The 114,226-nt window shown below is 62.9% G+C and carries 99 protein-coding genes, 1 tRNA gene, 1 other RNA gene and 1 pseudogene (2 of these 102 running past the window's edge); 40 read left to right on the forward strand and 62 right to left on the reverse strand.

Annotated features, from left to right (window positions below; translation table 11 throughout):
* The 10 genes from AB4Z53_RS12645 to AB4Z53_RS12690 form a co-directional block, all read right to left on the reverse strand.
* A protein-coding gene (locus tag AB4Z53_RS12645) for an alpha-D-glucose phosphate-specific phosphoglucomutase (RefSeq protein ID WP_113541162.1) crosses the window boundary here: on the reverse strand, positions 1–866 show its 5' portion. Its footprint begins 763 nt before the window's first position; only the first 866 of its 1,629 coding nucleotides appear in the window; the start codon lies at positions 864–866; its stop codon lies beyond the left edge, outside the window.
* 6 nt (positions 867–872) lie between these two features.
* Positions 873–2,315, reverse strand: a complete 1,443-nt coding sequence (gene glgA, locus AB4Z53_RS12650; protein WP_113541163.1) for a glycogen synthase GlgA — start codon at positions 2,313–2,315, stop codon at positions 873–875.
* A 10-nt stretch (positions 2,316–2,325) separates the two neighbouring features.
* Positions 2,326–3,588 carry a glucose-1-phosphate adenylyltransferase gene (glgC, locus tag AB4Z53_RS12655; RefSeq protein ID WP_077959708.1) on the reverse strand — a complete coding sequence of 421 codons (1,263 nt, stop codon included), beginning with the start codon at positions 3,586–3,588 and terminating at the stop codon, positions 2,326–2,328.
* A gap of 120 nt (positions 3,589–3,708) precedes the next feature.
* A complete protein-coding gene (gene glgB, locus AB4Z53_RS12660; RefSeq protein ID WP_441596171.1) occupies positions 3,709–5,919 on the reverse strand; it encodes a 1,4-alpha-glucan branching protein GlgB in 2,211 nt (736 codons plus the stop codon).
* Positions 5,916–8,378, reverse strand: a complete 2,463-nt coding sequence (locus AB4Z53_RS12665) for a glycogen/starch/alpha-glucan phosphorylase (RefSeq protein ID WP_441596324.1) — start codon at positions 8,376–8,378, stop codon at positions 5,916–5,918. The genes glgB and AB4Z53_RS12665 overlap by 4 nt, the downstream gene beginning before the upstream one ends.
* Positions 8,379–8,601: 223 nt before the next feature.
* Positions 8,602–9,843 carry a TadE/TadG family type IV pilus assembly protein gene (locus tag AB4Z53_RS12670; RefSeq protein WP_113541166.1) on the reverse strand — a complete coding sequence of 414 codons (1,242 nt, stop codon included), beginning with the start codon at positions 9,841–9,843 and terminating at the stop codon, positions 8,602–8,604.
* Between the two features lie 178 nt (positions 9,844–10,021).
* Positions 10,022–10,900, reverse strand: coding sequence for a transglutaminase family protein (locus AB4Z53_RS12675; RefSeq protein WP_113541167.1), 879 nt, complete (start codon positions 10,898–10,900; stop codon positions 10,022–10,024).
* A gap of 11 nt (positions 10,901–10,911) precedes the next feature.
* Entirely contained in the window at positions 10,912–13,320 is a 2,409-nt protein-coding gene (locus AB4Z53_RS12680) for a circularly permuted type 2 ATP-grasp protein (RefSeq protein WP_441596173.1), read from the reverse strand.
* Positions 13,321–16,647 (reverse strand): transglutaminase family protein, encoded by a 3,327-nt coding sequence (locus AB4Z53_RS12685; protein WP_441596175.1) that lies wholly within the window; start codon positions 16,645–16,647, stop codon positions 13,321–13,323. It lies immediately after the preceding gene.
* 162 nt (positions 16,648–16,809) lie between these two features.
* Positions 16,810–17,844 (reverse strand): aldo/keto reductase, encoded by a 1,035-nt coding sequence (locus AB4Z53_RS12690; RefSeq protein ID WP_113541170.1) that lies wholly within the window; start codon positions 17,842–17,844, stop codon positions 16,810–16,812.
* A 135-nt stretch (positions 17,845–17,979) separates the two neighbouring features.
* On the opposite strand from AB4Z53_RS12690, the gene AB4Z53_RS12695 reads away from it, so the two are divergent.
* A complete protein-coding gene (locus tag AB4Z53_RS12695) occupies positions 17,980–18,891 on the forward strand; it encodes a LysR family transcriptional regulator (RefSeq protein ID WP_441596177.1) in 912 nt (303 codons plus the stop codon).
* Here AB4Z53_RS12695 and AB4Z53_RS12700 read toward each other — a convergent pair.
* From AB4Z53_RS12700 to AB4Z53_RS12715, 4 genes are all read right to left on the reverse strand, one after another.
* Positions 18,863–20,680, reverse strand: coding sequence for a GGDEF domain-containing protein (locus AB4Z53_RS12700; protein WP_441596179.1), 1,818 nt, complete (start codon positions 20,678–20,680; stop codon positions 18,863–18,865). The genes AB4Z53_RS12695 and AB4Z53_RS12700 overlap by 29 nt on opposite strands.
* A 298-nt stretch (positions 20,681–20,978) precedes the next feature.
* Positions 20,979–21,746: a VOC family protein gene (locus AB4Z53_RS12705; protein ID WP_113541173.1), complete on the reverse strand. Its 768-nt coding sequence runs from the start codon at positions 21,744–21,746 to the stop codon at positions 20,979–20,981.
* 121 nt (positions 21,747–21,867) lie between these two features.
* A complete protein-coding gene (locus AB4Z53_RS12710; protein ID WP_441596181.1) occupies positions 21,868–22,344 on the reverse strand; it encodes a DUF1579 domain-containing protein in 477 nt (158 codons plus the stop codon).
* A gap of 102 nt (positions 22,345–22,446) precedes the next feature.
* Positions 22,447–23,175: a DUF899 domain-containing protein gene (locus AB4Z53_RS12715; protein WP_441596183.1), complete on the reverse strand. Its 729-nt coding sequence runs from the start codon at positions 23,173–23,175 to the stop codon at positions 22,447–22,449.
* Positions 23,176–23,236: 61 nt separating this feature from the next.
* Here AB4Z53_RS12715 and AB4Z53_RS12720 point away from each other — a divergent pair, with 61 nt between their 5' ends.
* The gene (locus AB4Z53_RS12720) at positions 23,237–23,683 is read left to right on the forward strand and encodes a MarR family winged helix-turn-helix transcriptional regulator (RefSeq protein WP_113541175.1); all 447 of its coding nucleotides are present in this window, start codon (positions 23,237–23,239) and stop codon (positions 23,681–23,683) included.
* An 11-nt stretch (positions 23,684–23,694) separates the two neighbouring features.
* Here AB4Z53_RS12720 and AB4Z53_RS12725 read toward each other — a convergent pair whose 3' ends face one another.
* Complete coding sequence (locus AB4Z53_RS12725; protein ID WP_113541204.1) at positions 23,695–24,168, reverse strand: MarR family winged helix-turn-helix transcriptional regulator; 474 nt, start codon at positions 24,166–24,168, stop codon at positions 23,695–23,697.
* 82 nt (positions 24,169–24,250) lie between these two features.
* Here AB4Z53_RS12725 and AB4Z53_RS12730 point away from each other — a divergent pair.
* Both AB4Z53_RS12730 and AB4Z53_RS12735 read left to right on the forward strand, forming a co-directional pair.
* Positions 24,251–24,650 (forward strand): annotated as a pseudogene (locus tag AB4Z53_RS12730) (GFA family protein).
* A 142-nt stretch (positions 24,651–24,792) separates the two neighbouring features.
* Positions 24,793–25,197 carry a GFA family protein gene (locus AB4Z53_RS12735; protein WP_113541176.1) on the forward strand — a complete coding sequence of 135 codons (405 nt, stop codon included), beginning with the start codon at positions 24,793–24,795 and terminating at the stop codon, positions 25,195–25,197.
* Positions 25,198–25,218: 21 nt separating this feature from the next.
* Here AB4Z53_RS12735 and AB4Z53_RS12740 read toward each other — a convergent pair whose 3' ends face one another.
* Together AB4Z53_RS12740 and ilvD are read right to left on the reverse strand one after the other, a co-directional pair.
* Positions 25,219–25,647, reverse strand: coding sequence for a lipocalin-like domain-containing protein (locus AB4Z53_RS12740; RefSeq protein WP_113541177.1), 429 nt, complete (start codon positions 25,645–25,647; stop codon positions 25,219–25,221).
* 159 nt (positions 25,648–25,806) lie between these two features.
* A complete protein-coding gene (ilvD, locus tag AB4Z53_RS12745) occupies positions 25,807–27,645 on the reverse strand; it encodes a dihydroxy-acid dehydratase (RefSeq protein ID WP_441596186.1) in 1,839 nt (612 codons plus the stop codon).
* A gap of 301 nt (positions 27,646–27,946) precedes the next feature.
* On the opposite strand from ilvD, the gene AB4Z53_RS12750 reads away from it, so the two are divergent.
* From AB4Z53_RS12750 to AB4Z53_RS12775, 6 genes are all read left to right on the forward strand, one after another.
* Positions 27,947–28,453 carry a hypothetical protein gene (locus AB4Z53_RS12750; protein WP_441596188.1) on the forward strand — a complete coding sequence of 169 codons (507 nt, stop codon included), beginning with the start codon at positions 27,947–27,949 and terminating at the stop codon, positions 28,451–28,453.
* Entirely contained in the window at positions 28,450–29,385 is a 936-nt protein-coding gene (gene dapA / locus AB4Z53_RS12755) for a 4-hydroxy-tetrahydrodipicolinate synthase (protein ID WP_441596189.1), read from the forward strand. The genes AB4Z53_RS12750 and dapA overlap by 4 nt, the downstream gene beginning before the upstream one ends.
* Before the next feature lie 107 nt (positions 29,386–29,492).
* Entirely contained in the window at positions 29,493–29,681 is a 189-nt protein-coding gene (locus tag AB4Z53_RS12760; protein WP_113541181.1) for a hypothetical protein, read from the forward strand.
* A 33-nt stretch (positions 29,682–29,714) separates the two neighbouring features.
* Positions 29,715–29,975, forward strand: a complete 261-nt coding sequence (locus tag AB4Z53_RS12765; protein WP_441596191.1) for a hypothetical protein — start codon at positions 29,715–29,717, stop codon at positions 29,973–29,975.
* Positions 29,976–30,197: 222 nt separating this feature from the next.
* Entirely contained in the window at positions 30,198–33,473 is a 3,276-nt protein-coding gene (locus tag AB4Z53_RS12770; protein WP_441596193.1) for an adenylate/guanylate cyclase domain-containing protein, read from the forward strand.
* A 128-nt stretch (positions 33,474–33,601) separates the two neighbouring features.
* A complete protein-coding gene (locus AB4Z53_RS12775) occupies positions 33,602–34,282 on the forward strand; it encodes a peroxiredoxin-like family protein (RefSeq protein ID WP_113541184.1) in 681 nt (226 codons plus the stop codon).
* A gap of 131 nt (positions 34,283–34,413) precedes the next feature.
* Here the strand turns inward: AB4Z53_RS12775 and AB4Z53_RS12780 are convergent, their stop codons facing one another.
* From AB4Z53_RS12780 to cpdR1, 3 genes are all read right to left on the reverse strand, one after another.
* On the reverse strand, positions 34,414–35,106 hold the full coding sequence (locus tag AB4Z53_RS12780) for an alpha/beta fold hydrolase (RefSeq protein ID WP_441596195.1): 693 nt from the start codon (positions 35,104–35,106) through the stop codon (positions 34,414–34,416).
* A 272-nt stretch (positions 35,107–35,378) separates the two neighbouring features.
* Positions 35,379–35,453: transfer RNA gene (locus tag AB4Z53_RS12785), tRNA-Val, on the reverse strand.
* A gap of 261 nt (positions 35,454–35,714) precedes the next feature.
* Complete coding sequence (gene cpdR1 / locus AB4Z53_RS12790; RefSeq protein ID WP_034786813.1) at positions 35,715–36,080, reverse strand: response regulator CpdR1; 366 nt, start codon at positions 36,078–36,080, stop codon at positions 35,715–35,717.
* A gap of 199 nt (positions 36,081–36,279) precedes the next feature.
* On the opposite strand from cpdR1, the gene AB4Z53_RS12795 reads away from it, so the two are divergent.
* Entirely contained in the window at positions 36,280–37,161 is an 882-nt protein-coding gene (locus AB4Z53_RS12795) for an N-formylglutamate amidohydrolase (protein ID WP_441596197.1), read from the forward strand.
* Between the two features lie 419 nt (positions 37,162–37,580).
* The gene (gene hisN, locus AB4Z53_RS12800; RefSeq protein ID WP_113541187.1) at positions 37,581–38,354 is read left to right on the forward strand and encodes a histidinol-phosphatase; all 774 of its coding nucleotides are present in this window, start codon (positions 37,581–37,583) and stop codon (positions 38,352–38,354) included.
* A 70-nt stretch (positions 38,355–38,424) separates the two neighbouring features.
* Here hisN and AB4Z53_RS12805 read toward each other — a convergent pair whose 3' ends face one another.
* On the reverse strand, positions 38,425–39,390 hold the full coding sequence (locus tag AB4Z53_RS12805; protein ID WP_441596199.1) for an alpha/beta fold hydrolase: 966 nt from the start codon (positions 39,388–39,390) through the stop codon (positions 38,425–38,427).
* A 389-nt stretch (positions 39,391–39,779) separates the two neighbouring features.
* On the opposite strand from AB4Z53_RS12805, the gene AB4Z53_RS12810 reads away from it, so the two are divergent.
* Positions 39,780–40,241: an Hsp20 family protein gene (locus tag AB4Z53_RS12810; RefSeq protein ID WP_223725572.1), complete on the forward strand. Its 462-nt coding sequence runs from the start codon at positions 39,780–39,782 to the stop codon at positions 40,239–40,241.
* 75 nt (positions 40,242–40,316) lie between these two features.
* Here the strand turns inward: AB4Z53_RS12810 and AB4Z53_RS12815 are convergent, their stop codons facing one another.
* On the reverse strand, positions 40,317–41,306 hold the full coding sequence (locus AB4Z53_RS12815) for a bile acid:sodium symporter family protein (RefSeq protein ID WP_441596325.1): 990 nt from the start codon (positions 41,304–41,306) through the stop codon (positions 40,317–40,319).
* A 98-nt stretch (positions 41,307–41,404) separates the two neighbouring features.
* On the opposite strand from AB4Z53_RS12815, the gene AB4Z53_RS12820 reads away from it, so the two are divergent.
* Positions 41,405–42,262: a LysR substrate-binding domain-containing protein gene (locus tag AB4Z53_RS12820; protein WP_441596202.1), complete on the forward strand. Its 858-nt coding sequence runs from the start codon at positions 41,405–41,407 to the stop codon at positions 42,260–42,262.
* A 73-nt stretch (positions 42,263–42,335) separates the two neighbouring features.
* On the opposite strand, the gene AB4Z53_RS12825 is transcribed toward AB4Z53_RS12820, so the two are convergent.
* The gene (locus tag AB4Z53_RS12825; RefSeq protein ID WP_441596203.1) at positions 42,336–43,382 is read right to left on the reverse strand and encodes a threonine aldolase family protein; all 1,047 of its coding nucleotides are present in this window, start codon (positions 43,380–43,382) and stop codon (positions 42,336–42,338) included.
* Between the two features lie 555 nt (positions 43,383–43,937).
* Between AB4Z53_RS12825 and gltB the strand changes: the two genes are divergently transcribed.
* Entirely contained in the window at positions 43,938–48,662 is a 4,725-nt protein-coding gene (gltB, locus tag AB4Z53_RS12830) for a glutamate synthase large subunit (RefSeq protein ID WP_441596205.1), read from the forward strand.
* Between the two features lie 108 nt (positions 48,663–48,770).
* On the forward strand, positions 48,771–50,228 hold the full coding sequence (locus AB4Z53_RS12835; RefSeq protein ID WP_113541194.1) for a glutamate synthase subunit beta: 1,458 nt from the start codon (positions 48,771–48,773) through the stop codon (positions 50,226–50,228).
* A gap of 94 nt (positions 50,229–50,322) precedes the next feature.
* On the opposite strand, the gene AB4Z53_RS12840 is transcribed toward AB4Z53_RS12835, so the two are convergent.
* Positions 50,323–51,576, reverse strand: coding sequence for an SGNH/GDSL hydrolase family protein (locus AB4Z53_RS12840; protein WP_441596207.1), 1,254 nt, complete (start codon positions 51,574–51,576; stop codon positions 50,323–50,325).
* Positions 51,577–51,711: 135 nt separating this feature from the next.
* On the reverse strand, positions 51,712–52,932 hold the full coding sequence (locus AB4Z53_RS12845) for a lytic murein transglycosylase (RefSeq protein WP_441596209.1): 1,221 nt from the start codon (positions 52,930–52,932) through the stop codon (positions 51,712–51,714).
* Positions 52,933–53,328: 396 nt separating this feature from the next.
* Between AB4Z53_RS12845 and galU the strand changes: the two genes are divergently transcribed.
* Positions 53,329–54,216, forward strand: a complete 888-nt coding sequence (gene galU, locus AB4Z53_RS12850) for a UTP--glucose-1-phosphate uridylyltransferase GalU (protein ID WP_113541196.1) — start codon at positions 53,329–53,331, stop codon at positions 54,214–54,216.
* Positions 54,217–54,345: 129 nt separating this feature from the next.
* Here the strand turns inward: galU and AB4Z53_RS12855 are convergent, their stop codons facing one another.
* The 7 genes from AB4Z53_RS12855 to AB4Z53_RS12885 form a co-directional block, all read right to left on the reverse strand.
* A complete protein-coding gene (locus AB4Z53_RS12855) occupies positions 54,346–55,791 on the reverse strand; it encodes an outer membrane beta-barrel protein (protein WP_113541197.1) in 1,446 nt (481 codons plus the stop codon).
* Positions 55,792–55,900: 109 nt separating this feature from the next.
* The gene (locus tag AB4Z53_RS12860; RefSeq protein ID WP_113541198.1) at positions 55,901–56,359 is read right to left on the reverse strand and encodes an NfeD family protein; all 459 of its coding nucleotides are present in this window, start codon (positions 56,357–56,359) and stop codon (positions 55,901–55,903) included.
* Between the two features lie 3 nt (positions 56,360–56,362).
* Positions 56,363–57,361, reverse strand: coding sequence for an SPFH domain-containing protein (locus AB4Z53_RS12865; protein ID WP_113541199.1), 999 nt, complete (start codon positions 57,359–57,361; stop codon positions 56,363–56,365).
* A gap of 196 nt (positions 57,362–57,557) precedes the next feature.
* Complete coding sequence (hemH, locus tag AB4Z53_RS12870) at positions 57,558–58,577, reverse strand: ferrochelatase (RefSeq protein WP_441596326.1); 1,020 nt, start codon at positions 58,575–58,577, stop codon at positions 57,558–57,560.
* A gap of 146 nt (positions 58,578–58,723) precedes the next feature.
* A complete protein-coding gene (locus AB4Z53_RS12875) occupies positions 58,724–60,610 on the reverse strand; it encodes a 5'-nucleotidase C-terminal domain-containing protein (protein WP_291160734.1) in 1,887 nt (628 codons plus the stop codon).
* A 315-nt stretch (positions 60,611–60,925) separates the two neighbouring features.
* Entirely contained in the window at positions 60,926–61,294 is a 369-nt protein-coding gene (gene omp10 / locus AB4Z53_RS12880; RefSeq protein ID WP_113540850.1) for an outer membrane lipoprotein Omp10, read from the reverse strand.
* Positions 61,295–61,467: 173 nt separating this feature from the next.
* On the reverse strand, positions 61,468–62,919 hold the full coding sequence (locus tag AB4Z53_RS12885; RefSeq protein WP_113540851.1) for a homospermidine synthase: 1,452 nt from the start codon (positions 62,917–62,919) through the stop codon (positions 61,468–61,470).
* 514 nt (positions 62,920–63,433) lie between these two features.
* On the opposite strand from AB4Z53_RS12885, the gene AB4Z53_RS12890 reads away from it, so the two are divergent.
* The gene (locus AB4Z53_RS12890; protein WP_223725562.1) at positions 63,434–64,384 is read left to right on the forward strand and encodes a GGDEF domain-containing protein; all 951 of its coding nucleotides are present in this window, start codon (positions 63,434–63,436) and stop codon (positions 64,382–64,384) included.
* Here AB4Z53_RS12890 and AB4Z53_RS12895 read toward each other — a convergent pair.
* Genes AB4Z53_RS12895 through AB4Z53_RS12905 form a run of 3 tightly spaced genes read right to left on the reverse strand, consistent with a single transcriptional unit; the run spans position 64,349 to position 68,082 of the window.
* A complete protein-coding gene (locus AB4Z53_RS12895) occupies positions 64,349–64,981 on the reverse strand; it encodes an aminotransferase class IV family protein (RefSeq protein ID WP_223725561.1) in 633 nt (210 codons plus the stop codon). The genes AB4Z53_RS12890 and AB4Z53_RS12895 overlap by 36 nt on opposite strands.
* Positions 64,978–66,177 carry an aminodeoxychorismate synthase component I gene (locus tag AB4Z53_RS12900; protein WP_441596214.1) on the reverse strand — a complete coding sequence of 400 codons (1,200 nt, stop codon included), beginning with the start codon at positions 66,175–66,177 and terminating at the stop codon, positions 64,978–64,980. The genes AB4Z53_RS12895 and AB4Z53_RS12900 overlap by 4 nt, the downstream gene beginning before the upstream one ends.
* 45 nt (positions 66,178–66,222) lie before the next feature.
* Positions 66,223–68,082: a M3 family oligoendopeptidase gene (locus AB4Z53_RS12905; protein ID WP_441596215.1), complete on the reverse strand. Its 1,860-nt coding sequence runs from the start codon at positions 68,080–68,082 to the stop codon at positions 66,223–66,225.
* A 189-nt stretch (positions 68,083–68,271) separates the two neighbouring features.
* Between AB4Z53_RS12905 and AB4Z53_RS12910 the strand changes: the two genes are divergently transcribed.
* Together AB4Z53_RS12910 and AB4Z53_RS12915 are read left to right on the forward strand one after the other, a co-directional pair.
* Positions 68,272–69,816, forward strand: coding sequence for a sigma-54-dependent transcriptional regulator (locus AB4Z53_RS12910; RefSeq protein ID WP_113540856.1), 1,545 nt, complete (start codon positions 68,272–68,274; stop codon positions 69,814–69,816).
* 180 nt (positions 69,817–69,996) lie between these two features.
* On the forward strand, positions 69,997–71,844 hold the full coding sequence (locus AB4Z53_RS12915; RefSeq protein WP_441596218.1) for a DUF882 domain-containing protein: 1,848 nt from the start codon (positions 69,997–69,999) through the stop codon (positions 71,842–71,844).
* Between the two features lie 163 nt (positions 71,845–72,007).
* Here AB4Z53_RS12915 and AB4Z53_RS12920 read toward each other — a convergent pair whose 3' ends face one another.
* The 3 genes from AB4Z53_RS12920 to AB4Z53_RS12930 all read right to left on the reverse strand — a co-directional run bounded on the left by AB4Z53_RS12920 (position 72,008) and on the right by AB4Z53_RS12930 (position 73,538).
* Positions 72,008–72,271 (reverse strand): DUF2312 domain-containing protein, encoded by a 264-nt coding sequence (locus AB4Z53_RS12920; RefSeq protein WP_034806111.1) that lies wholly within the window; start codon positions 72,269–72,271, stop codon positions 72,008–72,010.
* A 126-nt stretch (positions 72,272–72,397) separates the two neighbouring features.
* On the reverse strand, positions 72,398–72,703 hold the full coding sequence (locus AB4Z53_RS12925) for a DUF1244 domain-containing protein (protein WP_223725557.1): 306 nt from the start codon (positions 72,701–72,703) through the stop codon (positions 72,398–72,400).
* Between the two features lie 46 nt (positions 72,704–72,749).
* Positions 72,750–73,538 carry an N-formylglutamate amidohydrolase gene (locus AB4Z53_RS12930; RefSeq protein ID WP_441596220.1) on the reverse strand — a complete coding sequence of 263 codons (789 nt, stop codon included), beginning with the start codon at positions 73,536–73,538 and terminating at the stop codon, positions 72,750–72,752.
* 193 nt (positions 73,539–73,731) lie between these two features.
* Between AB4Z53_RS12930 and AB4Z53_RS12935 the strand changes: the two genes are divergently transcribed.
* Together AB4Z53_RS12935 and pyk are read left to right on the forward strand one after the other, a co-directional pair.
* The gene (locus AB4Z53_RS12935; RefSeq protein ID WP_113540860.1) at positions 73,732–74,208 is read left to right on the forward strand and encodes a DUF1036 domain-containing protein; all 477 of its coding nucleotides are present in this window, start codon (positions 73,732–73,734) and stop codon (positions 74,206–74,208) included.
* Complete coding sequence (gene pyk, locus AB4Z53_RS12940; RefSeq protein WP_441596222.1) at positions 74,208–75,647, forward strand: pyruvate kinase; 1,440 nt, start codon at positions 74,208–74,210, stop codon at positions 75,645–75,647. Before AB4Z53_RS12935 ends, pyk begins: the two co-directional genes overlap by 1 nt.
* Positions 75,648–75,675: 28 nt before the next feature.
* On the opposite strand, the gene AB4Z53_RS12945 is transcribed toward pyk, so the two are convergent.
* The 7 genes from AB4Z53_RS12945 to AB4Z53_RS12975 all read right to left on the reverse strand — a co-directional run bounded on the left by AB4Z53_RS12945 (position 75,676) and on the right by AB4Z53_RS12975 (position 80,029).
* Entirely contained in the window at positions 75,676–76,692 is a 1,017-nt protein-coding gene (locus AB4Z53_RS12945; protein ID WP_441596224.1) for an alpha/beta fold hydrolase, read from the reverse strand.
* A 5-nt stretch (positions 76,693–76,697) separates the two neighbouring features.
* Positions 76,698–77,174 (reverse strand): hypothetical protein, encoded by a 477-nt coding sequence (locus AB4Z53_RS12950; RefSeq protein WP_441596226.1) that lies wholly within the window; start codon positions 77,172–77,174, stop codon positions 76,698–76,700.
* A 95-nt stretch (positions 77,175–77,269) separates the two neighbouring features.
* The gene (locus AB4Z53_RS12955) at positions 77,270–77,884 is read right to left on the reverse strand and encodes a hypothetical protein (RefSeq protein WP_113540864.1); all 615 of its coding nucleotides are present in this window, start codon (positions 77,882–77,884) and stop codon (positions 77,270–77,272) included.
* 74 nt (positions 77,885–77,958) lie between these two features.
* Positions 77,959–78,084 carry a type B 50S ribosomal protein L36 gene (ykgO, locus tag AB4Z53_RS12960; RefSeq protein WP_034806120.1) on the reverse strand — a complete coding sequence of 42 codons (126 nt, stop codon included), beginning with the start codon at positions 78,082–78,084 and terminating at the stop codon, positions 77,959–77,961.
* Between the two features lie 171 nt (positions 78,085–78,255).
* Complete coding sequence (locus tag AB4Z53_RS12965) at positions 78,256–79,311, reverse strand: 5-(carboxyamino)imidazole ribonucleotide synthase (RefSeq protein ID WP_441596228.1); 1,056 nt, start codon at positions 79,309–79,311, stop codon at positions 78,256–78,258.
* On the reverse strand, positions 79,308–79,772 hold the full coding sequence (purE, locus tag AB4Z53_RS12970; protein WP_291161767.1) for a 5-(carboxyamino)imidazole ribonucleotide mutase: 465 nt from the start codon (positions 79,770–79,772) through the stop codon (positions 79,308–79,310). Before purE ends, AB4Z53_RS12965 begins: the two co-directional genes overlap by 4 nt.
* Before the next feature lie 53 nt (positions 79,773–79,825).
* Complete coding sequence (locus AB4Z53_RS12975; protein WP_057254651.1) at positions 79,826–80,029, reverse strand: YdcH family protein; 204 nt, start codon at positions 80,027–80,029, stop codon at positions 79,826–79,828.
* A gap of 213 nt (positions 80,030–80,242) precedes the next feature.
* Between AB4Z53_RS12975 and AB4Z53_RS12980 the strand changes: the two genes are divergently transcribed.
* Complete coding sequence (locus tag AB4Z53_RS12980; protein ID WP_113540867.1) at positions 80,243–80,416, forward strand: YdcH family protein; 174 nt, start codon at positions 80,243–80,245, stop codon at positions 80,414–80,416.
* A gap of 163 nt (positions 80,417–80,579) precedes the next feature.
* Here AB4Z53_RS12980 and AB4Z53_RS12985 read toward each other — a convergent pair whose 3' ends face one another.
* A complete protein-coding gene (locus AB4Z53_RS12985) occupies positions 80,580–80,840 on the reverse strand; it encodes an ArsR/SmtB family transcription factor (protein ID WP_034806124.1) in 261 nt (86 codons plus the stop codon).
* A 101-nt stretch (positions 80,841–80,941) separates the two neighbouring features.
* Entirely contained in the window at positions 80,942–81,721 is a 780-nt protein-coding gene (locus AB4Z53_RS12990; RefSeq protein WP_113540868.1) for a sulfite exporter TauE/SafE family protein, read from the reverse strand.
* Positions 81,722–81,828: 107 nt separating this feature from the next.
* Here AB4Z53_RS12990 and AB4Z53_RS12995 point away from each other — a divergent pair, with 107 nt between their 5' ends.
* From AB4Z53_RS12995 to AB4Z53_RS13020, 6 genes are all read left to right on the forward strand, one after another.
* Positions 81,829–82,476: a thiamine phosphate synthase gene (locus tag AB4Z53_RS12995; RefSeq protein ID WP_113540869.1), complete on the forward strand. Its 648-nt coding sequence runs from the start codon at positions 81,829–81,831 to the stop codon at positions 82,474–82,476.
* Between the two features lie 9 nt (positions 82,477–82,485).
* Positions 82,486–83,637 carry a tetratricopeptide repeat protein gene (locus tag AB4Z53_RS13000; protein ID WP_113540870.1) on the forward strand — a complete coding sequence of 384 codons (1,152 nt, stop codon included), beginning with the start codon at positions 82,486–82,488 and terminating at the stop codon, positions 83,635–83,637.
* Between the two features lie 314 nt (positions 83,638–83,951).
* The gene (locus AB4Z53_RS13005; RefSeq protein WP_113540871.1) at positions 83,952–84,752 is read left to right on the forward strand and encodes an inositol monophosphatase family protein; all 801 of its coding nucleotides are present in this window, start codon (positions 83,952–83,954) and stop codon (positions 84,750–84,752) included.
* A gap of 256 nt (positions 84,753–85,008) precedes the next feature.
* Positions 85,009–86,109, forward strand: coding sequence for a flagellar motor protein MotA (locus tag AB4Z53_RS13010; protein ID WP_113540872.1), 1,101 nt, complete (start codon positions 85,009–85,011; stop codon positions 86,107–86,109).
* 3 nt (positions 86,110–86,112) lie between these two features.
* The gene (locus AB4Z53_RS13015) at positions 86,113–87,144 is read left to right on the forward strand and encodes a peptidoglycan -binding protein (protein ID WP_113540873.1); all 1,032 of its coding nucleotides are present in this window, start codon (positions 86,113–86,115) and stop codon (positions 87,142–87,144) included.
* A gap of 155 nt (positions 87,145–87,299) precedes the next feature.
* Entirely contained in the window at positions 87,300–88,946 is a 1,647-nt protein-coding gene (locus AB4Z53_RS13020) for an FAD-binding dehydrogenase (protein WP_113540874.1), read from the forward strand.
* A 138-nt stretch (positions 88,947–89,084) separates the two neighbouring features.
* Here AB4Z53_RS13020 and AB4Z53_RS13025 read toward each other — a convergent pair whose 3' ends face one another.
* Both AB4Z53_RS13025 and AB4Z53_RS13030 read right to left on the reverse strand, forming a co-directional pair.
* Positions 89,085–90,077: a Bug family tripartite tricarboxylate transporter substrate binding protein gene (locus tag AB4Z53_RS13025; RefSeq protein WP_291161759.1), complete on the reverse strand. Its 993-nt coding sequence runs from the start codon at positions 90,075–90,077 to the stop codon at positions 89,085–89,087.
* A gap of 238 nt (positions 90,078–90,315) precedes the next feature.
* Positions 90,316–92,214 (reverse strand): ABC transporter transmembrane domain-containing protein, encoded by a 1,899-nt coding sequence (locus AB4Z53_RS13030; RefSeq protein WP_441596232.1) that lies wholly within the window; start codon positions 92,212–92,214, stop codon positions 90,316–90,318.
* 110 nt (positions 92,215–92,324) lie between these two features.
* On the opposite strand from AB4Z53_RS13030, the gene rpmE reads away from it, so the two are divergent.
* Positions 92,325–92,546 (forward strand): 50S ribosomal protein L31, encoded by a 222-nt coding sequence (gene rpmE, locus AB4Z53_RS13035; RefSeq protein WP_034806140.1) that lies wholly within the window; start codon positions 92,325–92,327, stop codon positions 92,544–92,546.
* 83 nt (positions 92,547–92,629) lie between these two features.
* On the opposite strand, the gene AB4Z53_RS13040 is transcribed toward rpmE, so the two are convergent.
* On the reverse strand, positions 92,630–94,141 hold the full coding sequence (locus AB4Z53_RS13040) for a winged helix-turn-helix domain-containing tetratricopeptide repeat protein (RefSeq protein WP_441596234.1): 1,512 nt from the start codon (positions 94,139–94,141) through the stop codon (positions 92,630–92,632).
* 238 nt (positions 94,142–94,379) lie between these two features.
* Here AB4Z53_RS13040 and AB4Z53_RS13045 point away from each other — a divergent pair, with 238 nt between their 5' ends.
* Positions 94,380–95,594, forward strand: a complete 1,215-nt coding sequence (locus tag AB4Z53_RS13045) for an MFS transporter (RefSeq protein ID WP_113540878.1) — start codon at positions 94,380–94,382, stop codon at positions 95,592–95,594.
* 67 nt (positions 95,595–95,661) lie between these two features.
* Here the strand turns inward: AB4Z53_RS13045 and rcdA are convergent, their stop codons facing one another.
* The 3 genes from rcdA to AB4Z53_RS13060 all read right to left on the reverse strand — a co-directional run bounded on the left by rcdA (position 95,662) and on the right by AB4Z53_RS13060 (position 98,011).
* Positions 95,662–96,180: a protease adaptor protein RcdA gene (gene rcdA, locus AB4Z53_RS13050; protein ID WP_113540879.1), complete on the reverse strand. Its 519-nt coding sequence runs from the start codon at positions 96,178–96,180 to the stop codon at positions 95,662–95,664.
* Positions 96,181–96,534: 354 nt separating this feature from the next.
* Positions 96,535–96,723, reverse strand: a complete 189-nt coding sequence (locus AB4Z53_RS13055) for a DUF1192 domain-containing protein (protein WP_113540880.1) — start codon at positions 96,721–96,723, stop codon at positions 96,535–96,537.
* Positions 96,710–98,011 carry an MFS transporter gene (locus tag AB4Z53_RS13060; protein WP_113540904.1) on the reverse strand — a complete coding sequence of 434 codons (1,302 nt, stop codon included), beginning with the start codon at positions 98,009–98,011 and terminating at the stop codon, positions 96,710–96,712. The genes AB4Z53_RS13055 and AB4Z53_RS13060 overlap by 14 nt, the downstream gene beginning before the upstream one ends.
* A gap of 305 nt (positions 98,012–98,316) precedes the next feature.
* On the opposite strand from AB4Z53_RS13060, the gene AB4Z53_RS13065 reads away from it, so the two are divergent.
* Both AB4Z53_RS13065 and AB4Z53_RS13070 read left to right on the forward strand, forming a co-directional pair.
* Positions 98,317–98,472: a hypothetical protein gene (locus AB4Z53_RS13065; protein WP_113540881.1), complete on the forward strand. Its 156-nt coding sequence runs from the start codon at positions 98,317–98,319 to the stop codon at positions 98,470–98,472.
* Between the two features lie 111 nt (positions 98,473–98,583).
* On the forward strand, positions 98,584–100,524 hold the full coding sequence (locus tag AB4Z53_RS13070) for a tetratricopeptide repeat protein (RefSeq protein ID WP_113540882.1): 1,941 nt from the start codon (positions 98,584–98,586) through the stop codon (positions 100,522–100,524).
* A gap of 31 nt (positions 100,525–100,555) precedes the next feature.
* Here the strand turns inward: AB4Z53_RS13070 and AB4Z53_RS13075 are convergent, their stop codons facing one another.
* Complete coding sequence (locus AB4Z53_RS13075; RefSeq protein ID WP_441596238.1) at positions 100,556–102,070, reverse strand: MFS transporter; 1,515 nt, start codon at positions 102,068–102,070, stop codon at positions 100,556–100,558.
* A 104-nt stretch (positions 102,071–102,174) separates the two neighbouring features.
* On the opposite strand from AB4Z53_RS13075, the gene AB4Z53_RS13080 reads away from it, so the two are divergent.
* Positions 102,175–102,717: a TetR/AcrR family transcriptional regulator gene (locus tag AB4Z53_RS13080; protein WP_113540884.1), complete on the forward strand. Its 543-nt coding sequence runs from the start codon at positions 102,175–102,177 to the stop codon at positions 102,715–102,717.
* 110 nt (positions 102,718–102,827) lie between these two features.
* On the opposite strand, the gene AB4Z53_RS13085 is transcribed toward AB4Z53_RS13080, so the two are convergent.
* The 6 genes from AB4Z53_RS13085 to tkt all read right to left on the reverse strand — a co-directional run bounded on the left by AB4Z53_RS13085 (position 102,828) and on the right by tkt (position 110,111).
* Positions 102,828–103,757 carry a PhzF family phenazine biosynthesis protein gene (locus AB4Z53_RS13085; RefSeq protein ID WP_441596240.1) on the reverse strand — a complete coding sequence of 310 codons (930 nt, stop codon included), beginning with the start codon at positions 103,755–103,757 and terminating at the stop codon, positions 102,828–102,830.
* Positions 103,758–103,986: 229 nt separating this feature from the next.
* On the reverse strand, positions 103,987–105,012 hold the full coding sequence (locus AB4Z53_RS13090) for a class I fructose-bisphosphate aldolase (RefSeq protein ID WP_441596242.1): 1,026 nt from the start codon (positions 105,010–105,012) through the stop codon (positions 103,987–103,989).
* A 241-nt stretch (positions 105,013–105,253) separates the two neighbouring features.
* Entirely contained in the window at positions 105,254–106,450 is a 1,197-nt protein-coding gene (locus AB4Z53_RS13095) for a phosphoglycerate kinase (RefSeq protein WP_441596244.1), read from the reverse strand.
* Complete coding sequence (locus tag AB4Z53_RS13100; RefSeq protein WP_441596246.1) at positions 106,450–107,040, reverse strand: putative glycolipid-binding domain-containing protein; 591 nt, start codon at positions 107,038–107,040, stop codon at positions 106,450–106,452. Before AB4Z53_RS13100 ends, AB4Z53_RS13095 begins: the two co-directional genes overlap by 1 nt.
* Positions 107,041–107,045: 5 nt before the next feature.
* The gene (gene gap / locus AB4Z53_RS13105; RefSeq protein ID WP_113540889.1) at positions 107,046–108,056 is read right to left on the reverse strand and encodes a type I glyceraldehyde-3-phosphate dehydrogenase; all 1,011 of its coding nucleotides are present in this window, start codon (positions 108,054–108,056) and stop codon (positions 107,046–107,048) included.
* A 72-nt stretch (positions 108,057–108,128) separates the two neighbouring features.
* Positions 108,129–110,111, reverse strand: coding sequence for a transketolase (gene tkt / locus AB4Z53_RS13110; protein ID WP_441596248.1), 1,983 nt, complete (start codon positions 110,109–110,111; stop codon positions 108,129–108,131).
* 339 nt (positions 110,112–110,450) lie between these two features.
* Here tkt and AB4Z53_RS13115 point away from each other — a divergent pair, with 339 nt between their 5' ends.
* The 3 genes from AB4Z53_RS13115 to ssrS all read left to right on the forward strand — a co-directional run bounded on the left by AB4Z53_RS13115 (position 110,451) and on the right by ssrS (position 111,323).
* Positions 110,451–110,720 carry a DUF4164 domain-containing protein gene (locus AB4Z53_RS13115; protein WP_065375262.1) on the forward strand — a complete coding sequence of 90 codons (270 nt, stop codon included), beginning with the start codon at positions 110,451–110,453 and terminating at the stop codon, positions 110,718–110,720.
* 11 nt (positions 110,721–110,731) lie between these two features.
* Positions 110,732–111,109 carry a cell division protein ZapA gene (locus AB4Z53_RS13120; RefSeq protein WP_223725532.1) on the forward strand — a complete coding sequence of 126 codons (378 nt, stop codon included), beginning with the start codon at positions 110,732–110,734 and terminating at the stop codon, positions 111,107–111,109.
* A gap of 56 nt (positions 111,110–111,165) precedes the next feature.
* Positions 111,166–111,323, forward strand: a non-coding RNA gene (gene ssrS, locus AB4Z53_RS13125) — 6S RNA.
* A gap of 22 nt (positions 111,324–111,345) precedes the next feature.
* Here ssrS and AB4Z53_RS13130 read toward each other — a convergent pair.
* A complete protein-coding gene (locus AB4Z53_RS13130; protein ID WP_441596251.1) occupies positions 111,346–112,215 on the reverse strand; it encodes a LysR family transcriptional regulator in 870 nt (289 codons plus the stop codon).
* A gap of 111 nt (positions 112,216–112,326) precedes the next feature.
* Between AB4Z53_RS13130 and AB4Z53_RS13135 the strand changes: the two genes are divergently transcribed.
* Positions 112,327–112,545: a hypothetical protein gene (locus tag AB4Z53_RS13135; protein WP_113540892.1), complete on the forward strand. Its 219-nt coding sequence runs from the start codon at positions 112,327–112,329 to the stop codon at positions 112,543–112,545.
* Positions 112,546–112,565: 20 nt separating this feature from the next.
* Here AB4Z53_RS13135 and AB4Z53_RS13140 read toward each other — a convergent pair whose 3' ends face one another.
* A complete protein-coding gene (locus tag AB4Z53_RS13140; protein WP_113540893.1) occupies positions 112,566–112,775 on the reverse strand; it encodes a transcriptional regulator in 210 nt (69 codons plus the stop codon).
* A 360-nt stretch (positions 112,776–113,135) separates the two neighbouring features.
* Here AB4Z53_RS13140 and AB4Z53_RS13145 point away from each other — a divergent pair, with 360 nt between their 5' ends.
* A complete protein-coding gene (locus tag AB4Z53_RS13145; protein ID WP_113540894.1) occupies positions 113,136–113,708 on the forward strand; it encodes a 5-formyltetrahydrofolate cyclo-ligase in 573 nt (190 codons plus the stop codon).
* 213 nt (positions 113,709–113,921) lie between these two features.
* On the forward strand, positions 113,922–114,226 hold the 5' portion of the coding sequence (locus AB4Z53_RS13150) for a TIGR00282 family metallophosphoesterase (RefSeq protein ID WP_291160468.1). 520 nt of this gene lie beyond the right edge of the window; only the first 305 of its 825 coding nucleotides appear in the window; the start codon lies at positions 113,922–113,924; its stop codon lies beyond the right edge, outside the window.

Below are 114,226 nucleotides of genomic sequence, written 5' to 3' on the forward strand. Positions count from 1 at the left end.
ATGCCGCGGCCGATCACCAGGTTGCGATCGCCGTCGCCGTCGGAGGCAGCGCCGAAATCAGGCGCGTCGGGTCCCATCATCGTCTCGTAGAGCGCACGGGCGTGCACCAGGTTCGGATCCGGATGGTGACCGCCGAAGTCCGGCAACGGAACGAAATTCATCACCGAGCCCTTGGGCGCGCCAAGGCGCTTTTCGATGATCTCCTTGGCGTAGGGCCCGGTGACGGCGCTCATGGCGTCGAAGACGACGCGGAAACCGCCGCCGATCAGCTTGCGGATGGCGTCGAAGTCGAACAGGCTTTCCATCAGTTCGGCATAGTCGGCGACCGGGTCGATGACGGTCACCGTCATGCCTTCGATTTCCTGGGTGCCTTCAGCGTCAAGATTGATGTCGGCGACATCGGCGATCTTGTAGCTGTCGATGACCTTGCTGCGGGCATAGATCGCGTCGGTGACCTTTTCCGGTGCCGGGCCGCCATTGCCGATATTGTACTTGATGCCGAAATCTTCGGTCGGGCCGCCAGGATTGTGGCTGGCTGAAAGCACGATCCCGCCAAAGGCCTTGTACTTGCGGATGACGTTTGAGGCAGCCGGCGTCGACAGAATGCCGCCGCGACCGACGAGCACACGGCCGAAGCCGCTGGCCGCCGCCATCTTGATGGCGATCTGGATGACTTCGCGGTTGTAGTAGCGGCCGTCGCCGCCGATCACCAGGGTTTCGCCTTTGAAGCCTTCGAGCGAATCGAAGATCGACTGGATGAAGTTCTCGGCATAGTTCTTCTGCTGGAAGACCGGGACCTTCTTGCGCAGCCCTGACGTGCCAGGCTTCTGGTCGCCGTAGGGGGTTGTGGTAACCGTTCTTATCATGCTGACTTAACCTTTCCCGAGAAGACCGGAATAAAGAGAGACGTAACGCTCGGCACTTGTGGCCCAGGAAACGTCCGATTTCATGCCCTGAGTCTGAATTCGTGCCCAGACCTTGGGTTCGCTGTATGCGCGCATTACGCGCCTGATCGCAAGCCGCAACCCGTCGGCCGTGATCGGAGTAAACTGGAAGCCGGTGGCGACCTTGGCCGCAAGCCCGGCCTCGTTGGCATCAATGATCGTATCGGCCAGCCCGCCGGTGCGCGCGACGACCGGCACGCAGCCGTAGCGCAGGCCATAGAGTTGGGTGAGCCCGCAGGGTTCGAAGCGTGACGGAATGAGGATCGCGTCCGATCCTGCCTGCATGAGGTGGGACAGAGGCTCGTTGTAGCCGGTGACCATGCCAATATGGCCGCGGTGGCGCGAGGCCGCCGCCAGAAGCGCGCCTTCGAGCGCCGCATCGCCAGAGCCGAGCACGATGAGTTTGCCGCCCATGGCAACGATTTCATCTGCGACTTCCGCGACGAGATCCATGCCCTTCTGCCAGGTGAGCCGGCTGACGACGCAGAAGATCGGGCCGTTGCCCTTCTCCAGGCCGAAGCGCTCTTCGAGTGCGCGTCGGTTGCCGAGGCGCTGCTTCAAGGTCGTCGCGCTGAAATGCTGGGCGATATGCGGGTCGGTCTGGGGGTTCCAGATGTCGGCGTCGATGCCGTTGACGATGCCCGAAAGGTCGCCGAGGCGGCTCTTCAACAGGCCCTCGAGGCCCATGCCGAATTCCGGCGTCAGGATCTCCTGGGCATAGGACGGGCTGACCGTGGTGACGGCGCTTGCAGTCTGCAAGCCGCCTTTGAGGAACCCGACATCGCCGTAATACTCGACGAACTGCATCGAAAAGGCTTCCGGGGGAAGGGCGAGCTCGGGGAAGATCGAGGCGCCGAACTGGCCCTGGAAGGCGATGTTATGGATCGTCATGACCGTCGGCGTGGCGGCGGCGGGGCTGAAATGCATGTAGACCGGCGTCAGTGCCGTCTGCCAGTCATGGGCGTGCACGACATCGGGTTTAAAGCCGGAAACGACATCGCCCGCGGCGATCTCGGCGGCTGCGAGCGACAGGGCGGCGAAGCGGCGGAAGTTGTCGACATAGTCGCGGCCGGTCGCATCGACATACGGGCCGCCATCTCGCTGGTAGAGCGCCGGCTGGTCGAGAACCAGGAGGTCAACCCCGTCGATCTCGGCCGAAAGAACCGCGGCCCGATCGCCGAACAGATTCTCGAAGGCGCCGACCTTCTTTTTCTTTTTCAGCTTCTGCAGCACGGCGGGATAGCCGGGCACCAGAGTGCGGGTCTCGACGCCGTGTGGCACAAGTGCCGCGGGAAGCGCGCCGACGACATCGGCGAGCCCCCCGGTCTTGACCAGCGGATACACTTCGGACGCAACGGACAGGACTTTCATGGAAGGCAGCCTACATCCCCAGCTTGTCGATCATCGTTTGCGTGATCAGGCAGACACCGTTTTCCGAACGCCGGAAACGTTTGGCATCGAGCTCCGGATCGTCACCGACGACGAGGCCCTCCGGGATCACGACCCGACTGTCGATGACCACGTTGCGCAGCGTCGCATGGCGACCGATCTTCACATCGGGAAGAACTACGGCATTCTCCAGACGGGAATATGAATTAACCCGGACGCCTGTGAATAACAGGCTGCGATTGAGTGCTGCGCCCGAGATGATGCAGTCGCCGGAGATGAGCGACGAGGTTGCCGAGCCGCGGCGGTTTTCGTCGTCATGCACGAACTTTGCCGGCGGCTTGATCTCGGCGAAGGTCCAGATCGGCCAGGTGCTGTCGTAGATGTCGAGCTCCGGCGTCACATGGGTCAGGTCGATATTGGCCTGCCAGTAGGCATCGATCGTGCCGACGTCGCGCCAATAGGCCTCGCGCTCGAAATCGGAGCGCACGCAGGACTGCGCAAAGCGATGAGCAACCGCTTTGCCGTTGTCGACGATGTAGGGAATGATGTCCTTGCCGAAGTCGCGGCTCGATTTCGGATCGGCGGCGTCGCGGCGCAGGAGATCCATCAGGAACTTCGTGTGGAAGACGTAGATGCCCATGGAGGCCAGGGCCATCTCGGGATTGCCCGGGATGCCGGGCGGATCGGCCGGCTTTTCGACGAAGGCGATGATGCGGTCCTTCTCGTCGACATGCATGACGCCAAAGCCAGTCGCTTCCATGCGCGGCACTTCCAGGCAGCCGATGGTGACGTCGGCGCCGGAATCGACGTGCTGCTGCAGCATCAATTCATAGTCCATCTTGTAGATATGGTCGCCGGCGAGGATGACCATGTATTCGACGCCATGGTCCTCGATGATATCGATGTTCTGGTAGACCGCGTCGGCGGTGCCTTCGTACCATTGCGTTTCGGAAACGCGCTGGCTGGCCGGGAGAATATCGAAGCTTTCGTTTCGTTCCGGGCGGAAGAAGTTCCAGCCACGCTGCAGGTGGCGGATCAGCGAATGCGCCTTGTACTGGGTGGCGACGCCGATACGGCGGATACCGGAATTCAGCGCATTCGAAAGCGCGAAGTCGATGATACGGGCCTTGCCGCCGAAATAGACTGCCGGCTTCGCCCGCCGGTCGGTCAGCTCCTTCAGGCGACTGCCGCGACCGCCAGCGAGAACATAGGCCATGGCATCACGTGCCAGAGGTTGCGTACGCTTTTCCACCATTTGTCCTCCCCAATCATTGACTTGCGGGGTCGTCACGGCGGCTTTCGGCGACGCCTTGCGGCCCTCGAATTTTACTGTCTCATTCCGCCTTCCGGGTTTGTCCGGCGGAGCGGATGAAGTCTATTCCTGCTCCAGCATCAGCGTCGCCAGAGGCGGCAGCGTGATGTTGGCCATTGTCGCTCCCGTGGCGCTCTTCTCGGCATAAACGGCGCCGCCGTTGCCCTTGCCGCTTCCTCCGTAGATCTCCGCGTCGGTGTTGAGGATCTCCTTCCAGCGACCCTTGACCGGCAGCGGAATGGCGTAGCTTTCCCGGTAGACGGGTGTGAAATTGGTGATGACGGCGACGAGCTTTTCACCGGGCGCCTTGCGCAGCCAGGCGAACACCGAATTGTCTCGGTCGTCGGCCAGCAGCCACTCGAAGCCGTCTCCCTCGCAATCGCGCGCATGCAAAGCGGGCTTGGCGCGGTAGGTGCCGTTGAGGTCACGCACCAGCCGCCGCATGCCTTCGTGCAGGTGGTACTCGAGCAGGTTCCAGTCGAGCGCACGATCCTCGGACCACTCGCGCCACTGCGCGAACTCCTGACCCATGAACAAGAGCTTCTTGCCGGGATAGCCCCACATGAAGGCGTAGTAGGCCCTGAGATTTGCAAACTTCTGCCAGTCGTCGCCGGCCATCTTGGCGATCAGCGATCCTTTGCCGTGCACGACCTCGTCATGGGACAGCGGCAACACGAAGTTCTCGCTGAAGGCATAGAGCAGGCCGAAGGTCAGGTCGTTGTGGTGGTGCTTGCGATGGATCGGCTCGCGCGACAGATACTGCAGCGTATCGTGCATGAAGCCCATGTTCCACTTGAAGCCGAAGCCTAAGCCCCCGGCATGAACCGGATGCGAGACTTTCGGCCAGGAGGTCGATTCCTCGGCGATCGTCAGGATGCCCTTGTGCACCCCGTAGATTTCCGTGTTCATCGTCTGGAGGAAGCGGACCGCCTCCAGATTTTCGTTGCCGCCATATTCGTTCGGCACCCACTCGCCGTGCTTGCGCGAATAGTCGAGGTAGAGCATCGAAGCGACCGCGTCGACGCGCAGACCGTCAACGTGGAATTTCTCGGCCCAGTAGAGCGCGTTGTTGACGAGGAATGACAGCACCTCCTGGCGGCCGAAATTGTAGATCGCCGTGTTCCAGTCGGGATGAAAGCCCTGGCGCGGGTCTTCGTGCTCATAGAGCGCGGTGCCGTCGAACCAGCGCAGCCCGTGCTCGTCGGTCGGGAAATGTGCCGGCACCCAATCGAGAATGACGCCAATGCCGACCTTGTGGCAGCCGTTGACGAAACGAGCAAAGCCTTCGGGTTCGCCGAAGCGGGCGGTTGGTGCATAGAGGCCGGTCGTCTGGTAGCCCCAGGACGGGTCGAAAGGAAACTCCGAGATCGGCAGGAACTCGATATGGGTGAAGCCCATGTCGACGCAGTAGGGGATCAGCCGGTCGGCGAGTTCGTCCCAGGAAAGCATCTCGCCGTTGTCGCGGCGCTGCCAGGAGCCGGCATGGACCTCATAGATGGAGATCGGCTGGCGCCGCGCGTCGACCGTCGCCCAATGCTTGCGATGCGCTTCGTCCTCCCAGGTTTGCGCGATCTCCGGGGTCGTCACGGAGGCGGTATTGGGGCGCAGTTCGGAGCGTCGGGCAAACGGGTCCGCCTTCAGCGGCAGCAAGGTGCCGTTGCGGTCGAGGATCTCGTATTTGTAGGCGAGGCCTCCTTCGACCCCAGGGATGAAGATCTCCCAGATGCCGGTGTCGGCGCGCAGCCGCATGACATGCCGCCGTCCGTCCCAGTCATTGAACTGGCCGACGACCGAAACGCGCTTGGCATTCGGCGCCCAGACGGCGAAGTGATAGCCCTCGGCGCCATCGTGATGGATCGGATGCGCGCCCATCTTGTCGAAAAGCCGCAGGTGCGAACCTTCGCGGATGTAGTAGTCGTCCATCGGGCCGAGGACCGGACCGAAGCTGTAAGGGTCGATGACAATCCATTCGCCGCCCTGGTTGCGGGCGCGGTAGCGCACTGGCTGGGGCTTCTTCAGGGAGATGGTTCCTTCGAAGAAGCCAGCGTCGTCGCGGCGTTCGAGTGCGCCGAGTTCCTTGCCGGCGAGCGTCTCCGCCGTCACGGTCTCGGCATCGGGAACGAAGCATCGGGCACGAATGGTCTTGCCGGCTGGATGCACGCCAAGGACCGCGAAGGGGTCTTCGTGCGTGCCCGAGAGGATGGCCGCGATGTCCGGCGCTGACAGCAGACCTGAAGCTGCGGGTTCCGGGTCCTTGCCGGCCGAAGGCGTCATCCAGCTCTCCAGATTTCCCCGGCATATTGCCGGATGGTGCGATCGGACGAGAACCAGCCCATCCGTGCGGTGTTGCGGATCGCCTGCGAATACCAGTCGGAAGGCTTGGTCCAGAGCTGGTCGATTTCCCGCTGCGTTTTGGCGTAAGCCTCGAAGTCAGCGGCAACCATGAACCAGTCGTGATTGTAGAGCCCATCGACGAGGCCGGAGAAGCGGTTGCGGTCATCGGGCGAGAAGACGCCCGAGGCAATTGCCTGCAGCGCCTGCGACAGCTCGCGCGAGCCTTCGATGACCGCGCGCGGATTGTGGCCTTCGGCGCGCGCCCTCGTCACCTCTTCGGCGGTCATGCCGAAGATCTTGATGTTTTCCTCGCCAATCCAGTCGCGCATTTCGACATTGGCGCCGTCAAGCGTGCCGATCGTCAGCGCGCCGTTGAGCGCGAACTTCATGTTGCCGGTGCCGGACGCTTCCATGCCCGCCGTCGAGATCTGCTCGGAGAGGTCGGCGGCCGGAACCATGATCTCGGCGAGCGAGACGTTGTAGTTCGGGACGAAGACGATCTTCAGCAGCCCGCGCACTGCCGGGTCGTTGTTGACGACGCGGGCGACGTCGTTGGCAAGCTTGATGATCAGCTTGGCATTGTGATAGCTCGGCGCCGCCTTGCCGGCGAAGAGCTTGACGCGCGGCACCCAGTCGAGCTCCGGATGCGAGCGGATCTGGTMATAGAGCGCGACCGCCTCGATGATGTTCAGAAGCTGGCGTTTGTATTCGTGGATGCGCTTGATCTGGATGTCGAACATCGCCGACGGATCGAGCCTAATGCCGAGCCGGCTCTGCACGAGTTGGGCGAGGCGCACCTTGTTGGCGCGCTTGACGGCAGCGAAATGCTCCTGGAAATCCGGCTTGTCGGCGAAGGCGTCGAGCGCCTGCAACGCCTCGGTGTTGTCCATGAACTCGTCGCCGATCGCATCGCGGATCAGGCCGAAGAGACCGGGGTTGCACTGCATCAGCCAGCGCCGCGGCGTGATGCCGTTGGTCTTGTTGTTGATGCGATCGGGATAGAGCCGGTGAAGGTCGGCAAAGACCGTTTCCTTCATCAGTTCCGTATGCAGCGCCGAAACGCCGTTGATCGAATGCGAGCCGACGAAGGCGAGATTGCCCATGCGCACGCGGCGCTCGCCGCTCTCGTCGATCAGCGAGATGTTGCGGATCTCGTCGTCCGTCGCGCCCTTCTGCCGGCGCGCCTCGATGAGGATCTTGGCGTTGATCGCGTAGACGATCTGCATGTGGCGCGGCAGGAGGCGCTCGATGAGCGGTACGGGCCAGCTTTCCAGCGCCTCGGGCAGCAGCGTGTGGTTGGTATAGGAGATCGTCCGCCGGGTGATGTCCCAGGCCTGCTCGAAATCGAGGCCGTGTACGTCGGTCAGGAGCCGCACCAGTTCGGCAACGGAGACGGCCGGGTGCGTGTCGTTCAATTGGATGGCAACCGCGTCGGGCAGCGAGGAGAAGTCCGGATATTGCTGCAGATGTCGGCGCAGGATGTCCTGCAGCGAGGCGGAGGAGAAGAAGTACTCCTGGCGCAGACGCAGTTCCTGACCGGCAGGCGTCGCGTCGGCCGGATAGAGAACGCGCGTCAGGCTTTCCGCCTTGTTGCTTTCGCGAAGGGCGCCGATGTGGTCGCCGGCGTTGAAGGCGGCCAGCAGGATCGGGTCGATCGGCTGGGCCGTCCAAAGCCGCAGTGTGTTGACCCGCTTTGCCCGCCAGCCGACGGCGGGTGTATCGAAGGCCGTAGCAATGACGCGTTCGGCCGGCTTCCAGACGAAACGCTGGATTTCCTCGTCGACATTCGCCGTCTCGACGACACCGCCGAAGCCGATTTCGTAGGAGCTTTCCCGCCGCTCGAATTCCCAGGGGTTGCCGTGGGCAAGCCAGGTTTCCGGCAGTTCCACCTGCCAGCCGTCGGCCATCTGCTGGCGGAAGAGGCCGTGCATGTAGCGAATGCCGTAGCCATAGGCCGGCACGTCGACGGTCGCCATCGATTCCATGAAGCAGGCGGCGAGACGACCGAGGCCGCCATTGCCGAGCGCCGCATCCGGCTCGAGTTCGGCAACGACGTCGATGTCGACGCCGAGAGAAGCGAGCGCATCGCGCATTTCGTCCATCAGGCCGATATTCGTCATGGCGTCGCGCATCAGGCGGCCGATGAGGAATTCGAGCGATAGATAGTAAACGCGCTTGGCTCCCGTCGAGTAGGTCTTGCGGGTCGAATCCATCCACTTGTCGGTGATGCGATCACGCGCGACCAGGATGGCTGCGGTCAGCCAGTCGTGGGGCTTGGCGACCTTGGGATCCTTGCCGATGCGGTACTTCAGGCGTTCGAGGATTTCGACGGCAAGCTGGCCGGGTTCGGACGACCTTGGGGCGGGCTGCGGCACTTCGTTGGTGGAGAGCCTGTTCATCATGAAACTGTCTTTACCCTTTTGCGTTGGGAGGTCGCAGGCCGGAACCGACCGGGGATGAGGCAATTTATGCATCGATCCGAAGCGCTTGCAACAGATGTTTTTAAATGGATTAGAACTGTCTCAAGCTGTTGGAAGTCGCTGGCGGGAGGGACCCCGTAATCCCCAAACGCAAACGCCGCCCGGCAGAACCGGGCGGCTTGAAAGGGGACAGGTCGACGCCTTACTTCGTCAGGCGCGTCGCCATGGCCGAGGCCTTTTCGCCGATCGCCTTGAACGCTGCGATCAGATCGGAGGCTTCTTCCGCCTGGAAGTAGTTGGCCTCGGTCGTCGCGCAGGCCTTGAGCAAGGACTTGCCGCGGTCCGGCGCCATGAAGGCGACGGTGTAGACCTGAACATTGTTCTTTCGAGCGGTGTCGCACCACGCCAGGGTCGTTGTGTCGTCGCTCGTGTTGTTGTTGTCGCCATCGGTCATGAAGACGATGTACTTGGTGGGAACCTGGCCGTTCTTGGCCTTGTGGGCCGCGTCCTCGGTGGTCGCGGTCACGCGGCTGTAGGCCGTCTTGAAGGCGTTACCCGATGCGGTGCCGCCTGTCGCGACAAGGGCGTTCACGTAGGTCGAAGTACCGGCTGTGCCCCAATCGAGGTTCCCTGCGGTGTCCTGCGCCGAGTTGTAGGAAACGGCTGCCGTACGAACATACAGAGTATTGGGATCGGCGGTCTTCAATTGCTTGAGCAGATCGCTGACGGCGGTTTTCAGTGCGTCGACCTTCGTCACGTAGCAGGGGCTAGTTGCCTTCAGGTTCGGATACTTGCTCCAGTTCGATTCGGTGTAGTTGGGGCACGACGACTTGGTCGTGTCCTTTGTATTGGTCTTCCAGGCCATGGAGCCGGAGCGATCGAGAACCAGGTACATCGAAAGAGCATTCTTGCTCTCTGTAGCACTTTCGGCGGTGGCGCGGGTTTCGATGTCGATCGATGACTTCCCGAGCAGGCGTGTCAACGCATTGAACTGGAACGTCTGCCTGTTCAGGACCGTGACGTTGTAGGCCTTGCCGGTCGGGCCATTGCTGCTTTCAATAATGTCGATGGTCGGCTGGCTGGCCGTCGAGGCTTCCGGCAAACCGGTCTTGGCCGCGGAGCCCGTACCGCCTTGATCGTTCGCGCCGGGACTGTCGACGTTGGAGCCGCCCGTCTGGGTCTTGAGGAAGGCCGCGGCTATTTCCTTTGCCTTGGCAATCGTTGGCGGATCCTTTGAAACCAGCGAAGAGGCCGCTGCAAGCGCTGCGGCATCCGCTGCGTCCTGCATCTGGTTCTTGGCCGTCATCATGCCGGCCATATCAACGGCGACGCCGCCAGCCGCCAATATCAATGGCGTTGCGAGTGCAGCCATCATGCCAAAATTGCCACCCCGGTCCTTGAGCATCGCTACGAAGGTCCGGCCTACCGTGTATCGTCTTCCCATCTTTGCACACCCCAAAGGAACACGTTGCAAGCTTGAGGGCATCAATAGCGTCGATGGCTTACGATATCGTTCCTGCAATCGCTGCAATTTTAACGGAATACAGGAAAACCAGTGCTTACAGCGGGTTCCGCTGCACACGCCCTGTTCGGAATCGGGAATGGGGTTGTATCAAATCGGATCAGGGCACCGGAATGACGTCGACGGCCTGTTTCGTCGTCTGGCTGCCGTAGCTCTTCAGGACCCCGATGACGGGGGCAACGTCGCCGTAGTCACGGCCATGACCGACGACGATATGGTCGGTTCCTGCAGGAATGTTGTTGGTCGGGTCCAGCTCGAGCCAGCCGCCCGTGGTGCCGCACCAGATCCGCACCCAGGCATGCATGGCGTCGGCACCCTCCAGGCGTTCCTTGCCGGGCGGAGGGATTGTCCGCAGGAAGCCGCTCACATAGCCGGCGGGGATGCCGAGACTCCTCAGCGCCACGATCATCACATGGGTGAAATCCTGACAGACGCCGCGTTTCAGCTTGAACGCCTCGCCCGGTGTCGTGTTCACCGTCGTTGCCTCGCCGTCATAGGTGAAATCGCGGTGGATGCGCTCGCACAGGGCGGTGGCGATCTGTCGGATCGTCATGGTGTCGGTGACGATTGATTGCGCGTAGGCCGCGATGTCCGGAACTTCCGGCAGGAGTGGGCTCGGCCCCGTGAAATGGTGCGGCGCTTCGGCGTCGACGGACCAGCAGGCGGAGAGCTCGGCCGGGAGACCATCGAGGCCTGGAGAAAAGTCGGCGGTCAGCGGCTGCGGTTCCACTTGGACCCGTGCCTGCATGCGGATCGTCAGATCGGCATGAGAAGAGCGGAACAGGATGGCCGTGAAAGGATTGGCGAAGAAATCGACGCTTTCCGCGCGCTCGGCCGGCGTTGGCTGGCAGCTCAACGACCCGACGATGAGCCGCTGTCGACCGGGAAGCGTTGCAGGCATCACCCGCACGAGGTGGCGACCGCCGGAGACCGGTACTTCGTAGTCATAGGTGATCTTCAGGCTGATATCGTAAAGCAATGGTTGCGCCCCTAGCCGAGATAGGTTCGCGCGAGCAGGTTGGACAGGCTTTCAAGGTCCTGCTCCAACCGATTGTAGACGCTGAGGTTCATGGCTTCCGGCGTCATCACGGCCAGGCCCGAATGCAGGCGCATTGCCTCGCGGTAGAAGGGGGACATCTGCCCATTGACGAAAGCGTTCGGCAACAGTTCGACCTCAGTCTTGATCTCGTTCAACTGGTAGAGAACCGAGCGCGGGTTGAGCGGGTCGAGTGCCAGCAGGTCGGTTACGGTCAATGCGGCGGTGCTGACATTGTAGCGCCTGCGGTGAGTCATCACGCTGTCGCCGATCTCAAGCAGCATGTCGTAGGCGCCGTCGGGTGCATCCGGGCCCGACATGTGCCCGAGCAGCCGCGTCATGTGCAGGCCGCGCTCGAGATAACGGCCGGCCGAAAGAAAACGCCAGCCGGTAAATCGATACATGTTTTCGTGCACGAGACCGGCAAAACCGGCGAGCTTGCGCAAGAGCACGGTCATCGCCCGTGTCGCGTCGTCGCCGGCCTGCACCGTCGCGTGGAACTTGCGCGCCGTCTGTGACAGATCGTTCAGCGCCAGCCAACCGTCCGGCGAAAACCGGTCGCGGATGTTTCCGGCGCTGAAAAGGGCGCTGGAAATGTTGGCAAGCAGGCTGTCGGGCACCGGCTGGCGGGTGTCGATGTCGAGGGCGGCGAGATAGTCGCTGACGTCCCTCAGGAGCGGCAGGTCGGGATCGGCGGTTTCGGCGAAACGTCCGTGCCAGGCGCGCAGGATGCGCAGTGCCCCCTCGGCACGTTCGATGTAGCGGCCGAGCCAGAAGAGATTGTCGGCCGCCCGGCTCGGCAGGCTTCCCGGCATGTTGCGGGTGAAACTCTCTTCGGCCGGAAGCAGCGTCGTGCGTTCGACCGGCCGTTCGCTGACGATCCAGACATCGGCGGCGGTGCCGCCCGCCTGCATTGCAATCGCGGCGACGTCGTCGCCGGAGCCGATACGGGCGAAACCGCCGGGCATGATCTGCCAGCCGTCACGGCTACGCGCTGCAAAGACGCGCAGGCTCATCGGGCGCGGCGTGAGCCGGCCGCGAACCCAGGCAGGCGTTGTCGAAAGCGTGACGACCTCCTGGCCGACGAGCTTGCCGCCTTCGGCGCCAAGCCAATCGGCGATCGATGCACGGGCTTCCTCGTCGAGCGTCGCGCCCAGTACCGACTGGCCGTTGTCGTCGAAAAAGGGGCGTGTGGCATAGGCCGGACCGATGACCATGCGATCGAGGTTGGCAGCAACCTGCTCACGCTCCGCCGGCTGCCCGCACCACCAGGTGGCGATCGAGGGCAGCTTCTGCTCTTCGCCGAGCAGGTGGCGGCAGATCGCGGGCAAGAAGGCGAGGAAGGCGCGTGTTTCGACGATGCCGGTCCCAAGCGCGTTGACGATCGAGACCGATCCGGCGCGAAGCGCCTCGACGATGCCGGGGGTGCCGATATGCGAAGATTGGTTGAGTTCGAGCGGGTCGGCAAAAGCGGCGTCGAGGCGGCGCCAGAGGACGCCGATGGGCTTGAGGCCGGCGACGGTTCGCACCATCACCCGGCCGCCGACGACCGTCAGATCCTCACCCTCGAGCAGCATGAAACCCAGGTAGCGGGCGATGTAGGCGTGCTCGAAATAGGTCTCGTTGGCGATGCCGGGCGAAAGCACGGCGATGCGATCATCCGGATGCAGCTTGCGGCTCTGAAGCGCGTCGCGGAATTCTCCGAAGAAACCCGCCAATCGATGGACATGGGTTTCCGCATAAAGATTGGAGAAGGCCCGTGTGGTCGCGACCCGGTTCTCCAGGGCGAAGCCGGCGCCGGAGGGCGCTTCGGTGCGGTCCGAAAGGACCCACCAGTTGCCGTCGGGACCGCGGCCGATCTCGAAGGAAACGAAATGCAGAAAGTGACCATCGGCCGGCTTCACGCCGACGAGCGGCCGCAGGAACTCGGGATTGGAGGCGACCAGCGCCGGCGGCAGCAGGCCTTCGCGCACCAGCCGGTTCTCGCCGTAGATATCGGCGACCACCTTCTCCAGAAGCTCGGCGCGCTGGACGAGCCCTTGCGAAACCGCCGCCCATTCCTTCTCGTCGATGAGGACCGGGATATGCGATAGCGGCCAGCTTCGGTCAGAGGCCTCCTTGGCCCCGTAGACACGATAGTACACACCGGCGTCGCGCAGATAGCGGTCGGCACGGGCAAAACGATTGGCGAGTTCCGTTTCGTCGAGCCGTCCCAGGGTCGCGAGCAGACGCTGCCAGACAGGGCGGACATTGCCCTCCCGGTCGAGCATCTCGTCGGCGATGTCAGGAAGGGCGCGGTAACCGAAGACCGGATCGTCCTCGGTGCCCGGATGGTTCGCGGCAGCTGTCTGCTTCTTCGCCATTTACGCTCCTGGCGGACGCCTGAGATCAAGCGTCATCGGGAATTCCATCGACGGGCTTTCCGGGCGAAGCGGGTAACCTCCGGGCGTGTGGCCCCAGGGCTCGAACCGCGACAGTCGCCGCGCTTCGGCCTCGTTGCCGTTGACCGGAAACGTGTCGTAGCTGCGCCCACCCGGATGGGCGACATGGTAGACACATCCGCCAATCGCCCGATTCGACCATGTATCATAGATATCGAATGTAAGGGGAGTGTTGACCGATAGCACCGGATGCAACCCCGAGGCCGGCTGCCAGGCCTTGTAGCGGACGCCGGCAACGGCCGAGCCGTTGGAGCCGGTGCGCGTCAACGGTACCGGCCGACCGTTGCAGGCGAGCGTGTAGCGCTCGGGGTTGGCCGTATCGAGCTTCACCTGGAGGCGCTCGACCGAGCTGTCGACATAGCGCACGGTGCCGCCGATCGCACCCTGCTCGCCCATCACATGCCAGGGTTCGAGCGCCTGGCGGATTTCGAGCTTGGCGTCGTGGTACTCGACCTCGCCGCAGAAGGGGAAGCGGAACTCGAGTTGGGCTTCGAACCATTCGGGCTTCAAGTCGAAGCCATGGGCCCTGAGGTCGGCGAGCACTTCGAGAAAATCCTGCCAGACGTGGTGCGGCAGCATGAAGCGGTCGTGCAGCGTCGTGCCCCAGCGTACAAAGCGGCCATCAACAGGGTGTTTCCAGAAGCGGGCGATGAGCGCCCGCACCAGCAATTGCTGTGCGAGCGACATGCGGGCGTTGGGTGGCATCTCGAAGCCACGGAACTCGACGAGGCCGAGACGGCCTGTGGGACCATCCGGTGAGAACAGCTTGTCGATGCAGATCTCGGCCCGGTGGGTGTTGCCGGTGACGTCGACGAGCAGGTTGCGGAACAACCGGTCGATCAGCCAGGGCAAGGGGGGCGGCGTCGCCGATCCCGGCATCGGCACCTGGGCGAGCGCGATTTCGAGCTCGTAAAGCTGGTCGTGTCGGGCCTCGTCGATGCGCGGCGCCTGCGATGTCGGACCGATGAAGAGACCCGAGAACAGATAGGAAAGCGACGGGTGCCGCTGCCAGTGCAGCACCATGCTTTTCAGAAGATCCGGGCGGCGCAGGAACGGGCTGTCGTTGGGATTGGCACCGCCGACGACCACATGGTTGCCGCCGCCGGTGCCGGTGTGACGTCCATCGATCATGAACTTGTCGGCGCCAAGCCGGCTCTGCCGCGCCTCCTCGTAAACCGCGGTGGTGATGTCGACGCAATCCTGCCAGCTGGCAGCCGGATGGATGTTGACCTCGATCACGCCGGGGTCCGGCGCGACGCGGATGACATTGATGCGCTCATCCTGCGGCGGCGCGTAGCCCTCGATGTGCACGGGCAGTCCAATCGCGGCTGCGGCGCGTTCCGCGGATGCGATCAGATCGAGATACTCCTCGATGCTGGCCATTGGCGGCATGAAGACGCAGAGCCTGCCGTCGCGCGGCTCGACGCTGATGGCGGTGCGCACCAGCCCTGCTATTTCGTCGCGTGGCTGCGCCTGCGGGGTCTCCGGTACTTCGGCGGCCTGAAAGCGGGAATGCTGCGGGCGGGCGCTGCTTTCGGCGAAGTCAGGCAGATCGTCCCGGGGAACGGTCGGATCGACCGGATGGATATAGGGATAGGCGGAGGGCGCGACATAGGGCAGGGCGCCGAGCGGCAGGCGGTAGCCGACGGGGCTGTCGCCGGGAACGAGGAAGATGCGACCGCGGCGCGTCTGCCATTTCTCGCTCATCCACCGCACACCGGTGGCACGCGCATTCCAGGCTTGCACAGGCAGCACGTAGCCGGTCGGCGTCGTCAGGCCGCGCTCGAAGACGCGAGCCATGCGGCTGCGCTCTTCGGGGTCCTTCAGCTTGGAATTGGAGGGATCGACGTTCTCAGGGAGGTTTGCCTCCTTCAGCAGCCAGTCGGCGGGGTCTTCGAAGGCCGGTTGGACCATCTCGGTCGGCACGCTCAATTCGCCTGCCATCAGATGCAACAGATGTTCGGCGTGCTTCTCGGTGACGTCATGGTGGCCGGTCTCCTCGGCGATGAGATCGGGGCGGCGCCAGATCGGCACACCGTCCTTGCGCCAGTAGAGCGAGAACGTCCAGCGCGGCAGGCTTTCGCCGGGGTACCATTTGCCCTGGCCATAGTGCAGGAAGCCACCGGGCGCGAAGCGCTCGCGCAGACGGCGGATCAAAGTGTCCGCCTTCTCGCGCTTGGTCGGGCCGACCGCTTCAGTGTTCCACTCCTCGGACTCGAAGTCGTCGATCGAGACGAAGGTCGGCTCGCCGCCCATCGTCAGGCGGATGTCATTTTCCTGGAGAACCCGGTCGACCTCTTCGCCGAGTGCATTCAGCGCCTCCCAGCTCTCGTCGGAGAACGGCTTGCTGATGCGCGGATGTTCGGCGACACGCGTCACCTTCATGTCGAAGGCGAAATCGGTGCGGGTATCGGGGTCGCCGAAGAAGCCGCCTGAGATCGGTGCGGCGTTGCGAAAATGCGGTGTGGCGGCCAGCGGAATATGGCTTTCGCCGGTCAACAGGCCCGAGGTCGGATCGAGCCCGACCCAGCCGGCACCCGGCAAGTAAACCTCGGCCCAGGCGTGCAGGTCGGTAAAGTCGTGGTCGGTGCCCGACGGGCCGTCGAGCGCCTTGAGGTCGGGCGTGAGCTGAATGAGATAGCCGGAAACGAAACGGGCGGCGAAACCGAGATTGCGCAGGATCTGTACCAGCAGCCAGCTCGAATCGCGACAGGAACCCCGGGCCGACGTCAGTGTGTTCTCCGGCGTCTGTACACCCGGCTCCATGCGGATCACATAGCCGATCTCGTTTTGCAGGCGCGCGTTGAGGCCAACGACCATGTCGATGGTGCGTTGCCGCGAGCGGTCGACGGTCGCTATGAAGGCGCTCAGTGCCGGGCCGACCGGTTCCGGCGTCATGTAGATCTTGAGGTCGTCTCCGAGGTCTTCGGGGTAGGGGAAGGGCCAGTGTTCGGCTTCCTCTTCAACGAAGAAGTCGAAGGGATTGTAGACTGTCATGTCGGCGACGAGGTCGACCTCGATCTTCAGTTCGCTGACCGGATCGGGAAAGACGAAGCGGGCAAGGTAGTTGCCGTAGGGGTCCTGCTGCAGATTGACGAAGTGGTTGGCGGGCGAAACCTTCAGCGAGTGGCTGATGACCTTGGTCTTGGAATGGGCCGCCGGCTTCAGCCGGATGATCTGTGGCGACAGTCTTACGGGACGGTCATAGGTATAGTGGGTCAGGTGATAGATACTGGCCTTGATCGACATGCCTGATTTGATCCCCTTCGTGGCGGGTCTGGCGCCCCCCATCGCCACGAATTTTGTGCAATGCAAATCGAGAATGCAAGCGCGAAAGCGTGCCGGGAAAATCAAGGCGGCGCAACGCTTTCGCACGCCGGTGTGGGGCGTGCGAAAGCGGTTGCCTGACAGTTAGACGAGCGGCGGATTGATGCGAGCGAACCCTTCCTGGCGATAATAGGGGAAGTAGGGATAGGCGGGGGTCGTCTTGCTCGCTTCGTCGAGGCGGGCGATCTGTTCCGGCGACAGCGACCAGCCGACCGCGCCGAGGTTCTGGCGGAGCTGCTCTTCGTTGCGGGCGCCGATGATGACGCTCGAGACCGTCGGGCGCTGCAAGAGCCAGTTGATGGCGATCTGCGGGATCGTCTTGCCGGTTTCCTCGGTCAGTTGATCGAGCACGTCGACGACGTCGTAAAGCTTCTCGTCGTCGACCGGCGGGCCGAAGGCGGCTGTGTCGTGCAGGCGGCTGCCTTCGGGCCACGGCTGGCCGCGGCGGATCTTGCCGGTGAGACGCCCCCAGCCGAGCGGGCTCCAGACGAGTGCGCCGACGCCCTGGTCGGCACCAAGCGGCATCAGCTCCCACTCGTAGTCGCGACCAACAAGCGAATAGTAGACCTGGTGGGCGACATGGCGCACGAGGCCGTGTTTCTCCGAAACCGCCAGCGATTTCATCAACTGCCAGCCGGCGAAGTTGGAGGCCCCGACGTAGCGCAGCTTGCCGGCGGTGACGAGATCGTCGAGCGTCGAGAGCGTTTCCTCGACCGGTGTGCCGGCGTCGAAGGCGTGTAGTTGCAGGAGGTCGATATAGTCGGTGCCGAGCCGCTTCAAGGCATCGTCGACGCCCTTGACGAGACGTGTACGAGACGTGCCGGCGTCATTCGGTCCGTCGCCCATCGGCAACGCCATCTTGGTCGAGAGGAGCGCGGCGTCGCGCCGTCCCTTGATCGCCGCACCGAGCACGCTCTCGGAAGCACCGTCGGAATAGACGTCGGCCGTGTCGAAGAGGTTGACGCCGGCTTCCAGCGAAATGTCGATCATGCGTCGTGCTTCGGCCGCGTCGCTATTGCCCCAGGCGCTGAACAGCGGTCCCTTGCCGCCGAAGGTTCCAGCACCGAAGCTCAAGGCCGGCACTTTCAGTCCCGATGATCCAAGCCGTCTATATTCCATGTCGTAGAGCTCCTCGTTGGCTTTGCCTGTTCAGCGACACTTGTTGTCAGTGCGTCGCTTCAAGGAGGAAGGTGGTGTTGGGAGCATTTGAGATGTAGACCGCATCAAGGAACATCATTTGTGAGTTGAAGTCACATGTCGCGTTTGACGATCAATCGTTCGGGGGAGATGGCGGTTTTTGCCAAGGTGGTGGAGCTTGGCGGCTTTTCGGCTGCGGCGAAGGTCTGCTGCATGACGCCCTCGGCCGTCAGCAAGCTCGTCCAGCGGTTGGAAGAGAGATTGGGCGTCCGGCTCGTCAACCGGTCGACGCGGCGACTGCAACTGACGGCGGAAGGCTGCGCCTTCTACGAACGGGTCGTGCGCATCCTCACCGATATCGACGAGGCGGAACGCTCGGCGGGTGCCGGCGAAACGCCGGAGGGCCGCGTGCGGCTCAATGTCAGCGCTTCCTACGCGACGCATGCGCTGATGCCGGTGCTGCCGGAATTCCTGGCGGAATTTCCCTCGGTCTCCCTCGACATCCTGCAGACGGACGCCGTCGTCGATCTGATGGCGGAGCGGGTCGATATTGCCGTGCGCGCCGGTCCGCTCAAGACATCGAGCCTGATCGCACGCAAACTCGGCACCACGTCGATGACGATCGTCGGGGCTCCAGCCTATCTCGATCGCTTCGGAATGCCCCAGACCATCGAGGATATCGAGGCGCACAACCGGCTGAGCCATAGCTACGCGCGGGCGATCGATGGTTGGCCGTTGCTTTCGAATGCGGAACAGATCGCCCTGCCGCCGACCGAACGGGTGCGGGTCAGCGATGGCGAGGGCCTGCGCCAACTTGCCCTTGCCGGCGTCGGCCTCGTCCGGCTTCCGACCTTCACAGTCAGGGAGGATATCCGCGCCGGCCGGCTGCTGCCGCTGGTCGAGCATCTCAATCCCGGTGACGCCGAAACATTCCACGCCGTGTTTCTCGGCCAAGGCGGAGCCTTGCCGTCGCGCGTGCGGGTCCTGCTCGATTTTCTGGCTACGCGCGCGCGGATTTCGTCTTCGTGAAGTGGGAAAGGCTGGCCTCGGCCGGCTGGCCGCAGACGCGGTTGCGACCTTCGGACTTGGCACGATAGAGCTCCGTGTCGGCGCTCTCGATCAGGTGCCTCCAGCCGCCATTCGCCGTGCGGCCCTCCGCCACACCGAAGCTGGCGGTGACGTTCAGTTCCTGCCCGTCGGCAACGACGATCGGCTCGCGCGCAAGATTGGCCCGTATCCGCTCCGCCAGCGCAAGGGCCGACTCGATGCTGTCGCCGGGGGTGATGATCGCGAACTCCTCGCCGCCGAAACGGGCGACCAGATCAGTGTTGCGCACGGAGTTGCGGATGATGCGGGCCGTTTCCTTGAGCACGATGTCGCCGACGAGGTGGCCGTGGGTGTCGTTGATCTGCTTGAAGTGGTCGATGTCCATCAGGATCAGACAGGCATCCTGGTTGCTGTCGGCCGTGTCTTGCGCTCCGCCGATGAGTTCGAGGGCGCGGCGGTTGAGCAGGCCGGTCAGTTCATCGGTTTCCGCCTGGCGTTCGAGGTGCTGCATCAGCAGCATGCGTTCGTCGAGGCGCTTGCGCAGCACGTCGATCGCATCGAACAGGCGCCCCATCTCGCCTTCGCCGCCCTTGCCCTGAAGGCGGGCGATCGGCCGGTCATTGGCGAGCTCGATGATGCTGTGGCGGGCGATCAGCAACGGCTCGAAGACGAGCGAACGGGCGCGGCGCATCAGGACCAGCAGCACCAGGAACAGGGCAAAGGTCGCGAGGCTGGCAACGGCCAGCTTGACCGAGGCCCGTGTCTTGTTTGCCGCAAGCCGCTCGACGGTTGCATCCATGAAGGCGCGGCGCAGATCCTCGAGTGGCTTCATCTTCGGGACGAAGCGGTCGGTCAGCTGCTCGGCAGTCATCGGGTAGGCGCCCGATTTCTTGCCGATGGCAACGATGCCGTCGATGATCGCAAATCCTTCGCCGAAGAAATCGTGGTCGATCCTGGCGAGATCCGCGATGTTGGCCGGTTTCAGGCCGGGAAGGGCGCCGGGCTTGCCGACGATGGACCAGATTTCCTGCAGCCTGCCGCGGGTGCGCTCGCTGTCGGCGATGTTCTTCGCCGCAAGCGGCTGGCCGACGGCAACCGGAGCCATGACCTGCGAGCCGAGGCGGCCGCCATCCTCGCGCAGATTGCTGAGCATCTGTGCGGCAAGCGCGATGCCGGCGAGGTTCGGGTCGGTGTTGGTCAAGCGTTGAATGTTCCAGTCGATGGCCGGGCGAAGTGCGTCGATGACGCCGAACATCGCCTCGATCGTCGCCTGGATTTCCGTCAGGTCCCGTTGTTCGGGCGGAAGCGCGGCAATGCGGTCGATTTCGGCGCGTGCCAGCATCAGGCGGCGGCGAACCTCGACGAGTATGGGCGAGAGGGCGCCGGCAGGCTCAGAACGGCTGGCATTGTTGATGTCTTGGGTCAGCGTGGTGAGTGCTTCGTCGCTGCGGGCGCGAAACTCAGCCAGCCGGGCCTGGACCGGCGAGCCGGGCGCCACGCCGATTCCGAGCACGCCATTGGACGGGCCACGTTCGGCCGAGAGGTAATTTGCGGCGTCGAGCACCCGGCAGAAGGCCATGACCTCGGTTAGGTTGCGGCGGGCGATGACGAAGTCGCTATAGGATGCGGCTATGATTTCGGTGGCGAGCACGCCGGTACAGGCAACGACGATGGCGAGGAGCCATTGGAGCTTGCGACGCAGCGCCTTCGCCGCGCGCGCTTCTGCAACGCCCGTTTTCGGGGGCGTATAGCTGCCGCCATTGTTCTTCATGTACGCGAAGTTGCTCCACTCATGTCGCCGCTCATCGCTTTGGCTGTCGCGACAATTCTTGTCGGGTGACAAGAAACCCATTCGAAATCAGTGTGCTCGTTGCCCCTGTTATCGTATAAGGTGTTAAATAAGCTTGAAATACCCTGAAATACTAGGGGCCGCGCCGCAACCGAGGGATGCGCGTGGTGCAGAGCAGAGGCGCGCGCTCCGTCAACGCTTTGCGCCCCGCGGATCGAAAAAGGCCCGCCTCCGGATGGGAGGCAGGCCTCGTCTCATGCGAGCGTCGATGGCGCGCGCTTCAGCGTTTCGGTGCGACCAAAGCAAAAAGGGCGCCTTGCGGGTCGAGCGCCTGAACGATCCAGGCGCCGCCGGGCACTTCCATCGGCTCGAGCACGACCTTGCCACCGCCGGCCTTGATGCGCTCGATCGACGCGTCGAGTGCGGGCACGTTGATGTAGTAGAGCCAGTAAGGTGCGGGTACTTCCTTCGGCTTGGTCATCATTCCGCCGATCGGCGCGCCGCCATGGGCAAAGATCTGGTAGATGCCCATGTCGCCCATGTCCATGCCGTGGTCCTTGGTCCAGCCGAAGAGCTCGGCGTAGAATGGGAAGGCGGTGTCAAGGTCGCCGGACGCAAGCTCATGCCAACCGACGAGACCGGGTGCCATCGGATCGGTGACCGGCGGCGGATCGCCCGTTCCCTTGAAGATCGAAAACACGGCGCCGTGCGGGTCGGTCACGACGGCAAAACGCCCAATGCCGGGGATATCGTCCGGCGCCCGGTGAACCTTGCCGCCCTTGGCAGCGATCTTGGCGGCGGTCGCGTCGACATCATCGACGCCGATATATCCGAGCCAGGCGGGCGGCACCTTCATTTCGAGCGCGCCTTCCGGCATCGTCATCAGTCCGGCAACCGGGATCTCGCCCACGTTGAACAGCGTATAGCTGATGCCGGGCATACCGGAATCGCGGGCATCCCAGCCGACCACGTCCTTGTAGAACGTCTCGGCCGCGGCCATGTCCGTCGTCATCAGTTCATACCAAACGAATTTGCCGTGATCTGCCATCGCCTTCCTCCAGTTTGCTTGGGCGGCGCCTGTCGCGCCGCTTGGTTGCATGTTCGAATGAGCCCCTTTCGGATCGAGCAGGCGGACTGCGGCCGATAATCGAACGCAGATCGTCGCCCGTTCAATCCCGGCGCAGGTATTCCGCCGTCATCATGTCTTTCCAGCTTCCGTCCGGTGCCTGCATCTGCGCCTTCAGCAGGCGCCGGGATTGATCGATGAGCGTGATGACGTCCCGGTAGCGTGCAGTCTTGCCCGGGTTTTCGAAATCCGGTCCGTCGCAGTAGAGCGACAGGGACGTGCCTTCCGCATTCAACTCGCCGTCATAGACCCACATGTGGGTCAGCATGGAACCGACCCAGGTGCCGATGTAGCGTTTCGTTTCGGGATCGTAGCCGAGCGTCATCAGCGTTTCGCCGAAGCTGCCGCCCGGCATCGTTCCCTTGCCTTCAGAGACGATCCAGAGACCCTGAAGCGAGCGAACGTGCTCAGTCCAGGGGCCGCTGCCGTCGGGCTCGCCGTCGGCTCCAGCCGTGCGTACCTGCCAGTCGCCCAGCAGTTGCTCGAGCCAGCGGTGCGCTTCCTCCGGTTCTGCTCTCACGGCATTTCCTTCTTGGTCCGGGCGCAGGTCATCGACCCGGCCAGCGAGCGTTCTGAAAACGATCTCGCAGGCGAAAGGTTCCGCCTGCGACGACGCGGCCGGTCAGCCTGCCTTGCGTCCGGGTTCCCGGTCGTATTCGTCGTGGCGACGGACGAAGCTCATCGTCCGGTCTTCGTTACGGCCCTTCGGCGCGCGGTCGAGCAGCATCAGCGTGCCGACCAGTTCCTCGAGACCGCGGGCATAGGACGAATAGGTGTGAAAGATCGTGCCGTCCTCGTCCTTCTGGAAGGCACTCAGTCCCGGCAGTTCCTCATGCGCGTTGGCGCTTTCGGTCTCGGTGAAATTGTAGGCAACCTTGCCGCTTGCCAGTTCGTCCGGAGAAAAGGCGACGTGGAAATCACGATTGAAGCCATTGCCCTCGGCCGAGACCCACGGGAAGTGCCAGTCCATGCGCTTCCTATAGGCTTCGATCTTCGCAAGCGGTGCGTTCGATGCGGCAATCAGCGTCACGTCGTGGTGGTTGAGGTGCGGCAGCATGCCGGCGAAATGATCGACCAGGAACGAGCAGCCAGGGCAACCGGCCTCCCAGCTGGGGCCGAACATGAAATGGTAGACGATGAGCTGGCTGCGGTCGTCGAAAAGCTCGGACAGTGACTTGCGCCCGCTTGCGGTGTCGAAGACGTAGGTCTTGTCCATCTTCACCCAGGGCAGGGCCAGCCGGGCGGCGTTGACCCTGTCGCGTGCGTGCGTGTGTTCCTTTTCCAGCGCCAGCAGGTCTTTGCGCGCTTTCAACCACTCCTGAGGCGATACGACTGCCTGGTCCTGTCTCATGCCCGTTCCTCCTTCCAACGTTGCACTTGACTATTTACGTTGATATCAACATTAATCAGGCATGTCAAAGATGCCTTCGATCCCGTTCGAGACCACCTTGCATGTGAGGGATACCTGCCTCTGCCTGCATGTGCAGCGCGCCGCGCGCGCCATTGCCCGGCGGTTCGACGAGGCGCTACGCCCCTTCGACATCACCAACGGGCAGTTCTCGCTGCTGATGTCGCTCAACCGTCCGGAGCCGCCGAACATGGGTTCGGTGGCGTCGCTGCTCGCGATGGATCGGACGACGCTGACGGCAGCGCTCAAGCCGCTGGAGCGGCGTGGCTTGATCGAGAGCTTTCCCGATCCGGAGGACCGGCGGTCGCGGCGGCTGCGGCTGACACAGGAAGGTGAAGCGCTGCTGTTGCGCGCGCTACCGATCTGGAAGGCGTTGCATGCGGCGCTCGATCCGGTACTTGGCGACGGTGGGCCGGACCGCCTGCGCGCGGACCTCCTGACGCTGGCCTGAGCCGTCTCGGCTCAGGAGGCCGGGTCTTCAGGCGAAGAACGTTCCTTGAACACCTCAATGATCTCCGCGATCAGGGCCGAGGCCTGCCGCAGGCGCCTTTCACCCAACTCGGCACCAAGCCTGTCGGCCCAGGCGGCCTGCCGCTCCTTGATCTCGTCAAGCGCCGTTTCCCCCGTCGCCGTGAGCACCATGAGCTTTGCTCTTTGGTGGGTCGGATTGTCCCTGTAGTCGATCAGGCCTTCCGCCTCCAAAAGGTCGGCGATGCGCTGCACGCCCTGGCGCGCGAGGCCAAGCGCGCGGGCCGCATCGGCGACCGACATGGGGGCGTGGTTTGCCGCGGCCAGCACCTGCCAGCGGGCGCTGGTCTGCCCGGAGGGTTTGGCGAGCGCGTCGCCGGCGTGTGTCAGTGGACCGGCAAGCCGCAGCACCGATATCGCGAACTCCGCAAAGGCGTCTCCGGCGGGCGTCCGATCAGGGTCTTTCATGTTGACAGCACCATCGTTGTGTGGATGTTTATATGACACCATGTTGTCATAATGTGATCCCTTCAGCAAGGGAGAAGAGGGCATGGCGAGAAGGACTTACAGGGGCGGTTGCCATTGTAGCAAGGTGCGATACGAGGCGACGTTCGGCCGGAACGACGCGATGCAATTGCTCGTTCTGTACGAAGACCCGCTATTGGGGCGGGCAGGTCCAGCCGGAGGATTTTCGCCTCCTGTCACCGGAAGATGCGGTTGGGCTCTATCAGTTCGGCTCCAAGGTCGGAAGCCACCATTTCTGCCCCGCCTGCGGCGTCGCCTCCTATAGTCATGGTTATGTTGAGGAGCTCGGCGGCGCCTATTGCAGCATCAATGTCGCCACGCTGGACGACGTCGAACCGTCCGTCCTTGCAGAGGTGTCGGTGCAATATCTGGATGGCCGGAACGACCGATGGGATGAAACGCCGGCCGAGGTTCGTCATCTCTGACTTGCGTGCCGGAAACTTGCTTGTTATTGACAATATGTTGTCAACATGGCACATGGTCTGCATGAACTTCACCTGGCACAGTGTTGCCAGCCGGGTGGGCGGCAAAAGGGCCTGTCTGGCCCGCCAAGCAGGAGCGACGGCTATGAAACTGACCTACAAAGGAAGCTGCCATTGCGGAAACATCCGCTACGAGGCCGATATCGACCTCGACGCGGGCACCGGCAAGTGCAACTGCTCGATCTGCTGGAAGCGGCGCTACTGGGGCGTGGTCGTCAAGCCTGATGATTTTCGCCTGCAGTGCGATGAGGCCAACATCGCCGACTATCAATTCGCCAGTAAAAGCGCGCATCACCGCTTCTGTAAGACCTGCGGCATTGCCGCTTTCGGTCATGGCTACATCGAGGAAATCGGCGGCGCCTACTACTCCGTCAACCTTGCCTGCCTCGACGATCTCGATCCAGCGGTGCTCGCCGAGGCGCCGGTGCAATACATGGACGGACGCAACAACAACTGGTTCCATGCGCCCGCCGAGACGCGTCACCTCTGACGCCTGGAGACGGCTGGGCGTTCACATCCTGCGAAATTCGAGGTGGTAGGTGACTTCTTCGCCGGTCCTCGGGTCGATGGCCGGTGCGCCGTAGATCACCAGCTTGTCGCCCTCCACGACGAAGGGTCGGATCAGCTCTGACATGCCCCAGGCCGGGTTCCAGCTCGCATCCAGGTGGTGGATGATCCGGCCGTCTTCGAGCCTGTAGCTTCCGGCATAGGCAAGCATCGTATCGAAGAGCGCTGCCTTCTCGTCGTCCGTCGGCACGGCGCCCTTCAGTTTCGGGCGATCGCGCTTCACCACGACGGCGGTGACCCGGCCATCCCCGTCATAGGAGAGATAGCCGATCGGATCGGCGCCCATCGCATCGCTGGTTTCGCCTGTCGCGACAACCTCGCGTTTCCAGGAGAGCATCTTCCACGTGCCGAGCAGTTCGGATGTGTTTGCCATGACCCGCCTCTTAATCTTAGGGTGGTCTAAAATACCAGATGCACCTCATCCGGCAAAGAAGGCAGCGGTGCTGAACGCGGCCATACGACCGCAAAATCCGGCCAAGAAAAAAGGCTCCCGGATCCCGGGAGCCTTTCTTCGTCGTTATCTGCAGGCGGCTCAGTGCTCGCCGAGGTCGCGCACTGCGCCGCGGTCGGCGGAGGTGGCGAAAGCCGCATAGGCCTTGAGCGCGGTCGTCACCTTGCGCTTGCGCTGCTCGGCCGGCTTCCAGCCCTTGGCGTCCTGTTCGGCGCGGCGGTTTGCAAGTTCTGCCTCGTCGACACGCAGGCTGATCGTGCGGTTCGGGATGTCGATGTCGATCATGTCGCCTTCGCGCACCAGGCCGATCGTGCCGCCATTGGCCGCTTCCGGCGAGACGTGGCCGATCGATAGACCCGAGGTGCCGCCGGAGAAGCGGCCGTCGGTGATCAGCGCGCAGGCCTTGCCGAGGCCCTTCGACTTCAGGTAGCTCGTCGGATAGAGCATTTCCTGCATGCCAGGGCCGCCCTTCGGGCCTTCATAGCGGATCACGACGACGTCGCCGGCCTTGATCTCGTTGGCAAGGATCGCCTTGACCGATGCGTCCTGGCTTTCAAAGACGCGGGCCGGACCGGAGAACTTCAGGATGCTTTCGTCGACGCCCGCCGTCTTTACGATGCAGCCGTCGATCGCGATGTTACCCTTGAGGACGGCGAGGCCGCCGTCCTTGGAGAAGGGGTGTTGGACCGAACGGATGACGCCCTTTTCACGGTCGGTGTCGAGCTCGTCCCAGCGGGCTTCCTGGCTGAAGGCGACCTGGGTCGGGATGCCACCCGGCGCCGCGCGGAAGAAGTTGCGAACCGTTTCGCTCGAGGTGCGGGTGATGTCCCAGCGGTCGATCGCGTCGCCGATCGTCGCGCTGTGCACAGTCGGGCAATCGCGGTTGATGAGGCCGCCCTTCTCGAGTTCGCCGAGGATCGACATGATGCCGCCGGCGCGGTGTACGTCTTCCATGTGCACGTCGCTTTTCGCCGGAGCGACCTTCGACAGGCAGGGAACCTTGCGCGACAGGTGGTCGATGTCGGCCATGGTGAAATCGACCTCGCCCTCATGGGCGGCGGCCAGAATGTGCAGAACGGTGTTGGTCGAGCCGCCCATGGCGATGTCGAGGGCCATGGCGTTTTCGAAGGCCTTCTTGGAGGCGACGTTGCGCGGCAGGATGTTCTCGTCCTCCTGCTCGTAGTAGCGGCGGGCGAGATCGACGACTAGGTGGCCCGCTTCGACGAACAGGCGCTTGCGGTCGGCGTGGGTGGCGAGCGTCGAGCCGTTGCCGGGCAGCGACAGGCCAAGCGCCTCGGTCAGACAGTTCATCGAGTTGGCGGTGAACATGCCGGAGCAGGAGCCGCAGGTCGGGCAGGCGGAGCGCTCGATGACCTTGACGTCCTCGTCCGACACGTTGTCGTCGGCGGCGGCGACCATGGCGTCGACCAGGTCGAGCGCATGCGTCTTGCCGTGCAGCACGACCTTGCCGGCTTCCATCGGGCCGCCGGAAACGAAGACGGCGGGGATGTTGAGGCGGAGCGCCGCCATCAGCATGCCGGGCGTGATCTTGTCACAGTTGGAGATGCAGACCATGGCGTCGGCGCAGTGCGCATTGACCATGTACTCGACGGAGTCCGCGATGATCTCGCGCGACGGCAGCGAATAGAGCATGCCGTCGTGACCCATCGCGATGCCGTCGTCGACGGCGATGGTGTTGAATTCCTTGGCGACGCCGCCGGCTGCCTCGATCTCGCGGGCAACGAGCTGGCCGAGATCCTTGAGGTGCACGTGGCCCGGCACGAACTGGGTGAACGAATTCACCACCGCAATAATCGGCTTGCCAAAATCGCTGTCCTTCATGCCCGTCGCGCGCCAGAGGCCGCGGGCACCGGCCATGTTGCGGCCGTGGGTGGTGGTACGTGAGCGATAGGCAGGCATGGCATGTTCCTTCACGGACAGGGGGTATTGCACGGATATGGCGATCCGGATCGCCACCGAAGGGGCTACCTAGCGCAAAATTGCGTGCGCGTCATCTTTTGCGTCAGATTATTTCGACGCCGTGCGCGCGGATTTCGGCCCGGTCCACCAACCTTCAAACGCAAATCTAGCCGGGCTCTGACGGCTTGGACAGCCGCAATCGGCGCGCTTTACGGAAATCTTATGCCGGCTGCTTGAAGTCGGAATCGAATCCCGACGCCTGACGGGGCTAGCCTCTCTCCATCGAACACGGATGAGTGCCATGTCTCTTCATGATTTCCGCTTCCGCCGTCATCTCCCAATCCTACCGCCGCAGGCTCCGCGAGAGCAACCCGATGCCACCGAGCCGCATCCGGATGAACTGGAAGCGCTGCTGCTGCGGCTGACCGCCGTTCGCCGCCTGCGCGAGCATCAGGTCTGGGAGGCGGTTCGGGTCATCCGGGAGCTTCCGGAGCTTGCCGCCGGCGCGTGGCCATCGCCTCGGTTCCGCGAACTGATGGCGGCCGATGCCCTGGTCGACGCGGTCATTCACCTGACTTCGACCACCGAGGCAAAACTCTGCCTGCGCAGCCTCAGTCATGAACTGGGGATCTGGACCTGTGTGCTGCGCTATCAGCCGCCAGGTTCCGGCCGGGTCACCTACAAGGCACGCCATGTCGATCCGGCGGCGGCCATTCTCGGCGCCTTGTTACGCTCCTGCCGCGGCCACCAGCTTGCCATCGCAGCTACCGATCGCGGCCAGTTTCCCACCTGGAGGATATTTCCATGAGCATGCATTCGCTGCGCCTCGAAGGGGCGATCACGGCGCTCGTCACGCCGTTTCGCGACGGCAAGGTCGATGTCGTCGGCCTGATGTCGCTGGTCGAATGGCAGATTCGCCACGGCATTTCCGGCATCGTTGCCTGCGGCACCACCGGTGAGGCGCCGACGCTGTCGCGCGCCGAACGGGCATTGGTGATCGAGCGCTGCGTCGAGGTCGCCGAGCGCAAAATCCCCGTTATCGTCGGCACCGGCACCAACAGCACCGAGACGACGATCGCCCTGACAGCCGAAGCCAAGGCGCTCGGCGCGGATGCGGCGCTCGTGGTCGCGCCCTATTACAGCAAACCGTCGCAGGAGGGGCTTTATCGGCACTTCGAGGCGATCGTCGGTGCTGTCGACCTGCCTGTCATTCTCTACAATGTCCCTTCGCGCACAGGTGTCGATCTTGCGCCGCGCACGCTTGAGCGGCTGGCGGAGCTTCCAGGCATCGTCGGCATCAAGGATGCGACCGGCGACATCGGTCGGCTTCTTTCGATGCCGGCTGCGCTGAAGAACCGCCTTCACCCGTTTTCCGGCCATGACCAGACGGCGCTGCCCTTCAATCTGTGCGGCGGACACGGCACCATATCGGTGGCATCCAATGTCGTGCCGCGGCTGGTCGTGGCGATGCATCAGGCGATTGCGAGCGGCAATGTCGGGGCGGCGATTGCCATCCATGAGCGGCTGAGGCCGTTGCTGGTGGCGCTGGAGCGCGAGACCAATCCGGGACCGGTCAAATATGCGCTGCACCTGGCGCGCGCCCTCAGCCCCGAACTGCGCCTGCCGTTGACGCCGGTTGCGCCGGAAACGGCGGCCGAGATCCGCGCGGCCCTCGAACCGCTGAGCGAACCGCCCGCTTCCCATGTCGGCGGCGACCTCCGCTTCGCGCTCGCGAGCTGAGTTCCCATCATCCCGAGCAAATTCCGGTCCAGCCTCGTCTTTCGCCCCGCGGAGTTTTGTTCCAGGGCGTGCGCGTGGCCGGTCTCTCGTCCACCAGGAGACAAATCATGTCACGCCTTCCGCATCTTGCCGCCCGCGCCGAGCTGAACCGACGCGCCCATGGCAACGAAAAAATCGAGAACCGCCGCAATGACAGCGCGGTTCGCGACGCCTTTCTCGGCATCGGCATCCGGCTCGGTGTCGTTCTCGGACTCGCCTATGGCATCCAGGCGATCATCCCGTGGCTTGCCGGTTAAGTCTTCTTTCTCATCAACGAGGATCATCCCATCATGGGCAATACGCAGCAGATCCGGCGCGGCTTTCTCGCGCGTGCGCGTTTCGTTGTCGGTCGCGACCGGCACGGCTGGTGGGTCGTTTCCGACCGCAAGGGCGTCGTCGGCGGCCTCTTCACCAATGAGACCGCGGCGATCCACTTCGCCGTCGAGGCCAGCGACCGGCACCCGGAAGAGGTGTGCCGCGCGCCGGAGGGGGCGGCTATCGATCTCGACACGTTTTCACGCTCGCCAAAGGCGCGCCGGAACCATTCCTGACGGTGTGGCGGGCTCGTCGGCAAGTTTCGACCGATCGGTCGGGAGACCGCCGTCGAATGCGCCGCTTGCCAGTGTCATGGGGCGGGCCGCATCCGTGGTCCGCGTTCTGGATTGGCTGTTGCTTGCAAAGCCGCGGACGCAGGTTCATTCTTGCCAAGCCACATGCCTCGGCCGGTCCGGCATCTGCCATGCCAACCGGGGCTCTTCGAAGGTTCGTCGTCGATGAACTGCCACGAGTGCGGTTGCGAGATCCAAGACGGGTTCGCGTTTTGCCCGAACTGCGGCACCAAGCAGCATGGCCCATGCCCCGGTTGCGGCGCACTTTGCCCGCCACACTTCTCGTTTTGCCCCACCTGCGGCACCCGGCTCGCAGCCCCAGCTTCCATCAAGCCGACGGCTTCGCGACCGACGGTAGCCGAAACGCCTCAGGTAAGATCGGGTGGCGAGGGGCCGTCGCCGGACGAGGATGCGGGCGCCGACCGCCGCACGGCCACCATTCTCTTTGCCGACCTTTGCGGCTTTACCGGTCTCGGTGAGCAGGTGGATCCGGAAGTCCTCAGGGCTTTCCAGAACGAGCTCTTTGAAGAACTGACCGAAGCGGTCGAGGCCTACGGTGGCTACGTCGACAAATTCATCGGCGACGCCTTGCTTGCCCTCTTCGGCGCGCCGGTTGCGCACGAAGACGATTCCGAGAGGGCGCTTCGGGCCGCGCTCGACATGGCCGGCCGGGCAAGACGGGTCGGCGAACGCTGGCAGTCGCGGATCGGCGAGCCGCTGAACCTTCATATCGGGCTCAACACCGGGACCGTCGTGGCCGGGCATCTGGGGGCTGGCGACGGCAAGGCCTATTCGGTGACCGGTGACGCGGTCAACACGGCGCAGCGGCTGCAGTCGCTCGCAGGGCCTGGGGAGATCCTCGTCGGGCCGGTGACCTATCGGTTGACCTGCCACGCCTTTGCCTATGAGGCGCTTGGCGCGATGACGCTGCGCGGCAAGGCAGGCAGCGTCGAAGTCTTCAGGCTGATGCAGTCTCTGGAGGCGCCGCGCACGGCTCGGGGTCTCGAGGCGCTAGGACTGGGCGCGCCGCTGATCGGGCGTGAGGCGGAGATGAAGCGCCTCATTGATTGCCTCGAGCTTGCCTGCGGCGGGACGGCGCAACTCGTGCGCCTGACCGGAGAGGCAGGGCTCGGAAAGTCGCGGCTGGCCAGCGAATTCGTTGAACGCGTAACCGGGGATCCGCGATTTTCGAACGTCGTCGTTCGCCGCGCCGGTAGTTCTTCGCTCGGTGAGCCGTCCTATGGCGTTCTTGCGGCGGTGTTGCGCGGTGCCTACGGGATTTCGATGGGCGACAGCCTGCAGCGGACGACAGAGCTGCTTGCGGCTGGATTGGCCGACATCGGTTTCGCTCAAGACAAGCTCGAACAACTCGTGCCCCTGTTCCTGCGGATCCTTGGCATGGATTCCCGGGATGAGCTGTTGCGCCACGTCGAGCCGGAACAGATGCGCCGGCAGCTTTTTGCAGCAGTGAGAGCGATTTTCGAGCGGCGCCTGTCACGAACCCCCTTGCTGCTCGTGATCGAGGACCTGCACTGGGCCGATGCTGCCTCGCTCGAGGCCTTGTCTTTCGTTCTCGAGCGGACGGAAGGCCGCCCGTTGATGCTCTTGACCACCCAGCGGCCTGACGCCGATGCCGATCGGCTGAAGCCCGGCCGTACAAGCTTGACCGCGCTGCGGCTCGCACCGCTTTCAGAAGCCGACAGGCGACGACTGCTTGCGGCCTTCTTCGGTGGAGACGGCTTGCCCCAGGCGCTCGCCGCGCGGATTTTGGCACGGGCCGGAGGCAATCCCCTGTTCATCGAGGAAATCGTGCGCGGCTTGATCGACGTTTCCGCCATGCAGCAGATTGGCTCGGTCTGGCGGATGGTGGATCGCGAGGCGGCCGCCGACATACCGGTCACCATCGAGGCGATGCTGCTCGGCCGCGTCGATCGGCTGCCGCCGGACGCCCGCCGATTGCTGCATCACGCTGCGATGATCGGGCCGCGCTTCGATGCGGATCTGCTGCAGGTGGTTTCGGGGCGGACGCCGGTGGACGCGCTTCTCGATCTGCTTTGCGACACGGAGATCATCGAAGAAGTGAGCGACGGCGGCGGGTCGCCGGGTACGCAGACCTATCGGTTTACCCAGACGCTGTTGCAGGAGGTGGTCTACAACAATCTGCTGCTCAGCCGGCGCACGGAAGAGCATGCGTTGATTGGCAAGGTGCTGGAGCATCGGTTCGGCGAAGATACCGAACGGCTCGAAGAAATGGCGCTGCTCGGCCACCATTTCGGTCTCTCCGAGCAAAAGGTCAAAGGCGCGCAATACCTGGTTGCGGCCGGAGACCGGGCGCGGGCGCTCTATGCCAATGATGATGCCATCCGGCTCTACGAACAGGCGATGGCGGCGCTGGCGGCCACCGGCGAAGAGGGGCCCGAATGGCTGGCTGCACGCGAACGCGTCGCCGATCTTCTGGGGCCGACCGGCCAGCGCGAGGCGGCGGTTCAGCACTACGGCGCCCTGCTGGAGATTTACCGGGCCACGGACGATCGGATTGCATCGGCACGGATCCGGCGCAAATTCGGTCATCATTTGTGGGAAGCCGGGCGGCGCGACGAGGCGCTGGCTTCCTTTGCGGCAGCCGCCGAGCTGCTCGAAGGCGTCAGCGCACCGATCGAAGGTGCGCATCTTTCACAGGAATTCGGCCATCTCGCCTTCCGCATGGGCGACTATGCAGGCGCTCTCAAGGCAGCGGACGACGCCCTGGATCGCATCGAGGCCTATGCGTCGGACAGCCCGGAAACTGAGCGGGAGGCGATGCGGGTCACGGCCGAAGCGCTGAACACCAAGGGCGTGACGCTTGCCCGCCTTGGCCGCAGCGCAGAAGCGATCGGTATCGTCGAGCAAAGCGTCGCGGTGGCGGAAGGCGCGAACCTGCTGAATGCCGCCTGCCGCGGCTACACCAATCTGGCCGTTTTCTACGCGGTCACCGATCCGAAACGCGCGATTGAGGTTTGTCAGTGCGGTTTCGATATGGCGAGGCGTATCGGCGACCTCGGTTTTCAGGCGCGCCTGCTCGCCAACCTCGCCGTCGCCTATTGCACCTTCACCGATCGTTGCTCGCCGGACGGCATGCCGGCAGCGGAGCGTGCGATTGCGATCGACCGGGAACTCGACCAGCGCGACCATCTGCCGGTGTCGCTGCTGGTGCTCGGCCAAATCCATCAATGTCATGGCCGATCAGATGTCGCTCGCGGCCTCTATCAGGAGGCGCTCGATCTTTGCGGAGAAACGCAAGAGGCGCAGCTCCTGTTTCCGTGTTATGATGGCTTGGCGACGCTCTGCCTGGACGCCGGCGATCTCGATGCAGCGGAAAGGTACTTCGCTTCGGCGCGAGACATATGTGCGCAACATGGCCTCGATCCCGAAGCGTTGATGATCTTGCCGTTTCTCGACTGACATTCCGATCGTCGCCCTGGGCGCGGCGTCCGCGTTTTTTATTGCTGCACACAGCTTGCCGGAGAGAAAATGCCTGCCTTGCCATAAGGCGTACCAGGGGTATTCCGGCCGGGATAAGGAGACGAAACATGGTTGAGCCGCTGAGTGGACGGCCATTGCAGCCGGGTGATCGGGCGCCGAATGTGGTGCTCGACGCAATCACGCAGGAAGGTCAGATCGCCCTTGACGATTTTCGTGGCCGCAAACCGGTCCTGGTTGGCCTGTTCCGCGGCCTGCATTGTCCGTTCTGCAGGCGGCAGATCGCGGCCATGGCGCAACTCGACGGCGCCTTGCGGGAGAAGGGCATCGAGAGCCTGACGGTCGTCAATACGCCGATCGATCGGGCGCGCCTCTATTTCCGCTATCATCCCGTGCCGAACTTGATGGCCGCCGCCGATCCGGAAAGGGTTTCGCATCGGGCATTCGGGCTGCCCAACCTCGAATTTACCGAGGACGAGGACGCCTGGCCGTACAAAGTCGCCCAGAAGACGATCATGGCGATGAAGGTGGATCTGCCGGGCGAATTGCCGGCACCGATGGATCCGATTGCAGCCATGGCCTATCTCGACAAGGTGGAGGACTACCAGATCACCGAGGCTGACGAACGGATGATGGCGACTGGGACCGGGCAACTCATCGGTGAGTTCCTGCTCGATCGGGACGGCGTCGTGCGCTGGAGCTTTACCGAAGTGCCGGGCGGTGGCCAGAACCTGTTCGGCGTCCCGCGGCGCGAGGAACTGATGTCCGTCGCCTCGGCGATGGTGCACTAAGACGTCGATCCTGGACGATTGGCCATCGGCGATTTCGGCGGCGATCCTGGAACGAGACCCCGTCGATCCGGCGATCGACGGGGTCGTCTTTACGGCAAGTTTGTTTTGAAGCGATGCGTTGCGCGCCGGGTCTAGCCGAGCGCGGCGATCGCCTCATCGATCAGCGCGACAATTTCCTTGGCATGCGAAGCAAGCGAGGCGTGGCTGGCGTCGAGCGTGATGATCTTCTTTGCCTTGATGCGTTCGGCCATCCACTGTTCGGTTTCCGGCGGGATCATGTTGTCGTGGCGCGAGACCTGGTACCAGCTCGGCTTCGTCTTCCAGGCCGGCGGCCCGGCCTTGTCCTCGAAGCAACGCCCGGCAATCGGCTTCTGTGCCACCGCCATGACCAGCGCATCGGTTTCGTTCAGGTCCTGGCCGAAACTCTGGCGGAAGGTGTCTTGCGCCAACCAGAGGAAACCCTCCTTGTCGGGCCGGATGCTGGCTGCACCGGAGGGCGGATCGCGCCTTGCGAAAATGCTGCCGAGGCTGTCGCCCTCATCGGGTGCGAACGCCGCGACATAGACGAGGCCGACGACATTGGATGCGTGGCCCGCACCGCTGATCACCGCGCCGCCATAGGAGTGGCCGACGAGCAGGGTCGGGCCGTCGAGCGATTCGGCGAGCTTGCGGGTGCGCTCCACATCGTCGGCCAGCGACGTCAGCGGGTTCTGTACCGCGGCGATCCTGTAGCCCTTGGCGTGGAGCGGCGGGATCACGTGGCGCCAATGGGATGCATCGCCCCAGGCGCCGTGTACGAGCAGGATGTTCTTGACTGCCGGCATGTCCGTTCCTTTCCCATTCAGAGAAGCTGCGGCCGGCGCCGCCGTCGCGCATCGAGCGCGAGATGCGTTGCCGCCCGTTGGTTTACGGATGTGATGGTCTGCAGGTACCTTCAGACTGCGCATGCAAACTAGGGCGCGAAACCGGGCTCTTCCATGACGGAAACATTAAACTTCGTACAGGCTGGGCGCGGGGGGCGGAGCCATCGACCGGCGCGTGACGGGCCGAACGAAAAAGGGCCTCTCGATTTCTCGAAAGGCCCTTTGAATTCGAATGGTGGGCGTGACAAGGATCGAACTTGTGACCCCTACGATGTCAACGTAGTGCTCTCCCGCTGAGCTACACGCCCATCCGATGTGGCGCATAGACCACAAAAGCCGTTGCCGCGTCAATAGGGTTTTCGAAGGTTTTTGACAGAAATTCTGCGGAGGTGTTTTTCCTCCCCTGGGCCGGGTTTGCGTGCCGTTCCCGGCGCCCTGCATTTCCTGGATTTCTGCTAAGGCATTGAAACGAAAAGACCGCCGGAGATCCCTGGTGGATCGCGGCGGTCAAACGGATTTCGTATTCATTTCAGTCGCGACAGCTCGCGCCTGTGGAAAACTGTCGCGGCTCAGGCGGCTGCCAGCATCTTGTTGACCTCGTCGACGAGGTCGCGGAGGTGGAAAGGCTTGGAAAGCACCTTGGCATCCTTCGGCGCCTTGGAGTCCGGGTTGAGCGCCACGGCGGCAAAGCCGGTGATGAACATGACCTTGAGGTCCGGATCGAGTTCGGTCGCGCGGCGCGCCAGTTCGATGCCGTCCATCTCGGGCATGACGATGTCGGTCAGCAACAGCGAAAAGGGCTCCTCGCGAAGCCGGTCATAGGCGCTGGCGCCGTTGTCGTAGGACATGACCTTGTAGCCGGCCTTTTCGAGCGCCTTCACCAGGAATCGGCGCATATCGTTGTCGTCTTCGGCAAGAAGGATTTTCGCAGTCATGAATTGGGCCGTGCTTCTCTTTATTCAGTTCATTGCGCGTAGATTGCGGCGTTTTATCCAAACCCCAACGCGGTAAATATCTCGTGAACGCGGGACGTCAATTCCCCGGGAGCTGTGATTGGTCACTATGGACACAGAGCGGACCAACTGGCAACATGATGACAATTGTAAGAACCGCATATGGTAAAAAAGGGTTCAGATGGGGGAAATTGCGGAGAGGGAACTGTTCGAGGTCCTGGAACCTCCGATCCAGCGCATTCCCTTTGTGTTCAATTCACCGCATAGCGGCCGGTCCTATCCCCAGAGTTTCCTCGATCAATCGCGGCTCGACGCCGTTTCGATTCGCCGGTCGGAAGACCACTATGTCGACGAACTGTTTCAGAACGCGACCTTCCTCGGCGCGCCGATGCTGCTGGCGCATTTCCCGCGCGCCTTCCTCGACGTCAACCGCGAGCCCTATGAACTCGACCCACGCATGTTCGACGGGCCGCTGCCGCCGCATGCCAACATCAGTTCGATGCGCGTCGCCGGCGGCCTCGGGACGATCCCGCGGCTGGTCGCCGAGAACATGGAGATCTATCGCGGACGCTTCCCGGTAGAGGATGCGCTGACGCGGATCGAGACGATCTACAAGCCCTACCATGCCACCCTGCGCAAACTGATCGCCCGCACGCACGTGCAGTTCGGTCTGTCGGTGCTGATCGATTGCCATTCGATGCCCGGAAACGTGCATTTGCCCGGCAGTGCCCAGCGTCCCGACTTCATTATCGGCGACCGTTACGGCACCAGTGCTGCGGGTGAACTGTCGCGCGCCGCGGTCGACCTCCTGCAGCAGCTCGGCTACAGCGTCGTGCGCAACAAGCCCTATGCCGGTGGCTTCATCACCGAGCATTATGGTCGCCCGACCCGCGGGCTGCACGCGTTGCAGATCGAGATCAACCGGGGGCTCTATGTCGATGAGGCGACGCTGGTGCGCAAACCCGGTTTCGGCGCGCTGGTCGCAGATCTCACGACTTTCGTCGCGTCGCTTTCCCGCCATGTCGAAGACTACGGCGCCTACATCCCCCTGGCGGCTGAGTAGCCTTCCCCAAAAACCCGGAAGAACCGGCAAAGCGTGACGGCGTCCAGCAAGGTGCTGGAGACGCTTGGTATTTCTTTTCGGGGAGGTTCAAAAAAAACCGCGCCAACGGCGCGGTCAAGTCTAGGGAGGAAACACCCAAGGAGGGTATTTACAGTCACAGGTGACTGTAGGGGAACAATAATATTGCACTGCACAAATGTCAAGTTTGCCGGTGAAAACTTTTGCGTCGCGTCAAAAGTTTTTCAGCCGAAAATGGCGAATCAACCGATTGAATTCGCTAAAGCCGCCGTGGTGCGGTGCGAGACGCTCCTGCCCTGGCGCCGACGCCGCCCGCAGATGGCCGTGCTCGGTCGTTTGCCTTTCGGTGATTTTCGTCTATGCAGGACGTACCTTCCTTCATGTTTCCCTGAGAGAGAGCCATGTTGCCTGACCGCGCCTTCTTCGATCGTCTTGCCGAAGCTGCCAAGGCAGAGACCCTGCCGCGATTTCGGATCGGTACCAGCGTGGTCAACAAACTTGAAGGCGGCTTCGATCCGGTAACGGAGGCCGACCAGTCGGCGGAAGCGGCGATCCGCGCGCTGATCGAGACGCATTTTCCGGAACATGGCATCCTCGGCGAAGAGCATGGCAATGTCGGGCTCGACCGCGAATATGTCTGGGTCATCGACCCGATCGACGGTACCCGCGCCTTCATCTCGGGCTTGCCGGTCTGGGGCACGCTGATCGGTCTCTATCGCAACGGCGAGGCGGTCATGGGCCTGATGGACCAGCCCTTCACCGGCGAGCGCTACTTCGCCGACGGCGCGAAGTCGGTCTACCGCGGACCGGGGGGCGAGCAGGTACTTTCGACGCGCGCCTGCAAATCGCTGTCCGACGCGGTGCTCTTCACCACTTCGCCGCACCTCTATACCGGCGCGTTCAAGACCCGCTACGATGCGTTGCAAAGCAAGGTCCGGCTCTTCCGCTATGGCTGCGATTGCTACGCCTTCGCGCTTCTGGCCTCCGGCCATGTCGATCTGGTGATCGAATGCGGGTTGAAGCCCTATGACGTCGGCGGGCTCATCCCGCTGATCGAGCAGGCCGGCGGCATCATCACCAACTGGCAGGGTGGGCCGGCGGAAATGGGCGGCGAAGTCATCGCTGCGGGCAACGCCGAACTGCATGCGCAGGCGCTGGAAATCCTGAAGGGCTGAGGCCATTCCCTTCGGGCGCTGACGCCGAAGCGGACTGCAAAATCAAATGATTAGCGGAAGTGCGCCTGATTCAGGCGGCCGTGGTTTCGCGCTCGTCACCCTCTTCGGGGATGACGAAGGCAAGGATCGCGGCCATCGCCTGGGCGCGATAGCGATCGGCCTCGTGCAGCAGCTCGTGGCGGGCGCCATCGATCGGGATCATCTGGGCGGCGCGGAAATTGCGCGCCAGCCACTCGACGGCGATATGGGGCACCAGACGGTCCGCCGTCGGCGCCAGGATGATCGTCGGCAGGGTAATGCGCGTCAGATGTTCGCGACGGATGATCCGGCGCATGGCGCGGAAGGCTTCACTCAGCCAGCGCGCGGTCGGGGGGCCAAGCCTCAGTTCGGGGTGGGCATCCGTCAGCGCGATGTTGCGCTGGTAGCGGCGGCGGTCCGCGGTCAGCACGTTGTTTTCGAACGGGCGGTTGCCCTTGTCGGGATGCGCCGGCAGCGTGCCGAGTCCGATGCAGCGCATGAGCGTTGCAACCGCCGCGATGCTGCGCTCGCCGAGCGCCTGGCCGCCAAGGCCGACGAAGGGCGCCAGAACGACCAGCCGGTCGATGCGGCTTGCGAGCATCGGTGCCAGCGACAGGGCGACGAGCGCGCCCATGGAATGAGCGACGATCGAGAAGGGCAGGCGCGTATCCGGTAGTACGATCTGTTCAAGGAAGGTGCTGAGGTCGCGTTCATAGTCGGAGAAGTGATCGACATAGCCGCGATCGGGATGGGGCAGTAGCCGCTCCGAGCCCGCTTGACCCCGCCAGTCGAAGGTTGCGACCCAGAGGCCCGCGGCCGTGAGATCGGCGATCGTCTCGAAATATTTCTCGATCGATTCGTTGCGGCCCTGCAGCAGGACGACGGTACCGCGCGCGACCGGCTGCCTTGTCTTGAAGATCGCATAGCGGATCTTGCGGCCACCGACACCGTCGAAAAAGCCCGCGACATGATTGTCCGGGATCGGATTGTCCGGTGTCGCGTGGAGGATCGAGGTCATAAGGTCGTGGCCGGACTTGAAAGCGCGTTGAACGATAGCATCAAGGGATAGGCGGCAGGGTCTTCGCCGTCAAAGAAAAAAGCCGGAAACGGTGGGTGAAATCCGGACGATCACCGTTTCCGGCTGCTGAAGAGGAAGGGACTTATCACTTCAGCCTGGGAGTTGCCGCCCAGAGCTTTTTTCTAGTCCCTTGAGGCTGAACGGAAACCGAAGCGGGCATTCATGTCGGGTTCACGGGAAAAATCGTGGGCGTTCGCGTCTTGAAGTCGTGAATTCGCCTCCCCAAATCAGGGTCACGGGCGCCGAAGACGGGTCCGTTCACCGGTCCTGCCACTGCCAGAATGGGGTGGCCGACCAGACATCGCAAACGTTGCTCCAAGGAGGACACAATGCGTCACTTCGATTTCTCTCCCCTTTACCGCTCCACCGTTGGTTTCGATCGCCTGTTCACCATGCTCGACAGCCTCGGCCAGCCGGGTGAAGCCCAGACCTATCCGCCCTACAACATCGAACGCACCGGCGAAAACGCCTATCGCATCACCATGGCCGTTGCCGGCTTTGACGAGAGCGAGCTTTCGATCGAGGCCCGTGAGCACACGCTGACGGTCAAGGGCGAAAAAGCCGAGGAAAAGGGCGAAGAAAGCCAGTTTCTCCATCGCGGCATTGCCAAGCGCGCCTTTGAGCGCCGCTTCCAGCTTGCCGATCACGTGGAGATCAAGTCCGCTTCGCTGAAGAACGGCTTGCTGCACATCGACCTCACCCGCGAGATCCCGGAAGCAGCCAAGCCGCGCCGGATCGAGATTTCTTCCGTCGCCTCACAGGCAAAGCAGATCGAGGCTCAGACCCTCTAACCCGCCGCAGCCAGAAACAATCTCCCAAGACAGAGCGGCGTCCCCAAGGGGGCGCCGCTTTTTTCTGTTTTCGTATCAGGAGGTGGCCGGCGCAGGCACTGCGGAGGTCTGCTTCTTGGCGGCATAGCGCTGCGCGATGACGGCACAGGCCATCAGCTGGATCTGGTGGAACAGCATGACCGGCAGCACGATCGCACCGATGTTCTGCCCGGCGAAGATGGCACTTGCCATCGGCACGCCGCTCGCCAGGCTCTTCTTCGAGCCGCAGAAGGTGATGGCGATCTCGTCGGCCTTGTCGAAGCCGAGAAGGCGGCTGCCATACATGGTGACGGCCAGCACGACCGCGAGCATGACGATTTCGATCACCACCAGCACGCCGAGGTCGGTCAGCGAGAAGGTCTGCCAGAGACCCGAGGTGACCGCCTGGCTGAAGGCGAGATAGACCACCATCAGGATCGAGCCGCGGTCGACGGGGGCAAGCAGGCCCTTGCGCGCGCGGATCCAGCCGCCGATGAAGGGCTGCAGGATCTGGCCGATGACGAAGGGCGCAAGCAGTTGCAACAGAATCTGCTCCAGCGCATCGAGCGTCACACCGCCATGGCCACCGGCGGAAAAAAGCAGCCCGACGAGCAACGGCGTCAGGAACATGCCGAAGATGTTGGAAGCCGACGCCGAGCAGATCGCTGCCGGTACGTTGCCCCCGGCCATCGAAGTGAAGGCAATCGACGACTGCACCGTCGAGGGCAGCACGCAGAGAAACAGGATGCCGGTGTAAAGCGTCGACGGCAGGATCGAGGTCGGGACGAAGCCGACCGCAAGACCGATGAGCGGGAAGAGCGCGAAGGTCGAGGCGAGGATCGTCAGATGCAGCCGCCAGTGCAAAACGCCGGCGATCACCACGTCGCGCGACAGGCGCGCGCCATGCAGGAAGAAGACCATGCCGACGGCGACCTTGGTTGCCATGCCGAACCAGACAGTGGCCTCACCATGGATCGGCAGAACGGATGCCAACAGCACCGTCGCAAGAAGCAGGATAGTGAAGGTATCGGGAAGGTAGCGGCGCATGTCTTTCGTCACTTTTCTCGGCATCAAGGCTCTTGCCGAAAAAGTTCATTATGAAGCAGGATGCAAGGAATAACAGTTATCACGAATTGAGATGGGTCATGCTGGATCTCGTGCAATTGCGTAGCTTCGTCGCCCTCGAGCAGATGGGCAGCTTCACGCTCGCGGCGGAAAAACTGTCGCTGGGGCAATCGACCGTCAGCCAGCATATTCAACGGCTTGAGGCCTCGCTTGGGCGAACCCTGGTGGCGCGCGATACGCACCGCGTAGCGCTGACGGCGGATGGGCTGGCGCTGCTCGCCCATGCCCGCTCGATGCTGGCGATCGACGGTGAGGTGCGTGCGCTCTTCGCAGAAAGCAGCCTCCGGGGGCGCTTGCGTCTCGGGGTTTCCGAGGATTTCGTCATGAGCCGGCTGCCGGCGGTGCTGGAAGACTTCGTGCGCGCGCACCCGTCCGTCGATCTCGAACTCACGGTGGCATTGAGCGGCGTGCTCTATCAGATGCAGGACAATGGCGAGATCGATCTCGTGCTCGCCAAGCGGCGACTCGGCGACCTCAGGGGTGAACTTGTCTATCGCGAGCCGCTGGTCTGGCTCGCCCGCGACCCGGAACGGATCCGCCGTGACAAGGTATTGCCGCTGATCGCCTTTCCGCCGCCGAGCATCACCCGCAGCGTCGCGCTCGAAGTGCTCGATCGGCACCGCCTGCCGTGGCGGATCGTCTGCACCTGCGGCAGCCTCAGCGGGCTGACGGCGGCCGCACGTGCCGGCATGGGCGTGCTCGTGCAGCCGCGCAGCATGGTGCCGCCGGGGTTGAAGGAGATACCGGCCGGTGCCTTGCCGCCGCTCGAAGACGTGGAATTCGTGCTGGTGCCGACCAAGGGCGTCGACCGAAAGCTGAGTGCAGCACTTTCGGCCGAGATTCTCTCCAATGTGAAGACGCTGCAGGGTCAGGCTTGATGCCGGGAAATCATCCCGCTCAGGCGGCGGGATGATTCAATCGGAGTAACGTTCGTCGTTTTCCGGAGTTGGCTCAGCAGCCGGTGACGAACCGCTGGACGTCTTCGGCCTTCGTCGCGAAGCTCGTGACGAGACGATAAAGGCCTTCGTTCTCGGCGAGGCTGCCATCGAGGTCATGCGGCACGGGCCAGTCGTAGAAGACGGCGCCATCCTGCCTAAGCTTCGTGGCCACGTCTTTCCTGATGATGGCGAAGACCTCGTTGGCATCCGCCTGCCAGGCGAGCCGGCTCGTCTTGGAGGCGGCAATGCCCTCGGCAAGGCGCGCAGCCATCGCGTTGGAATGGCGGGCGAGGTTCAGCCAGAGATCGCTGGCGAAGTAGGCATCGAACTGGGCCGAAACGAAGCGCGACTTGGAGAAGAGCTGCGCCGAGCGCTTGCGCAGGAAATGCATCTCGTGCGCCTTCGAGAGATCGAAGAGCACCAGCGCTTCGGCGCACCAGCTGCCGTTTTTGGTGCCGCCGAAGGAGAGGAGATCGACGCCGCGCTTCCAGGTCATTTCGGCGGGCGTGGTGCCCAGGCTGACGAGCGCATTGGCAAAGCGCGCACCGTCCATATGCACCGGCAACTTGTGCGCCTTGGCGACGGCGGCGATCGTGTCGATTTCCGCGAGCGAATAGACCGTGCCGCTTTCCGTCGCCTGCGTCAGTGACACGGCTGCAGGCTGGCCGCCATGGACGTTGTCCAACGGATAGCGCCTCATTTCGGCCTCGAGCCGTGCCGCTTCCATCTTGCCGCGCGGCCCGTCGACGGGCTTCAGCCTGGCGCCGTGCGAGAAGAATTCCGGCGCGCCGCATTCGTCGGCAATGACATGCGCTTCGCGGTGGCAGAAGGTGATGCCACCCGCCCGGTTGGCGCTCGCAAGTGCCAGCGAATTGGCGGCGGTTCCGGTGCCGACGAAGAAGACGGCGACGTCTCTTTCGAAAATCTCGGCGAACTTCTTCTCCACCTTCCGGTCGAGATCGCTCGTGCCATAGGCCGACGCGTATCCGCCTGCGTGCGCCATCAGGCTCTCGGCAATCGCGGGATGGGCACCAGCCCAGTTGTCAGACGAAAAAATCATCACTTTCCACCCTGTATTACAGTCTTTTCGACGGATTTCGCCGACCTTAACCAAGTTCTCCGCCGGATCAATCACGGTCAGCGGCTGAAAGGCCAACAGGAGACCAGTTTGAAACCAAAAGGAAGAAAACGACGAAACGCCGTAATTAAATTATAAAAGCCAGAAATTTCCGGCAATGTTCGGCAAAATCTCCTCTATTATTTGCTGATATGCCTCTTGCAGTGGGGGGGAGTTTCTGGCATAGAGCACATGAAATAGGACAGGTTTGCTGTCCTATTTCGGTCTAGGGACCGGAACAATCGCCGCTAGTGCCTAAAAAAACGGCACCCGGCGTGCGAAGCGGGGGGATTGGCCGGATTTCATCCGGTTGTAATCGCCTGCCGTCAGGATGGTCGCAGACATCAATGCCTGATGATGCCGTGCTTATTTGCGACCTGATCAGGATCATGAGACGATGAGTGCCCCGGCTTTTTGGCGCGCCTTTGCGCGCAACGAAGAGCCATGCGCGGGCGGTGCCATGCCCGGCGTTGCCGGGTTTCAACAGGAGGGAAAACGATGACGGATCATTCGCCATCACAGCAATCTGGGCTCAACCTCGCACACAGCGTTGCGACGGCTGAAAAAACGCCCGCATTCCCGTCCGGCCTGCCGCGAAAACAGGGTCTCTACGATCCACGCAACGAACATGACGCCTGCGGCGTCGGCTTCGTCGCGCATATGAAGGGTCAGAAGTCGCACCAGATCGTGCGCGATGGCCTCTTCATGCTCGAAAACCTGACGCACCGTGGCGCCGTCGGTGCCGACCCGTTGATGGGCGACGGCGCGGGCATTCTCGTACAAATTCCCGACCGCTTCTTCCGTGAGGAGATGGCGAAGCAGGGCATCACCTTGCCGAAGGCCGGCGAATATGCCGTCGGTCATATCTTCATGCCGCAGGACGATGCGCTGGTCGCGCATTTCAAGCAGGCGATCAAGGACGTCGTCACCGAAGAGGGCCAGGTCCTTCTCGGCTACCGCGACGTCCCGGTCGACAATTCGTCGCTGTCAAAGGCGCCGGAAATCGCCGCGACCGAACCCCGCCACATCCAGGTCTTCATCGGCGCAGGCCGCGATGCCGCAACGAACCCGGAGTTCGAGCGCCGTCTCTTTACCCTGCGCAAGGTGATCTCCAACCGTATCTATGACGAATACAAGGGCGAGGAGAGCAACTTCTATCCCGTCTCGCTGTCGTCCGCGACGATCGTCTACAAGGGCATGTTCCTCGCCTATCAGGTTGGCGCCTATTATAAGGACCTGTCCGATCCGCGGTTCGAGTCGGCGGTGGCGCTCGTGCACCAGCGCTTCTCCACCAACACCTTCCCGTCGTGGAAGCTCGCGCACCCTTACCGCATGGTCGCCCACAACGGCGAAATCAACACCCTGCGCGGCAACGTCAACTGGATGGCGGCGCGCCAGGCGTCGGTCTCTTCGCCACTCTTCGGTGAGGACATCTCCAAGCTCTGGCCGATCTCCTACGAGGGCCAGTCCGACACTGCCTGTTTCGACAACGCGCTCGAGTTCCTGGTGCAGGGCGGCTATTCGCTGTCGCATGCCGTCATGATGCTGATCCCCGAGGCGTGGGCCGGCAACCAGCTGATGTCGCCCGAACGCAAGGCGTTCTACGAATACCACGCAGCCCTGATGGAGCCGTGGGATGGACCGGCTGCGGTCGCCTTTACCGACGGTCGCCAGATTGGTGCCACGCTCGACCGCAACGGTCTGCGTCCGGCCCGCTACATCGTCACCTCTGACGATCGCGTCATCCTTGCGTCCGAAGCCGGCGTGCTGCCGGTCGACGAGGGCAAGATCGTCAAGAAGTGGCGCCTGCAGCCGGGCAAGATGCTGCTCATCGATATGGAGCAGGGCCGCATCATCTCCGACGAGGAGGTGAAGTCCTCGCTCGCAACCAAGCATCCCTACAGCAAGTGGCTTGAAGACACCCAGCTGATCCTCGAGGAGTTGAAGCCGGTGGAGCCGCGGGCGCTGCGCCGCGACGTCTCGCTGATCGACCGCCAGCAGGCCTTCGGCTACACACTCGAAGACACCAAGATCCTGATGTCGCCGATGGCGACGACCGGCCAGGAGGCGATCGGCTCGATGGGCACCGATACGCCGATCTCGGCGATGTCGGACAAGCGCAAGCTGCTCTACACCTATTTCAAGCAGAACTTCGCGCAGGTCACCAACCCGCCGATCGACCCGATCCGCGAAGAGCTGGTGATGAGCCTCGTCTCCTTCATCGGCCCGCGTCCGAACATCCTCGACCACGAGGGCATGGCGCATGCCAAGCGGCTCGAGGTGCGCCAGCCGATCCTGACCAATGGCGATCTCGAAAAGATCCGCTCCATCGGTCACACGGAAGACCGCTTCGACACCAAGACGCTCGACTTCACCTATGACATTTCGCGCGGTGCCGAAGGCATGCCCGAAATGCTAGACCGCCTCTGCGAGCGTGCGGAAGCGGCGGTCAAGGGCGGCTACAACATCATCGTGCTGTCCGACCGCCAGGTCGGTCCGGACCGCGTGGCGATCCCGGCGCTGCTCGCAACGGCCGCCGTGCACCACCATCTGATCCGCAAGGGCCTGCGTACCTCGGTCGGCATCGTGCTCGAATCCGGCGAACCGCGCGAAGTGCACCAGTTCTGCCTGCTTGCCGGCTACGGCGCCGAGGCGATCAACCCCTATCTCGCCTTCGACACGCTCATCGACATGCACAAGCGTGGTGAGTTCCCCAAGGAGGTCGATGCGAGCGAGGTCGTCTATCGCTACATCAAGGCCGTCGGCAAGGGCATCCTCAAGGTCATGTCCAAGATGGGCATCTCGACCTACCAGTCCTACTGCGGCGCGCAGATCTTCGACGCCGTCGGCCTGTCGTCGAAGTTCGTCAACCAGTTCTTCTTCGGCACCGCCACGACGATCGAGGGTATCGGCCTCGAAGAGATCGCAGCCGAAACCGTCGCCCGTCACAAGGCGGCCTTCGGTGCCGACCCGGTTCTCGCCAACTCGCTCGACATCGGCGGCGAGTATGCCTACCGCATGCGCGGCGAGAGCCATGCCTGGACGCCCGATGCGATCGCCTCGCTGCAGCATGCCGTTCGCGGCAATGCGCAAGATCGCTACCGCGAATTCGCCGAGATGGTCAACAACTCGGCACTGCGCATGAACACGATCCGCGGTCTCTTCACGATCAAGGGCGCCGAGGCTCTCGGGCGCAAGCCGATCTCGGTCGACGAGGTCGAGTCGGCGGCCGACATCGTCAAGCGCTTCTCGACCGGCGCGATGTCCTTCGGCTCGATCAGCCGCGAGGCGCACACGACGCTCGCGATCGCCATGAACCGGATCGGCGGCAAGTCGAACACCGGCGAGGGCGGCGAGGAAAGCGACCGTTATCTGCCGCTGCCCGATGGCTCTGCCAACCCCGAGCGTTCGGCGATCAAGCAGATCGCGTCCGGCCGTTTCGGCGTGACCACCGAGTACCTGGTCAATGCCGACATGCTGCAGATCAAGGTGGCGCAGGGCGCCAAGCCCGGCGAGGGCGGCCAGCTGCCCGGCCACAAGGTCGATGCAACGGTCGCCAAGACCCGCCACTCGACCCCGGGCGTCGGCCTGATTTCGCCGCCGCCGCACCATGACATCTATTCGATCGAAGACCTGGCGCAGCTGATCTACGATCTCAAGAACGTCAACCCGGAAGCCGATGTTTCGGTCAAGCTCGTCTCGGAAGTCGGCGTCGGCACGGTTGCCGCTGGCGTTGCCAAGGCGCGCGCCGACCATATCACCGTCGCCGGCTTCGACGGCGGTACCGGTGCCTCGCCGCTGACCTCGCTGAAGCATGCAGGCAGCCCGTGGGAAATCGGCCTTGCAGAGACCCAGCAGACGCTGGTGCTGAACGGCCTGCGCTCGCGCGTGGCGCTGCAGGTCGATGGTGGCCTGAAGACCGGTCGCGACGTCATCATTGGTGCGCTGCTCGGTGCCGACGAGTTCGGCTTCGCCACCGCGCCGCTGATTGCCGCCGGCTGCATCATGATGCGCAAGTGCCATCTCAACACCTGTCCTGTCGGCGTGGCGACCCAGGATCCCGTCCTGCGCAAGCGCTTCAAGGGCACGGCGGAGCATGTCATCAACTACTTCTTCTTCGTTGCTGAGGAAGTGCGCGAGATCCTGGCGTCGCTTGGCGTCAAGAAGCTCGATGAGATCATCGGCGCGTCGGAGCTGCTCGAAAAGGACGGTGCGCTTGCGCACTGGAAGGCCAACGGTCTCGACTTCTCGAAGATCTTCCACAAGGTGGAAGCCAAGAAGGAAGAGACCTACTGGACCACGCGCCAGCAGCACCCGATCGACGATGTTCTCGATCGCAAGCTGATCAAGGAAGCGGCGGTCGCGCTCGAAACCAAGGCTCCGGTCAAGATCGAAGCCGAAATCAAGAACGTCGACCGTTCGGCCGGCGCGATGCTTGCCGGTGCGCTTGCCAAGCGCTGGGGCCACAAGGGCCTGAAGGACGACACCATCCACGTGACCCTCAAGGGCACGGCCGGCCAGTCCTTCGGCGCGTTCCTGGCACGCGGCATCACCTTCGATCTCGTGGGCGACGGCAACGATTATGTCGGCAAGGGTCTTTCGGGCGGTCGCATCATCGTCCGGCCGCCGGAAAACGCGACGATCGTTCCGCAGGAATCGATCATCGTCGGCAATACGGTGCTCTACGGTGCGATTTCGGGCGAATGCTACTTCAACGGCGTAGCCGGCGAGCGCTTCGCGGTGCGCAACTCCGGCGCGGTCGCGGTCGTCGAAGGTGTCGGTGACCACGGCTGCGAATACATGACCGGCGGCGTCGTCGTCGTGCTCGGCGGCACGGGCCGCAACTTCGCGGCGGGCATGTCGGGCGGTGTCGCCTATGTGCTCGACGAGGAGGGCGATTTCGCCCGTCGCTGCAACATGGCGATGGTCGAGCTGCAGCCGGTTCCGGAAGAGGACGACATGCTCGAGAAGCTGCATCACCATGGCGGCGACATCATGCACAAGGGTATGGTGGATGTATCGGGCGACATGACGCGCCACGACGAGGAACGGCTCTATCAGCTGATTTCCAACCACCTTCACCACACGGGTTCGCCCCGGGCGAAGGAGATCCTCGATCACTGGACGGATTACCGGCCGAAATTCCGCAAGGTCATGCCGGTCGAGTACCGCCGTGCGCTCGAGGATATGGAACGCATGAAAATGGCAGAGGCGGCCGAATAGGAGGCCCCGGTGACCAAGGCTCCCGGTTCATCACAGACTGGTTCGGGGGCCCTTCACGCGCGCTTGTCAAAAGCGCCTGTTCAGACGCAAAGTTTTCAGGATGATACGATGGGTAAGGTAACTGGATTTCTCGAGATCGACCGGCAAGTGGCAAAGTACCAGCCGGCATCTGACCGCATCCGCCATTTCCGCGAATTCACCATTCCGATGTCAGAACCGGAAGTGCAGAAGCAGGCTGCTCGCTGCATGGACTGTGGCATCCCCTATTGCCACGGGCCGACCGGCTGCCCGGTGCACAACCAGATTCCCGACTGGAACGACCTCGTCTACAACGGCAACTGGGAAGAGGCGATCCGCAACCTGCATTCGACCAACAACTTCCCGGAATTCACCGGTCGCGTCTGCCCGGCGCCGTGCGAGGAAGCCTGCACGCTGAACCTCGAAGATACGCCGGTGGCGATCAAGACGGTTGAGCAGGCGCTTGCCGACAAGGCCTATGAGATGGGCTACATCGTGCCGCAGCCGGCCGTTACCAAGACCGGCAAGAAGGTCGCGGTGATCGGTTCCGGCCCGGCCGGTATGGCGGCAGGCCAGCAGCTTGCCCGCGCCGGCCACGAGGTCCACGTCTATGAGCGCGAGACGAAGCCCGGCGGGCTGCTGCGCTACGGCATCCCGGACTTCAAGATGGAAAAGAATTTCATCGATCGCCGCGTCGAACAGATGAAGGGCGAAGGGGTCACGTTCCACTGCGGCATCAATGTCGGCGTGGACGTGCCGATGCAGCGCCTGCTCGACGAGTACGACGCCGTGCTCTATTGCGGTGGCTCCGAAACGCCGCGCGACGCCGGCATTCCCGGCGTCGAATTCGCAGGCGTGCATGACGCAATGCCCTATCTCGTGCAGCAGAACCGCCGCGTCGGTCGCGAAAACATCGACAGCGTCGGCTGGCCGTCGCAGCCGATCCTTGCCGGCGGCAAGCACATCGTCGTCGTCGGCGGCGGTGACACCGCGTCGGACTGCGTTGGCACGGCCTTCCGCCAGGGCGCGGTCAAGGTCACCCAGCTCGACATCCGCCCGCAGCCGCCGGAAAAGGAAGACAAGCTCGCCGTCTGGCCATTCTGGGCAACGAAGATGCGCACCTCCTCCAGCCAGGCCGAAGGCGCCATCCGCGAGTTCCAGGTGGCGACGCTCGAATTCATCGGCGACGAGGACGGCAACCTCACCGGCGTAAAGTGCTGCCAGGTGGACGACCGCCGCAAGCCAGTCGCCGGCACCGAGTTCATCATCAAGGCAGACCTCGCCTTCATCGCCATCGGTTTCCGTGGCCCCTTCACCACCAGCGTGTTGAAGGACCTCGGCGACAAGCTGACGCTCAACACCGACCGCCGCGGCTCGACCAACGTCGTCGCCAACGAGCGCGACTACAAGACCTCGGTCGAGAAGCTCTGGACTGCAGGCGACGTCCGTCGCGGCCAGTCGCTGGTCGTCTGGGCGATCCGCGAAGGCCGCCAGGCCGCCCGCGCGATCGACGAGGCGCTGATGGGCTCGACCACCCTGCCGCGTTAACGCATTACTCCCAAGCATGAAAAAAGCCCCGTCCTCGTGACGGGGCTTTTTTGTCGGCTCTTGCGGGAGCAGCTGTTTCCAACGGCGGCCGCTTCTAGTTGCGGATCACCGGATTGCTGATCACCGTGCTCGGCTTCGACAGGCGGAAGTCATCGACGCGGCCGGCGGGCGCCGTGGCGATATCGCCTTTGTCCACCAGCAGATCACGCGGGCTCTTGCCATTGCCTTTGTCCGGCGCGGCATTGCCAAGGAGGGAGGTGGCGCCATCCAGTGCCGGATCGGTCAAGCCGATCGGCTGGGTCTTGACGATATCCTCGTTGCCAAGCGGCGCCGTCACCACCAGGTCCTTCAATTCGTTGGCCCCCGGCACGTTCTTGTCCGTCGCGGCGGCATCGCCAAGCAAGCGGCGAATGTCCTTCTCGACATAAAAGGCGAGTTTGCGTTTACCGGCCTTGGTGAGGTTGATGCCATCGGCACCGCGCAGGCGAACCTGCTGGCCGTTGATGTCGGAACCGGTCAGAACGAACTTGCCACCCTCGTCGACGAAGCCGTCCCAGATGTCGACGAACTGCCCGCCGACCTTCTCGATTTCTTCGCGATACATGCCGTTGAAGGTCACCATGTCGGCCGTCATCGCCGCCGACTGGAACGGCGGCATGCCGACCCAGAGAACCGGAAGTTTTTCCTTGCGGACCAAGGCAGCCAGCGCATTGACGCGCTTGCGGTACTCTTCGGTCCAGAGATCGGTCCGGAACTTTTCCTTGACGTCGCCGATCTGCATCTGCTGCCGATCGTTGGCGCCGAGGCTGACGATAATGACCGACGGCTTCACTTCGCCGACATAGCCGGGAAGGGTGCCCGGCCAATCGAAATAGTCCTCGCGCACCAGGCCCGAGGAGCCGTTGGCCCGTGTCTCGATGGCGATGCCGGGCGTCATCTCGAAGGCCGTCTTCAGGCCGTCGCCAAGGCTGCCGGCCATGAAGTCGCCGACGACCAGGACCTTCTTGGCGTCCGGCGCCTTCTCGACGACCTGCGGCACGACGGCTGGCGTATCGGTGGCCTTCGGCTTCTGCTTCTGTTGCCCCAGGCCCTTCTGGCGCTGCTGCTGTTGTTGCCGCTGGCGTTTGGGTCGCGGCTGCTCGGGAAAATAGTCACGATCGTCATAGACAGGCCGGTCGCGCGACAGGCCGCCGAAGAGCATCTGGAACAGGTTGCGCCGCTGCACCGGTTCTTGTGCTTCGGCAAGGCTCGCGAAAAGGCTGACGACAACCATCGCCATCGCGGCGATGCAGATGGTCGCAATCCCGAACGGCGATCGGCTCTGGTGCCCGCGGCGCTTGCTCATCATCTGGTTCTTTACCCGTTCATGGCGTGTTGCGGCGGCAACGAGCCGCTGTCACGTTCAAGCGCGCCGCACGGGTGCAGCGCGCTCTTGCGTATTTTATCTCACGGATACGGCGATCGTGAAACCGTTTCGAGTCCGCTAGTTGCGCAATGCGCGCAGCAGCATCTGGGTCGGCTGCCCATCCGGAGCCAGGCCATTCTTCGACTGGAACGCCTGGATCGCGGCCTTCGAACCGGAGCCGAAATTGCCGTCGACTTCGCCGCTGTAGTAGCCGAGCTCCTTCAGGCGGTTCTGCAGCTCGAACTTTTCGCTGATGTCGAGCGACCCGTCCGGACGCGGCCAGCGCTGTTGCATGCCCTGATAGCCGGCGATCTGGTCGGCAAGAAGGCCGACGCCGAGCGCGTAGCTGTCGGAGGCGTTGTAGCGCTTGATGACGAAGAAGTTCTTGGTCATCAGGAAACCGGGGCCTTCGCCACCGCTCGGCAGCTTGAGTTCGGCGCGCATGCTGCCATTGCGGAAGCCCTTGCCGTTCGGCCGGGCAAAGCCGAGCGATGCCCATTCGGCGAGTGTCTTCGTCTGGCCGGAATATTTTGCGGCATTTGCGGGGGGCGCGACCTCGTAGCCCCAGGTTTCGCCCGGTTGCCAGCCATTCTTCTTCAACAGGTTGGCGGCCGTTGCCAGTGCATCGGGCACCGAATTCCAGATGTCGCGGTGGCCGTTGCCATCGGCGTCGACCGCATAGAGCAGGTAGCTCGTCGGAATGAACTGCGTGTGGCCCATGGCGCCGGCCCAGGAGCCGGTCAGCTCACGGGGGGTGATGTCGCCGCTCTGAAGAATCTTCAGCGCCGCGATCAACTGCTTCTTGGCGTAGTTCGAGCGCTTCGGATCGGCATAGGCAAGGGTTGCGAGCGCGCGCGGCACATAGTGCAGGCGGTCATCCTTCTCGAGCACGGCGCCGTAGTTGGATTCCATCGACCAGATCGCCAGAAGGATGGTTTTGTCGACGCCGAAGTGCTTTTCCAGCGCGCTCAGCGTACGGGCGTGCTTGGTCGCCATCTCCTGGCCGACGCGCTTGGTGTAGGGGTTCACGCGGGAATCGATGTATTCCCAGATCTTGTGCTTGAACTCCGGCTGGTAGTTCGCCTTTTCGATCACCGTCTCGTCGGGCGACTTCACTCCGGCGAAGGCCTGGCGATAGGTTGCCTTGGTGATGCCGGYCTTGGCGGCCGTCGCGTAGAATTCGTTGATCCAGTTCTGGAATCCGGCATCGGCGCGCGCGGGGGCGGTGCCGAGCGTTGCGGCGGATAGGACGAGGGCGGCTGCGATATGACGGAAAAACGTCCTGCGGTTTCTGATCATCAGCTGTCGGTTCCGTTTCTCTGCGGGGCTTCGGCCGTCATGGCCCGAATCGCTCCGCAAGGTGGCAGTCTGGGGCCAGCCTGGACGGTGGGGGCGGTCGTCGGCGGCTCCTGTTTCGGATCCGGCCGCGATTGTTGCATTGCCGGATTGCAATGAATCTACAGAAACGTGGTCAACAAACCCTTTACCATGAAATTGTGGTGGCGTCTTCCGCTGCAGAAAATGTCAAGCCATGGTCGTGGAGTTCGCATAAGCATTGTTCCGTCGGTTCAGGCTCTGTTCAGCTGACGGCATAGAGATTGCGGCTCCATTACGGAGCGCTGTATGGTTCAGGCGGATTGCTGTCCGGAGCCATCCGGCAAGAGTTATGAGTGAAGTCCTATCAAGGAGGTATCGATGACCGACAAGCGTAAAGTCCGCAAAGCCGTATTCCCGGTCGCAGGGCTGGGCACACGTTTCCTGCCGGCCACCAAGGCCGTGCCGAAGGAAATGCTGACGGTGGTGGACAAGCCGGTCATTCAATATGTGGTCGATGAGGCGCTGGAAGCCGGCATCGAGCATCTGATTTTCGTCACCGGCCGCAGCAAGGCGGTGATCGAGGATTATTTCGACATTCAGGTCGAGCTCGATCAGACGCTGCGCGAACGCAACAAGAAGGCCGAGATCGCGTTGCTCGACGGCATTCTGCCGAAGGCCGGCACCACCAGCTTCACCCGCCAGCAGGCGCCGCTCGGCCTTGGCCATGCGGTCTGGTGCGCCCGTGATCTCGTCGGCAACGAGCCGTTTGCGCTGCTTTTGCCGGACATGATCATGAAGGGCGAGAAGGGCTGCCTCAAGGGCATGGTCGAGCTCTATGAGCAGAGCGGCGGCAACGTCATCGCGGTTGAGGAATGTGCACCGGACCAGGCCCACAAATACGGTATTGTCGGCGTTGGCGACAAGGTGGGCGATGGTTTCAAGATCACCAAGATGGTCGAGAAGCCGGCACCGGGCACGGCCCCGTCCAATTTCTTCATCAACGGCCGTTACATCCTGCAGCCGGAGATCTTCCCGATCCTCGAAAAGCAGGAACGCGGCGCCGGCAACGAAATCCAGCTGACCGACGGCATGCTCAAGCTCTCCGACAGCCAGCAGTTCGCCGCCTATCATTTCCGTGGCGACACCTATGACTGTGGCGCCAAGGACGGCTTCATCCTGGCGAACGTCGCCTTTGCACTGGAGCGCGGCGATATCCGCCCGAGCGTCGAGGGTCCGTTGAAGACCCTGCTGGGCAGCCTGAAGTAATCGGTCAGGTCCCGAAAATGTGAAAGGCCGCGTCCACTGGACGCGGCCTTTTCCGTTGAAGATGGCAAGCTTTTATGAGGCGACGCAATTCCGGCCGGAAAACCGGTTCGAATTTTTCCTGGAATCGCTCTAGCGCCGCAGCGTGAGCCCAACGCCGACACGGGTAATGTCCGTCGTATCGCCTTGATCACGGGTCGTACGCTCGTAGCTGACGTCGCCCGTCAAGGCGAGATAGCGGTTGATGTCGTAGGTCAGGCCGGCGCCGGTGCGCCAGGTGGTTTCGTCCGACGAGCTGGCGTCGGAGGGATAGTTGCGCAGCGTCAGGCTGTTCGTCAGCCGTGCCACCAGATCCGAGCGCATCTGGTGGGTGATGATGTTGGTGAGGTTGTAGTCGATCGAACCCGCATCGCCCGGTGTCGTCGACGGGTTGAGATCGGTCGAAACGGCGAAGAGGACGTCGGTGCCGCGTTGCGGCGACCAGTTGATGCGCCCATCGACCGAGAGGCCGCTGAGCTCGCCAAGCCGGTCGTCCTCGAAATTGTAGGTTTCGTAGCCGAGGCCCAGTTCGCCGTAGAGCTTCTCGCCGAGATCGACCTCGACACCGCCGCGGGCGGCATAGGTCTGATAGGAGCGCTCGAAACCGAGCGGGTCTTCGCGCAGATCGTAGAGCGATTTGCCGACGGAGGCTTCGAGGAACGGGATCAGTGCCGGCGACAGCTCGTAGCCGACCCGGCCGGTGAGGATGCCCGTATTGCGATTGCGATACTTGACCGAGAGGTTCGTGCCGTTCTCCAGTTCGACATCGCCATAGGTTTGCCGGTCGAAATCGATACCGACCGAACCGCGGATCAGGCCGAAGTCGCGCTCGATGGCGGCGCCAAGGCGGTAGTTGTTGACCGCGGACTGGGTCTTGGCGTTCGAGATCGCGTTGGGGTCGTCGGCGTCTTCGCGGTAGAAGCTGTATCCGGCCCGAAGCCGCGCGATCGTTTCATCCCAGAGATCGAGCCGCAGTTCCGCGTCGACATCGGCGCGCGGTTCTTCCTCGCCTTCGCCAGAGATATTGTTCTGCAGGATGCCTTCGCCGGTGACGGTTAACTGGTGCCGCGACCAGTCCGAGGTCAAGGTGCCGCGGATCCCGGTTTCGAGGTAGCCGCGGTTCGTCTTCGTGTCGCCGTCCTTGCGCCATTCGTGGTTGATGCTCTCGCTGACGCCCGGGCGCAGCGTGAACGTGCCGATGCGGATGCCCGGCGAACGATCGTACTCGGGGTTATAGGTCCGCAGCCGCAGGCCGTCGATCGTCGGTTCGCGCTGGTTCTGGCGAACGAAATCCTCGTTCGAAGCCGGTGTCAGGTCGTCTGCGCTGACGGCACCGGTGGTCTGCGGATCTGTGATCGCCGGCGTCGCTGCGGGAACGGCTGCCGTACTGGTGCCAACGGCATTCGTTGTGGCGGTGGGCGTGGCGGTCTGGGCGCTCAGTGACGCCGGCGCAAACAGCGCCGTGCCGGCCAACAGCAACGCCAGCGAAGCCGAACGCCGCGCGTCTCCTTTGGTCGAGCGAGATGAGCCTGGCACCATATGCCGTTTGTCCACGAGCCTGATTGCAATCCTTTCGCAATCGTAAAGCGACGTGGTTAAGCAATCGTTTCCAAGCGGAAAAAACGTCGTGGGTTCAGCCGCTTGTCGTTCAGGCGCTTTCGACGGTCAGGTTTCGGCCGTGCGTGGAAACGACACGCACCCGGGTGCCTGCCGGCAAGTCCGGCCCCTCGATGATCCAGAACGTATCGTCGAGCCGGATGCGACCGCGCCCCTCGGTGATGGGTTTATCAAGCACGGCGGTGCGGCCGACGAGGCTTTCCGCTCTCCGGTTCAGCAACGGCTCGTCGGACGTTTCGGACGAGGAGAGAACAAGGCGGCGGCCAAGAACGACCGCTACCACGGCGAAGAGGGCGAAGAGGACGAACTGGACTTGCCACGTCCAGAAGCCGATCTCCCAGAGCAGAAGCGAGAGAATTCCGACAACGAGCGCGGCGACGCCGATCCAGATCAGGAACACGCCAGGCGCGACGAGCTCGGCTGCCAGAAGCACGAAGCCCAGAACCCACCAGCTCCAGGGCCCGAGTTCTTGAATGGCGCGTTCGATCATCGCCTACTTCCCCTGCGAAGGATCGGCCGGGAAGGCGGGCGTGGTGCGCGGCGTAGATTGGCGCGGGCGGGTCGCGGGCGCTGTCTGGCTGTCGCCGAAGACTTCCTTGGCGATGGCGCCGATGCCGCCGAGCGAGCCGATCAGCGCGGAGGCTTCCATCGGCATCAGCACGATCTTCTGGTTGTTGGCGGTTCCGATCGAGGCGAGCGCCTCGGTGTATTTTTGCGCGACGAAGTAGTTGATCGCCTGAACATCGCCCGACGCAATGGCGTCCGAAACCATCTTCGTCGCCTTTGCCTCGGCTTCCGCCAGACGTTCGCGCGCCTCGGCGTCGCGGAATGCGGCTTCGCGCTGGCCCTCGGCCTGCAGGATCGCCGACTGCTTGGCGCCCTCGGCGCGCAGGATCTGGGCATTTCTCGCGCCCTCGGCTTCCAGCACCTGGGCGCGTTTCTCGCGTTCGGCCTTCATCTGCCTTGCCATGGCGTCGACCAGATCCTTCGGCGGCGCGATGTCCTTGATCTCGACGCGGGTGATCTTGATGCCCCAGGGACTGGCGGCCTCGTCGACGACATGCAGCAACCGGTCGTTGATCGTGTCGCGGTTGGAGAGCAGTTCGTCGAGATCCATCGAACCCATGACCGAGCGGATATTGGTCATCGTCAGGTTGAGGATGGCGTTTTCGAGATGGGCAACCTGGTAGGCTGCCTGCGCCGCGTTCAGGATCTGGTAGAAGGCGACGGCATCGGCCGAGACGCTGGCATTGTCCTTGGTGATGACTTCCTGCGTCGGAACGTCGAGGACCTGCTCCATCACGTTCATCTTGGCACCGATCCGATCGATGAAGGGAACGATCAGGTTGAGGCCGGGTTCCAGCGTTTTCGTGTAACGGCCGAAGCGTTCGATTGTATAGCGGTAGCCTTGGGGCACGGTCTTGATCCCCATGAAGAGGACCAGGATGATAAGCACCACGAAGCCAATGACGACGATATCCATTCCGCCCAAGACATACCCCCTAAAATTGCAATCTCGGCTTGTGGCTGCAGTCTAGCTTATTCCGTTTCCATTCGGAATCGGTTTTCCGCGGATTGCGCGTAAATTCAAAATGTTAGAAAGACGCACTCGCCGGTGGGCAAGAGCGCAGCTCCTTCATCCTGAAGTGGTGATCAGCGTGCAGTTATCAAGTGGGATGGCGGGAGGCTTAAAGCCAGCCGGCAAGCTCCCGGCGCACGACGTGTTCGAGCACGGCCATGCCTTCGGCGCTGTCGTTCAGACAGGGGATATGGGTGAACTTCTCACCGCCGTTGTGATGGAAGCTCTCGGCGGCCTGTTCGGCGATCTCTTCCAGCGTTTCCAGACAGTCGGAAACGAAGCCGGGATTGAGGACAGCAATGCGCTTGACGCCATCCTGGGCGAGCTTTTCGACGGTCTTGTCGGTGTAGGGCTGCAGCCATTCTTCGGGCCCGAAGCGCGACTGGAAGGTGACCTGCAGCTTTTCCTTGGACCAGCCGAGCTTTTCGCGCAGCAGCCGCGCGGTCTTCTGGCACTGGCAGTAATAGGGGTCGCCCTTGTCGAAGTAGCTCTTCGGGATGCCGTGGAAGGAGGTGAGCACCACTTCCGGTTCCCAGTCGAGTGTCGCCAGGTGGCGCTCGATCGAGGTCGCCAGCGCATCGATATAGACGGGGTCGTCGTGGTAGGGCGGGACGGTGCGCAGCGCCGGCTGCCAGCGCATTTTCAGGAGCGCTTCGAAAGCCTTGTCGTTCACGGTGGCCGTGGTGGCTGCGGCATATTGCGGATAGAGCGGGAAGACGAGAATGCGTTCGCAACCGGCCTTCTGCAGCGCGTCCATGCGCGAAGCGATCGAAGGCTGACCGTAGCGCATGCCCCAGTCGACGATCACATCAGGACGATCGGCAAAGGTCTTGGCCATCAGCTCCGCCTGGTTGCGGGTGTAGGTCCGCAGATAACTTTCGTTCAGATCCTTGTTCCAGATCGTTTCATAGGCCTTGCCGACCTTGCCCGGACGGGTGTTGAGCACGATGCCGAACAGGATCGGGTACCAGAACAGCCGCGACCATTCGATCACCCGCCGGTCGGTCAGGAACTCCTTCAGGTAGCGGCGCATCGAGGTGTAGTCGGTACCGTCGGGCGTACCGAGGTTGACCAAAAGGACGCCGACCTTTCCGGATTTGACGGAGGGATGGTTGGCAGGGGCGGTCATGGCAAGTTGCTCGGTCATCTTGATCCTCGTCGGGCCCCCGCATTGGGGCACCGCTTCCGTTTGGAGCCTTCGGTTTCCAGTCCTTCTAAAAAGAAAAGCCGGCGCGGGGAAGCCCGCGCCGGCCCTAAAAGTAGAGGCAAATTGTCTTACTTTGCCGGGATCTCCAGTTCCTTGCCGACATGCAGCGCGCGCGGCGCCGGCTTGCCGTTGGCCTCGGAGATCTTCTTCCAGAGCGCGCCTTCACCGTAGAACGACTTGGCGAGGTCCCACAGCGTGTCGCCCTTGGCGATCACGTGCTTCTGCGGACCGCTTGCGGCCGGTGCTGCTGCCTCGCCGGAGGTCGCGGCCGGCTGGGTTGCCGAGGTGTCGGTGCCGGTCGCCGGCTTTGCTTCCGTTGCCGGTTCCGCCGTTGCCGCACCTGCGGCCGCAGCGACCTCGGTGATGCGGCCATCGGTGTAGGGCTTGAACGGCTGGTGAGCGGCGAGATAGTCGGCGAGCACGGTTTCCAGGCCCGGACCGTAGTCGTACGCGTTTTCACCCTTCTCCTTGAAGACGTCGTAACCGTCGCCGCCATTGCGCATGTAGTTGTTGGTGACGAGCGAATAGGTCTTGGCCGGGTCGAGCGGGACGTAGGTCTCGCCTTCCTTCACCTCGACCGAGACGACGCGGCTTCCGATCGGCTTCGACTTGTCGAAGGAGAACTTCATGCCGGCGACCTGCGGGAAGCGGCCGCCGCCTTCTTCGAGCTTGCTGAGGCCGTTTTCGAGCGCCTCACGAATGCCGTCGCCCTTGATCTGGAAGGTTGCCACCGTGTTCTGGAACGGCAGCACGGTGATCGCCTCGCCCATCGAGACGTCGCCGGCATCGATAGACGCACGCAGGCCGCCGCCGTTGGTGATGGCGATGGTCACGCCCTGGCCCTTGACGCGATCGAGCATGGCGTCGGTGAGCAGGCTGCCCATCTCGCATTCCTTCGTGCGGCAATTCTCACGCGAGCCGTCGATCGGCGCTTCCGTCTTGGCGATGATCTTCGAGCGCAGCTCTTCGATCGGTTTGCCGAGTTCGGCGACGCGCGCCAGCACGGCCTCATCCGGCTTCACCGAGCTGTCCACCAGGATCGGGTCGCCCTTGGCTGCCTTGACCACGCCCTTGTCGTCGAAGGTCACGACGAGATCGCCGAGATACTTGGTGTAGGACGCGGCCTGAACGACGGGCACCTTGTAGCCGCCGGGGTTGTCGACCATCGTCGGATAGGGGCCTTCAGCCTTCGGATCGGTGTTAGAGAGCAGGCTGTGCGAGTGGCCGCCGACGACGATGTCGACGTCGGGGATCTTGGCGATCGCCGCCAGATCACGCGGATAGCCGACATGGGTCAGCGCGATGATCTTGTCGACGCCCTGCTTTTTCAGCTCTTCGACGGCGGCGGTGGTGGTGGCCACGTCGTCGCCGATCAGGATGTCCGGGCCGGGCGAGGAGAGTTCCGGCGTGTCGTTGGCGACGGCGCCGACGATGCCGATCTTCTGGCCGCCAACCTCGAGCACGATCGACGGCTTGATGCGGTCGCCGATCTTCGACTTGTGGCTCGGCAGCACGTTGGCGGTGACGACCGGGAAGGTGATCTTGTCGAGGAAGCCGGCCAGGCCGTCTTCGCTTTCGTCGAATTCGTGGTTACCCACGGTCATTGCGTCGAACTTCATCAGGTTCAGGAACTCGGCTTCGGCCAGGCCCTTATAGGTGGTGAAGAACAGGGAGCCCTGGAAGTTGTCACCGGCGTTGAGCAGCAGCACGTTCTTGCCGGAAAGGTCCTGGCGCTTCTGGTCGATCAGGGCTTTCAGGCGGGCGACGCCGCCGAAGCATTCGTTCTTGCCTTCCTCTTCCGCCGAGCAGGTCGAGTCGAACTTGTTGATCGACTCGATGCGGGAATGGAGGTCGTTGATGTGCAGGATGTTCAGCTCATAATCGGCGAAGGCTGCGCCCGAGGAGAGGGCAAGGATGGACGCGGTCATCAGGCCGGTCCGGATGTGTCTGATCATGATGTTCTCCTGTTTTGAGAGCGCTGCCCGGATTGGTCGAAGCACTCTGTCTCCCGTTGCACGCAAGCGAACACAAAACCGCGCGGCACTTTTGCTGCAATTGCTCCAGTGTCAGCCAACCGTATCCGGAGCCGTCAAGTTGGATCCGTTCCCCACGGTGGGCGTGGCTTTGCCGGGCGGATGTTTTCATCACTTGAAGGCGACTTCAAGCGCTAAACCATCCTTGGGTTGTCGGATTTGCAACTAGGTTAAGCCGCGGGCGCAAATGAAAAAAAGCCCCCGATCGGGGGCTTTGATACTTGCCTGTTTGCTGTTTTAGCCGCGCCGTGCCAGCGAGAACTGCGCGCCGGCATCGGTGGTGCAATTGAGCTGGTTCTGGGTGACCAGGGCGCAATTGACCTTGGACTGAGTGTTGCGCACGAGCGAGGTCATATTGATCTCGACGAGCGTGGGGCTCATCTTGGTGTAGTTGCCCGAAGCAAGCAGCTGGTTGGTATCGGTCGTGCGGGTCGAGAAGGTTCCGCCCGCGAAGGTCGAGACGATACCGTTCGGATCCACCCAGGAGCCTTCGACGCCGGTCGCCTGGCTCGACGGCCCGCCCTCATCGATAATCCGGGGCGACGACTGGCAGGACGCCAAGGCCGCGGCGGTTGCGATTAGGGTCAGAACTGCGAATGGCTTCATAGGCGATTTCCCCCGCATTGGGCCGAGCGGACTGTTTCATTCCGGCATGACCATGCCGCGATCATGAGTTGAAAGCAAGAGTGGCAGGGGGCGGCAGTCGCCTTTTCCCGCAGAGATGAAAAGGCCCGGGACACGCTCGCGCCCCGGGCCGGATGACGTGTTACGTCAAAAGCTTAGCGAACAAGGATGTTCTTGAACTGCCAGGGATCCTTGGTGTCGATGTCTTCCGGGAACAGGCCCGGACGACCGTCGAGCGGGGTCCAGTCGGTGTAGTGGCCTTCAACCGGGCCGAGGTACTGGAGCTGCACTTCAAGGCACCGCTTGTAGTCCATCTCGTCAGCTTCGACGATGCCGGCCTTCGGGTTCTCGAGAGCCCAGACCATGCCGGCCAGGACTGCGGAGGTTACCTGCAGGCCGGTGGCGTTCTGGTAGGGAGCGATGCGGCGGGTTTCTTCCAGCGACAGGCGGGAACCGAACCAGTAGGCGTTCTTGTCGTGGCCGTAGAGCAGCACACCGAGTTCGTCGACGCCGTCGACCAGTTCCTTTTCGTCGAGGACGTGGTGCACCGGCTGGGCGTTGCCGCCGTTGCCGAACATCTCGTGCAGCGACAGAACGGCGTCGTTGGCCGGATGGTAGGCGTAGTGGCAGGTCGGGCGGTAGGTGACTTCGCCGTCCTTGTCGCGAACCGTGAAGAAGTCAGCGATCGAGATCGCCTCGTTGTGGGTCACGAGGAAGCCATACTGCGGGCCGGGGGTCGGGCACCAGGAGCGCACGCGGGTGTTGGCGCCCGGCTGCTCCAGGTAGATCGCCGCCTTGCAGCCCTTCTTGTGCTTCTTGGCGTTCTTCGGCATCCAGTTTTCATGGGTGCCCCAGCCGAGTTCGGCCGGCTGCAGACCTTCCGAGATGAAACCTTCGACCGACCAGGTGTTCCAGAAGGTGTTGAAGGGCTTCGGGTTCTTGGTGCGCTGGGTGTCGCGCTCGGCGATGTGCACGCCCTTGACGCCGACCTTCTTCATCAGCTTGGCCCAGCCTTCGCGGTCGTCCTGGTGCGGCTCTTCGTACTTCACGCCAAGGTCGTTGGCGAGGTTCAGGAGGCCCTGCTTGACGAACCAGGAGACCATGCCCGGGTTGGCGCCGCAGGTGGAAACCGCGGTCGTGCCGCCCGGGTTCTTTTCCTTTTCCTTGCGGACGGTTTCGCGCAGCGCATAGTTGGTGCGCTCGGAATTGTCCATTTCGGCGTCGAAGTAGAAACCGAGCCACGGCTCGACGACCGTGTCGACGTAGAGCACGTCGAGCTTGCGGCACATCTTCATCAAGTCGAGCGAGCCGGTGTCGACCGACAGGTTGACGCAGAAGCCCTGGCCTTCGCCCTCAGTCAGCAGCGGCTTCAGCAGTTCCTTGTAGTTGTCCTTCGTCACATGAGCGCGAACGTGACGTACGCCATGCCGCTCGAAAATCTCGTTATCGGCGGCGTCCTCACGGGGTTCGACCACGATCAACCGGTTCTTGTCGTATTTGAAGTGGCGCTCGATCAGCGGCAGGGTGCCGCGACCGATCGAACCGAAACCGATCATGACGATCGGACCGGTGATCTCGCCGTAAACCGGATAGGTGGTATCTGCCATTTTTGTCTTTCTCCTGAGAAAACTTTCCCTGTGACGTTGGGTGACTAAGCATGAGGAGCGGCTGGCGCCGCTGTTCTGGCTCGATGAATGTGCCGAAGCGGCCGTGGTGCCGAATGCGGCACGCGGGCGCTGTAGAGCATAGATTGCTGTCACAATAAAGAGCCGGCGGGTCAACCGCCATTTGAGAGTGTGCTTAACCGACAATCGAAAGCAGCCGTGATGGCCCTACGCTTCGACAAAGGGCACTTCTTTTCGACCAGATTGTACCCTAGCTGGTCGTCCGGCTCGATCCAGCGTTAAGGATCAGGCCGGAAAGGCCGATGGTGACGGGTGTGGAGAAGCCGTCATGGGGCGAGCGTTTCGTGCAGATCGGGCGATCCAAGGGGGATTTAACCATATCCCCATCGTTTCGCTCGCGTAAACGCTTGTCACATGCGCTTCGTGCTATAGCTTCGTTTGAAGCATCCGCTTCGCGCCATGATTGATATTGTCCGACCCGGAGGCGTGACAGACCGTGACCGGTAGTCATCTCAAGGCTCTTGCGGCCTTACAGAGCAAAACACCCGTACTGATCGCGCTTTATGATCAGCATGATCGACTGCGATTTGCCAACCCGGCATTCCGCACGGCATACCATCTCGGCCCGGACGAGAGCCCGACCTGGGCGGAGATCATGCGCCGCAACTACGCCGCCGGGCAAGGCACGGTCCTGAAGACCGACGATGTCAACGCCTGGATAGCCTCGACGACGCATCGGCGCGGCAAGGTGCCTTTTCGCGCCATGGAAACCGACCTGCATGACGGCCGCTGGCTATGGATGACGGAGACGGTGGATTCGGACGGCTGGATGCTGTGCATCGCCGTCGATGTCACCACCATCCACGCCGGCGAGCGCGAGCTTCGGCAGGATCGCGACTTTGCGCTTCGAGCCGCCCAGGTGGACGAGCTGACGAGCGTGCCCAACCGTCGCTACACGATGGGGCGGTTGACCGAGTTCATCGCCAACTGCGCCGAGAACCCGCATATGTGGGGCTGCGTCGCGATCATCGACATCGATTATTTCAAGGCGATCAACGACCGCCACGGACACCAGCGCGGCGACGAGGTGCTGCTTGATTTCGCCCGCCAGATGCAGGAATTCGTGCGCCGCTCGGATTGCTTCGGTCGTATCGGCGGTGAGGAATTCATGCTCATCCTGCCCGATACCACCATCAGCGAGGGCAACCGTATTCTTGACCGGCTACTTGAAAGGGTCAGAAGCTCCCGGCCGCTCGAGAACATTCCGGAATTCTTCTACACCTGTTCGGTAGGGCTTGCGGAATATCGCGATGGGGATTCGGTCAGCGATCTCTATGCGCGCGCCGACCAGGCGCTTTATCTCGCCAAGCGCGACGGCCGGGATCGGGTGAGACGCTATACCCTGCCGGGTTCAGATCACGAGGCCCACCCGGATCAGACCGCGTAGCGAATTGCCGACATAGAGCGTTCCGCCTGTGAGATCTGCCGGCGAAAGCCGCGTGACGCGGGCGCGCCGTTGGCAGATGAGCTCGGTGCGGAGCACGCCGGCGAGCAGCCCGCAGGCAATCGGCGGCGTCTTCAGGATGCCGCTGCCGTCATCGAGGAAGACCGAGGTGATCGTGCCCTCGCAGACTTCGCCCTTTTCGTTGAGCAGAAGAACCTCGTCGGCCTCGCTGGCTTTGAACTCGCCGCGGGCCGTTTCATAGGTCGCCCGGCGGCTGGTCTTGTAGCGCAGCAGCGGATCGCGGGAGTTGAGCCGTGTGGCGGCTATCCGCACCTGCCAGATCGTATCGTCCGGCAATGGCACGAACGGTGCGGTCCTCACCTCGATGCGCCCGTCGGGAAAAAGCTCGAGCCGCACGCGGCGCGCGGCCGCGCCGTCGCCGCCTTCCACCGCGGCCAGCAGGGCCGCTTCTGCACCTTCGGCTCCTGGAATACCCAGTCGACGTGCCGATCGCTTCAGCCTCGCCAGATGCAGGCGCATGCGAAGAAAGCCGGTTTCGCCCTCAAAGCGCAGCGTCTCGATCAGCGAGAAGCCCGTCATCGCACGATCTCGCCGTCGCCCGGCGCGACCTCGTCGTCGCCCGGCGCGATATGATCGTCGCCAACGGCAAAGCGAGCCTTGAGCAGGCATTCCTCGTATTCGGATTGGGCGTTGCTGTCGAAGACAATGCCGCCGCCGACATTGAACACGGCTTCGCCGCTCGCAAAAAGCGAAATGGTGCGGATGGCGACGCTGAAGCGCATGACCCCGTTCGGCGCGATGAAGCCGATGGCGCCGCAATAGGCGTCGCGCGGTCCGTCCTCCAGATCGTGCAGGATTTCCATGGCCCGCATCTTCGGCGCGCCGGTGATCGAGCCGCAGGGAAAGAGAGCCGCGAAGATGTCGCTGAGGCCGATCTCCGGCAAGAGTTTCGCCCGGACGTGGCTCACCATCTGGTGCACGGTCGGGTAGGTCTCGATCTCGAAGAGTTTGGGGACGTTGAGCGTGCCGACCTCGGTGATGCGCGAGATGTCGTTGCGCAGCAGATCGACGATCATCCGGTTTTCGGCCTGGGTCTTTTCATCGGCGCGCATCGCCGCGATGATCTCGGCATCCTCTGCCGCCGATGCGCCGCGTTTGGCCGTACCCTTCATCGGGTGCGTTTCGATCCAGCCATCCGCATCGACGCGGAAGAAGAGTTCCGGCGACCGCGACAGGAGGACCGGCCCGTCGAGGGCAACGAGCGCCCCGTATTTTACCGGCTGGCGCTCGATCAGCGACCAGAAGGCAGCACGCGGATCGCCGGACCAGCGGGCACGGATCGGCATCGTCAGGTTGGCCTGGTAGCAATCGCCCTTCCGCAGGTGCTGGTGCAGACGATCGAAGCGCTCGCGGTATGTTTCGAAGTTCCAGTCGGCGCGCGGCTCACTGAGGAGAGGTTCGTTTTCGGTCCGGCGTTGCGGCTCGGCCAAAGGATGATCTTCCAAAGGCGCATCGAAGATGCCGAAGGACATGAGAGGCGTCTCGCGGCCTTCCTCGGCGAAACCCGAAAGTTTCTCTTCGAAGAGGTGCCCAGCCTCATAGGACATGAAGCCGGCGATCCATTTGCCGGACTCGTGGGCCCGCTCGAGCTCGGCAAGGCCGCGGACGAATTCGGACTTCGTGCGCGCGGTGACGACACGCAAGGGCTCAGCGAAGACCGTCGTGCGGTTTTCGCTGTCGTCCCGGAACAGCACATAGGGTGCGGTGTTGCTCATAAAGTCGTCTTGTCGATCGCTCCGCGATCCGGACCTCTGCCCGGATCAGGCCTTATCAAGCGCTTCGAGTTCGTCGATGAGCCCTTCGATCATCGACAGTCCCTGTGCCCAGAACGACGGATCGGTGGCATCGAGGCCGAAGGGGGCGAGCAACTCGGAGTGGTGCTTGGTGCCGCCAGCCTTCAACAATTCGAAGTACTTATCCTGGAAGCCTTTTTCGGCGTTCTGGTACACGGCGTAGAGCGAGTTCACCAGGCAGTCGCCGAACGCATAGGCGTAGACGTAGAAGGGCGAGTGGATGAAGTGCGGGATATAGGCCCAATAGGTCTCGTAGCCCTCGGAAATCCGGATCGCCGGACCAAGGCTTTCGCTCTGCACCGATAGCCACAGCTTGCCGATGTCGTCGGCCGTTAGTTCGCCTTCCTTGCGGGCGGTGTGAACCTTGCGCTCGAACTCGTAGAACGCGATCTGGCGCACGACCGTGTTGATCATGTCCTCGACCTTTTGCGACAGCATGGCCTTGCGTTCGCGCTTGTCCTTCGTCCGGTCGAGCAGCGCACGGAAGGTCAGCATTTCGCCGAAGACGGATGCGGTCTCGGCGAGCGTCAACGGGGTCGACGCCATCAGCGCGCCCTGTCCGCCAGCCAGCACCTGGTGCACGCCGTGGCCGAGTTCGTGTGCGAGCGTCATCACGTCRCGCGGCTTGCCCATGTAGTTGACGAGCACATAGGGGTGCGCCGACGGAACCGTCGGATGGGCAAAGGCGCCCGGTGCCTTGCCCGGGCGCACGGGTGCGTCGATCCAGCTTTCGTCGAAGAAGCGGCGGGCGATCGCGGCCATTTCCGGCGCGAAGGCATTATAGGCGGAGAGCACGGTGTCCCTGGCTTCGTTCCACGAGATCAGCGCGTTCGGCGTTTCCGGCAACGGCGCATTGCGATCCCAGAAATCCATCTCCTGCATGCCGAGCCACTTCGCCTTCATCGTGTAGTAGCGATGCGACAGGCGCGGATAGGCGGATTTGACGGCTTCTGCAAGCGCATCGACGACTTCGCGCTCGACGCGGTTCGCCAGATGGCGGCTGTCGGCGATGTCCTGAAACCCACGCCAGCGGTCGGAGATTTCCTTGTCCTTGGCAAGCGTGTTGGTGATCAGCGTGAAGGTGCGGATATTGGCCTTGAAGGTTTCGGCAAGCGCCATCGCCGCCTTCTTGCGAACCTCGGTCGCCGGATCCTGCAACAGGTTCAGGGTGACTTCGAGCGGCAGGGATTCACCGTCGACGTTGAAGGTGAGGCTCGCCATCGTCTCGTCGAACAGCCGATTGAAGGCCGCGGCGCCGGTCATCGATTTTTCCAGGAAAAGCTGCTCCAGCTTGTCGTCGAGCTGGTAGGGCTTGTCCATGCGCAGGTCGGTCAGCCAGGGCTTGTAGTGCGCGGCAAGCGGATCGTTTTCCAGCGCCTTGTCGAGGATCGCGTCATCGATGCGATTGAGTTCCAGCGAGAAGAACAGGAGATGCGCCGACATGTCGGTGAGCTTCGACTGCACGTCGCCGTAGAGCTTGCCGTTTTCAGGCTTGGACGTGTCCGAGAAGTAGGTGAGGCCGGCATAGGAGGCGATGCGGCCCATGACGTCTTCGAGCGCTTCGAATTCCCGGACGGCGGCGCCGATGCCAGCGTCACCGGTCTTCGTCGCGGCCTCGGCCAGCTTGCCCTTCCACTTGGTCTCGAAGGCGATCGAGTCGGTCTCGGCCTTCTTCAGGTCGTTGCGAAAAGCATCCGATGTGGCGGACGGATAGAGATCCTCAAGCCGCCAGGACGGCAGGTCACCGAGATCCGCGGTGGCGCCATGGGACTGCCCGGCGGCAGCACGGACGACGGATTGCTCGGGAGCGAAGGGGCGGAAGGTCATCGTCGGATTTCTCTCGTTCGTGACAGGAAGAGGGCAAGCGATATGGGTCCCATTGCTATCGCCGGCAATGGATAAAATGCAAGCATTTCTCAAAACATGATGTTCAGCCCTTTATGGCACAGATGCCTGACGTGATTTGGCACATGAGGTTGGCCAAAAAGTACCGCGTGTCCAGAGCAGGAGGCTTCCGTGACATCACATATTCTGGTCATCGATGACGATCCGGTGCAGCGCCGGTTGCTGACGAACATGATCGAGCGTCTCGGCCATGTGGCGCATCTCGCCGACAACGGCCGCAGCGGCCTGGAGCTCTTGGAGCGCAAGGGCGGCATGATCAATGTCATCCTGCTCGACCTGTTGATGCCGGAGATGAACGGCCACGGCTTCCTCGACGCGCTCGCCGAGCGCGGCGTCGATACGCCTGTCATCGTGCAGACCGGCCAGGGTGGGATCGAGACCGTCGTTCACGCGATGCAGGCGGGTGCGTTCGACTTCCTGGTGAAGCCGGTTTCTCCGGAGCGGCTATCGGTTGCCATCGGCAATGCGCTGAAAATGGCGAGCCGCGATGGCAAGGTCAAAACCTCGCGCCGTCCGCGCGGCGGCGCCGTCGGCTTCGAAGATATCGTTTCGGCAAGTCCGGCGATGATCCGTGTGATCGACCTGGCGCGCCGTGCCGCCCAGTCCAACATCCCGATCGTGCTCGAAGGCGAGTCCGGCGTCGGCAAGGAAATGGTGGCCCGCGCCATCCAGTCGGCGAGCGATCGGGTCGGCAAGCCCTTCGTCACCGTCAACTGTGGCGCGATCCCGCACAATCTGGTCGAGAGCATTCTCTTCGGTCACGAAAAGGGCGCCTTTACCGGCGCGACGGAAAAACACAGCGGCAAGTTCGTCGATGCGGACGGCGGCACCCTGTTCCTCGACGAGATCGGCGACCTGCCGCTCGAAGTCCAGGTCAAACTTCTGCGTGCGGTGCAGCAGGGCGAGATCGAGACGATCGGCGCGCGCCATCCGCAGAAGGTCAATGTCCGGCTGATCTCCGCCACCAACAAGGATCTGATCAACGAAGTGCGCGAAGGGCGGTTCCGTGAAGACCTCTACTACCGCCTCAACGTCTTCCCGATCACCATTCCGGCGCTGCGCCGGCGCAAGGAAGACATTCCCGTTCTGGTGCGTTCCTTCGTCGAGCGCTTCGCCGCCGAGCAACGCCTGCATGCACCGCTTGCCATATCGAGCGGCGCCCTGGCGCTGCTGACCGCCTATGACTGGCCGGGCAATATCCGGCAGCTGGAAAACGCGATCTTCCGGGCCGTGGTGCTTGCCGAAGGCAACGAACTGACGGTGAAGGACTTCCCGCAGATCGCCACCCAGATCCCGGGTTACGTGGTTTCCGACCGCTCGGGTTTCTCCTGGGGCGAAGCCGGTCCGGAGCGGGAAAACGCGCCGGCGGAGCACGTGCCGAACGTCTATCCGGACTTTGCAAGTGCGGCGAAATCGATGGAAGGCGATGCCGGACACGACCCGCGCATGGAGAACGCGATTGCCAGCGTCGACGAGGGCGGGGACGTGCGCAAGCTTGCCGAAGTGGAAGAGGAACTGATTCGTTTTGCACTGAAGTTCTACCGCGGACAGATGAGCCAGGTGGCTCGCAAGCTCGGCATCGGCCGGTCTACGCTCTACCGCAAGCTGAAGGATTATGGCATCGATCCCGAGAACCCGTTGAGGGAGGCGGCATAAAATCGACGCATTCACGATTCATTAGCCCTGCTATTCCGTCACCGCCGTTTAGACCTTGTTAGTGAAGTGTTCACTATATTATAAGGGGCGGTGACGACTGTGGCATATTTGCCATGCTGTCACCTTATTTGACAGTCATCTGAGACAGCGAAGTACGGTTGTCCGTCGGACGGGGATTGAATGCCAAATTTGTTCGGTTTTAAGAAGCCGCTCGGCTCCTTAGCGAGAGTCTGCGCGGCGTTTACCCGTAAGGTTCCGCAGGTTCTTACATCCGTTGCGATTGCGGCTACCCTCGTGACGCCGGGCTTTGCACCTCCCGTAGAGGCCGCTGGCCAGACCCGGACACTGAAGCTCTATTTCATTCATACCCAGGAAAAAGCGCAGATAACCTTCAAGCGCAACGGCCGCTACGACCCCAAGGGCCTGCAGGAGATCAACCGCTTCCTGCGCGACTGGCGTCGCAACGAACCGACCAAGATGGATCCGCGCCTGCTCGATCTCGTCTGGGAAGTCTACCAGAAGAGCGGTTCGCGCGATTACATCCACGTCGTCTCGGCCTATCGTTCGCCTGCAACCAACGGCATGCTGCGCTCGCGCTCGAAGGGCGTTGCCAAGAAGAGCCAGCACATGCTCGGCAAGGCGATGGACTTCTATCTTCCCGATGTGAAGCTGAAGACCGTGCGTGAGATCGGCATGAAATTCCAGGTGGGTGGCGTCGGCTTCTATCCGACTTCCGGCTCGCCTTTCGTTCACATGGACGTCGGCGGTGTCCGCGCCTGGCCGCGCATGTCGCGCGCCGAACTCGCGCGTCTCTTCCCTGACGGCAAGACCATGCACCTGCCTTCCGACGGCAAACCGTTGCCCGGCTATGAGCAGGCGGTCGCTGACTACAAGCGTCGCGTTGGTGCCTCGGCGATCGAAGTCGCCGGCGGCGGCGCGACAGGTTCGGGCGACACGGCAAGCGGCAAGCGTCGCGGCAACCTGTTCGCCATGCTCTTTGGCGGCGGTGGCGACGAGGATGAAGAACCCTCGGCGATTGCGGCAGGTCCGGGCGCCGACGACGAAGGCGGCGCTGCGCCGGCTGCGGTCCAGACGGCCTCCGCTCCGGCTGCGCAGCAGGCGCTGCCCGGTGTCGCCGGCTCCGTTGCCGCCGAACCGGCGGTTGCTGCCGAACAGAACATCAATGCGCCGGTCCCGGCCGTCCGCCCTGCCTTCAAGGATGCGCCTGCCGATGGCGGCGTAGCCGTTGCACTGGTGGCGCCGCAGAAGAACGCGGCCCAGGACGCGCTTGCCGCTGCCCTGCCGCAGACCTCGGAAATGCCGAGCGAATTCGCCGATCTCGGCTCGATGAAGGTGCCGGTGCCGCAGATGCTTGACCGTCGCGACATGAACACGCTTGTCGCTTCGGCCGATCCTTCCGCGGATGTGCAGGCGCTTGGCTTCGTGCCAGTTCCGGCGGTACGGCCCGCGGGTGACGTGGCCCTTGCCGCCGTTGCCGATGCGCAGGTCGTGGTTCCGTCCTTCGCGGAACGTCCGGTTGTTGCGTCCGCAGAGCCGCCGCGTGACGTTGCCGCCGAAGCGTCGACCCGTGTCGCGCTTGCCGCTCCGACGCCCGCCCAGCGCCAGCCGTTATCGCAGCAGCCGATCGAAATGGCGGCCTATGCGCCGCAATCGAACACGAATGCCCGCGCGGCAGTCTTCGACAATGCCTTCGACACGCAGGCCGAAGCGCCGGCAAAGGGTGGCCGCCCGAAGAAGAACGACGCCGATGCCGCGACCCGTTCGTCGGTGCGTACCGAACCGAAGCTGACCCAGAAGATCATTTCCGAATGGGCGCTGACGACAGGGCGTGTGGCCACGCTTTCCAAGCCGGTCAAGGCGCCGCGCTTCGTCAGCAAGTCGCTCCGCGCCGCACCGACCACGGTCTACGCCGCTGGCTTCTCCAGCAGCGCCGGCACTGTGGACACGGCCCGGTTCAGCGGCACTGCAGTCAACTTCATGGAAGTGAAGAAGTTCAGCACGAACTGAGCTTCGGCCTCCGAGCAGACACGAAAAAGCCCGCCGGTCCGGCGGGCTTTTTGATTCTGCACCGTGCTTTCGAGTGCTGCCGCTTCTGGACAGGATCGAGGCGCAGTGCGTTCCGCATTGCACCCGGACGAAGGCCGCCTGTCGGCGGCCTGCAAGTAGCGGCTTATTCTTCGTCGGCCGCCGGCACCATGCCGAGCGCCTGGAGGTAGGTGTCGAGGATCGCTTCCTGTTCCATGCGCTCGTCGTGGTCCTGCTTGCGGATCGAAATGACCTTGCGCAGGATCTTGGCGTCGAAGCCCGTGGACTTGGCTTCGCCGTAGACGTCCTTGATGTCGTCCGCGATGGTCTTCTTTTCTTCTTCCAGGCGTTCGATCCGCTCGATGAAAGCACGAAGCTGATCGCGTGCGACGCCGTGAGCATCCGACATGGTCTTCTCCTTGATACGGGGAATTGAATTTCTTGGGTGCCGTGACGTGCCGCGAACGGCCGCCAAGGTCAAGGGTCATTGCGCAACAACGCGGTCATTTCCGTGGCAAGCGCCGGCGAAATGATCTTATTCCTTCGGCCGGTTGACCTCGAAAGCGGCCTTCTGCTCGGTGGTTGCTTCCCTTTGGTTGCGCTCGCGCCATTCCTCGTAGGGCATGCCGTAGATGATCTCGCGCGATTCCTCCTTGGCGAGAGGAACGCCAGCCTGTTCGGCCGCTTCGCGGTACCAGTTGGAAAGGCAATTGCGACAGAAGCCGGCAAGGTTCATCAGGTCGATGTTCTGGACATCGGAGCGTTCGCGCAGATGGGCGACGAGACGGCGAAAGGCGGCCGCTTCGAAGGCGGTCTGCTGGTCCCGGGTCAGTTCGGTCATGGACGTCGATCCTCTTCAGATGCTACGCGCCAACGGCGGAAATATCTCAATAGCCGCCGGTGCGGGAGGCGTGGCGCTCGTAGCGATGCAACTCAGGCATGGCGTTGAGACCCGCAAGGATTGGCGCCAGCCGCTCGGCCCAGGCGGCAACTCCCGCCTCGTCGGCAATCAGGTCCTGGCGCACCTCGATCAGGGCGTGGGGGATCCCCGGCACCATGCAATGCCGGAACATGGTATCCCCGCGCAGTGCACCGTCATAGGGCTCGTTGTTGCCGACGACGATGTCGCCCGATGCCTCGAGCATCTCGATCAGCGGCAGGACGGCGCGCGGATCGTTGTCCCAAAGGACGGCGGCGTGCCACGGACGGGCGGCACCCTTCCAGGCCGGTGTGTAGGAGTGGATCGAAATAACCAGCGGTGCTGCGCCGTGCGCCTCGGCGCTTCGACCGATCGTCTCGGAAACAGCGCGATGATAGGGACGGTGGAAGCGGTTCAGCCGGTTCTCCCATTCCTCCTGGCTGATCGGGTGGTTGCCGGGGATGATCGCACCGTCGGAGATTTTCATGATCAGCGTCGGATCGTCTTCTGCGCGATTGGGATCGATCAACAGCCGGGAGAAGCAACCAAGCACGGCCGGCGCATCGAGCATTCGGGAAAGCTGCCGCACCAGTGCCTCGACGCCGATGTCATAGGCGATGTGCCGCTCGAATGCCGCGGCGGGCAGGCCGAGACTGCCGTATTCCGCCGGCAGCCGGTTCATCGCGTGGTCGGCAAGCAAAACGATCCCGGTTGTAGGCTTGGCTTCGATAATCTCATAGGGAGAATAGTGTTGCATTCCGGTCCAGTCTCTTGTCTAGCCTCGACTTCGCTGATCGCACGCGCGCGCGTCAATCGCAAGAAACGCGCAACTGTTTAGCGCAATTTGAAAGCAATTTGGCGATTGTAATCGATTAGAGTTACGTTGACTTTCGGGGCTGGCCGTCGCAAGAAAGTGCCACGCAAATCAAAACGGAGTTCCATCGGAAACCGTGTCCAGAAATCCTTTTTCCAAAGCGAAGCCGGGGCTGACGACACTGGGAGGCATCCTCCTGTTTTTCCTGGCAACCTCAAGCTCATTTCTCTTTGCCGACGAGGCGCGCGCCGATTTTCGCGTCTGCAACGGCACGCAAAATCTCGTCGGCGTGGCGATCGGCTACCGAGCCAAGGAAGGCTGGGTAACGGAGGGCTGGTGGCAGGTTCCGGCCACCACCTGCGCGACCTTGATCGAGGGCGAGCTTCAGTCACGATACTATTATCTCTACGCGGAAGACGCGGCCCGCGGTGGCCGCTGGACCGGCGACGTCAACATGTGCGTCGCCGAGAACGAGTTCAAGATCACGGGCGTACAGGACTGCTTCGCCCGCGGCTTCCAGCGCATGGGATTCAAAGAATACGACACGGGGCGGCAAGGGAGCTGGATGGTTCAGCTCTCCGAAACGCCCGGCACGCAGGAAAGCCAGAATTGATGAAGCGGAACAGAAAAGTCAAAATCCTCGCCACGCTCGGACCGGCGTCTTCCGATGAGCAGATGATCCAGAAGCTGCACGAGGCCGGGGCTGATCTGTTCCGCATCAACATGAGCCACGCGAGCCACGACGTGATGCGCACGCTGGTCCAGCGCATCCGCGCGGTCGAGGCGCGTTGCGGCCGACCGATCGGCATTCTCGGCGACCTGCAGGGGCCGAAGCTGCGCGTCGGCAAGTTTGCCGAAGGCAAGGTAGACCTCAAGGTCGGCCAGACCTTTACGCTCGACAACAGGGACGAGCCTGGCGACAACACCCGCGTTTTCCTGCCGCATCCTGAGATCCTCGAAGCGGTCAAGCCCGGTCATCGCCTGTTGATCGACGACGGCAAGCTGCATCTCAAGGCTGAAAAGACCGACGGCAAGAGCATCGTCACGACGGTGGTCGCCGGCACCAAGATTTCCGACCGCAAGGGCGTCAGCCTGCCCGATACGCTGCTGGCCGTCGGCGTCCTGACGGACAAGGACCGTTCCGACCTCGATGCGGTTCTGGCGACCGGCGAATTCGACTGGGTGGCGCTGTCCTTCGTTCAGCGTCCGGAGGATCTGGCCGAGGTTCGCAAGATCGCCCGCGGTCGCGTCGGCCTGATGTCGAAGATCGAGAAGCCGCAGGCGCTCGACCGGATCGACGAGATCATCGAGCTTTCGGACGCCTTGATGGTGGCGCGCGGCGACCTCGGTGTCGAAATGCCGCTGGAATCCGTACCCGGCCTGCAGAAGCAGCTGACGCGCGCATGTCGCCGCGCCGGCAAGCCGGTGGTCGTCGCCACGCAGATGCTGGAATCGATGATCTCCGCACCGGTCCCGACACGCGCCGAAGTCTCCGACGTCGCGACTGCCGTCTTCGAGGGTGCCGACGCGGTCATGCTGTCTGCCGAGTCCGCTTCGGGCGAGTATCCGGTGGAGGCTGTCACGACCATGGCGTCGATCGCCAGCAGCGTCGAGCGCGACCCGCACTATTCGAGCATCATCTACGCCCAGCGCACGCCGCCGGAAGCAACCGGTGCCGACGCGATCTCGCTGGCTGCCCACCAGATTGCGGAGACGCTCCGGCTCTCTGCGATCGTCTGCTACACCTCGTCCGGTACAACGGGTCTGCGCGCCGCTCGCGAGCGGCCCCAAGTTCCGATCATTGCACTCTCGCCGATCGTTCAGACGGCACGCCGCCTTTCAGTCGTCTGGGGGCTGCATTGCGTCGTTACCGAGGACGCGACGGATCTCGACGACATGGTCAACCGCGCCTGCCGTATCGTTGCGGCTGAAGGCTTCGGCAAGCCCGGCGAACGCGTCATCATCTCTGCCGGCGTGCCCCTGGGTACGCCCGGCGCCACCAACATGCTGCGCATCGCCTATATCGGCTCCGACGGCATGAGCGGCGTCTGACGCAGCCTTTGTGAATGTGCGAGGCGGGTCAGCTCTGATTGATGGCTTCGGACGACGAGATCAGGCGGGCTTCGGCCCGCCTTTTTATTTGCTCGAGATCGGTCGGCTGGCCCGCCATCTTTTCGAGTGCGGCCACGACGACGTCCGTGACCACATAGTCGGGCTTGTGGCCGAGATTGCCGATCCACAGCAGTTCCGCGCCGGGAATATCGCGCGCAAGCCCGCGGGAATGGATGTCGGCCAGGACGATGCCGTCACTGTCGCCGGTGATGATGACAGTCTGGGCAGTGATCTCGCGGTAGCGCGGTGCAGTCGCGGTCAAGTAGGCATGCAGATTGGCAATGTCGCGCGCGTTGTTGCGGAAGGTCGCGGGACGCAGCACCAGATGCGGGCCGGTCTTGTCGATGTAATCGTCGGGGCGCGGATTGGGCGAAAAGATCGAGCGGGTACCGCCCTCGATGCGCCGTTGTCCCAAAGGCGTCACCAGCGTATGGGCGAAGAGCCAGCCGATCACCGGCAGTGCGGTGAAACGGTAGTACCAGTCGATGCCGCCTGGCCAGGGGTGTGTCGCAGGTGCCAGCAGGATGAGGCCGGCGGTCCTGTCCGGATGATGCAGGGCGAAGCTTGCGGCGATCGCACCGCCGAAGGAATGGCCGACGATGACGGCGCGACCGATGCCGCGCTTGTCCATCAGCCTCGCGATCGCCGCCGCCTGGCCGTCCGGAAGATCGTTTTCCGCTCCGCCACGCTCGGAATAGCCGTGGCCGGGACGATCGACGAACAGCATCTCGGCGCGGTTATCAAGGGCGGGCGCGAAGGCGTGCAGCTGGTCGAGCAGATTGCCGCTGGCGCCATGGATGAAAACCACAGCCGGCAGGTCGGCCTTGCCGCTCGCCGGCAGGTGTACGCTGTTCAAGCGGTAACCGCCGATGTCGATCAATTCGCCGACATTGGGAAACCGACGCGCGAAGACCCGTGCGTGCCACAGGCTGTAGGCGATGCCGACAAGCGTCAGTCCTATGAAAAGGAGGGTGCCTGGAAACATTGTCCCTATCTGTCTTCCGGCGTCGCCGGCTCGTTGGCGCGCGCCTGAAAATGCGCTGTTTCAGCGGGCGGTGAGCGCATCAGCTGCCACCGTGGCCAGATGTCGTCCACGGCGCGCCTGCGGGCAAGCACGAACTCGGGCAGCGCGGTATCCCGGTCGCCCCTGTTGTAACGGGTGTCGGTTCGATCGACAACGAGGACCGGAGGTGCGCCGAATTGATCGGCAGTGATGTCGACGATGAAGTCGCCGCATTCGACCCAGGCGTGGCTTTGCCAGCTGCCCTCGTGGAAGAAGCCGAATGGACCGATTTCCGGTTCGTTGGGGTCCGCGCGCGGTGTGCCCGAGGCCCAGACGACGTCAAATCCTTCGGTACTCAAGGCCCGCACGAGAAACAGGCTTGAGCGGCCGCAGGTCCATTGCGAGGGAAGTGCCGGCAGATCGCCGCCCCAGGCCCGATGCCATTCCAACCAGATTGGTTCCATGAAACGGCGCGCGGCCGTTGCTATCTCGAGCAGTGCGGTTTCATGGGCCGGGAGGGACGTTGACGGGGGGCTGCAATCGACGATGTCGTGTGCGGTCAGGTCTTGCTGCCGGCGAGCTTCTCGGCGAGTTCGCCCAATCGCTCCTGAGCCTTGCGGTCGGCGGGATAGATGTTCAGGAACTGCTCCCAGGCCCGCATGGCAAGCTCGTCCTTACCGGAGGCGTCGAGGATCGCGGCCATGCCCGCGAGCGCGCCGAAATGGCGCGGTTCGATCGCCAGCACCCGGTTGATGTCCGACATGGATTTCCGGTAGTTGCCCATAGCGTAGTGCAGCGTCGCGCGGCGGTTCCAGCCTTCGACATAATTGGGCGCAAGCGTGATCACCTGGTCGAGGATGTCGAGTGCCGCCGCCTGCTTGTTGTCGGTGATGGCCTTGTCGGCCCATTGCATCAGCAGATTGACGGTGGCGCTGCCGGAATCCTGCCATTCCACACGAATCTGGTTGGCGAGCTCACGCGCCTTGTCTGCGTCGCGTTCCTTCTTGAGGTCTGCGAACAGGGCATCCAGTCGTTGCTTGGGTGTGGTGAGGCTGGCGGATTCGGTCTGGGCCGGTGTTTCCGCCGCGAGAGAGAAACTGCCAGCTCCTAGGGAGGTGGCGAGCAGGGCGGTACACGCCAGAATCAAGGGTACAAAAACTCGCATGGCGAGCATGTTAGCTCGCCATGGGACAACTTCATAATCAAATCTGGGACATCGCCGAAGCGATGTCCGCATCCCCGCAGAGATCAGCCCTGACGAGCCTTGAAGCGCGGGTTGGACTTGTTGATGATGTAGATGCGGCCCTTGCGACGAACCAGACGGTTTTCGCGGTGACGGGTCTTCAGCGACTTGAGCGAATTCTTGATCTTCATTTTCCTGATCCGCAGGTTTCGGGGAACGAAAATTCGCCCGGTATCTCTAACAATCAAAAGCGCGCCGGTGAGCGCGCTCCTTTAAGGTGGGATGGCAAATACCGCGTCACCCCTAACGTGTCAACCGCAAGACGCCGCATTTTGGCGTCTCGACCCGCATTTCTGTGGCTTTCAGCCGCGCAGGAGCTGTGTGACGTGGCCCATCTTGCGGCCGGCGCGTGCCTCGGTCTTGCCGTAGAGGTGCACCAGGACATCGTCCTTGGCAAGCCATGCCGGAACATCGTTGAGGTCGTCGCCGATCAGGTTCTGCATGACGCAGTCGGAGTGGCGGCGCGGATTGCCGAGCGGCAGACCCGAGACGGCACGGATATGCTGCTCGAACTGCGAGACGACGCAGGCCGCCTCCGTCCAATGTCCGGAATTGTGCACGCGCGGCGCCATCTCGTTGGCGATCAGGCTGCCGTCCGAGAGCACGAAGAACTCGACGCCGATGACGCCGACATAGCCAAGTGCATCGAGGATCGCTTTGGCGGCCTTGCGGGCAGCGTCCGCCGTAGCGTCGCCGACTGCCGCCGGCACCGTCGAGGTGTGAAGGATGCCGTTGCGGTGCACGTTCTCGGCCGGATCGAAGCAGGCGACCGTGCCATCTGTCGAGCGGGCGGCGATGATCGAGATTTCGCGCTCGAAGGGCACGAAGCTCTCAAGGATCAGGGGGACGCCGCCGAGCGCTGCAAAGGCGCCGGCCGGACTGTCATCGGAGGAACGGAAGACGCGCTGTCCCTTGCCGTCGTAGCCGAGGCGGCAGGTCTTGAGCACGCCGGTCCCGCCGAAATCGGCAAGGGAAGCCTCAAGGTCTGCCTGGCTGTCGACAGCGTGAAAGCGCGCAGTCGCAATGCCGCAGTCATTGATGAAGCGTTTTTCGACGAGGCGGTCCTGGGCCACTTCCAGCGCTTTCGGCGGCGGGAAGACGGGGCGTTTCGCGGCGAGCCGTTCGGCAGCCGCGACCGGCACATTCTCGAACTCATAGGTGATGATGTCGCTGACAGCGGCGAGCTGGCTAAGCGCGGCTTCGTCGTCATAGGCAGCAATGATCTGCTCGTTCGCCACCTGTGCCGCCGGACAGTCAACCTGCGGCTCGAGGATGACGGTGCGGAAGTTCAATCGGGCAGCTGCCATTGCCAGCATGCGGCCGAGCTGACCGCCGCCGATAATGCCGATGGTGGTCATGCGTCGTCCACCGGGTATTCGGCGACCGAAATCGTCTGCTGCTCACGCCAGTCGTCAAGCCTGTCGGCGAGATCGTCGTCGCTGAGCGCGAGCACGGCTGCGGCAAGCAGCGCGGCATTCACGGCGCCGGCGCGGCCGATCGCGAGCGTGCCGACGGGAATGCCGGCCGGCATCTGGACAATCGAGAGCAGGCTGTCCTGCCCGGAAAGCGCCTTCGACTGCACCGGTACGCCGAAGACCGGGAGCGGCGTCATCGAGGCACACATGCCCGGCAGATGGGCCGCACCACCGGCCCCGGCGATGATCACCTTGAAGCCCTCGTCGCGCGCGCCCTTGGCGAAGTTGACGAGCCGATCGGGGGTGCGATGGGCGGAAACGATGCGGGCCTCATAGGGAATGTCGAGCGCGTCGAGCGTATCGGCGGCGTTCTTCATCGTCTCCCAGTCCGACTGGCTTCCCATGATGATGGCGACGGGTGGGGTCGTGGTGTCGATCACGTCTATCCTGTTCCGGTTCAGGCGATGATGTCGGGGATGATCTGGTCTTCGATCTTGCTGATCTTGTCCTTGATCGCCAGCTTCTTCTTCTTCATGCGCTGGATCCTCAGCGCGTCGCAGCCGGTCTCGATCATGGCATTGATGGCAGCGTCGTAGTCTTCATGTTCCTGCCTCAGCCGTGCGGCGGTCAGTCTGAGTTCGGCCTGGTCCTGGTCCGGCATGCAAAGCGATCCCCATCAGCCCGGTTGCGAAGTCCTCCTCGAACCGGAATTTCATCCGCCGCTCTATCACATCTTGGGCGGTAACGGGAAGTTATCCGTCGTCATCATTTCGCCTTCGACAAATGAAAAATGGCGTGGCAGAGTAGTAAGGTTACAACCATGGAACATCCGGCATTTGCATGCCGGATGCAAGCAAAAGGAAGGGACTGCCAAATGACTGTTGAGGCTCATCTTGCAACGCTTGAGAAAAAACATGGCGTCCTGGAGCAGGAGCTCCATGCGGCACTGAATCAGCCGTCGGTGGAAGACGAACTGATCTCTGACATCAAGCGAAGGAAGCTGCGCATCAAGGACGAAATCGAAAGGCTTCGCTCCTCAACTCACTGATTATCAACGGTATTTCCTAGGACTATCGGGAAGCGCCATCTCCCCTCTGAGTAGGCGCGACAAGGTTTAGAACCAATCCCCCACGACGGAAGATACGGAATGCTGGACCGGGCTTGGAGCCCGGTCTGTTTTTTTGGACGCCGCGCGTTCGCGGCTTCCGGACTCAGGACCAGAACTGGTCGAGCCAGAGATTGAGGCGGTCGAAACCGGGCCGGTTGATCGCGTAGATGCGCCGGGTGCCGCTTGCCGAAACCGAGACCAGATTGCAATCCAGCAAGGCCTTCAGGTGCTGCGATACGGCCGGGCGGCTGATCGGCAGACCCTCCGCCAGTTCGTTCACCGTCTTTGGCGCGCGCCGCAGTTCCTCCAGCAGGTGGCGCCGGTTCGGGTCCGCAATGGCATCGAAAGGGTCCGCGATCGTCATGGCCGGACGTTAGGCGAAATTTTGCGAAGCAGCAAGAAATTTGTGCGATGCGGAATGCTAATTTTGCTTTGCAATATTTCCGCAATACTTGGGGCCGCGGTTCAGCCGCCTGCGGCCAGGCTGTTGATACCGTCCCACAGCAGTTTCGAGCCTGCGATGAAGGCCATGGTATACATGAAGGGGTAGAATATCTGCGGCTTCATGCGGCGAACGATCCAGGCGCCGCACATGGTTGCGACGATGGCGAGCGGAAAGAGCGTCGCCGAGATTTTCAGGTTGCTGAGATCCAGTTGCCCGAGCGCGAAATAGGGGATGAGCTTCACCGCATTCAGGATCGCGAAGAAGCGCACGATGGTGCCGGTATATTCGCGCGGATCGAGTTGCAGCGGCAGCGCGTAGATCTGGAAAGGCGGGCCGCCGGCGTGCGCGACGAAGCTGCCATAACCGGCAAAGGAGCCCCAGAGTGTCGCCGGCCCGGCCCGCTGCTTCTTCGGCGCGATCGTGATGCCAAGGCGCATGCGCCAGACATTGTAGACGTATCGGAGCACGAAGAGCACGGTGATCAGGCCGATGATGAGGCGAAGGAGGTCACGCGAAACATAGGCCGAGGTCGCCCAGCCGATGACGATGCCGGCGATGGCGCCGGGCAGCAGCATGAAGAGCGTGGTGCGATCGCCATGTTTGCGCCACATCCAGAGCGAAACGAGGTCCATGGCGATCAGGATCGGGAGAAGAAGGGCGGCCGCCTGGACGGGGGACACCGCCATCGACAGGATCGGGACGCCCATCAGCGACAGCGCTTCCCCCATGCCGCCCTTGCTGAGGCCAACGAGCAGAACTGCCGGAATGGCGATAAGATAGAAGTCGAGATCAGGAAGCATGGGTGGCGGTTGATCCTTTTGCAGTCTCCGTCTATCGGTTTTCCCAAATGAAATCGAGCGCTGGTTTCGCCACCCTGGCGGATGCAGCCGGAAATGGATGTCTTGATATGACAACAGAACGTTGCCGCCTGGTGCTGATCGCGCCCGATATGCCCGATGCGGCCGAACGCGCGAAGGTGCTTGCCGATGCGCTGAAGGGCGGTGACGTCGCCTCGGTGATCGTTCCGCAATACGGGCTGGACGATTCCGAGTTCCAGAAACATGCCGAGCGCCTTGTTCCGGTCATCCAGGAGGCTGGTGCCGCTGCGCTCATCGAGGGCGACTCTCGCGTCGCTGGTCGCGCCAAGGCCGACGGCCTTCACATTGCCGGCAATGCGGAAGCGCTTGGTGATGCGGTCGAGAAACACACGCCGAAGCTGATCGTCGGCGGGGGCAACGCGGCTGATCGTCACCATGCACTTGAGATCGGCGAGGTGCGCCCCGACTACGTGTTCTTCGGCAAGACCGATGGCGACATCAAACCGGAGGCGCATTCGAAGAACCTGGCGCTGGCGGAGTGGTGGGCCTCGATGATCGAGATCCCCTGCATCGTCATGGGCGGCACGGACCCGGAATCGGCACTGGCTGTCGCGGAGACGGGGGCTGAGTTCGTGGCGCTTCGTCTTGCTGTCTTCGGCGAACCGGGACAGGCGCCTTCGGTCGTTGCTGCGGTCAACGCACTTCTTGACGAAAAAGCGCCACGGTTTGAAGATTAAGACGTTTCGATGTTGAGCCGTCTGCCTTCCCGATTGAGTCGAGGTCTTTCCCTTGTTGCCATGGCGGTCGCCCTGGCGCTGCCGGCGCATGCGCAGGAGCAGAAGGGTGGTGGCGAGGACGCCGGCGTCGAAAAGCGTGGTCGCATTACGCCCTTCAACGGGGCGGCGATGCCGGAGGGCGCGACGCCGACCGGCAACAAAGATGACAAGTCGGCTGGTGGTCCCGGCAAGAAGCCTGCCGATGGTACTGTCCCATCTTCCGGCGTCGGTGTTTTCGATCGCATGGGTGCCGAATTGCCGGCATTGCCTGCGGAAAAGCCCTTTACCGGCAAGGTGGACGACGCCTATGGCGCGTTCCAGCGTGGCTATTACCTGACCGCGATGGACCTGGCGCTGCCGCGGGCGCAGCTCGGCGACCCGGCGGCACAGACGCTGATCGCCGAGATCCTGCAGCAGGGCCTGGGCGTCGTGCGCAATCCCCAGCAGGCCGCCTTCTGGTACGGCCAGGCCGCGGAAAAAGGCGATCCCGCCGCGATGTTCAAATACGCGCTGATCCTGATGGAAGGCCGTTACGTCAAGCGCGACCGGAAGAAGTCCGAAGAGCTGATGAAGAAGTCGGCCGATCTCGGCAATGGCTCGGCGCAATTCAACTACGGCCAGACGCTCGTCGCCGACAATCCCGGACCCAAGGGGCTGAAGCTGGCGATGCCCTATTATGAAAAGTCGGCCGAACAGGGCATCGCGGACGCGCAATATGCGTTGTCGCAGATCCTGGTCAATGTCGACGGCATCGAGGAAAGCAAGCGGGCACGGGCGCGCGAGTGGCTGATCCGCGCGGCGCGGGCGGGCTTCGACACTGCGCAGCTCGACATTGCGATCTGGATGATCGAGGGCATTGCCGGAGACAGGAACCTGGAAGACGGCTTTGGCTGGATGAAGCGGGCCGCCGAGGGCGGCAACGTGGTTGCGCAGAACCGGCTTTCGCATCTCTATGTCAATGCCATCGGCACAAGGCCCAATCCGGTCGAGGCGGCGAAATGGTATGTGCTTTCGCGCCGCGCCGGTCTCAAGGACGATGCGCTCGAAGACTTCTATCTCGGCCTCAACGAAGAACAGCAGAAGCAGGCGCTCAGCGCCGCCAACAAGTTTCGCCGGAGCTGAACGGCCCCGGTTGCAGCGGAATCGGCCGCAGCCTTTGGCCGAAACGCTATTTCGCTTGAATTTGTGGGCCATTTGTGGTTCTGAGGCCGCGGTTTTGCTCGTGGCGCCGCGACTGTTTGCGGCGACGGCGAGCGGAGTGAGAATTCACTCGGTTTTTTGACGACGGAGCTCAATCTGCAGCTTGCCCTCAGTCCTTGGATCGTATCCGATCGAAGGAATTGCAGTGGGCCGGCGATGCGGCCCATGTTCCGTCAAGCAGGTTCAACGTCCGATCGAGTGCGCTCGATCGGCCTTCGTTTTCAAGGGATCGCCAGATGGCCCGTTCAGCTCTTCTCAATGTCATGGTTCAGGCCGCCTTCAAGGCCGGCAAGTCGTTGGCCCGCGATTTCGGCGAAGTCCAGAACCTGCAGGTCTCGCTCAAGGGACCGGGCGACTATGTTTCGCAGGCCGACCGCAAGGCCGAGAAGCTCATCCGCGAAGAACTCCTGAAGGCACGCCCGACCTACGGCTTCCTCGGCGAGGAAGGCGAAGAGATCATCGGCACCGATGGCGCGCATCGCTGGATCGTCGATCCGCTCGACGGCACCACCAACTTCCTGCACGGCATCCCGCATTTCGCCGTTTCGATCGCGCTCGAGCGTCAGGGCGAAATCGTCGGCGCCGTTGTCTTCAACCCGGCGACGGATGAACTCTACACCGCCGAGCGTGGTGGCGGCGCGTTCCTCAACGACCGCCGTCTGCGCGTCGCAGCGCGCAAGCACCTTTCCGATGCCGTGATCGCGACCGGCACGCCGCATCTCGGCCGCGGCAACCACGGCAAGTACCTCATCGAACTGCGCCACGTGATGGGTGAAGTCGCAGGCATCCGCCGTATGGGCGCCGCCTCGCTCGATCTCGCCTATGTCGCAGCCGGCCGCTACGACGGTTACTGGGAGCGCGACCTCGCCGCCTGGGATATTGCTGCCGGCGTGCTGCTGATCCGCGAGGCTGGCGGCTGGACGACCGACATCAACGGTGGCGCCAAGCCGGTCGAAGATGGCTCGATCGTTTGCGGCAACGAATACATCACCAAGGCGCTCAAGGACGTCGTGCACCGTCCGGTCCCGACGAAGTAAGCAGCGATCCCATTCCTGTGCTCGGCCTCCGGCGCTCACCCGCGTCGGAGGCCTTGTTTTTCCGGTTGATCCGGAATGAGGCAACACGACAGCGCCACATGCCTGTGCCTATCTAAGGCGGTCGCAGCCGTTGCCTCACTTTGAGAAACGGCTGAATTTCATCCTTGAATCGATTTCGGTTTCGGGAATTATGCAGTAGGCTCCGGGCCGGCGCGGCGCCGTTCCGTCAAGTAAAAACCGGGAGATACTTATACCCATGACGCAACTGCATCTGTCCGGGTGGAACGGTCGGGAAGGCGTGGAAGAAGGCTATAATCCGCACAAGCTTTCGAGCCCCATGCACTATTTCTGGATCATGGTGGTCTTCCTGATCATCGTCGGTTTCGTGGGCGCAATCCTCTTTCGGCAGGCACACAACGCCTTTCTGGCCAACCCCGGCCTCAATGGCTTGATCCTCGGGGTGCTCTTGATCGGCATCCTGCTCGTCTTCAACCATGTGCTGGGCTTGCGCCCCGAAGTGCGTTGGTTCAACTCTTTCCGCGCCGCCGGCAGCGCCGACAAGGTGGGCCGCGACCCGGTGCTTTTGGCACCGATGCGGGCGCTGATCGGCGCCCGCCAGACGGCGATCTCGACGACGGCGTTGCGCTCCATTCTGGATTCGATTGCGACCCGCCTCGATGAATCCCGCGATATCTCGCGCTACCTGACCGGCCTTCTAGTGTTTCTCGGCCTGCTCGGTACCTTCTGGGGTCTCTTGGGCACCATCGGTTCGATCAACACGGTCATCCAATCGCTGGATGCAGGTTCAGGAACCACCGAGGACATTCTGGCGGCATTGAAGAGCGGCCTCTCGGCGCCGCTCACCGGCATGGGTACGGCATTCTCGACGTCGCTCTTTGGTCTTTCCGGCTCGCTGATCCTCGGCTTCCTCGACCTGCAGGCCGGCCGTGCGCAGAATCGTTTTTACACCGAGCTTGAAAACTGGCTTTCCTCCGTCACCGATGTCGGTTCGGAGCTGACGCCGTCGCTCGATGCGCCTTCGGGTGCCCCGGTGGAGGAGCTGAAGAAGCTCACCGATCAGCTGGTACGTCTCAATCAGGAGGGCGGCTCGAGCCAGCGAACGACTGCCGCCATGGCAAGCCTTGCCGAAGGCATCCAAGGGCTGGTGAAAAACATGCGTGGCGAGCAGCAGATGCTCCGGGACTGGATCGAAGCGCAGCAGGAAGAGGCCAAGGCGATGCGCAGGACGCTCGACAAATTGTCGTCCCGCATCGGCGGCGATCGCATCGCCGTCACCAGCGAGAGGTCGTCTGTGCCGGCCAAGGTCGGACAGTTGGACGAGACCGGAGGAGAGTAATCCATGGCGCTCGCCCGTAAAGGCCGCTCGCAGCGCACGATCGATTATTGGCCGGGTTTCGTCGATGCGCTGTCGACGCTCCTGCTTTCGATCATGTTCCTGCTCACTGTCTTCGTTCTCGGGCAGTTTCTGCTGAGCCGCGAAATCAGCGGCAAGGATGAGGTGCTGACCCGACTGAACAGCCAGATCAACGAACTCACCCAGCTGCTGGCGCTCGAGAAAAGCGGCAAGCAAGATCTCGAGGATTCGCTGGCCAATCTCCAGGCATCGCTTTCCCAGTCGGAAGGCGAACGTTCACGGCTCCAGGCGCTGCTCGACCAGGGCGCCGGCAGCAGCGACGCGGCCAACCAGAAGATCGGACGGCTCGGCACCGAGCTCGAGAACGAGCGTGATGTCAGCGCCCGGGCGATGAGCCAGATCGAGCTTCTGAACCAGCAGATCGCGGCGCTGCGCAACCAGATCGCCGCTATCGAGGTCGCGCTTCAGGCATCGGAAGCGAAGGACCAGGCATCGCAGACGAAGATCGCCGACCTCGGCCGTCGCCTGAACGTGGCGCTTGCCCAGCGGGTACAGGAACTCAACCGTTACCGCTCCGATTTCTTCGGACGCCTGAGGGAAATTCTCTCCGATCGCGAAAACATCCGCATTGTCGGCGACCGCTTCGTGTTCCAGTCGGAAGTGCTGTTCCCGTCCGGTGGCAGCGATCTCAATCCCGACGGGCAGACAGAAATGGCGAAACTCGCCTCGGCACTGCTTGATCTTGCCAAGGAAATCCCGGCCGAGATCAACTGGGTGCTGCGCGTCGATGGCCACACCGACAACGTCCAGCTCTCTGGAACCGGCCGTTATGCCGACAACTGGGAGCTTTCTTCGGCGCGCGCGACGTCGGTGGTGAAGTTCCTGATCTCGAAGGGGGTCCCTGCTGATCGTCTGGTGGCAGCCGGCTTCGGCGAATACCAGCCGATTGCACCGGGCGAAACCCCGGAGGCCCGGGCCCAGAACCGCCGTATCGAGCTCAAGCTGACCGAAAAATAGGACGCGCTTCCGAAACATGCGGCGGTCAACGCCCGACTCTTGAATTGACCTTGACGTACGCGTAACAGTTTCAGCAGCCGTTCATGGGTGGCGGCAGTTCTTGCTCGTCCGAATAGATGCGCGGCGCTGTCTGGGGATGCAGGGGAGGGCATTTCATGGATTGCGATGTGTTGGTCGTCGGCGCAGGCCTTGCCGGCCTCGTCGCCGCCTCGGAGGCGGCTGCCGTTGGCCGCCGGGTCATCGTTCTCGATCAGGAAGGCGAACAGAACCTTGGCGGTCAGGCGTTCTGGTCGCTGGGTGGTCTGTTCTTCGTCGATAGTCCCGAGCAGCGACGCATGGGCATCCGCGACACGCGGGAGCTTGCCTTGCAGGACTGGATGGGGTCGTCTCAGTTCGACCGTCCCGAAGACCATTGGCCGCGGCTTTGGGCGGAAGCCTATCTCGACTTTGCCGCCGGCGAAAAGCGTCGCTGGCTGCATTCCCTCGGCATGCGCTGGTTCCCCGTCGTTGGCTGGGCCGAACGCGGCGGCGGGCTTGCCCATGGTCACGGCAACTCGGTGCCGCGCTTCCACGTCACCTGGGGCACCGGGCCGGCGGTGCTCGAACCCTTCGTGCGCTTGACGCGAGAGGCGGAAAGCCGCGGTCTCGTGCGCTTCCGGTTTCGCCATCGGGTCGATGAGCTCGTCACCACCGATGGAAAGGTGACGGGTGCCCGCGGTGCGCTGCTGAAGGAAGATCCGGTCGGGCGCGGCGAGCGCAGTTCCCGCGACGTCGACGGCGATTTCGAGATTTCGGCAGGGGCTGTCATCGTCACCTCGGGCGGTATCGGCGGCAACCATGATCTCGTTCGCCGCAACTGGCCGCGCAAGCGGCTCGGTCAACCGCCAGCAACCATGGTCTCGGGCGTGCCGCATCACGTCGACGGGCGCATGCTGGAGATCGCCAGTCGCGCACGCGGCTCGGTCATCAACTCAGATCGCATGTGGCACTATACCGAGGGGGTTCGAAACTTCGATCCGATCTGGCCGGAACACGGCATCCGCATCTTGCCCGGCCCATCGTCCTTCTGGTGCGACGCCGATGGCAATCGTTTTTCCGCCCCTGCGATGCCCGGCTTCGATACGCTCGGCACATTGCAGGCGATCCGCGACAGCGGTCACGACTACAGCTGGTTCATCCTGACGCGGGCGATCATCAAGAAGGAATTCGCGCTCTCCGGCTCGGAACAGAACCCGGATCTGACCGGCAAGAGCATCGCGTTGCTCCTGAAACGGCTCGGCAAGAACCCACCCGGGCCGGTCCAGGCTTTCATGGACAGGGGCGAGGATTTCATCGTCCGCGACCGGCTTGAAGACCTGGTGCCGGCGATGAACGCGCTGACGGGCGAGAACCGGCTCTCGCTCGACCATCTTCGCCAGCAGATCGAGGCGCGCGACCGCGAAATCACCAACCCGTTCTCCAAGGATGCGCAAGTCACCGCGATCCGCGGTGCCCGTGCCTATCGCGGCGATCGGCTGCTGCGCACGGCCAAGCCGCACCGGTTGCTCGATGCGAACGCCGGGCCGCTGATCGCCGTTCGCCTGCATATCCTGACGCGCAAAACGCTCGGCGGCCTGCAGACCAACCTCTCGGGCCAGGTGCTCGAACAATCCGGCGAGCCGGTCCCGGGCCTCTATGCCGCCGGCGAGGTCGCCGGTTTCGGCGGCGGCGGCATGCATGGCTACAATGCGCTCGAAGGCACCTTCCTTGGCGGCTGCATCTTCTCCGGCCGGATGGCGGGGCGGGGTGCAGCGGGGGCATGATTGGCCGCTCTTCGAAAGGTACCTCACCTTCTCCCCGCATTGTGGGGAGAAGGTGGCGGCAGCCGGATGAGAGCGCTTCGCTTCCCTCACCGCTGGGATGAGGGCCGCATTCGCGAAGTCAAATCAAATGCCTGTCGATCAATCCATCTGCACATTCGCGTCGCGCACGACCGGCGTCCACTTCGCGAGTTCCGCACTTACATGGGTGCCGAGCTCCTCAGGCGTCGAGCCGACGATCTTGGCGCTGAATTCCTTCATGCGTTCGATCACGGCGGGATCCTTCATGGCCCTGTTTGCCGCCTCGTTGAGGCGAGCGACCACCGGCTGCGGCGTGTTCGCCGGGGCAAAGAGCGCGTTCCAAGTGTAGGTCTCGTAGCCCGGGATGCCGGCTTCGGCAACGGTCGGCACATCGGGGAAGGAGGGCGCGCGTTCCGCCGTGGTGACGGCCAGCGCCCGTAGCGTTCCCGCCTTGATGTGGCCGGAGGAGGAGGGGAGGTTGTCGAACATGATCGGCACCTGGTTGCCGATGACGTCGTTCAGTGCCGGGCCGGCGCCCTTGTAGGGGATATGCTGCATGCTGACGCCAGCCATCTTCTTGAACAGTTCGCCGGAGAGATGCAGCGGCGTGCCGTTGCCGGAGGACGCGTAGCTGTATTCGTCGGGCTTGGCCTTGAGCAGTGCCAGCAGTTCCTCGACATTCTTGGCGGGAAGCTCGGGATTGACGACCAGCACGTTGGGCACGACGACCAGCAGCGAGATCGGCGCGAAGTCCTTCTCCGGATCGTAGGGTTTGGTCTTGAGGATCAGCGGGTTGAGTGCGTGGGTGGCGACGGTCCCCATCAGGATCGTGTAGCCATCCGGATCGGCGCGCGCGACATTGGCCGCCCCGAGATTGCCACCGGCGCCGGCGACGTTCTGGACGATCACCTGTTCGCCGAGGTCTTCCGACATTTTCTGTGCGACGATGCGCGCGACCACGTCGGTCGAGCCGCCGGCGGCGAAGGGAACGACCATCGTTATCGGTCGGTCCGGGAACCCCTGGGCCAGGGCCGAGGTGCCAAGGGGCAGCGCCGATAGCGCCACCAGGCCCAGCGTCAGGGTTGCGCGCCGGGTCAGGTCCGAAAATGCCATGCGTGTTCCTCCCACTTGTTCAGCAAACAGCAAACCGGCCCGCACCGCATGACACCCTAAATCGAGATGGGTTCAGGGGCGAAATCATGCAGCCGTTCAGTGTGTAACAGCAACCTTAGCGCGTCCGAACGCACGTGCGGCGCCGCAGGCCGGCCCCATAGCAATAGGGCGCGGCCGTCGGCGGACAACCGTCTGGTGTAAAATCGAAACGGGCGGCGTATGAACCGCCTCAGGCGGTTCAGCTCTGCGTCGCGACGAACAGCGCCTCGGCGCCGTGGTTGAACTGCAGCCGCGCGAGCTTGGCGTAGAGGCCGCCCTGGCGGATGAGGGAGACGTGCGTTCCTTCCTCGACGATCCGGCCGTGATCCATGACCAGGATGCGATCGGCCTTCAGCACGGTCGCCAGCCGGTGGGCGATGATAACGGTGGTGCGCTCGCGCAGCAGGCCATCGAGGGCCTTCTGCACCAACGTCTCGCTTTCGGCATCGAGCGCCGAAGTGGCCTCATCGAGAAGCAGGATCGGCGCGTTCTTCAGGATCGCGCGGGCAATGGCGATGCGCTGGCGCTGGCCGCCCGACAGCGTGATGCCGCGTTCGCCGACGCGCGTGTCGTAGCCATTATCGAGGCGGTTGATGAACTCGTCAGCCTGGGCAGCCGCGGCTGCGGCGCGCACCGCCTCCCGCGTCGCGCCGGGCATGCCGAAGGCGATGTTGTCGTGGACGGACGACGCGAAGATGGTGACATCCTGCGGCACGATCGCCAGCCGGTCGCGCAGCTCCTTCGGATCGACGGTTCGAACATCGAGCCCATCGACCGTCACCGCGCCCTTGGCAGGATCGTAGAAGCGCAGCAGCATGGAGAAGACCGTGCTCTTGCCGGCGCCGGAAGGACCGACGATCGCGACGGTCTCGCCCGGCTTGATCGCAAAGCTGAGGCCGTTCAGGCTCTTGTAGTCGGGTCGCGCCGGATAGGCGAAGTAGACGTCGTCGAAGGAGATGGCGCCGGAGGTGGGTACGGGCATGGCAACGGGGTTTGCCGGTGCCTGGATCTCGGGGACCTCGGTCAGCAGTTCGTTGAGCCGTTCGGCGGCGCCGGCGGCCTGCGAAAGTTCGCCCCAGACTTCCGAGAGCGAGCCGAGGCTGCCGGCGGCAAAGACCGAGTAGAGCAGGAACTGGCCGAGGGTGCCGGCGGAAAGGTTGCCCGACAGCACATCATGCGCCCCGAACCAAAGCACGGCGACGACGCTGCCGAAGACCATGGTAATGGCGAAGGCGGTCAGCACCGAGCGCGCCTTGATGGCGGCGCGCGCAGCGCCATAGGCATCCTCGACGGCGGCGCCGAAGTGGTTGTTGGCGAGTGCTTCGCCATTGAAGGCCTGCACGGTGCGGGATGCCGCGATCGCTTCGCCGGCAAAGGCCGATGCGGTGGCAAGCGTATCCTGTGCCTCACGCGAGCGGCGACGGACGGAGCGGCCGAAGCCGACGAGCGGGAAGACGATGATCGGGATGGCGATGAGCACCAGGCTCGAAAGCTTGGGACTGGTGTAGACCATCATGCCGATGGCGCCGAGACACAGGATCAGGTTGCGCAGCGCCACCGAGGCGGTGGCCCCGACCGCGGACTTGACCTGGGTTGTATCGGCCGTCAGCCGCGAGACGATCTCGCCGGACTGATTGACGTCGAAGAAGGAGGCGGAAAGCCGGGTGACGCGGTCGAATACGTTGCGCCGGAGGTCGGCAACGATGCGCTCGCCGAGCGTGATGACGAAGTAGTAACGCGCCGCACTCGCCAGGGCGAGCACGATGGCGAGCATCATCAGCATCGAAAAGTAGGTGTTGATGAAACCGCTATCGGGACTGGAGAAGCCGTTGTCGACCATGCGCCTGACCGCAAGTGGCAGCGCCAGGGTCGTCACCGCGGCGAGGATCAGCGAAACGCCTGCGCCGATGACCAGATGGCGGTAACGGGCGAGATACGGCAGAAGCGTGGCGAGAGGGCGGATGGATTTGCGCGCCGGCGCCTGGATTTCTCGTTTTGACACTTGACCCCTTTCGCCAACCACGGAGGAAAGGGTTTGCCCATGAGTCTTCCGCGCGGCACTTGTTATCCCGCAGACCTTGATGTATAGGCACGGCATCGAATTGGGAAGCCGTGGCCTTCAGGCGGTCCGCGGCTTCATTTACGTGTTCGGTCTCGAAGTCGCAATGCCTTGCGACAATTGGACCCTGGAACTCTAGGAAGATCGTTATGAAGGCAGACATCCATCCCGATTACCACGTCATCAAGGTAGTCATGACTGACGGCACCGAATATGAAACCCGCTCGACCTGGGGTTCTGAAGGCGCCACCATGAACCTGGAAATCGACCCGAAGTCGCACCCGGCTTGGACGGGCGGCAACCAGCAGCTCATGGACCGCGGCGGCCGCGTCTCCAAGTTCAAGAAGCGTTTCGAAGGCCTCGGCCTCTAATCGAACGCCTCTTCGGCATTCTCAAAGCCCGGCCATTGCGCTGGGCTTTTTGTTGGCCGATCGACAGGTCGGAGCGCCTGCCGTCACTCGGGAAGACCCGCCTTGCGAAGGCCATCGACGAAATGCGCAAGCACAGCGTCGTCACGGAACGGTTCGGTCGCGGCCCAGTGGCGGATCGTGAAATCCGGGTTGGTGACGAGAAACAGGTCCACCTCCGTGCGCGCCTCCTCGAGGCGGCCGAGTTGGGCGAGGCTTGCCGCAAGAAACCGGCGTGAACTCGTGCGATAGGTCTCGTCGCCCCGCAGCGTCTCGATCGCGGCTGCATAGTCGCCGGCGGCATATTGCGCCTGACCGAGCGCCAGATAGTACCAGCTTGCTGGGAAAGGGTTCAGCCGGAACGCCTTGCGAATATGGGCGAGGCCCTCTTCGATCCGCCCTGCGAGAACGTCGATGTCGGACAATGCCGCCCAGGCGTCCGCCTCGTTCGGATCGAGTTCGATCGCCTTGGCGAATTCCGTATCCGCTTCCTCAAAGCTCTGCTCGTAGGCGAGAAGATAGGCCAGGATCCATCGGCTGCCGGCATCGTCCGGGTCGATCGCTACAGCTTTGCGCGCCAGCTTCAGGGCAGCGCTGCGGGCCTCCTGTGTCGGTCCGCCGGCATGCACCTTTCCCATCCAGTGGTTCATCGCCAGCCAGCGGTAGGCTTCGGCATAATCGGGTTCGAGCGAAACCGCACGGGTCAGCATCAGGTGTGCTTCCTGGGCTGCCTGCGGCGTATCGTCCATCAGCCTGCGGGCGCGCGCGCACAGATCATAGGCCTCTAAGTTGTTGGGCCGCTTGCGGGGGCGCGGCTGTGGACGCAGATGCCCGAGCAGCGCTTCCACGATCCTCGCCGTGACCTCGTCCTGAACGGCAAAAACGTCTTCCAGGCTGCGATCGAAACGTTCCGCCCAGAGTTGCTCGCCGTTCTGCGCGTCAACCAGTTGCGCATTGATGCGCACGCGTCCTGCAGCACGCCTGGCGCTGCCCTCCAACAGGTAGCGCACGCCGAGATCATTCGCGATCGTGCGCACGTCCACCGCCTTGCCCTTGTAGGCAAATGACGAATTGCGCGCGATGACGAACAGGCCGGGGATCCAGGAAAGGTCGGTGATCAGATCTTCGGTCAGCCCGTCCGCGAAGGGCTCCTGCTCGGGATCCTTGCTGACGTTGACGAAGGGCAGAACGGCGATCGACGGTTTGTCCGGAAGGGAGAGCGGGTGTCGCTTTGCCGCACCGAGCTGCCTCGTGTTTCCGGTGAAGCGGTAGCCGACACGTGGGACCGTCGATATCCACTCGCCACCATCAGCAGCGGGGCCAAGCAGCTTTCGGAGCTGCGCGATCTGGACGGTGAGATTGCCTTCCTCGACAGCCGTTCCCGGCCACGCGGCATCCATCAGGTCGGCCTTGCCCAGGATCTCACCGGCGCGTCCGACGAGTGCTGCAAGCAATCTCAATCCGCGATAGCCGATGGCAACCGGATCCTCGCCTCGGAGAAGCGTTCCCGCACCCGGATCAAGCACAAAGGGACCAAAGGCGAAGCGCGTTACCTGCATGGGCGCATCTATAGTGCGTTTGGACGTTTTTGAGAACTTTTTGGAGGCGCTTAATTACGGTCGGGTTCGTGTCCTGCAGAATTCATCGGTCTTTCGGGCCGACTTTGGAGGCTGCCATGAACCACATCCCTATTCCTGTAGACCGACACCAGGCGGTGCCGTCAGTTGCCCTGCGCAGGGCGGCAGGTCGAGATCGAGGTCGCCAAACGTATCTTGCCGGCATGGGGCGGCTGCCGGAATGAATACGGATCAACAGTCTCCGTCTGTCGCAACGGTGCGCCGTCCGTTGCGCGACATAACCTTGTCGCAGGAACAGCCGATCCTGTGGGCGGGGATCGCCGGCACGATCGCGACCGTCACGGTGTTCGCGGTCGCCCAGGGGCTGACCTATCCGCTGCTCAGCTTCATCCTGGAGCGGCAGGGAACGACGCCGGGACTGATCGGCCTGTCGGCGGCAATGACGCCGCTGGGTTTCATCGTTTCCGCGCCTCTCATTCCGGTGCTGGTTCGGCGCCTGGGGGCGGCGTGGCTTGCCATCCTGTGCTCGATGTGCGCCGCGCTCATCCTGATCGCCATCGCCTGGACGCAGGACCTCTGGGCCTGGATGCCGCTGCGTTTCCTGCTCGGCTTCTTTGCCAATCCGCTTTCGGTGATCAGCGAAACCTGGCTGATCACCGTCACTCCACCGTCGCGCCGGGGCCGCATCATGGGTCTCTATTCTTCGATCGTTTCGGGTGGCTTCGCCCTAGGTCCGCTGTCGCTCGGTCTCTTCGGCGCGGAGGGCTGGCCGCCCTTCCTGATCGGTATCGTGGCCTTCGTCCTCTGCGGCATGATCTTGCTCGCCATCGTGCCGCGCCTGCCTGAAATGCCGCAGGACGGCGAAGCAACGTCCGTCGGCGGCTTCCTGGCACTGGCGCCGCTCCTCCTGTTTGCGGTTTTCACCGCTGCCGCTTTCGAGCAGACCCTGCTTTCGCTGTTCGCCACCTATGGTGCCACGCTCGCAAGTGCCGAGGAGCGGATCGCCTCACTCCTTACCTGTTTCATTGCCGGCAATGCGCTGCTTCAGGTTTTTCTCGGACGCATGGCCGAGAGGGTAGGCTCGATGCGGGCGATGTTGTTCTGTGTGCTCGTCTCGCTGGCCGGGTGCCTGCTACTGCCGTGGGCCTTCAATTCCTGGCTCGTCTGGCCGCTCGTTTTCCTCTGGGGCGGTGTCTCATTCGGCATCTACACGATGGCGTTGATCCAGCTCGGCGAACGGTTCGCCGGCCAAGCGCTGATCGCCGGCAACGCGGCCTTCGCGGTTGCCTGGGGTCTCGGCGGCATCGTGGCGTCGCCTGCGGCGGGCCTGGCCATGCAGTGGATCGGGCATCAGGGGCTGCCGCTGGCTCTTGGCTCCCTTAGCGGCGTGTTGGCGTTGTTTCTGCTGTCGAAGCTGCGTCCTTCGCGATCGTGACGACACGCAACGCAACAAAAAACCCGGCGCGATGGCCGGGTCCCGTTTCGGTATTCTGAAGAGGCAATCAGTTGGTGCCAAAGGCCGTCTGCAGCAGCTTGATCTGCGCCTTGACGCCATTCTGGTTGTCCGGAACGATCGCGGCTGCTTCGTTCGGGCGGTAGATTTCGCGGTCGAGCAAAGCGACGCGGTTCTGCAGACGCAGCGAGCGTTCGATCAGGTCACGGAAGGATTCCGGCAGTTCGGCCCAGCCCGGAGCGGACTTGTCGACGTTGAAGCTGTCGAGGCGCACCTTGCTCTTTTCCGACATCACCTGGTCGCGGCTCATCTCGCCGTTGTTGACGGCGCGCTGCAGCAACAGCCACGAGGCCATCTGCATCAGACGGGTGGTGAGCCGCATGGACTCGGCCGCATAGAGCACCGATGCCATGCGCGGCAGAACCTTCGAGGCGGCGCGTCCGGAACCATCGAGATAGGTGGCCGTTTCCTCGACCAGACCCATGCCTTCCGAATAGAGCGTCTTGAATTGTGCCGAGGACGCTGCGTGTCCTGCGAAACTGACCGTATTCAATCCTCTCTCGGACATGACCTGTTTTCCCTGGTTCAAACGCATCACGACAGTCAGGTAGTGGATGACTATAGGAAAGAAATCCTTGCCATCTCTATGCTCGAAGAATGATCCGATAGCGCATTTCGCGCAAGGGCATTCTTAAGAAAGGGTTAATCTCCACAGTTCTTTAGCGAAAGCTATGCCAAAATAAAAAAAGAGCCGCGGAAAGCGGCTCTCAAGGTAAAACAGGGAGAAAAATCAGACCCATTCGCCAGTCGGAGAAATTGTCTGAAACCGGAAAGCTCCGGATGCCCTGACAATCGCAGATAATGCTTAATGTGCCGTTAAACACGGCCCGATTTGCTGCGCTGCAACCCCTCTTGCAAGGCTTCAGCGAAACAGGCTCTCGGCGGCGGACCGGCTTGCGGATTTGCGCGTCCGCTCGGCTTCGAGCCGGGTGATCTCTTCGGTTAACAACGCAATGCGCTGGGTCAGTTCATCGACAGAAAGCAGCGAAAGATCACTGCCGATTTCGTGCACCAGCTTCTTTTGTGGTCGGTCGTCGTCAAACAGGCTCATCCGTCTGATCCTCCCATTTCTGGTTGTTGTCCGGTTCGTTACGCGCTTCCTCAAGCGGGGCAGCGCGCGGCGAAAGCTGCAGGCTTTCCGGTGTCGTCGGCGCGCCGGCATTGACCGGCGAGAAGGCATCGCGGTCGGAGACCGGCACGGGCGCGCGCATCCGGCTGCGGATGATGGCATAGGCTGTGATCAAAATGTGGGCACAGGCGGTAATCATGAAAAGGCCGTAGGGACCGGCGGCCGTCATGACCGGACCGCCGATCGTCGGGCCGATGATCGTGCCGATGCCATAGAGCAGCAACAGGCCGCCGGAAACCTTCACGAAGTCCTCGGCGGTCGCAAAGTCGTTGGCATGGGAAACGGCGATCGGATAGAGCGCATTGGCCGCAGCACCGTAGATCGCGATCAGCGTCAGCACGATCCAGACCTGGCTCGGCTCGATCAGGAAGATCAGCAGGCCGGCGAAGGCGCCGACGCCGGCAAGCGCGGCCAGCACATAGCGCCGGTCGATGCGGTCGGAGAGACGGCCTGCCGGAAGCTGCATCACCGCACCTGCGAAGATCGCCACGCTCATCATCGCTGCGACCGTACTGTCGGAAAGGCCGGCCTGCCGACCGAAGACGGCGCCGAGCGTGCCGAAAGCGCCATTGGCGATGCCGACGAGCAGGATGCCGAGGAAGGAGACCGGCGAGTTGCGGTAAAGCGCCCGCAGGTCGAGGCGGACCTGCTTCAGTGGCTGCGGCGTGGCGGCTTTGGACAGCAAGGTCGGCAGCATGGCAAGGCAATAGAGAATGCCGCAGATCATGAAGAAGATGCTGGTCGAGGTATCGCCGAAGGGGATCATCATCTGGCCCCCGACGACGCCGAAGAGCGTGATGGCGATGTAGAGCGAGAAGATGACGCCACGGCTCTCGTTGGTGGCGCGTTCGTTCAGCCAGCTTTCAATGATCATCGAGGTGCCGGCGGTGGCGAAGCCGGTCAGCGCACGCAGGATCAGCCACCAGGTCGGATCGATCATGATGCCGGTCAACAACGCGACGATGGCGATGAGAGAGGCGAAGACGCTGAAGGCGCGCACATGGCCGATGCGCTTGACGATGTTCGGGGCGAAGAAGCAACCGAGAACGAAGCCGGCTGCCCAGGATGTGCCGATCAGGCCAAGGATGGTGGTCGGATATCCCTCAGCGGTACCGCGAACGGGAAGAAGCAACCCCTGGAGACCATTGCCCAGAAAGAGAAACAACGTGCCGAGCAGGAGGGCGGCAACCGGGAGCAGGTTCTTTCTCATCATCCATCCGAATTTCGTTCTGCCGTCAGCAAGTTAGGGCGGTGCCTTATGAATTGCCAGCCGGTTTCTCTTTACAGCGCTTTGATTACAGTGCCTTGAGTGGCCGTATAATTCCTTCGATCGGTGACGATTGGAGGAAACATGCGGCCGCCGGTCATTGCAAATCGCTCACGGAAACACTAGCCCTTTTTGCCAAGCGCAGCGTATCGCTAGTCCTTGGGGGAGGCGGTGCTCCGTGCGACGAATAGTGCCGGCGTTGCGAACGCTTTGCCGGCTGAGGCAGCCTCCCGGAAGACGAGGGCAACATGCAGAAGGCGCTCGCGCTTATCCTGCTCCTGGCAATGGGCATCCAGCTCCTGTGGCCGCTCGGAATCCCGGGTTTGCGCCGCCGTCGCGATTTCTGGAAGATCGCTGTTTTCGCCATCGTGATGATGATGGTGACGGTACTGATCCGGCCCTAGCCAGCTCATCCTGTCTCTAAGTACCCGTTTCCTTGGAAACTCCGGCGCCGATTGCCCGATGCTATTGGGTTGTACGTATATTCGCTACAACTACAAAAGGGCGCAGGACAGATGGGGAATAACGCGCTAGATTACCTCTTTCACTCGGGAAGTGAATTCGAGGGTTTCTTGGAACGCCGTCTCGCTGCCATTCTCGCCGCCGATGTCGTGGGCTACAGCCGTCTGATCGGGGCTGACGAGACCGGCACGCTGGCCGCGATGAAACGGCACAAGAATGAACTCGTCGATCCCAAGATCAACCGCCACAAGGGACGCATCGTCAAACTGACCGGCGACGGCATTCTCGTCGAGTTTGCAAGCGTCGTGAACGCGGTCGCCTGTGCTGTCGATATCCAGCGCGGCATGCTCATCCGCAATGAAAGCGTGCCACCGCTGAAGCGCATCGAACTGCGCATCGGCGTGCATCTCGGCGATATTATCGTCGAGGACGGAGATATCTTCGGCGACGGCGTCAACGTCGCCGCCCGGCTCGAAGGCTTGGCGGAGCCGTCCGGTGTTGCCGTTTCCGCCACGGTGCGCGACCACGTCGGCAGCCGCCTCGATATCGGCTTCATCGACAAGGGCGAGCACACGCTGAAGAACATTGCAGCCGGTGTGCATGTCTATTCGGTGGCACTCGGGGCGCCGACGAAGGTTGCGGCGCCACCCAGCGGTGCCGGGCCCATCGTGCTCGATGACGGCTACGGACTTTCGGTCGGCGTGCTTCCCTTCACCAATATGAGCCATGACCCGGAACAGGAGTATTTCTCCGACGGCATCACCGAAGACATCATCACGGATCTTTCAAAGATATCGAAGCTGCATGTCGTCGCCCGAAACACGGTGTTCACCTACAAGGGGCGGTCGGTGAAGGTGAAGCAGGTGGCCCAGGAGCTGGGCGTGCGCTACATCCTCGAAGGCAGCGTGCGCAAGGCGGGTTCACGGGTGCGCATCACCGGCCAGCTCATCGATGCCTTGACCGGTACGCACCTCTGGGCCGACCGCTACGATCGCGACCTGACGGACATCTTCGCCATTCAGGACGAGATCACGCACGCCATCGTCGATCAGCTCCGGGTCAAGCTGCTGCCGGCGGAACGGCGGGCGATCGAAAGCGACCCGACCACGAGCGTCGAGGCCTATACCTATTACCTGCGCGGCCGCCAGTTTTCGCATGCCTGGACCCGGTCCTATCTGCTGCTGGCCCGTCGCATGTTCCTGAAGGCGGTGGAGCTCGACCCCAGCTTCGCCCGTGCCTATGCCGGTATCGCCGACTGCGAGTCGGCGCTGCGCGACTGGCACGAGGACGAGTTTCCGCTGCAAAGCATCCTGTTCATGACCGACAAGGCGCTGGATATCGATCCGAACCTGGCGGAGGCGCATGCCTCCCGTGGCCTGGTCCTGCACCAGGACGGGCAGGACGATGCGGCGGTGGCCGAGTTCGAGCAGGCGCTGACATTGGACCCCAGCCTCTATGAGGCGAACTTCCACTATGCGCGTTTCCTGTTCATGCAAGGTGCCTTCGAAACCGCGATCCAGTTTTTCAAGCGGGCCGCCGACATCCGGCCGGACGACTATCTGTCGCCGATCCATCTGATGAGCGCCTACAAATCGCTCGGCCGCGATGCCGAACGGGCGCAATGGGCAAGGATCGGCATCGCGCGCGCGGAACGGGCGCTGGAGCTCAACCCGGAAAACTCCGGCCCCGCGCATCGCGGCGCGCTCGCACTCGCTCACATGGGCGAGGCGGATCGGGCGCGCGAATGGGCGGCCCGGGCGCTCGCGATCGATCCTGATGACGTGGTCGCCCGCTACAACACCGCATGCGTCTATTCCCTTCTCGGCGACATCGACGCGGCGCTCGATCTCCTCGAAACCCTGCTGCCGCAGAGTTCCTGCTATCAGTTGCTCTGGTTCAAGCAGGATTCCGATCTTGACCCCGTGCGTCACCACGTGCGCTTTCAGGCGATGGTCGAGGCGATCGCGAAATGCGAGGCGGGACTGTTGCGATGAACCGCTGGGCGGGATCGCCCGGCGTTCACCCTTAGTGGTGCCCTGCCTGACGGGATGCCGCCGGCGCTGTGCTGCGGCCGCCCGTCAGCCACCAGATGGCCGCACCGGTGACAAAGAGCATGGCCGTCGCAACGATCACGACCGCGGTAAAGGCCTGCTCGAAGGCGAGCCTGGCGCGCGTCACCAGTTCGCCGGCCACATCCGCCGGCAGCTTCTCGGCGAGAAGCAGGGCTTCGTCGAGGCTGTCGCGTGCCATCGCCGAAATGGAGGCACCTTCCGGCAGCACGAGGAAGGCGGTGTAGACGAGCGACATCACGCTGCCGAGAACGGCAATGCCGATTGCGCCGCCGAGCTCGAACGAGACTTCCTCGATGGAGGCCGCCATGCCGGCCCGCTCCGGCGGGGCATTGAACATGATGGCGCTGGAGGCGGCGGTCATCGCGGCGCCTATGCCGAGGCCGAGAACGACGAGGCTGGCAATCTGGGCAAGCGCGCCGGACCCGTGGACCAACAGGTATCCCCCGAGGCCGAGGGCCGCGAGAATGAGGCCGGAGCGCAGCACCACCTCCGCTCCGAGACGGGGCAGGAGGGCGCCGGTGAGCGGACCGGCGACAAAGGCGGCAAGCGGGATAGGCAAGATGAAGAGGCCCGCCTGAAGCGGCGAAAAGCCCTCGACCAGCTGCAACTGCTGGCTCAGCACCAGTTCAATCCCGACGATGGAGGCCGATGCCACAAGGGCGGCCGCGACACCTGAGGAAAACGCGCCGTTGCGGAACAGGCTGAAATCGATCAGCGGGTGCACGCTGCGCCGTTGCCGGCGGACAAAGAGGACGAGGCCAATCGCGCCGATCACGGCTGCGGCGAGGCCCGCTTCCAGGGACGGTTCGCGCTTGCTCGTTTCCTTGACAGCATAGGCAAGGCCGATGAGGCCGACCATGATCTGGAACGAGCCGAGCGCGTCCCACGGATGCTTGGGATTGCCGGCGTTGTTCGGCAGTACGACGACACCGAGCAGCAGAGCGATCGCGACGATCGGTACGTTGATCAGGAAGACCGAGCCCCACCAGAAATATTCCAGCAGGAAGCCGCCAAGAACCGGACCGATGGCAGCGCCACCGGAGGCGATGGCGGCCCACACGCCGATCGCCAGCGCTCGCTCGCGCTCGTCGGTGAAGGTGAGGCGGATGATCGACAGCGTTGCCGGCATCATCAGCGCAGCGCCGACGGCAAGCAGCACCCGGCCGCCGATCAGGATCGTCGGGCTGGGGGCATAGGCGGCGATCAGCGAGGCGATGCCGAAGACGGCGAGGCCGACGATGAAGGGTTTCTTGTGCCCGAGCCGGTCGCCCAGCGTGCCGAGGCCAGGCAGCAGCCCGGCAACGACGAGGGCATAGGCATTGACGATCCAGAGCTTCTCCGACGCGGTGGCGCCGAGGTCATGGGTCAGGCGGGGCAAGGCGGTATAGAGCACCGTCATATCGACGACGATCAAAAAGAGTGCGCTCGATACGATGGCCAGAATGAGCCAGCGATTTTGCGGATGCATGGTACACCTCTATGGCCGCCCGGGATCAATTGAGGGCAAGGCCTTGTTAACATCAGAGCAGCTATATAAATACATACGTATGGAATTGAAAGGGAAAATCAAGAATGGGACGACGGCGGACGATCGATCGCGACAAGGTGCTGGATGCTGCGGAGGCAATCGTGAATGCCGTTGGTGCAGCCGGCTTGACGATCGATGCCGTCGCCAAGGCTTCCGGCATTACCAAGGGCGGCGTGCAATATTGCTTCGGCAACAAGGACGGGCTGATCGACGCGATGATGGAGCGCTGGTTCAGCGAGTTCGATAGCGCCGTTGCCGCGGAGGGCGGCGATGACGCCGATCCAGTGAAGGCGATGCGCGCGCATGCGTCGGTGACCGCCCGGATGAATACGGCTGACAGAGCCCGCACATCCGGCATGATGGCGGCACTCCTGCAGCGCGAAGAGCACATGGCGAAGAACCGTGCCTGGTACCGTGCACGTCTCGATGGCATCGACCTGTCGACCGAGGAGGGGCGCCGTGCGCGGCTCGCCTTCCTGGCAACGGAAGGCGTCTTCCTGCTGCGTGGCTTCGGCTTTGTCGAGATGGACGATGCCGAATGGCGGGACATGTTCGGTGATATCTTGAAGCTGTTGCCTGCCGCGTAACTCCTCAGATCGGTATCGATCCAAGCAAGTAATTACACAGCATTTCGCGCGTTACGGCGTGCCAGGCTGAAACCCGGTGACCGCGCTTGACGGTCACCAGGCGGGAAGCACTACAGATCGATCAGCCCGCGCATCGCGCTGACGCAATTGCCGGAAAGACTGACCTGCCGAACGATGCCGCCCTGCTTGCGGACAGAAGCGCCAATGAGACTGCGCCGGCCCATCTCCACGCCCTGTTCGATGGTAATTTCGACATCGATATCCTGATCCGGTAGCAGCGCGACGAGGTGGGCGGAAAGAGCTGCCGAAGCGCTGCCGGTGGCGGGATCCTCGTTGACGTTGTCGAGCGGCGCGAACATGCGCGCCCGGATCTCCCACGGCGCGTCCTTGGAGCGCGCGTAGAGGAACAGGCTGAAGCTGTCCTCCTCCGGCTTGTAGCGGGCATTGGCCGCATGGAAGGCGGTGACGTTCGGCCGCGCTGCCGAGAGCGTCGCGACATCGCTCAATTCCGCAACGGCGAAGGGCAGACCGACCGAAAGCCGGATCGGCGTGTGGGTCCGTGTGCTGACGGCTTCCGATGTCAACGACGCGCAGGCAGCGATCGTCTCGGCGTCGATTTCCGGGCCTGCCGTCAAGCTCCGCGGCACGACGATGCGGGCGCCGGTGACTTCGCCCTTCTCCCGCAGCAACGTCGCCTCGACGAGGCCCGCCTTTTCCTCGAAGCGCAGGATGTCGCCGGGCACACGGCCGAAGATTTCATTCAGTCGGCCGAGTACGAAGGCGGTGCCGACATTCGGGTGGCCGGCAAAGGGAATTTCCATCGTCGGGGTGAAGATCCGGACTTCGGCGGTGTTGGCGGGGTCGCGCGGCGGCAACACGAAGGTGACTTCCGAGTAACCGAATTCGGTCGCGATCGCCTGCATCTGCCCGTCGCTCAAGCCCCGGGCATCCGGAATGACCGCGAGTTGATTGCCGGCGAAACGTTCGGCCGTAAAGACGTCGACGGTGACATAGGCGATGGATGGCGAGGCTGCGGTCATGGCTCGGCATTCGCTGGCGTTGGATGCGAAGCCAAGGCTTAAGCCAGTGTCCGCGACGGGCAAAGGCGCCAACTTGTTCCGGTGACAAGTTCGATCGGGGCGACTGGATGCGCTCCGGTTCCCCATGCTGTCCGTTACCTTCCCGATGCCGATGACGCCGTCATGCGGCCGAGGAACACGAAAAGGGGCCGGCTTGCGGCCCCTTCGTTTGCCCTCGGTCGAGTGTCGCTCAGGCGGCCTTCTCGAGATCCTTCTTCCAGGCGCCCTTGGCCGCAAGACTGCACATTTCGGCTCGGTGCGAGAAGGCGCGCTGGCCGGCGGCCACGTTCTCGGCCTTGCCGTTCCAGGCGTTGAGCGCCTCCTGCTGCAGGGCGCGGCCGTAGGAGAAAGTCAGCTTCCACGGCAGGTCGCGCACGACGTTGATCGCCGAAAGATGGGCAGTCGCCTCTTCGGTCGATTGGCCGCCGGAGAGGAAGGCGATGCCCGGCACGGCGGAGGGCACGGTGCGCTTCAGCACCTTGATGGTGCGTTCGGCCACTTCGGCGACGGACGCGTTGCGCGCCTTCTTGCCGTCGATCACCATGCTCGGTTTCAGGATCATGCCTTCGAGCTTGACCCGCATTGCCGCCAGCTCCTCGAAGGTGACGCGCAGCGCCCATTCCGTCACGTGCTCGGAGCGATCGATCGAATGGTCGCCCGGCGCACCATCCATGAGCACCTCCGGCTCGACGATCGGCACGATGCCGGCGTCCTGGCAAAGGGCGGCATAGCGCGCGAGTGCATGGGCGTTGGCGCGAACGGCGCCGGCGGTCGGCAGCGTGTCGGAGACGGAGATCACGCCGCGCCACTTGGCGAACCGTGCGCCGGCTTCGTGATATCTGGCCAGCCGTTGCGCAAGACCGTCGAGGCCTTCGGTGATCGTCTCGGCCGGGAAGTTGGTCATCGGCTTGGCGCCGGCATCGACCTTGATGCCGGGGATCGAGCCGGCGGCGCGGATGATGTCGACGAGCGGCGTGCCGTCCGCCGCCTTCTGGAACAGGGTTTCCTCATAGAGAATGACACCGGAGATGTATTTGCGCATTGCCTCGTCGGCGCGCAGCAGCATCTCGCGATAGTCCCGCCTGGAGGCCTCGGTGGATTCCAGGCCGATCGTGTCGAAGCGTTTCTTGATTGTTGCCGTGGACTCGTCGGCGGCGAGCAGCCCCCGGCCGTTGGCGACCATGGCGACAGCGATGTCTTCCAGTCTTTCGCTCATGTTTTTCTCCCTAGACAGCGCCGATCACCAGGATCGGGGCGAGTACTGAAACAGTTTCGGACCGACGGCGCACGGGGCAACCGCCACGCTCCAAACAAGGGCGCGAGTAACAGGTGAAATTGTCGAGGAAAATGGCGAGAAAATCGACTAAAACGATTTAAAATTTTTTAATCGTTTGAATAAATAAGGTTTTTTCTTGATTGCCGGCGCGTGGGGTGTTCCCACGCGCCGGTTGCATGGCTTACTTCTGCTTGAGGATGTCGACGCCCGGGAGCGGCTTGCCTTCCATCCACTCCAGGAACGCGCCGCCGGCGGTTGAGACGTAGCTGAAATCGTCGGCGACTTCGGCATGGTTCAGCGCCGCGACGGTATCGCCACCGCCGGCAACCGAGACCAGCGAGCCCTGACGGGTGCGGGCAGCCGCATGCTTGGCAACGGCAACCGTCGCCTTGTCGAAGGGGGCGATTTCGAAGGCGCCGAGCGGGCCGTTCCAGACCAGCGTTTCGGCCTTGGAGATCCACGCGTTGACAGCCGCGATCGACTTCGGGCCGACGTCGAGAACCATGGCATCGGCCGGAATGGCGTTGATGTCGACCACTTCGTTGTCGGCGCCGGCCTTGAACTCGCGGGCAATCACGCCGTCTTCCGGCAGCACGATGGCGCAGCCGGCCTTGTCGGCAGCGGCGATGATCGCCCGGGCGGTGTCGGCGAGGTCATGCTCGCAGAGCGACTTGCCGACATTGATGCCCTTGGCGGCGATGAAGGTGTTGGCCATGCCGCCGCCGATGACGAGCGCATCGACCTTGGTCACGAGGTTCTGCAACAGGTCGATCTTGGTCGAGACCTTGGCGCCGCCGACGATGGCAACGACCGGGCGCTTCGGCTGGCCGAGGCCCTTTTCCAATGCTTCGAGTTCGGCCTGCATAGTGCGGCCGGCATAGGCCGGCAGGTGATGGGCAAGGCCTTCGGTCGAGGCATGGGCGCGGTGTGCGGCCGAAAACGCATCGTTGACATAGATGTCGCCGTTGGCGGCGAGCGCCTTGACGAATTCGGCCTCGTTCTTTTCCTCGCCCTTGTGGAAGCGGGTGTTTTCGAGCAGCAGCACATCGCCGTCGCTCATTTCGGCGATGGCGTTCTTCGCCTTGTCGCCGATGCAGTCGGCGGCGAAGTGAACGCGCTGGTCGAGCACGTCTTCGACGGCCGGAGCGATCGTCTTCAGCGACATGTCAGCGACCGGTTCACCCTTCGGGCGGCCGAAATGGGCCAGCAGGATGACCTTGGCGCCCTTCTCGGACAATTCGCGGATGGTCGGCGCGACGCGCTCGATGCGGGTCGCGTCGGTGACCACGCCGTCCTTGACCGGCACGTTGAGATCGACGCGCACCAGCACGCGCTTGCCGGCGATGTCGGTCAGATCGTCGAGGGTCTTGAAAGTCATCAGATAGTCTCCGGTGATAGTCTTTGGAAAAGGGTGGGATAGTCGATAACGAGGCCGTCCTCGTCTACCGGCAGGTCCGCGGCAAAGCTGCGGTCCTCGGCCTCGTAGCGATAGAGCCTGAAATCATCGAGGCAGCTGTAGTGCTGGCCGTCAACGACAGGCTCGAATGTATCGAACGGCACGTAGAGCATCTTCAGCCGCGCGGTGCCGGCCCGGCGGTCGAGCCCGAGACGGCGGATCGGCAGCGTGTTGGTGAAGGGTGTGCCCGAGAGGTCGATATCGATGCAGCCGTCGAACTCGAGGAGGGGCGTGCCGCGCGCCGTCGCCCATTGGCCCGGAACATCCGAGCGCAGATGCAGGCTTCGGCCATCGGTCGTGTCGACCATGAACTTGCGAACCAGCCAGGCCTCGTCGCAATCGATCCGATAGCGTACGCCGTAGGGCGTACCGCCGCGGTTGCCGATGAGAACGCCAACGGCGCGGATGACCGCGCCGTCGGTAGTTTCGGTTTGCGTCAGCGTCAGGTGTTCGAGCCCTTCTCCTTCAAGCGGACGCCAGCGGACCGTCGTTGAAGAAAGGGCGCGAAACATCTGCGTTAGATGAGCTTGGCGAAGGCGACGGCCGTGTCGGCCATGCGGTTCGAGAAGCCCCATTCGTTGTCGTACCAGGTGAGGATACGTACGAAGTTGCCTTCGACGACCTTGGTCTGGTCGATCGCGAAGATCGAGGAGTGGTTGTCGTGGTTGAAGTCGCGCGAAACGAGCGGCTCTTCCGTGTAGCCGAGAACGCCCTTGAGCGCGCCATTGGACGCAGCCTTGATGGCGTTGGTGATTTCCTCGACCGAGGTGTTGCGCTTGGCGACGAACTTGAAGTCGACGACCGAAACGTTCGGGGTCGGGACGCGGATCGACGTGCCGTCGAGCTTGCCCTTCAGTTCCGGCAGAACCAGGCCGACGGCCTTGGCGGCACCCGTCGAGGTCGGGATCATCGACAGAGCGGCAGCGCGGGCGCGGTACAGATCCTTGTGCATCTGGTCGAGCGACGGCTGGTCGTTGGTGTAGGAGTGGATCGTGGTCATGAAGCCGTGGCTGATGCCGATGACATCGTTCAGGACCTTGACGACCGGAACCAGGCAGTTCGTCGTGCAGGATGCGTTGGAGATGACCAGGTGGTCCTTGGTCAGCTGGTCGTGGTTGACGCCGTAGACGACGGTCAGGTCGGCGCCGTCGGCCGGAGCCGAGACGATGACGCGCTTGGCGCCGGCGGTCAGGTGGGCTGCGGCCTTGTCGCGGGCGGTGAAGATGCCAGTGCATTCCATCGCGATGTCGATGCCGAGTTCCTTGTGCGGCAGCGTTGCCGGATCCTTGATCGCGGTCACCTTGATCGGCTTGCCGCCGTTGATGGTGATCGTGTCGCCTTCGACCTTGACCTCGGCCGGGAAGCGACCGTGGATCGAGTCGTAGCGCAGCAGGTGAGCGTTGGTCTCAACGGGGCCGAGATCGTTGATGGCAACGACTTCGATGTCGGTGCGGCCGGATTCGACGATCGCGCGGAGCACGTTGCGGCCGATGCGGCCAAAACCGTTGATGGCGACTTTCACTGTCATGGGTCTCTCCCTGTCTGACTGACGTGGTACGAAAAAAGCGGGGCGCACCTTTCGGCGCGCCCCGCAGATTGATCAGGCGAGCTTCGCTTCAGCCGCGGCAACCACCGCCTCGGGCGTGATGCCGAAGTGCTTGTAAAGCTCCTTGTAGGGACCGGAGGCACCGAAGGACGACATGCCGATGAAGGTGCCATCGCTGCCGATGAAGTGATCCCAGCCCTGACGGATGCCGGCTTCGACGGCGATCTTGACCGGCGAGTTGCCGATGATCGCCTGCTGGTAATCTTCGCTCTGCTCGGCGAAAAGCTCGAAGCAGGGAACGGAGACAACGCGGGTCGAGATGCCCTTGGCGGTCAGCGTCTGGCAGGCCTTGACGGCGATTTCGACTTCCGAGCCGGTCGCGAAGATCGTGACCTTGGCGTCGGCGGCCGAGATCAGGTCGTAGGCGCCGTGGGCGCACAGGTTCTCTTCTTCATACTCGGTGCGAACGGCCATCAGGTTCTGGCGCGTCAGCGCGATTCCGGACGGGCGGTTGTGGCTTTCGAGCGCGAGCTGCCAGCATTCTGCCGTTTCCGTGGCGTCGGCCGGGCGGAACATCAGAAGGTTCGGGATGGCGCGAAGGGCTGCCATATGCTCGACCGGCTGGTGCGTCGGGCCGTCTTCGCCGAGGCCGATCGAGTCATGCGTCAGCACATGAATGACGCGGATGCCCATCAGCGCGGCAAGGCGGATCGACGGACGGCAATAGTCCGAGAAGATCAGGAAGCCGCCGGAATAGGGGATGACGCCGCCGTGCAGCGCCATGCCGTTCATGGCAGCGGCCATGCCGTGTTCGCGCACACCCCAGTGGATATAGCGACCGGAGAAATCGTCCGGCGTGATCGACTTGGTCTGGCTCGTCTTGGTGTTGTTCGAGCCGGTCAGGTCGGCCGAGCCGCCGATGGTTTCGGCCAGAACGCCGTTGATGACTTCGAGCGCGTCTTCGGAAGCCTTGCGGGTTGCCGGCGACGGCTTGGTCTCAGCGAGCTTCTTCTTGTAGTCGTCGATGGCGGAGGACAGACGGCCTTCGAGTTCGCCGGAGAAGCGGCGAACGAACTGGGCCTTCTTCTCGGCATCGCTCTTTTCGAGGCGCTCTTCCCATTCCTTGCGCGCCTTGGTGCAGCGCAGGCCGGCCAGACGCCAGGCGTCGAGCACGTCGGAGGGAACGACGAACGCTTCGGCTTCCCAGCCGAGTGCCTTGCGGGTGGCAGCGATTTCCTCGGCGCCGAGCGGCGAACCGTGAACCTTGTGGGTGCCGGCCTTGTTCGGTGCGCCGAAGCCGATCGTCGTCTTGCAGGCGATCATCGTCGGCTTGTCGGACTTCTGGGCCTGGTCGATCGCTGCAGCAATCGCGTCCGGGTCGTGGCCGTCGACTGCAATCGTGTTCCAGTTGCTGGCGCGGAAGCGGGCGTGCTGGTCGGTCGAGTCGGCGATCGAGATCGGGCCGTCGATCGAGATGTTGTTGTCGTCCCAGAAGACGATCAGCTTGTTGAGCTTCAGGTGGCCGGCAAGCGAGATCGCTTCCTGGCTGATGCCTTCCATGAGGCAGCCGTCACCGGCGAGCACATAGGTATAGTGCTCCATCAGGTTGGAGCCGAATTCGTCACGCAGCTTGCGCTCTGCGATCGCCATGCCGACAGCGTTGGCAATGCCCTGGCCGAGCGGACCCGTGGTCGTCTCGATGCCGGCGGCGTGGCCGTATTCCGGGTGGCCGGCGGTACGGGCGCCAAGTTGACGGAAATTCTTGATCTCTTCGATCGAGATGTCTTCGTAGCCCGTCAAATAGAGCAGCGAATAGAGCAGCATCGAGCCGTGGCCGGCCGACAGCACGAAGCGGTCGCGGTTCGGCCAGGAGGGGTTCTTGGGGTCGAAGCTGAGATAGCGCGTGAAGAGGACTGTCGCTATGTCGGCTGCGCCCATGGGCAGGCCTGGGTGGCCGGAATTTGCCTTCTCGACGGCATCCATGGAAAGGAAACGGATCGCATTTGCCATCCGGTCGTGTTTTTCGCGAGAGATCATGACTGTTCCGTTTTGCGTTCGGTGGTCAGGGAACGGTCTCTATCCTCCAAAGACCGCGCAAGAAGCGGCTGACACATAGCAGGTGCGCCGTGCGAGTCAATAAATACGGGCCTTCCGCGGCCATTTGACGGCAGGTTGTTCCGGGCCTTGTCCCGCAATGCAGCAACGCTTTCGCACCGCCGTTGAAGAAAGCCGGCTACGCAATCCATCCACAGCTTCCGTAGTTGTTTGCGGAGCTTGGCATTGTTGAGACTTACGTAATAGGTTTAAAAAAGATCGAGCCGAAGCGGCGGACGGGATTCGGGCGATTCGGCCTCACGGGCGAGGTATTCGGAACACATGCCGGCAAAGACTGTCAAAGCGGCGATCGACGAACTGCGTAACGCGGTGCAGTCCCTGGAGAATGCGATCGACGGTCGGTTTGACAGGGAACGGGATTTCGGCGAGTTCGAAAGCGAGGTGCGGCGCGTCAACACCGACCGCTCGCGGCTCGCACAGGAGCTCGATCAGTCGCAGTTCCGGGCAAATCGGCTCGAGGAGGTCAACCGCGAGGTTTCCCGTCGCCTCGTGACGGCGATGGAAACCATTCGGGCGGTGCTCGACCGCTAGGAACAAGCGACATGGCGCAGGTCACAGTATCGATCGACGGCAAGGCCTACCGGATGGCTTGCGAGGAGGGGCAGGAGGATCATCTGATCGAGCTTGCCACCAATTTCGATCAGTATGTCGGGCATCTCAAGAGCCAGTTCGGCGAGATCGGCGATCTGCGCCTCACCGTCATGGCCGGCATCATGGTCATGGACGAACTCAGTGAGGTCAATCGCCGGCTGAAGAACCTCGAGACCGAGGTCGGCAACCTGACCAACGGGCGCGATGCCGCCATGTCCGATCAGATGAAGAGCGAGGAAGCGCTGGCCTCCGCCCTCAGCGAAGTCACCCAACAGATCCACAGCATTGCCGCCAAGCTGAACGGCCGACCGACGACGCCGGCAGGCTGACAAGGTTTCGGCGGGAAGCCTCTGGCGCGAAGCACCGAGACACTTTATATATCGGGTGCGGTCTGCGCTTCCCGACAGGAACCACAATCCCCGGGGCCATACTCGATCTCAAGGGAGCTGTCCCTGTCCGGGCTCGTGGGTCTGGACACATGGCGCCCACCTACTTTGTAGGCACCCGGGATCGTAAAATATCCATCGGTTGTGTGGATCGCACCTCTCCCTCTTTATGTGGCCGCTCAATCTCCGGCAAAGGCCCGCCTGATGGCATCGGCCATGGCCTCGACGATCCGGTCCTTGCCGTTTCCAGCTTTCGATATCCGCAGCACGACGTTCGAGTGGTCGATCACCTCGTAGCCGTCATCGGCCGTCAGTTCGCGGCACCCGGCCGGGATGCTGCTGCGAGCGAGCGGCGCAATGGCAAGGCCCGACACCACGGCCGCCATCAGGCCGCCGCTCGTGCGGCTGACATAGGCGACGCGGCTTTCAAGGCGGCATTTCCTGAGATTGCGCTGGGCGAGGTCGTCGCACCAGCCGCCCTCCAGATAGGTATAGGTGGCGATCGGCAGAGGCCGCCGCTCGTCGGTGCGGTGCTGCTCGGAGGTCACCCAGACGGTCGGGTCCATCATCAGCACTTCATTCTTCGTCCGCCCGCCGGGCTCGAAGACGACGGCGAGATCGATTTCGCCGGCTTCCAGTGCTGCGATGTTGGTCATGGAGGCGCCCTGCTGCACGGTGACTTCGACGCCGGGGTGGATGGCGGCGAAGGTTCCGAGCGCTTTCGGCAGGGTGGAGTTGATGTACTCTTCGGGTATGCCGATGCGGACCGCTCCGTCGAGGGCAGGCTGGCGCATCGCGGCAGCCGTATCGTCGAGCAGCGTGACGATGCGTCTCGCATTGTCGAGCAGTCGCAATCCCTGCGGCGTCAGCACTACACCACGCGAGTGTCGCTCGAACAGGGTGTCGCCGAGCATGTCCTCGAGTTTTTTGATCTGCATGCTGACGGCGGATTGCGTGCGCCCGACAATATTGGCGGCGCGCGTGACGTTGCCGGTGTCGACCACCGCAAGAAAGGTTCGGAGCAGGTCGCTATCGAGCGGAAGGGACATGGCTGTAACCATCAGAAGTTCTGATGGAAGCCATGCTTGCAATTCGTTTGTCAGATGTCAACGCAAGGACGAAGATCGCCTGATCCGATCATCTTGCGCAGGGCATACCCCATGAGCGTGCTTGCCGTTTTTGCCTTTTCCGAAGCCTCCATCGCGCTGCGGCGTCGCGTGACGCGATGGTCCTGCGACGTCTTGTTTCCCGTGGCGCCGGTCGATGTGCCGTCAGGCAGACCGGCGCTCCTGCGCGATGCGGGGATCTGTCAGGAGGCTGCCGAGAACATACGGCGTGAAAGGCTGGCAAGCGTCTACCGGTCGCACTGGTTGCTGTAAGCGATTTTTCCGGTCCGGGATCAGGAGATGAGGTCGAGCCTGGCGGCGCGAAACACCGCTTCGGCGAGATTGCCCGCCTGCAACTTGCGCATGGCATCCGTCAGTGCCCGATCGATGCGGTCGAGAGGAATGTCTGTCTCGCGCATCATGTCCTGGCGGGTGCGACCGCGGGCGGCGAGCGTCAGGCAGCGCAATTCCAAGGGTTCGAGTTCGTTCATCTGGTCCTTCATGGACGTCGGCTTTTCCACTGCTGCCTGCAGGAGCGCGTCCTTACATCGAACACGGGCATTAGTTCCTGCTAATTATTTGAAATCGTGTCCTTATTTGCACGTGCCCCAGGCTCCATGAAAGCAGAACCCTTGCCCATGATGAATGGAAAGCTAATGTTGTGCCGAAGTGGGAAGAGCGCGGCATGACTGTCGCAAACCGCTGCAAATGCGGCGAAACTGGTGGGCGGGCGAAAGATGTCATCGCGTACACAGGCTGGTAGCCGGCCCGGGAATCGGCGACAGATGGGGAGTCTGTGGCATTTCGGGAAGTGATTTTCTCCGGTGACGATGGCATGCGGTGAACTGGCAGGAGAGGATCGGATGTCACCGAAGGATTTGAAGGCGGCACTGCGCAGGGAGAGGCTGGCGTTGCGTGACGCAATGTCGCCGGAGATACGGATCGAAGCGAGCCTGACCATGGCCGATCACGCCGGCGACGTCATCGCGCTCGACCCTGGGCACATCGTCTCCGGTTTCTGGCCGATCCGCTCCGAGGTCGACATCCGGCCGCTGATGGCGCGGCTGAGGCAGCGCGGTGCCCGGCTCTGCCTGCCCGCGGTGTTGGACAAACGGACGATCATTTTCCGCGAACTGCTCGACGGTGCCGATGTCATCGCCACGGGTTTCGGCACCACCGGGCCTGGTCCGGAGGCGCCGGAGGTCGATCCGGATATCATGCTTGTGCCGCTTTCCGCCTTCGATTCGACCGGCCACCGCATCGGTTATGGCGCCGGCTTTTACGACCGCGCCATCGACCGGCTGCGCAACAAGGGTCACCTGCCAAAGCTGATCGGCATAGCGTTTGACTGCCAGGAGGTCGCATCGGTGCCGGCCGAACCGCACGATGTGGCGCTCGATGCGGTGCTCACCGAGAGCGGGTTTCGGCATTTCTAGGATCGTTTGCCGAAACCTTCGAATGGCCTAACATTCTGATATCGCAAAGGTCGAGACGATGGGCCGTTTGACGGGATCGCTGGAATTGATCTTGGGCGTTTCCTGCGGCGTCAGGATCGTGTAGACGCTCTACCTCTTTGTTTTACGCAGGTCCGGACGCCACGATCGCTGACGCGCTTCCGCCGGAACTGCCCTGGTGGGATTTGAGCGAGCATGAGGCTTCTGTTTCTGGGGGATATGGTGGGCAAGACGGGCCGCACGGCGGTCTGGGAACGGCTTCCGGGACTGATCGGTGACCTCAAGCTCGACTTTGTCATCGTCAACGGCGAAAATGCAGCCGGCGGCTTCGGCATCACAGAAGACATCTTCCTCGAGACGATCAACGCCGGTGCCGACGTGGTGACCACGGGCAATCACGTATGGGACCAGAAGGAAGCGGTGGTCTTCTGCGAGCGGCACGACCAGTTTCTTCGCCCGGCCAACTATCCGGCCGGCACACCCGGCCGCGGTTCCAACCT

The sequence above is a fragment of the Ensifer sp. 2TAB8 genome, from assembly GCF_052115125.1.
Lineage (GTDB): Bacteria > Pseudomonadota > Alphaproteobacteria > Rhizobiales > Rhizobiaceae > Ensifer.

Coding starts and splice junctions, on each gene's coding strand:
- glgA (WP_113541163.1), bottom strand. CDS start 2,315: ATGAAAGTCCTGTCCGTTGCGTCCGAAGTGTATCCGCTGGTCAAGACC.
- glgC (WP_077959708.1), bottom strand. CDS start 3,588: ATGGTGGAAAAGCGTACGCAACCTCTGGCACGTGATGCCATGGCCTAT.
- glgB (WP_441596171.1), bottom strand. CDS start 5,919: ATGACGCCTTCGGCCGGCAAGGACCCGGAACCCGCAGCTTCAGGTCTG.
- AB4Z53_RS12670 (WP_113541166.1), bottom strand. CDS start 9,843: ATGGGAAGACGATACACGGTAGGCCGGACCTTCGTAGCGATGCTCAAG.
- AB4Z53_RS12680 (WP_441596173.1), bottom strand. CDS start 13,320: ATGGCGAAGAAGCAGACAGCTGCCGCGAACCATCCGGGCACCGAGGAC.
- AB4Z53_RS12685 (WP_441596175.1), bottom strand. CDS start 16,647: ATGTCGATCAAGGCCAGTATCTATCACCTGACCCACTATACCTATGAC.
- AB4Z53_RS12690 (WP_113541170.1), bottom strand. CDS start 17,844: ATGGAATATAGACGGCTTGGATCATCGGGACTGAAAGTGCCGGCCTTG.
- AB4Z53_RS12695 (WP_441596177.1), top strand. CDS start 17,980: ATGTCGCGTTTGACGATCAATCGTTCGGGGGAGATGGCGGTTTTTGCC.
- AB4Z53_RS12700 (WP_441596179.1), bottom strand. CDS start 20,680: ATGAAGAACAATGGCGGCAGCTATACGCCCCCGAAAACGGGCGTTGCA.
- AB4Z53_RS12705 (WP_113541173.1), bottom strand. CDS start 21,746: ATGGCAGATCACGGCAAATTCGTTTGGTATGAACTGATGACGACGGAC.
- AB4Z53_RS12715 (WP_441596183.1), bottom strand. CDS start 23,175: ATGAGACAGGACCAGGCAGTCGTATCGCCTCAGGAGTGGTTGAAAGCG.
- AB4Z53_RS12720 (WP_113541175.1), top strand. CDS start 23,237: ATGTCAAAGATGCCTTCGATCCCGTTCGAGACCACCTTGCATGTGAGG.
- AB4Z53_RS12725 (WP_113541204.1), bottom strand. CDS start 24,168: ATGAAAGACCCTGATCGGACGCCCGCCGGAGACGCCTTTGCGGAGTTC.
- AB4Z53_RS12735 (WP_113541176.1), top strand. CDS start 24,793: ATGAAACTGACCTACAAAGGAAGCTGCCATTGCGGAAACATCCGCTAC.
- AB4Z53_RS12740 (WP_113541177.1), bottom strand. CDS start 25,647: ATGGCAAACACATCCGAACTGCTCGGCACGTGGAAGATGCTCTCCTGG.
- ilvD (WP_441596186.1), bottom strand. CDS start 27,645: ATGCCTGCCTATCGCTCACGTACCACCACCCACGGCCGCAACATGGCC.
- AB4Z53_RS12750 (WP_441596188.1), top strand. CDS start 27,947: ATGTCTCTTCATGATTTCCGCTTCCGCCGTCATCTCCCAATCCTACCG.
- dapA (WP_441596189.1), top strand. CDS start 28,450: ATGAGCATGCATTCGCTGCGCCTCGAAGGGGCGATCACGGCGCTCGTC.
- AB4Z53_RS12760 (WP_113541181.1), top strand. CDS start 29,493: ATGTCACGCCTTCCGCATCTTGCCGCCCGCGCCGAGCTGAACCGACGC.
- AB4Z53_RS12765 (WP_441596191.1), top strand. CDS start 29,715: ATGGGCAATACGCAGCAGATCCGGCGCGGCTTTCTCGCGCGTGCGCGT.
- AB4Z53_RS12770 (WP_441596193.1), top strand. CDS start 30,198: ATGAACTGCCACGAGTGCGGTTGCGAGATCCAAGACGGGTTCGCGTTT.
- AB4Z53_RS12775 (WP_113541184.1), top strand. CDS start 33,602: ATGGTTGAGCCGCTGAGTGGACGGCCATTGCAGCCGGGTGATCGGGCG.
- AB4Z53_RS12780 (WP_441596195.1), bottom strand. CDS start 35,106: ATGCCGGCAGTCAAGAACATCCTGCTCGTACACGGCGCCTGGGGCGAT.
- cpdR1 (WP_034786813.1), bottom strand. CDS start 36,080: ATGACTGCGAAAATCCTTCTTGCCGAAGACGACAACGATATGCGCCGA.
- AB4Z53_RS12795 (WP_441596197.1), top strand. CDS start 36,280: ATGGGGGAAATTGCGGAGAGGGAACTGTTCGAGGTCCTGGAACCTCCG.
- hisN (WP_113541187.1), top strand. CDS start 37,581: ATGTTGCCTGACCGCGCCTTCTTCGATCGTCTTGCCGAAGCTGCCAAG.
- AB4Z53_RS12805 (WP_441596199.1), bottom strand. CDS start 39,390: ATGACCTCGATCCTCCACGCGACACCGGACAATCCGATCCCGGACAAT.
- AB4Z53_RS12810 (WP_223725572.1), top strand. CDS start 39,780: ATGCGTCACTTCGATTTCTCTCCCCTTTACCGCTCCACCGTTGGTTTC.
- AB4Z53_RS12815 (WP_441596325.1), bottom strand. CDS start 41,306: ATGCGCCGCTACCTTCCCGATACCTTCACTATCCTGCTTCTTGCGACG.
- AB4Z53_RS12820 (WP_441596202.1), top strand. CDS start 41,405: ATGCTGGATCTCGTGCAATTGCGTAGCTTCGTCGCCCTCGAGCAGATG.
- AB4Z53_RS12825 (WP_441596203.1), bottom strand. CDS start 43,382: ATGATTTTTTCGTCTGACAACTGGGCTGGTGCCCATCCCGCGATTGCC.
- gltB (WP_441596205.1), top strand. CDS start 43,938: ATGACGGATCATTCGCCATCACAGCAATCTGGGCTCAACCTCGCACAC.
- AB4Z53_RS12835 (WP_113541194.1), top strand. CDS start 48,771: ATGGGTAAGGTAACTGGATTTCTCGAGATCGACCGGCAAGTGGCAAAG.
- AB4Z53_RS12840 (WP_441596207.1), bottom strand. CDS start 51,576: ATGATGAGCAAGCGCCGCGGGCACCAGAGCCGATCGCCGTTCGGGATT.
- galU (WP_113541196.1), top strand. CDS start 53,329: ATGACCGACAAGCGTAAAGTCCGCAAAGCCGTATTCCCGGTCGCAGGG.
- AB4Z53_RS12855 (WP_113541197.1), bottom strand. CDS start 55,791: ATGGTGCCAGGCTCATCTCGCTCGACCAAAGGAGACGCGCGGCGTTCG.
- AB4Z53_RS12860 (WP_113541198.1), bottom strand. CDS start 56,359: ATGATCGAACGCGCCATTCAAGAACTCGGGCCCTGGAGCTGGTGGGTT.
- hemH (WP_441596326.1), bottom strand. CDS start 58,577: ATGACCGCCCCTGCCAACCATCCCTCCGTCAAATCCGGAAAGGTCGGC.
- AB4Z53_RS12875 (WP_291160734.1), bottom strand. CDS start 60,610: ATGATCAGACACATCCGGACCGGCCTGATGACCGCGTCCATCCTTGCC.
- omp10 (WP_113540850.1), bottom strand. CDS start 61,294: ATGAAGCCATTCGCAGTTCTGACCCTAATCGCAACCGCCGCGGCCTTG.
- AB4Z53_RS12885 (WP_113540851.1), bottom strand. CDS start 62,919: ATGGCAGATACCACCTATCCGGTTTACGGCGAGATCACCGGTCCGATC.
- AB4Z53_RS12895 (WP_223725561.1), bottom strand. CDS start 64,981: ATGACGGGCTTCTCGCTGATCGAGACGCTGCGCTTTGAGGGCGAAACC.
- AB4Z53_RS12900 (WP_441596214.1), bottom strand. CDS start 66,177: ATGAGCAACACCGCACCCTATGTGCTGTTCCGGGACGACAGCGAAAAC.
- AB4Z53_RS12915 (WP_441596218.1), top strand. CDS start 69,997: ATGCCAAATTTGTTCGGTTTTAAGAAGCCGCTCGGCTCCTTAGCGAGA.
- AB4Z53_RS12920 (WP_034806111.1), bottom strand. CDS start 72,271: ATGTCGGATGCTCACGGCGTCGCACGCGATCAGCTTCGTGCTTTCATC.
- AB4Z53_RS12925 (WP_223725557.1), bottom strand. CDS start 72,703: ATGACCGAACTGACCCGGGACCAGCAGACCGCCTTCGAAGCGGCCGCC.
- AB4Z53_RS12930 (WP_441596220.1), bottom strand. CDS start 73,538: ATGCAACACTATTCTCCCTATGAGATTATCGAAGCCAAGCCTACAACC.
- pyk (WP_441596222.1), top strand. CDS start 74,208: ATGAAGCGGAACAGAAAAGTCAAAATCCTCGCCACGCTCGGACCGGCG.
- AB4Z53_RS12945 (WP_441596224.1), bottom strand. CDS start 76,692: ATGTTTCCAGGCACCCTCCTTTTCATAGGACTGACGCTTGTCGGCATC.
- AB4Z53_RS12950 (WP_441596226.1), bottom strand. CDS start 77,174: ATGGAACCAATCTGGTTGGAATGGCATCGGGCCTGGGGCGGCGATCTG.
- AB4Z53_RS12955 (WP_113540864.1), bottom strand. CDS start 77,884: ATGCTCGCCATGCGAGTTTTTGTACCCTTGATTCTGGCGTGTACCGCC.
- ykgO (WP_034806120.1), bottom strand. CDS start 78,084: ATGAAGATCAAGAATTCGCTCAAGTCGCTGAAGACCCGTCACCGCGAA.
- AB4Z53_RS12965 (WP_441596228.1), bottom strand. CDS start 79,311: ATGACCACCATCGGCATTATCGGCGGCGGTCAGCTCGGCCGCATGCTG.
- purE (WP_291161767.1), bottom strand. CDS start 79,772: ATGGGAAGCCAGTCGGACTGGGAGACGATGAAGAACGCCGCCGATACG.
- AB4Z53_RS12975 (WP_057254651.1), bottom strand. CDS start 80,029: ATGCCGGACCAGGACCAGGCCGAACTCAGACTGACCGCCGCACGGCTG.
- AB4Z53_RS12980 (WP_113540867.1), top strand. CDS start 80,243: ATGACTGTTGAGGCTCATCTTGCAACGCTTGAGAAAAAACATGGCGTC.
- AB4Z53_RS12985 (WP_034806124.1), bottom strand. CDS start 80,840: ATGACGATCGCGGACCCTTTCGATGCCATTGCGGACCCGAACCGGCGC.
- AB4Z53_RS12990 (WP_113540868.1), bottom strand. CDS start 81,721: ATGCTTCCTGATCTCGACTTCTATCTTATCGCCATTCCGGCAGTTCTG.
- AB4Z53_RS12995 (WP_113540869.1), top strand. CDS start 81,829: ATGACAACAGAACGTTGCCGCCTGGTGCTGATCGCGCCCGATATGCCC.
- AB4Z53_RS13000 (WP_113540870.1), top strand. CDS start 82,486: ATGTTGAGCCGTCTGCCTTCCCGATTGAGTCGAGGTCTTTCCCTTGTT.
- AB4Z53_RS13005 (WP_113540871.1), top strand. CDS start 83,952: ATGGCCCGTTCAGCTCTTCTCAATGTCATGGTTCAGGCCGCCTTCAAG.
- AB4Z53_RS13010 (WP_113540872.1), top strand. CDS start 85,009: ATGACGCAACTGCATCTGTCCGGGTGGAACGGTCGGGAAGGCGTGGAA.
- AB4Z53_RS13015 (WP_113540873.1), top strand. CDS start 86,113: ATGGCGCTCGCCCGTAAAGGCCGCTCGCAGCGCACGATCGATTATTGG.
- AB4Z53_RS13020 (WP_113540874.1), top strand. CDS start 87,300: ATGGATTGCGATGTGTTGGTCGTCGGCGCAGGCCTTGCCGGCCTCGTC.
- AB4Z53_RS13025 (WP_291161759.1), bottom strand. CDS start 90,077: ATGGCATTTTCGGACCTGACCCGGCGCGCAACCCTGACGCTGGGCCTG.
- AB4Z53_RS13030 (WP_441596232.1), bottom strand. CDS start 92,214: ATGCCGTGCCTATACATCAAGGTCTGCGGGATAACAAGTGCCGCGCGG.
- rpmE (WP_034806140.1), top strand. CDS start 92,325: ATGAAGGCAGACATCCATCCCGATTACCACGTCATCAAGGTAGTCATG.
- AB4Z53_RS13040 (WP_441596234.1), bottom strand. CDS start 94,141: ATGCAGGTAACGCGCTTCGCCTTTGGTCCCTTTGTGCTTGATCCGGGT.
- AB4Z53_RS13045 (WP_113540878.1), top strand. CDS start 94,380: ATGAATACGGATCAACAGTCTCCGTCTGTCGCAACGGTGCGCCGTCCG.
- rcdA (WP_113540879.1), bottom strand. CDS start 96,180: ATGTCCGAGAGAGGATTGAATACGGTCAGTTTCGCAGGACACGCAGCG.
- AB4Z53_RS13055 (WP_113540880.1), bottom strand. CDS start 96,723: ATGAGCCTGTTTGACGACGACCGACCACAAAAGAAGCTGGTGCACGAA.
- AB4Z53_RS13060 (WP_113540904.1), bottom strand. CDS start 98,011: ATGAGAAAGAACCTGCTCCCGGTTGCCGCCCTCCTGCTCGGCACGTTG.
- AB4Z53_RS13065 (WP_113540881.1), top strand. CDS start 98,317: ATGCAGAAGGCGCTCGCGCTTATCCTGCTCCTGGCAATGGGCATCCAG.
- AB4Z53_RS13070 (WP_113540882.1), top strand. CDS start 98,584: ATGGGGAATAACGCGCTAGATTACCTCTTTCACTCGGGAAGTGAATTC.
- AB4Z53_RS13075 (WP_441596238.1), bottom strand. CDS start 102,070: ATGCATCCGCAAAATCGCTGGCTCATTCTGGCCATCGTATCGAGCGCA.
- AB4Z53_RS13080 (WP_113540884.1), top strand. CDS start 102,175: ATGGGACGACGGCGGACGATCGATCGCGACAAGGTGCTGGATGCTGCG.
- AB4Z53_RS13085 (WP_441596240.1), bottom strand. CDS start 103,757: ATGACCGCAGCCTCGCCATCCATCGCCTATGTCACCGTCGACGTCTTT.
- AB4Z53_RS13090 (WP_441596242.1), bottom strand. CDS start 105,012: ATGAGCGAAAGACTGGAAGACATCGCTGTCGCCATGGTCGCCAACGGC.
- AB4Z53_RS13095 (WP_441596244.1), bottom strand. CDS start 106,450: ATGACTTTCAAGACCCTCGACGATCTGACCGACATCGCCGGCAAGCGC.
- AB4Z53_RS13100 (WP_441596246.1), bottom strand. CDS start 107,040: ATGTTTCGCGCCCTTTCTTCAACGACGGTCCGCTGGCGTCCGCTTGAA.
- gap (WP_113540889.1), bottom strand. CDS start 108,056: ATGACAGTGAAAGTCGCCATCAACGGTTTTGGCCGCATCGGCCGCAAC.
- tkt (WP_441596248.1), bottom strand. CDS start 110,111: ATGATCTCTCGCGAAAAACACGACCGGATGGCAAATGCGATCCGTTTC.
- AB4Z53_RS13115 (WP_065375262.1), top strand. CDS start 110,451: ATGCCGGCAAAGACTGTCAAAGCGGCGATCGACGAACTGCGTAACGCG.
- AB4Z53_RS13120 (WP_223725532.1), top strand. CDS start 110,732: ATGGCGCAGGTCACAGTATCGATCGACGGCAAGGCCTACCGGATGGCT.
- AB4Z53_RS13130 (WP_441596251.1), bottom strand. CDS start 112,215: ATGTCCCTTCCGCTCGATAGCGACCTGCTCCGAACCTTTCTTGCGGTG.
- AB4Z53_RS13135 (WP_113540892.1), top strand. CDS start 112,327: ATGAGCGTGCTTGCCGTTTTTGCCTTTTCCGAAGCCTCCATCGCGCTG.
- AB4Z53_RS13140 (WP_113540893.1), bottom strand. CDS start 112,775: ATGAAGGACCAGATGAACGAACTCGAACCCTTGGAATTGCGCTGCCTG.
- AB4Z53_RS13145 (WP_113540894.1), top strand. CDS start 113,136: ATGTCACCGAAGGATTTGAAGGCGGCACTGCGCAGGGAGAGGCTGGCG.